Consider the following 89,816-nt stretch of genomic DNA (forward strand, 5'->3'; position numbering starts at 1 on the left):
GATAATGTTGTTTATCGTATGGGTTTTGGCTCTACTCGTGCAGAAGCAAGACAACTTGTCTCCCACAAGGCTATAGCTGTTAATGGGCAAGTTGTAAATATTCCCTCTTTCCAAGTGAAGGCTGGTGATGTTGTCTCTATTCGCGAAAAAGCTAAAAAGCAAGTACGTATTCAAGAGGCATTGAGTCTGGCTACTCAAGTTGGTTTGCCTGGTTGGGTTGCTGTGGATGCTAATAAACTTGAGGGTATATTCAAGAATATGCCAGATCGCGCGGAATTGACCGGTGATATTAATGAACAGCTGGTGGTAGAGTTCTACTCTAAATAATGCTAGCTCAGTGAGGGACAGTTAAATGCAGAATAGCACAACCGAATTTTTGAAGCCTCGTCAAATTGATGTAAATACTTTTTCTGCAACTCATGCAAGAGTATCTATGCAACCATTTGAGCGTGGTTTCGGTCATACTTTAGGTAATGCTTTGCGTCGTATCTTACTGTCATCCATGAATGGTTTTGCTCCTACAGAGGTGGCTATTACCGGTGTTTTGCATGAATATTCTACCCTTGACGGGGTTCAAGAAGATGTTGTTGATATCTTGTTGAATGTTAAGGGTATTGTATTTAAACTCCACGGGCGTAGCCAAGTTCAACTTACGTTGAAGAAGTCAGGTTCTGGTGTGGTATCTGCAGGTGATATTGAATTGCCGCATGATGTAGAAATCCTGAATCCTGACCATATCATTTGTCATTTGGCTAATAATGGTCAAATTGAAATGGAGATTAAAGTAGAGCAAGGTCGTGGTTATCAATCTGTTTCGGGTCGTCAGGTTGTTCGTGATGAGAATCGTCAGATTGGTTCAATCCAGTTGGATGCGAGCTTTTCGCCCATCAGCCGTGTTAGCTTTGAAGTTGAACCTGCACGTGTAGAGCAACGGACAGATCTTGATAAATTGGTTTTAGATATTGAGACTGATGGTTCAATTGATCCTGAGGAAGCTGTGCGCAGTGCGGCACGTATTTTAATTGATCAGATGTCTATTTTTGCTGATTTACAGGGTACACCTGTAGAGGAAGTTGAAGAAAAAGCTCCCCCTATTGACCCTGTTCTCTTGCGTCCTGTAGACGATTTGGAATTGACAGTACGTTCAGCTAATTGTCTGAAAGCTGAAGATATTTATTATATTGGCGATTTGATTCAACGCACTGAAACTGAGCTTCTTAAAACTCCGAATTTAGGGCGAAAATCTTTAAATGAAATTAAAGAAGTATTGGCATCTAAAGGTTTGACACTGGGTTCTAAGTTGGAAGCTTGGCCACCCGTAGGCTTAGAAAAGCCTTAATGAAGAATTAAAGGATAATTAATATGCGTCATCGTAATGGCAATCGCAAATTAAACCGTACAAGTAGCCATCGCGCTGCAATGTTGCGTAATATGGCGAATTCATTGTTGACTCACGAGACTATTGTAACAACTTTGCCTAAAGCAAAGGAATTACGCCGTGTGGTTGAACCATTGATTACATTGGGTAAGAAACCATCTTTGGCTAATCATCGTTTGGCATTTGACCGAACTCGTGATCGTGATGTTGTAGTGAAATTATTTGGTGATTTGGGTCCTCGTTTCTCTACTCGTAATGGTGGTTATGTTCGAGTATTGAAATATGGGTTCCGTAAGGGCGATAATGCCCCATTGGCTTTGGTTGAATTAGTTGATAAACCAGTGGCTGAGTAATTTTAAGCATATAACGCCATCTATTTAGAAATAGATGGCGTTATTTTTACATAATATTTGAAGGTTAATGATTCATTGAGTATTGTGTTTTCAAATATTAATTGAATAGCTAAGGTTTGCGCGGTAAACTTATATCATTAAAAAATTCTATAGTTTTATCTATGATTAATGCCTTCGATATAAAATCGACAAAGATAGATGTATTATCTATTTGTTTGCATACATCAGATTTGCTTGATTTGGAAAATGTTTTAGTCAAATTGGGGAAGAAATTCCAGGAATCTGGTGTCGTTCCTTTTATGTTGGATGTTCAAGAGTTTGATTATCCTGAGTCTTTAGATCTTGCTGTATTGGTTTCACTTTTTTCGAGACATGGTATGCAGATTTTAGGTCTTAAACATCCTGATGAGCGATGGGCTGCCGTGGCAGCGAAGTATCATTTGCTTTTCTGTTCATCTCATCTAGAAAATATTAGAGAACAGGATCAGATTGAGGTGCAAGAAACTGCCGATGAGCTGAAAACGAGAAAAACGGTATTGGTTACAACCTCTGTCCGTACTGGCCAACAGGTTTATGCTGAAGATGGAGATTTAATTGTAACCGGTGCTGTCAGTCAAGGTGCAGAGTTGATTGCAGACGGTAATATACATATTTATGCTCCAATGAGGGGACGGGCCTTAGCTGGTGCAAAAGGTGATACTTCCGCACGTATATTTATTCATTCTATGCAGGCAGAGTTAGTTTCCATAGCTGGTATTTACCGCAATTTTGAACAAGATTTGCCGGATCATTTGCATAAACAGCCGGTACAGATATTGTTGCAGGATAATCGTTTGGTTATCAGTGCAATTGATTCAGAGTAATTGTTTGATATTTGAAAAAGGACATATTGTGGCAAAAATTATTGTAGTAACTTCTGGTAAGGGTGGTGTTGGTAAAACGACTACCAGTGCCAGTATTGCAACAGGTTTGGCATTGCGCGGATACAAAACTGCGGTGATTGATTTTGATGTTGGCTTACGTAATCTTGACTTAATTATGGGCTGTGAGCGGCGTGTCGTTTATGACCTCATTAATGTCATTCAAGGTGAGGCGACACTTAATCAGGCATTGATTAAAGATAAAAACTGTGAAAATTTGTTTATTCTGCCTGCTTCCCAAACTCGGGATAAAGATGCTTTGACACGTGAGGGTGTAGAGAAGGTCATGAAAGAGTTGGGTAGTAAGAAAATGGGTTTCGAATATATTATTTGTGATTCTCCTGCCGGTATTGAGCAAGGTGCATTGATGGCATTATATTTTGCCGATGAAGCCATTGTAACGACCAATCCGGAGGTTTCCAGTGTTCGAGACTCTGACAGAATTTTAGGCATTCTACAAAGTAAATCACGTAAAGCAGAGCAAGGTGGTTCGGTTAAGGAGCATTTGTTGATTACTCGTTACTCTCCTGAACGTGTAGCTAAAGGTGAAATGCTTTCAGTACAGGATATTTGTGACATTTTGCGTATTCCCTTGATTGGTGTGATTCCGGAATCGCAAAACGTTTTGCAGGCATCTAACTCAGGTGAGCCTGTTATTCATCAAGACAGCGTGGTTGCTTCTGAAGCTTATAAGGACGTAATTGCCCGTCTATTGGGTGAAAATCGTGAAATGCGTTTCTTAGAAGTTGAGAAAAAAGGCTTCTTCAAACGTCTGTTTGGAGGTTAACGTATGTCATTAATTGATCTTTTATTTGGTAGAAAGCAGAAAACGGCAACTGTCGCACGAGATCGTCTTCAAATTATCATTGCCCAAGAGCGTGCTCAAGAAGGTCAGGCTCCCGATTATTTGCCGACTTTGCGTAAAGAATTGATGGAAGTTTTGTCTAAGTATGTGAATGTTTCCTTGGATAATATCCGTATTTCTCAAGAGAAGCAGGATGGTGTGGATGTTCTGGAATTGAACATTACATTACCTGAACAGAAAAAGGTATAGTTCATGACCTTGACCGAATTACGGTACATCGTCGCAGTTGCTCAGGAACGTCATTTCGGTCGCGCTGCACGGCGTTGTTTTGTCAGTCAGCCCACTTTATCCATTGCTATTAAGAAGCTGGAAGAGGAGCTTGCTGTTTCCCTGTTTGACCGGAGTAGTAATGATATTATTACGACGGAGGCAGGGGAACGCATCGTTGCTCAGGCACGTAAAGTGCTTGAGGAGGCGGAGCTTATAAGGCATTTGGCAAATGAAGAGCAGAATGAGTTGGAGGGGGCATTCAAACTTGGATTAATTTTCACAGTTGCTCCCTACCTGTTACCAAAGTTGATTGTTTCTCTGCGTCGTACTGCACCTAAGATGCCTCTGATGTTGGAGGAGAACTATACGCATACGTTGACTGAATCTCTTAAGCGTGGAGATGTTGACGCAATTATCGTAGCAGAGCCGTTTCAGGAACCGGGTATCGTTACCGAACCGTTGTATGACGAACCGTTCTTCGTCATTGTTCCCAAGGGGCATCCGTTTGAAGAGCTTGATGCCGTGTCGTCTAAAATGTTGGGCGAAGAACAGGTTTTGTTGCTTACGGAAGGGAATTGTATGCGGGATCAAGTGTTGTCAAGTTGCTCTGAGTTGGCTGCCAAACAACGCATACAGGGTTTGACCAATACATTGCAGGGCAGTTCGATTAACACGATTCGCCATATGGTTGCAAGCGGTCTGGCAATCAGTGTATTACCGGCAACTGCACTGACTGAAAACGACCATATGCTTTTCAGTATCATTCCTTTTGAGGGTACTGCACCGAGCCGTCGGGTCGTGTTGGCATACCGTCGTAACTTTGTTCGTCCGAAAGCATTGTCTGCAATGAAAACGGCGATTATGCAATCGAGGTTGAGCGGTGTAACGTTCCTTAGAGGGTAATTCAAAAACAATGCCGTCTGAAGATTTCAGACGGCATTGTTTTATTCTTTTAGACTGTATTTTAATATGCCGTGGATACAACCCTAACAGTTGGATGAAATGCAGTTTATCCAATGGAATAGATTTTCACCCAGATGGGAATCAACTGATTATCTGAACACAGGTTTTTATTTAAATAGGATGTTTTATTTAGCTTTCAGTTTGAGGCAGATAGAGATATCGACTTATTGTTAGTTTGATATATTTGTAGGGATATCATATTTTGCAATACGCTACAAGCCATATAAAAAACCTCCGTATTGAATACAATACGGAGGTTTTTCAACTTGGTTTACCAGAGGTAGCCGACGCCGACACCGCCACCGGTTTTGGCTTTAGTATTGACGTTGACTTGACCTTTAATCAACCATTTTCCATTATCGCTGATACTGGAGTAACCAACAGCCAAAGCACCTTGAGAACCGTAGGTGCCGACTGATGCGGCAACCATAGATTTACCCGGCAGGTAGACCTGAGGCAGGGATGCAGCAGCATTCGAGCCGGCTGCTACACCATCGATCTTATCTTCAAGATCTTTTGTAACGCCTTTGAGCTGACTTACATTCACAGCATCACCATCTTTTATACCCGGAGCAACATTAGATATACGGACGGGTGCCTGATTGTCCTTGCTGCCAAGCTTCAGCGATCCATCTTCAGCAGCACTTAAAGTCGGAGCATGTTGCGAGGTTCCGAGAGACAGGCTGTTGAAATTCACATCGTCTTTGGTTGCATAGGTCACTTTACCGTTCGCTTCTTGTTTCACAGTTAAGTTTTTACCTGCAATCATTTCAACTGCTTTGCCCGGGTTGATCACTTCATCACCGGTAGATGCAGGATCTTTCTTACCGGCGGCAGTTGCAGAAGTCTTCAGCGTAAAGCCGGATGCGTTAATCATATCCGCAACGTTTTGGACAGTTGCCACTTTGTTCAACGGAGCTGCCGCAGCTTGGGCTGCTTTAAGTGCATCTTGGGCAGCTTTTTTCGCTTCCGGAGTTGCCGCTGCATCTTTTGCCAACTTATCAACCGCTTTTTGCGCGTCTTCTACCGCTTTAAGCAAATCTGCAGGTTTTTTATCGGCAGGAATCAGACCTACAACTTTACCCGTAGCTTTACCGTCTTTGGTTTCCGCAGTAATTTCACCCGCATCCACATCAAACTTCACGGTGCTGGTCAGGTTGTCTGCTGTTTCAACAACTGCTTTTGTACCTTTGCCGTTGATGAAGTCCACGGTGTCGTATGGTTTCACAAAGTCGCGGGCTTCGTCGTTGTTTTTCAGGTTCCAACCCGCATTCAACACGTCGGAAACGGTTGCCGCATTGTTACCGGCTTTATTGACGATATCGGCAGCTTTTTCGGCCGTAATTGGTGCAGACTTATTGTCTTTACCGGCAATCGGATTGCCCGCAACATCTTTGGCATTCTTATCTGCGTCATTTACAGACGGCAGATTAGATTTCACATTACCCAATGTTGTCGGTGAGCCAATGGCATTCGGTGCCGCTGCAGGATTAACCATATTCGTTGTTAAGTCCTTAGGCTTCACTTCTGTTGTAGTCGGATTGCCTTTGTCGTCAACGGTAAAGTATTGGTCGCCCACTTTAGTTACCGGCGTATCCTTTCCATTGACTTTGGCAGTATATTGGACAGGCAAACCGGTCACATCGACTTTTACTGTCGTTGTGGTTACTTTATTGCCGTCTTTATCAACAGACTCTTTCGTCGCCAATTTAACTTTCGTGTTGTTGCCGTCTGCAAAACGAAGTTCGTCGTCAGGGTTGACTTTCTCATCTTCGTCTTTGAAGTCTGCCGCAGATAGAGCATCTTTCTGCTTACCAACTACAAAGCCTGATTTTTGAATCGCAGCAGCTACCTTATTACCCGTTACGTAACCGTCACCCGCATTGGTCGGGGTTGTACCCGCGTCAGGGGTTACCGGGTTTTTATCGGCTTTTGGCTTACCGGTTTTCGGATCAATATCTGCGGTATTGTAATATTGGTCTCCTACTTTGGTTACCGGAGTATCCGTTCCATTGACTTTAGCAGTAAATTGATTCGGTTTGATTACCTCGCCATCTTTAACGCTAATCGTGATTTCACGGACGCCGTCTTTTGTTGTCTCACCTTTGACGGAAATGCCGGTACCACCTTTGAAGTCTACTTGGTTGGCGTTCTTCACAACATCTTTATAGCCGTTGCCGTCTTTGGTCGATACCACCCAACCCATATTCGCTATATCACGAACTGTTGCAGCTGAATTTAAAGTCTCATCACTTAATGGCTCAGTAACTTTACCCGTTTTAGGATCCTTCTTACCTTCTAAATTTACTAACTTAGGTTGTTCAGCTTCAGGAGTTGCAGTCTTACCATCTTTAGTACCTTCAGGGGCTGTTGGCACTGCTGTTGTATTCAACACAGAACCCACACCTTTTAATTGAGTCGGTTTGCCATCGTCAGATGAGATGTTTAATGCTGTTGTAGGTTCAACAGTTTTACCATCTTGATCTTTACCTGTGTTATTTGTCGCAGGGGTTGCTTTTTCTGCTTTAAACTCAACCGATGGTGCTGCTTTAGTTGTGACTTTATCTGCGTCAACTGGTGTTGCTTTAGCAGGATCTTTCACCTTACCATTTTCCACTTGATCTGCTGGATAGAACTTACCATCATCCGCTTTCACAAGAGGGTTGTTGTTTTTATCGGTATAAGTCGCACCATTTGGATTTGCAATTTTAACTGTGTTGAACTCAACATCGTCTTTCGTTGCGTAAGTCACTTTACCGTTTTTATCTTGTTTCACAGACATATTTTTGCCTGCTATCATTTCAACGGTTGCGCCTGGATTGATTAACTCTCCTTCATCTTTCGTGCCGTTCACTTTCTGACCTTCTGCTGCAGAAGTTTTCAAGTTAAAGCCTGATTTGTTAATCATATCCGCCACATTTTGCGCTGTTGCTACCAAATTAGGTGCATTATTTACCGCACTTTGAGCTTTATTTACTGCGTCTTGAGCAGCTTTTTTCTCCTCTTCTGTTGCTGTTGGCTTATTATTTAACTCATCTAATTTAGCCTTAGCCGCTTTTAATGCATCTTCAGCCGCTTTCTTCGGTCCTGTTACCGCACCTGTTGCTGTATCTGCTTCATTCTTCGCAACATCCACTAAGCCATTTGCTACGTTTACAGTAATCGTACGAACACCTTTCGCATCCGTTTCGCCTGTTACCGTAGCTATACCTGTGCCTACAAAGTTCACTTTGTTAGTATTACGCACTTGGTCTGTATAGCCATTCGTTGGAGCACCTACAATCCAACCCATATTTTGCAAGTCGCCTATTGTCGCTGCATTGTTCGGGTTAGAGTTTGCAAAGTCTACTAAGCCTGCTGCTGGATCCATCTTCGCTGGCGGCGTAACTGCTTTTGCTGTATCCGTAGGAACACCTTTCGCACTGATTTGATCCGCTGGATACCATTTACCATCGTTCGCCAATTTAAGCGGTTGTTTTACATCCGCATCTGTTGTGCCATCTTCTAATGAACCATCAGCTTTTACTTTACCTTCTGGATAATACTTACCGTCATTTGCTTTAACGAGTTTATTACCATCAGCATCTACCGGTGCGATAGTTTCTGCACCTTGCGCTACATTACCCAATTGCATTGGCGCATTCGCAGATTTGTCATCACCATTGTTCATTGAAGCAATCACATCTGCTGGTTTTGTACCATTCGTCAATGCCGTTACTGGCGTTGCAGTGCCAGCTGTTACTTGTTCTGGTGTTGTACCTTTAGGATACACTTTACCACCAATTACCACTGAACCTGCAGGATAAGCCTTATCACCAAACACCACTGAATCTGCTGGGTAGAAGTTATCTCCTGCTTTCACCAGTTTGTTACCTGCTTTATCGGTATAAACTACTGGCGATTGAGCCGTTTCAACAGTAATAGTACGAATACCATCTTTGGTTTCGCCGGTTACGGTAATGCCATTTTTACCCACGAAGTCCACTTGGTTCGCATTTTTCACCACATCTTTATAGCCGTTGCTATCTTTTGTTGATACTACCCAACCCATATTTTGTAGATCGCCTACGGTTGCCGCAGCGTTTTTATTCACTGGTGCATCTTTGGTTCCCACTAAGTCAACCAGATTTGGTTTATCCGCATCTGCCGTTGGCGTACCATTCGGATTAGTGTCTACAGGTTTCACGTTCAGGGTAGAACCCACACCCGTAATCTGGGTCGGTTTGCCGTCTGAAGAAGAGACATTTAACGCTGTTGTCGGTTGGTCTTTCGCCTCATTGCCGTTATTCGTTGCAGGTTTGGCTTTTTCCGCCTTCATCGCAACTGGAGACAATTTGGTGACTTTAGCCGCATCAACAGGATTACCTTCAGCGTCTTTATATTTATCACCATCTTTAGTAACAGGCTTACCGTTTTCATCGACATAAGTGTTGTCACCACCTACATTTACCGTATTGAACGACACATCGTCTTTGGTTGCATAGGTCACTTTACCGTTCGCTTCTTGTCTCACGGTTAAGTTTTTACCTGCAATCATTTCAACGGTTTTACCCGGGTTGATAACTTCATCACCAGTAGATGTAGCATCTTTTTCTCCGCCTTCAACGTTAGAGGTTTTCAGCGTAAAGCCGGATGCGTTAATCATATCCGCAACGTTTTGGGCATTAGCAACTTTATTGCCGCCAGCTTTATTCACTGCATCTTCTGCAGCTTCTAATGCTTTTTTCGCAGCTTCATCATTAGGATTTTTCTCAACTTCTTCTTGAGCTTTATCTAATGCATCTAATAGATCTTGTGGTACTGGACCTTTTACTGAGCCATCACTTTCTGGCGTTATTTCAGCCATATCGACATTAAAGGTGACATTACTCTTTAAACCTTTCTCATCGGTTTCAACAACTGCAACTGTTCCTATTCCATTGACAAAATTCACCGTGTCGTAAGGTTTTACGAAGTCTTTCGCAGTGCCATTGTTTTGTAAGTTCCAACCTGCATTTAATACGTCACCTGCAGTAGCAGCATTGTTAGGATTTACATAGTTAAGAGCTGCTGCATCTGTTGAATTAACAGGACCATGTTCAGTAGTTGGCGCTTTTGTATCTTTTTTAGCTCCATCTAAGTTGCCTGCTACATTAGATAATGTTGTTGGTGCTGTTGTACCCTCTGGACCATTGATTGATGTAATTACATCACCTTTTGGTATCTCTGTATCTCCCTTACCTTTTCCATCTGGAGTTGTATGGTATGTTACATTTCCCTTGTCATCCTTAATTGGATATACAGTCTTACCATCTTTATCTGTGTACACAACTGGTGTTACAGAGTTATTCGTGGATACTTGGTCATCTACTTTTACAGTGATGGTACGTACACCTTTATCATCAGTTTTACCAGTTACAGATGCTGTACCTTCACCTACAAATTTCACCTCATTTGCATTACGTACTTGATCTGAGTAGTCATTACCTTTTGCAGATACAATCCAACCTAAGTTTTGTAAATCACCTACAGTAGCTGCATTATTAGGATTAGACTGACTAAAATCAATTAAACCTGCTTTACCAATGTTATTTGGTACAGCTACTGGAGATGCATCTTTCTTAGGTTGACCATTAGGCTCAACTTGATCAGCTGGATACCATTTACCATCATTACCTAATTTCTTGTCCTCTACTGGAGCAAACGTATTTGCACCGCTTGCAACATTTCCTAATTGTGTTGCATTGCCAGCTTTGTTTGCTTCTGCATTTGGATTTACTAAATTAGTTTTTACAGTATCTCCAGCAACTGCTGTTGGTTGCTCATTCAATGCTGTTCCATCTGCATTTTTAAACTGCTTAGTTTTTGGATCATATACTTTTCCAGCTAAATCGCTTTCTTTGTAATATTTTCCATCTGCTGCTTTAACTACTTTATCTCCAGCTTCATTTGTATATGCGATCGGTAAGTCTTTTACATCTATTTGTACATTACTTACTTTTCCTTCTGCATCCGTGGTCACTACCGCTTTGGTATTGAGTCCATCTACAAAATTCACTGTGTCGTATGGTTTCACAAAGTCACGAGCGTCGCCGTTATTTTGTAAGTTCCAACCCGCATTCAACACGTCGGAAACGGTTGCCGCATTGTTACCGGCAAATTTATTGCTCGTCGGATCCAACAACTCAGCTGCTTCAGCTGCCGTCATCGGCGCAGACTTGTTGTCTGTACCTACTTTAGGTGCTGTGCTGTTCGGGTCAAATGCCTGTTTGGTTGTATCGTTCACCGTCGGCAGGTTGCTGCCGATGTTTGACAGGTGCATAGGGTTGTTTGCAGCGTTGTTACCACCATTGTTCATGGAGGCGATGACCTTATCGTTCGGTACTACTTGGGCATTTTCTTTTGGTTTGCCGTTTTCAACTTCATCGGCTTTATAGAATTTATCGCCAACTTTAACCAGCTTGTCACCGGCTTTATTGGTATAAACCACTGGAGTTTGTGCCGCTTCAACGGTGATGGTTCGAACACCGTCTTTAGTTTCGCCGGTTACGGTAATGCCATTTTTACCCACAAAGTCTACTTGGTTAGCGTTCTTCACAACATCGGTATAACCGTTGCCGTCTTTGGTTGACACGACCCAACCCATGTTCGCCAAATCGCCTACGGTTGCCGCTGAGTTCAAAATCTCAGGTGCAAGGCTTGATTTATTACCTGCTTTTGGATCGTTACCAAGGTTCACTAAGTTTTGGTTACCCGCTGTTGCCGGAGTATCCCCTTGTTTACCAGTTGATGTCGGCTGCTCTTTTGTATTCAACACAGAACCCACACCTTTCAACTGTGTCGGTTTGGCGTCTGAAGAGATATTCAGCGCAGTTGTTGGTTTGTTTGCCGCATCGTTGTTAGAGGCATCTGTTGCTTTATCTGTTGTGAAGTTAACCGGTGCTTTACCGTTTTGAGTATCACCCACTTTGACAGAAGTAAATTCAACGTTATCTTTGGTTGAATAGGTCACTTTACCGTTCGCTTCTTGTTTCACGGTTAAGTTTTTACCTGCCACCATTTCAACGGCTTTGCCCGGGTTGATGACTTCATCGTCGCCTGATTCTTTCTTACCGTCGGCAGTTGCAGAAGTCTTCAGCGTAAAGCCGGATGCGTTTATCATATCCGCAACATTTTTAGCCGTAGCAACGCCTTTATCATCTACAGCCTTATTTAATGCTGCTTCAGCATCTTTGACTTTATTCTCAGCCGCTTCTTTCTGCTCAGGTGTTGCTTCTTTAGGCAATGCAGCTAAGGCATCTTTTGCATCTTTTAATGCTGTTTGAAGCGCAGGATTAGTTGACGGTGCAATAACAGAACCGTCTTTGCTTGAAACTAGTTCGGCAGTTTTTGTTTCCGGCACTTCCACATCAACGGTAATGGTGCGAATACCTGTCGCAGGATCTGTTTTACCCGATACTTTGGCTGCGTTTTTGCCGACGAATTTCACTTCGTCAGCGTTTTTCACTTTGTCAGAGTATTCTGCAGCAGTAGCTGCACCGTCTGCACCTGTTGTTTTGTCCGAAGATACAACCCAACCCATATTACGCAAATCACCTACAGTAGCTGCTGTAGTATCAGGAACAGTTAGGTTTCCTGCAGTTGGTTTGCTTAAGTCTACAAGACCTGCTTTTGGCGTTCCTTCTGCATAATTCGTCAAACCAGATGTAACATTTTTAACTGTTTTTCCACCATTATCTAAGCCATCTTTTGTTAAAGATACTGGGTTTGCTGGCGCATCTTTTGGCGTGATTGTCATACCATTGCCATTGATCACAGTTGTATCACCAGCTTGGTTTTTAAATTCAGCGCTTGTTAGACCAGTTAATTCTTTTTGTAAAGAATAGATAAAGTTTTTACCATCTTGTTTAACGGCTAAATTATCACCAGCTTTGAAAGTTACTGTATTACCTGCTTTGATCAACTCTGTAGCAGCACCAGACACAGTACCAGTGCCATCTTTACCTGCTGTCGCTTTCCAGCCCATAGATGTTAAAGCATTCACCAATTGATCCGCAGTGACCAATTTACCACCAGTTGTATCAGCTGTTGGCACTCCATTTGTATCTGTCGTAATCGTGCCAGTTTTTGGAGTTAATGTGATGGTATCGCCTGCTGCACTTACTTCTAGCAAATTGCCATCGCTAGATTTAACAGTGAAAGCGATTCCATTTTCTTTATTTAATGCTTGTTTATCAGTTTCTGTAGCGGCATTAGTACCTGTTTGTCCTTTTAACTGAATTGTATTATTCGCCAATTTATGGAATTGGCTACCGTTAATAGCATCTTTGGAATCTGCAGATATGTCTCCATCTTTTACATTGGTAACTTTTACTGGCTCTGTTCCATCTTTATCGGATACTTTGATATTGCCATCATCTGTTTTAGACAATTTAGGACCTTGATCTCCACCGACTTGTACAGTTGTAAACGTTACATCATCTTTTGTCGAGAATGTGAATTTACCCTCAGCTTGAGCAATCTTGATGTTTTTATCGGCTTCGAAGGTTACTGTATCGCCTGCTTTCACTGGCTGAACTTTCGTACCCGTATTTTCACCGCTTGTTGTGGCAGCTGAAGTTGCATTCCAAGCAGCCGCTTTAATGGCCTCTGCCACGTTGCCTACGGTAGCGATTTTGTTTTCATTGCCCGCAGTTACTGTCGGCACAGCTGCTGTAGTGATGTTGCCGGTATTAACTTTTAAGCCGTTTTCATCGGTTGTAAGGGTATTATCGGCAGCTTTTACTTTAACGCCGTCATTTGTTACTTCTAAAGACTTATCTGCTGCTTTTACCTTGATTTTATTGTCGTTGGTTTTTTCCAAACCATCGCCAAGGTTTGCGCTGTATTTGATTTTGCTGATTTTGCCGTCTGTATTTTCAACAGATACAGTTGTGCCTTCGCCGTCAACAAAATTAACGGTGTCATAGGCGGTAACAAAATCTTTTGCCGTACCTTTTTCTTGCAAGTTCCAGCCTGCATTCAATACATCGCCCACGGTTGCGGCGTTGTTTTTAATGTCATCTACATTATTCGGTTTGTCTGCTTTAGTTGTCGGCGCAGTTGTACCTGTTTTCGCACCGTCAAGATTGCCGGCTACATTGGTAATCGGATTACCGCCGTTGTTTAAGCCGTTTTCGGTCAATGAAACGGGTTTCTTACCTGTAGAGGTTGCCGGAGTAATGGTTACGCCTGCATTAGTCAGCTTGGTTGTCGGTGCATCTGTACCCGTACCGATAAACTCTGCACTGGTCAGGTTGGTTAATACAGGGTTCAGGCTGTAGGCAAAATCGGCTTTTCTGATTTTCTTTTTAACTGTTTTACTTTTATCAAAATCATCCGGAACATCAACTTCAGATACGGTTTCATCACGGTCTAATTTCAAGTTGTTGCCGACTTGGAATTGGACTTTATCTTCCGAACGGATTGCGGTTTCGTAATCTTTTTTCGTGGAATCCACATTTGCATTTTTTTGTTTTGATGTGAATTCTCCTGAAGATCCCGTTACCACATTACCGCTTGTGTTAAAACCTGCTGCAATTTTTTTGGTGATAGAGTTCAACTGAGAACCATTGATAGCATCTGTAGAGTCTTCAGCTACACGACCGGCTGCCACATTTTTCAATTGACGTTCCGCACCGGAGCTACCGAAGGATACGACGTCGCCTTCAGCGGTATTGGTACCGCCAGCCCATTTAAATGTGTAAGCGATCTTGTCTTTGTCATTATCGGAAACAATATTGCCGTCGCTGTCGTAGTTCACGCTTAATTGGCGTGTACCCACCAAATCGGTTGTAGAGCCTGTACCGATTGCTACCGCATTTTGTTTAGTCGCATGTGCCCCGGTACCTAATGCCAAAGAACCGATAGCATTAGCACGCGCGCTCGCACCGATGGCTGTTGCCAAATTTCCTTTTGCTAATGCATGAACACCCAAAGACGTGGATGCGTGGCCGTTTTTATTTTTCGCATCGGCAAAGTCAAGGGTGGATGTATCCATCTCGAGGCCTGTTAGCTCTTTATATGCCTGAGCGATGGTTCCTTGAGTCTTTCTTGTCGCAGCAAAAGTATAATTACGGGTAACTTCTTTACCGTTAATTTTCTCGGTTACGCTTTTAGCGGTTATACCACCCGTTGCTTCTTCAAACTCTGTTCTTTGACTAGCAGCAGATGAAATATTTGAGCCGCCAATCATAATAGAGGAATCGCCTTGAGCATTGGTACCCAAGCCCATAGCAATCGCACCCTGATTACCAGAAGCAATAGCGCCTTTACCAACAGCAATATCAGATTCTTTGGTAGATTTTGCTTCGTGGCCTACGGCAACGGAAGATTCCGTTGCATTGGCTTGATAACCTACGGCAACCGCAGATTCTTTAGCACGGGCAGCCGTACCGGCAGCTACGGCGTAATTACCCTGAGCTTCCGCGCCCATACCGATGGCGACTGCTGCCTCCGCATTTGCCAAGATAGACGCACCGGAACCAATGGCTGTGGCACCAAAGGCACCTTTTCGAACGATAGAGTTTGTACCAATCGCCACGCCCAACGGGGTGGTAGAGTGAGCCTGCATACCGATTACGGTAGACCCGTCTTGACCATAGCTGGCACGATAGGCTTTATCTAATTCTGCGCCTACAAGCTCCTTATATTTAGCGGTAATCGTAATAGGTTGACCATTTTTTCCTGTTCCAGGTACAGTGGCAACATCAAAATCATTAACACCTTTGGCATCCCCACTGTCAGGGTTCGCAGCTTTAAAATATTTCTTGTTGTGATATTGTGTAATATCATTACCGCCGATAACGATAGAACCTTGACCCGCTATGGATTGTGCGCCAATGGCTACCGATTGGTCACCGATGGCACGGGTGTTACGCCCTAAAGCTGTCCCTTCATTAATATCTACGCCTTGGAAAGAAAAGAAACCATCTTTAGCGGCTGTTCCTGAATTATTAAAATTACTTAATGTTGCTTTTGTGCCGCCAAAAGCTTTCACCAATACGGTAGCATTATCATCCGGATCGGTACCATTACCCGTCGGTAAACCGTCTGCCCCAATCGCACGATACCCAGCACCAGCACCAGCACCAATGGCTACCGAAGAATTAATGGCAGCATTATTTCTATTAAGCCCTGTATAAGATGAGACACCAATAGCTACGCCACCTGCAGCGGCATTAGTATTTGTACTCGTGACATCAGTAGCTGCTCCAGTTCTACTAGAGCCGGCTGTTGCATTATAGCCGACAGCAACGCTATGTCCGCCCCCTCCATCACGGCTTTTGGCTTCTCTACCAATGATAATATCATTTTCTTTTTTGGCTTCGCTGGATGCACCAAAAGCAATTGTGTTATGCGCTGTAGCCTTTGATTCATTACCAAATGCCATCGAGCGCTGCCCAGCCGCTTCTGTATTTCTACCAAGAGCTACAGTATATATATTTGTAGACTTTGAATTTGTACCTAAGGCAATCGTATCAGCTCCGTTTGTATTAGAATTATCGCCTATCGCTATGGCTCGATCTCCCTCCGCCTTACTACTAGTGGATATTGCCACGGATTTATTACCAATCGCTTTAGATCCAACACCGATTGCCTCTGCAAGAGTTCCCGATGCTTGAGAGTCAATTCCCACTGCAATTGCACTATCTCCTGTGGCTTGTGCTTTTCTACCTACCGCTACTGCATTGTTCTGAGTAGCCTTAGATTCTTTACCCACAGCAACAGCATTATTTCCTGAAGCATTTGACGATGTCCCCCAAGCAACACTGTCGCCAGATCCTGTTCCCTGCGCATTAACGGCAGCATAAGACGAATGGCCGCTTAATAGAGCCAATGCGATGGCTGAAGATTTAATAAGGTTCGCTGAAGAGCCGGATGCACTTTTTTTAGCAGTTGATGAGCTTTGTTTTTTGTGTGCCTTAGTTAATTCGGATACCGCCACCCAAGATTGGGTTGCCTGGCTCCAAATCACTCGGAATACTTTATTCATAATATAACCCTTTAAAATGTGTTTAAGATAGTCAATCCGCTATTCCGAATCGATAGGGGCGGCAGGCGTACCTTTTGGGTACTGAGCGGCTGTATGCGGTTTTATCCGGTTTTTGCATATTCGCCCTTGCTCATACGGTTTGTAAGCTTGGGACAAACCATGTGCTGTGTTTTCGGAAACGATATTGGGAAAAAATCAACTTTGCATTATAACAAAGAGCCTGCGGTATTTTAGAAATTGATGCAATATTGCTTTATTTTACAATGGAGTCTCGGCTCTAGTATTGTCCGGCAGAGAGGGGTATGTTGTCTGCCGGCGGAGGTTTCAGACGGCATCGGTTTGGGTAGGCGGGTAGATTTGGCTCGGCTGATATTTAATATCTTGTTTTGTAATGTTTTGTTTTGTACCGCTTGGCTGAGGTTTGGGCGGAGAGGGCATTTGGAGGAGTGGGGTCGAGGCCGGGTTCGGCATACGGGCTGTATATTGTAAGGTTTCTTTGTTGAAACCAAATGAGATAAATATATAGGAATGATGAGAAAAATGGGAAGAAGTGGGATGATGGGGGATGTGGTGGGATGGGAAAAGTGAAAAAGAGTTGCAAATAGTGCAACAAAAAACGGACGGTTTTTTATCGTCCGTTTTTTGTTGTCAGAGTCCTTTTTTGAGTGCGGCGATGGCGATGTCTAGGATTCGGCGTTCGGCGTCCGGTTGGAGTTCGCCGTTGCCGTTGATGGGGAGGTAGGGGCGCGCGGGGAGGTTGGTTTTGTGACCCCGCCCCGCTTGGCCGCCAAGGTGGTGGATGGCGGCGTATTTTTTGTTGCTGCCGATGCGGGCATAGTTGCTGCCAACCTGTGTAGTCAGGCTAGCGGCAAGTTGCCCGCTTTTTTGCAGGGTCTTGCCTTCCTCGTCTGCGGCGCGCTGGCTTTGTTTCCACCGCTGTCCGCCCCAACCTTCTGATTCGAAGTTGTCCTCGGTCATGGACAGCAATTCGGTGGCGATGCCCCGCATCATGGTGCGGGTGTCGGTGGCGTTTTTGAGCAGTGTACTTAAACCGTGGTTGAGCCTCTCTGCATCTAATTTAATCTCAAGCATGGTCAGTCCCTCAATAATTCGCGTACCCATGCCAATGATTCCGGGGTTAGCGGCTTCACTTTGTGTTGCAATTGTGCAAATATTTTATCTGAAAAAAAAGCCCTTCGGAAATCCGAAGGGCTTTGTGTAAGGAAACAGGTTACCAGAGGTAGCCCATGCCTACGCCTACGCCGACATCTGCACGGCTGTTGAGGTTGGCTTGCGCTTTCCAAATCAGTTTGCCGTTGTCGCTAATGCTTGAGTAGCCGACAGCCAGGGCGTTTTGACCCTTGAACGTGCCTGCTGCTGCGGCAACCATGGATTTGCCCGGCAGGTAAACCTGCGGCAGGCTGGCTGCGGCGTTGCTGCCCGCAATACCTGCGCGGTAGTCGCGATCCATGTTGTCCACTTTGTCGCTCAGTCGGGTAACGTTGCCGCCGATGTTATTGACGGTGTCGCCCAGTCGGTTGATGCTTTGGTTGGTCGCGTGCAGCTGGCTGCCGTTAACCGCATCTTTAGAATCTGCGCTAATGTTTCCGTTTGCGACGTTGGTAATTTTGACCGGAGTTCCGTTGCTGCCGGATACTTTCAGATCGTTACCGTCGTTAGTTAATTTAGGACCGGTATCACCACCAAGCTGTACGCTGTTGAATTGAACATCGTCTTTGGTTTTATAGGTATATGCCACATTGCCATCTTTATCGACAGTTTGTGCCACTTCCATATTTTTACCAGATTCGAAGTTCACAGCCTTACCAGGATTGATGAGCGTATCTTTCGCACCACCAGTTGCAGTGGTAGAGTTTGTTCTCCAGCCTGAATTGTTGATAGCCTCAGCAACGTTTTGGGCGGTTGCCACTTTGTTCAACGGAGCTGCCGCATCTTGGGCATCTTTCAATGCTTTTTGTGCTTCTGCTTTCTTGTCTTCAGTCGCATCCGCAGGCAAATCTTTCACTGCCTGCTCGGCTTTCTTCAGATTATCTGCCAATTCCTTAGCTTTATCCGCAGCAACAGGACCAGTTACTGAACCGTCGGTATTTGGAGTGATTTTGGCAGTTTCAACAGATGGAGCTTCCACATCAACGGTAATAGTGCGCACGCCGTTCACGGTTTTACCCGATACTTTGGCTGCGCCTTTGCCGACGAATTTCACTTCGTTGGCGTTTTTCACTACATCTTTATATTCGCCTGTCGCATCGGTTGCTTTATCAGATGAAACCACCCAACCCATATTTTGCAGGTCGCCTACGGTTGCAGCAGCGTTTTTATTCACCGGTTTAGCGTCTGTGCCGACCAAATCAACCAGGTTACCCGTTGTCGGCGTACCGTTCGGATTGGTATCCACAGGTTTCACGTTCAGGGTAGAGCCCACACCCGTAATCTGGGTCGGTTTGCCGTCTGAAGAAGAAACATTCAACGCGGTTGTCGGTTTATTTGCCGGATCGTTGTTAGAGGCATCTGTTGCTTTCTCTGTTGTGAAGTTCACCGGTTTTTTACCGTCTTTGTCTTCGCCGACTTTCACAGAAGTGAACTCAACATCGTCTTTCATCGAATAGGTCACTTTACCGTTCGCTTCTTGTTTCACGGTTAAGTTTTTACCTGCCACCATTTCAACGGTTTTACCCGGGTTGATGATTTCATCGTCGCCGGATTCTTTCTTGCCGTCGGCAGTTGCGGAAGTCTTCAGCGTAAAGCCGGATGAGTTAATCATATCCGCAACGTTTTGGGCGTTAGCAACTTTATTGCCGCCAGCTTTATTCACCGCATCTTGCGCAGCTTCTAATGCTTTTTTCGCTTCCTCATCATCGGGATTTTCATCAACTTTTGCTTGAGCTGCATCTAATTTATCTAACAACTCTTGAGGAACCGGACCTTTTACCGAACCATCACTTTCTGGCGTTATTTCTGCCATATCGACATTAAACGTTACGTTACTTGTTGAAGCTTCATCATTTGTTTCAACAACTGCTGTTGTGCCTATGCCATTGACAAAGTTTACGGTGTCATACGGTTTCACAAAGTCGCGGGCTTCGCCGTTGTTTTGCAGGTTCCAACCTGCATTCAACACGTCAGAAACGGTTGCCGCATTGTTGCCGGCTTTCTTGGCGATAGCGGCAGCTTCGTCGGCCGTAATCGGCGCAGACTTATTGTCTTTGCCATCTTTTGGCGTTGTGCTGTTCGGGTCAAATGCCTGTTTGGTTGTATCGTCCACCGTAGGCAGGTTGCTGCCGACGTTTGCCAACTGCATGGGTTTGTCTTTTTTGTTGTCGCCATTGTTCATGGAGGCGATAACATTGGTTACAGCCGGATTGGACGGGTTGCCGTTTGCATCAAAAGTCGTACCTTCCGGGTAGTATTTGCCGTCAGGGTATTTCACGACTTTATTGCCGTCTGCATCGGTATAAACCACCGGGAATTGATCACGCAAGCCGGAAGCGACTGCATAAAGTTGTGAACCATTGATTGCATCGGTTGAAGTACTATCAATTTTACCCGCAGCAACGTGTTTGATTTGACGTTCATTATTTTCTGAACCAACAGAAACAAATCGACCTGCTAAGTCTTTGTTGATATTTTTTAAATTACCTTTAAAACCTGAATATGTTAGGTCTCCAACTTTAGCCTGATCTTCTTGTGTGACTGTTGTGTTATCTGCGTCACTACCATAACCTAATACAACAGCGCCATCACGCTTCTCGCCAACTGTAATGCCAGCACCTAATGTTGAAACTTTGTTGCTTGATATTTTAGATTCTTTACCTAAAGAAGCGATATCAGTCCCAGTTAATTGACTTCTTGCACCTACACCAGTTGAACGGTCTCCATCTACCGTTGCTTTATAACCAACAGCAATTGTATCCCATCCTTTAGCCTTTGATTTACCGCCTAAAGCTGTCGAAAAATTTGATACAGCTTGAGAACCATCACCTACGGCTGTAGAGTTAAAGCCATTTGATTGAGATTCATTACCTACCGCTACCGTGCCATTAGCGGTAGATTCAGCCTTGTGACCAATTGAAACCGCCTGACTACCGTTCGCATGAGCCTGGTTACCAATTGCTATAGTATCTTGCTCTTCAGCCACAGCATAAGCACCAAGCGCAACTGCAGCACCACCAGTTTTAGCGCCATTTGCACGAGCCATTAAACCAATTGCAACATGACCGTTACCACCTACCTCTTTTGTACCTGCTACAGTTCCACTACCGATTGCAATACCATCATGAGCATAGACTGTTGCACCAGGAATATTTGCCGTTCCATTGTGAGCACCGCCTTTAAACTGGTCGCTTACTCGATCCGGAGAAATAGCCATCCCCCCCAACTGACTTGCATCAAGTTTTACTGTTGGAGAAACATTTTTAGCCTCAGCACTTGTAGATACTATTCCAGTGTTTTCAGCTACTTGTTTATCTGATGCAACAGCAATTTGAGATGCCCCTGCAACAGCTAAAAGTGCGGTAGAAATTGCGGCTAATTTTACAGATTTTGATTTACCTTTTACGGACGCTAATTCATCCACAGCAGTCCAAGTTTGGGTTGTATGATTCCAGATGACCTTGAAAATCTTATTCATCGTTAAAATCCTTATAGAGGTTAGTGAATTGTCATGAAAACTATAATATTATACTTGAAAAATATGGGGTTATATATAGGAAGTTATGCAAGTAGGGGTTATTTTATGTAAATTTTGAGAGCTGTGCCTGTGTGGGAGGTTTATTTTTAATGATAGATGCTTTGATATGTCGGTAATTTGGCTGTAATGATTTTTTAATCATCAAGATTAACGGGTTACAGGTGCGAATCTGTTTGCCGGTGTGGTTTCGGATAAAAGCATCGGCAGAATAAAGCGTTTCATCTATTTCCTTTTTTAAAAGAGGCCGTCTGAAAAACATTTTTCAGACGGCCTTATTTATTTAACCAAAATCAGTCTTTCAACTTCGCCAACTGATTTTGCACTTTCGCCATTTTGTCTTCCAATTCCGCCAAATCGGCTTTGTCTTTTTCCACCAGATGCACGGGGGCTTTTTCGGTGTAGCCGGGTTTGGAGAGTTTGGCATTGAGTTTGTCCAAGGCTTTTTGCAGCTTCTCGGCTTCTTTGCTCAAACGGGCGGTTTCGGCGGCTTTGTCGATTTCGACTTTCAGCATCAGGCGCGCGCCGTTGCAGACGGCGACGGGCGCGTCTTCCGCTTCGGGCAGGTTGTCCACCAGCTTGGCTTCGGTCAGTCGGGTCAGCGACGGCAGGTATTTGAGCAGGCCTTCGAGTTCTGCGCTGCCTTCGACGAAGAGCGGTGCTTTGACGTTTGGCGCGATACCCATTTCGCCGCGCAGTTTGCGCACTTCTTCCACCAAGTCTTTCAATGCGGCCATTTTGTCGAAGGCCGTCTGAACGATTTGTTCTTTATCGGCTTGCGGATAGGCGGCCAACATGATGCTGTCGGCGGTTTTGGCATTCGCCAGAGGCGCAACGACCTGCCACAGCTCTTCGGTAATGAAAGGCATGATTGGGTGCAGCAGGCGCAGGATGGTTTCGAGTACGCGCACGAGGGTGCGGCGTGTGGTGCGTTGGGTTGTCGGGCAGCCGGTTTGGATTTGCACTTTTGCCAGCTCGATGTACCAGTCGCAATATTCGTTCCACACGAATTCGTACAGCGTTTGCACGGCAAGGTCGAAGCGGTAGGTTTCAAAGGCTTCGGCAACGGCGGCTTCGGCTTGTTGCAGTTTGCCGATAATCCATTGGTCGGCGAAGGTAAACGCCAACGGCTGCATTTCGTCTTGACCGCAGTCTTTGTCTTCGGTGTTCATCAACACGAAGTTGGTGGCGTTCCACAATTTATTGCAGAAGTTGCGGTAGCCTTCGGCACGTTTAAAGTCGAAGTTGACGCTGCGGCCGAGGCTGGCGTAGCTCGCCATGGTGAAGCGCAATGCGTCCGCGCCCATGCTGGGGATACCTTCGGGGAAGAGTTTTTTGGTGGCTTCTTCCACTTTCGGCGCGGTTTCGGGTTTGCGCAGGCCGGTGGTACGTTTCACCAGCAGTTTCTCCAAGTCGATGCCGTCGATCAAATCCACAGGATCAATGACGTTGCCTTCGGATTTGGACATTTTTTTGCCTTCGTGGTCGCGCACGATGCCGTGGATGTACACGTCTTTAAACGGTACTTTGCCGGTGAAGTGGGTGGTCATCATAATCATGCGCGCCACCCAGAAGAAGATGATTTCGTAGCCGGTAACTAAGACGTTGGACGGCAGGAAGGCTTTAAGTTCGTCGGTTTCAGACGGCCAGCCGAGCGTGGAGAACGGCACGAGCGCGGAGGAGAACCATGTGTCCAATACGTCTTCTTCGCGGGTCAAGCCTGTTTTGCCGGCTTGTTTTTCGGCTTCTTCCTGATTGCGGGCGACATACACATTGCCTTCGTTGTCGTACCACGCAGGGATTTGATGGCCCCACCACAGTTGGCGTGAGATACACCAGTCTTGGATGTTGTTCATCCATTGGTTGTAGGTATTGACCCAGTTTTCAGGGATGAAGCGTACCGCGCCGCTGTCGACGGCTTTTTTGGCTTTGTCGGCAAGGCTCAAGCCTTTGAATTCGCTGTCAGGCTCGCCGCCGTTTGGCGTGGCGGACATGGCGACAAACCATTGGCTGGTCAGCATCGGCTCAATCACTGAGCCGGTACGGTCGCCCTTCGGCGTCATCAGCGTGTGCGGTTTGATTTCGACCAAGAAGCCTTGTTCCTGCAAATCGGCAACCATTTGTTTGCGCGCGGCAAAGCGGTCCAAGCCTGCGTATTTTTCAGGCAGGGCAAAGCCTTGTTGCGCTTCGCCTTTGAAGTTGAACACTTCGGCGTTTGCCAACACTTTAGCTTCCAGGTCGAACACATTAATCAGGCGCGTGTCGTGGCGTTTGCCGACTTCGTAGTCGTTGAAGTCGTGCGCAGGCGTGATTTTCACGCAGCCGGTTCCGAAGTCTTTTTCGACATATTCATCGGCAATAACGGGGATGGTGCGACCGGTTAGCGGCAGTATTAATTCTTTGCCGATTAAGTGGGTGTAACGTTCGTCTTCAGGGTTGACGGCAACGGCAACGTCACCCAGCAGCGTCTCAGGACGGGTGGTCGCGACGATAACGGCTTCGGCGGGATTGTCCGTCAGCGGATAGCGGATGTGCCACATAGAGCCTTGTTCTTCCACGCTTTCCACTTCCAAATCAGACACTGCCGTACCCAAAACCGGATCCCAGTTCACCAAGCGTTTGCCGCGGTAAATCAAGCCTTGTTCAAACAGGCGCACGAACACTTCGGTTACGGTTTCGGCGCGCACGTCGTCCATCGTGAAATACTCACGCGTCCAGTCGGCAGAGCAGCCCACGCGGCGCATTTGTTGGGTAATCGTGCCGCCGGAAACTTCTTTCCATTCCCACACTTTTTCCAAGAATTTCTCGCGGCCCAAGTCATGACGGGACACGTTTTGCGCGGCAAGCTGACGCTCGACCACGATTTGCGTGGCGATGCCCGCGTGGTCTGTGCCGGGAATCCAGGCGGTGTTGCAGCCTTTCATGCGGTAGTAGCGGGTCAGGCCGTCCATGATGGTTTGGTTGAAGGCATGGCCCATGTGCAGCGTACCGGTTACGTTGGGCGGCGGCAGTTGGATGGAGAAAGACGGTTTCGTCAAATCCATATCAGGCTGGAAATAGCCTTGGCTTTCCCAGTTTTGATAGTGTTTGGATTCGATTTCGGCGGGGGAGTATTTGTCTAACATATGAAGCCCTGAGAAATAAGATGATTTGATGGTTTGAATTATAGCGCAAATGCCGTCTGAAACGCTTTTGGAGGTTTCAGACGGCATCAAAAGGGTACGGTTAGCGGATGATGCCGCGCGTCGATTGTGCGAAAAAGTCTCGGAATACGGCAAGCTCGGCTTGGGTTTCGGCGCGGCGGAGAATGTCTGCCTTGGCTTCTTCAAACGGAATGCCGCGATGGTAGAGGGTTTTGTACACGTCTTTGACGGCGGAAATCTGCTCTGCGGTAAAACCGTTGCGGCGCATGCCTTCGCTGTTGAGCCCCGCCGGTTCGGCGCGGTAGCCCGATGCCATAAAGTAGGGCGGTACGTCTTTGTGTACGCCTGCGGCGAAGGCGGTCATGGCGTAGTCGCCGATGCGGCAGAATTGGAAAACCAGCGTGTAGCCGCCCAAAACGACGTAGTCGCCGATGGTAACGTGTCCGGCAAGCGAGGCGTTGTTGGCGAAGATGGTGTGGTTGCCGACCACGCAGTCGTGCGCGAGGTGGCAGTACGCCATAATCCAGTTGTCGTCGCCGATACGGGTTTCGCCGATGCCGGTTACCGTGCCTAAATTAAAGGTGGTGAATTCGCGGATGGTGTTGCCGTTGCCGATAATCAGCTTGGTCGGCTCGTCGCGGTATTTTTTGTCCTGCGGAATTTCGCCGAGGCTGGCAAATTGGAAAATGCGGTTGTTTTCGCCGATGGTGGTGTGGCCGTTGATGACGGCGTGCGGGCCGATTTCGGTATTCGCGCCGATTTGGACGTTGGGGCCGATAACGGTGTACGCGCCGACTTTGACGCTGGAGTCGAGTTCAGCTTTGGGGTCGATGACGGCGGTCGGGTGGATGAGGGGCATATTTTGTTCCTTCGGATGGGTATGCCGTCTGAAGGCCTGTGAGGATGTTCAGACGGCATCATGTGCATCAAACCACGCGTTTGGCGCACATAATCACGGCTTCGACGGCGACTTGCCCGTCTACTTTGGCAACGGCGTTGAATTTGCCGATGCCGCGCCGGCTGGTCAGCAGCTCGACTTCAAAGACGAGTTGGTCGCCGGGGATGACTTGGCGTTTGAAACGGGCTTCGTCTATACCGGCGAAGAAGAAGAATTCGTTTTCCTTGCGGCCGCCTTCGCTGAGGATGGCGAGTGTGCCGCAGGCTTGCGCCATGGCTTCGATGATGAGTACGCCGGGCATGACGGGCAGGTCGGGGAAATGACCTTGGAACTGCGGCTCGTTCATGGTGACGTTTTTAATCGCGGTCAGGGTTTTCATCGGCTCGAAGGCGGTAATGCGGTCGAGTTGCAAAAACGGATAGCGGTGGGGGATGAGTTTTTGGATGTCTTTGGCTTCGATAGGGAGTTGTACGTCCATGTCTGTCGTATTCCTTGAATAAAGTCGGTTTGGTTATTTGCTGGCTTGACCGGCATCTGAAAGCTGCTGCTCCAGTGTTTTGAGCCGTTTGTTCATTTCGCTCAGGCGGTGGATGTAAACAGCGTTGCGCGCCCATTCTTTATGGGTAGACATCGGGAAGATGCCGGCGAGGTGTTTGCCGCTTTCGGTAATGCTGTGGGTGACGGACGTGCCGCCGCCGATGGTGGTTTTGTCGGCGATTTCGATGTGTCCGACCGTACCGACGCCGCCGCCGATGATGCAGTAGCTGCCTATGGTTACGCTGCCTGAGATGCCGGTTTTGGCGGCGATGACGGTGTGCGAACCGATTTTGCAGTTGTGTCCGATTTGGACTTGGTTGTCGATTTTGGTGCCGTTGCCGACGGTGGTGTCGCTCATCGCGCCGCGGTCGATGTTGGTGTTCGAGCCGATTTCTACGTCGTCGCCCAGCGTTACCGCGCCGGTTTGTGGGATTTTAAACCATGAATCGCCGGCAAAAGCGAGTCCGAAACCGTCTGCGCCGATGACTGCGCCGCTGTGGATTTCGACGCGTCTGCCCAGTGTGCAGCCGTAATAAACAACGGCGTTGGGGTGCATGACGACTTCGTCGCCCAGTTTGCAATCGTGTTGGACGACGGCGTTTGCCAAGATGCGGCAGCCTTCGCCGAGCACGGTGTTTGCGCCGATGTAGGCGTTCGCGCCGATTTCGCAGCTTGCGGGAACGGTGGCACTCGGTTCGACGACGGCGGTCGGATGGATGCCGCCGCGCGCTTTGACGACGGGTGAAAACAGGCGCGCGACTTTGGCGAAATAGAGATAGGGGTCGTCGGCGACAATCAGGTTGCGCCCTTCAAATCCGTCTGCTGCTTTGGCGGAAACGATGACCGCGCCCGCGTTGCTGTCGTGGACTTCGGCTTTGTATTTCGGATTGGCAAGGAAGCTGATGTGTTGCGCCTGCGCGTCTGCGAGCGGGCGCACGGCGGTAACGGAAATGTCTTCCCCTTGCCATTTTCCGCCGAGCTGCGCAGTGATTTGGGACAGGGTGTAGGTGGTCTGGCTCATGGTTTTCCTGTTTGGAATGCCGTCTGAAAGGGGGTTAGTGGGTGTTCATTTCTTTGATGACGCTGTCGGTGATGTCGTATTGGGTGTTGACGTAAATCACGTCTTGCAAAATGAAATCGTAACCTTCCTGTTTGGCGATTTTGACGATGACGCGGTTGGCATTTTGTTGGAGTGCGGCAAACTCTTCGTTACGGCGGAGGTTGTAGTCTTCTTCAAACTGGGCTTGTTTTTTGCGGAACGCTTCGACCATTTCGCGCCATTTTTGTTCGGCTTGCGCCTTTTGCGCATCTTTGAGCTTGCTGCCGGTCAGCTGCCTTTCCAACTGAAGCCCTTCGTGTTGCAGTTTTTGCAATTCGTCCTGACGGGCGGAAAATTCGCCGTCCAGCGTTTTTTGGATGTCGCGCGCCTGTTCGGATTCGAGGTAGATGCGCTCGGTGTTGATAAAGCCGATTTTTTGGATTGCGCCGGCATGCGCGCCTACGGTGCAGCACAGGCCTATTAGGACTGCGGCAAGCTTGTCGGTAAAGCGGGTCATGGGAACTCCTTTCGGATGTTGCCGCGAAATGCCGTCTGAAGGGAATCAGACGGCATGTGCGGGATTAGAACGTCGTACCGAGTTGAAATTGGAAGCGTTGGATTTCGTCTTCCGTTTTTTTCTTCAGCGGGTAGGCGTAGCTGAATTTCATCGGCCCCAAAGGCGAGAGCCAGGTTACGGCACCGCCGGCGGAATAGCGCAATTCGTTGGAGAAGGTGGATTTGTGCGCGTTTTCCAGGTAAACCGATTTGTTGTTGCCGCTTTCGGCGGCGGTATAGGTTTTGTCATCCCACACGCTGCCTGCATCGGCAAACAGGCTCAGGCGGACGGTGCGTGCGTCTTTCGCACCCGGCATCGGGAAGAGCAGTTCGGCGGAAACGTTGGCTTTTTTGTTGCCGCCGTAGCTGATCTTGTCGCCGTATTCGTCATAGACTTTCGGACCGAGCGTGCCGCTTTCGTAACCTCGTACCGAACCCAAGCCGCCGCCGTAGAAGTTTTCAAAGAAGGGGATTTCTTTGGTTTTGCCGTAGCCGTTGGCATAGCCGATTTCGCCGCCAAGCATCAGTGTGAAGGTTTTGCTCAGTGGGAAGAACCAGGTTTGGTTGTGGGTGGCGGAGTAGTATTGCAGTTTGCTGCCGGGCAGGGCGATTTCGGCATTGACGCCTGCCAGGTAACCGCGTGTCGGCCACAGGGCATTGTCGGTTTTGTTGCGTCCCCAGCCGACGGTACCTTTGTACAGCCAGCCTTTGAAGCTGCCGTCTGCGCCGTTGGTTTTGCCGTATTTCTTGATAAAGTCGGCATAGCGTTTGGGCGCTTTGTTGTAGGTGTTGACGGTTAGATGTTCTGCCGCCAAACCGAAATTCACGCGGTCGTATTCGGTAACGGGGATACCCATCCTTACACCGCCGCCGGCGGTGGTGGTTTTATATTGTTTGACGCTGGTCGATGCTTTGCGCGGGTCGAAGGCTTTTCCGTAAATATCGTAGCCCAGGCTGACCCCGTCTGCCGTGAAGTACGGGTCGGTAAACGACAGCGAGCCGTTAAGCGTGGTTTTGCTCCTGGAGGCGCGCAGGGCGGCCGACTTGCCCGTACCGAACAGGTTGTCTTGGGAAACGCCTGCGGACATGACCAACCCGGTATCTTGAACCCAACCCGCGCTCAAATCCAGGGAACCGGTGGAACGTTCGGTCAGGCTCATGTTCAAATCGACTTTGTCGGGCGTGTTGGCAAGCGGGACGGTGTCAAACTGGACATTGTCGAAGTAGCCTAAAAGCTCGACACGCTCTTTGGAGCGTTGCAGCTTGGAAGTGTCGTAAGGCGCTGATTCCATTTGGCGCAATTCGCGGCGCACGACTTCGTCGCGGGTTTTGTTGTTACCTGTGATATGGATTTCGTTGACGTAGATTTTCCGGCCGGGTTCGATGTGCAGTATGAAGTCGACGGTTTTTGTTTCCGCATTGGGCAGCGGTTGGACGCTGATTTCGCTGTAGGCGTAGCCTGCGGAACCCATACGGTTTTGGATGGCACTCAAAACTTCGGTCATTTGCTGGCGTTCGTACCATTTGCCGGGTTTCATGGTCAGCAGCTTTTCCAATTCGGCTTTGGGTACTTCGTTGGTATCGCCTTCAATGGAGACTTTGCCCCAGCGGAAACGTTCGCCTTCGTGGACGGTGATTTTGATGGTCTGCTTGGTTTTGTCTTCGTTGGTTTGGATGTCGGTATCGAGGATACGGAAGTCGAAATAGCCGTTGTTTTGGTAGAAATCGGTTATTTTCTCCATATCTTGGGTGAATTTCTGACTGTTGAACTGGTTGCTCCTGGTCAGCCACGTCCAAATGCCGGCTTCGGTCAGGGACATTTGCCGCATCAGTTTGCGGTCGGAATAGACTTGGTTGCCTTCAAATTCGATGTCGGTGATTTTGGCGGATTGCCCCTCGTCAATCGTGATGTCTATGGAGACGCGGTTGCGGGAGAGTTTGGTAACTTTGGGGGTAATTTGAATGTTGAGTTTGCCGCGTCCGAGATATTCTTCTTTCAATCCGGCGACTGCCTGGTTGAGTGTCGCCTGGTTGAAGTATTGCGACTGCGCCAGTCCGAACGACTCGAGATTTTTTTTGATGACGTCGTTTTGCAGGATTTTCGCACCGCTGATATTGAGCGATCCGATGGTAGGGCGTTCGATGACGGTCAGCAGGAGCTGTCCGTCTGCGGATTCAACGCGTACGTCGTCGAAGAACCCGGTCGCGTACAGGCTTTTGATGATTTCCCCGCCGCGGCCGTCGTTGTAGGCATCGCCGATTTTTACGGGCAGGTAGTTGAATACGGTACTCGGTTCGGTACGCTGCAAGCCTTCGATACGGATGTCTTGGATGGTAAAGTCGGCAAATGCCAAAGGCGATATGCCCAAGACCATCAGTGCGGAAGCAATCTGTTTCAGTTTCATCATAAGTTCCTTGTGGTGCGTTATGCTTTCAGACGGCATAACGAAACGTGAAATTCAGCCAAGCAGGCGGGTAATGTCGTTGAAAAAAGCGATTGCCATCATCAGCATCATGAGGGCAAGCCCGAAGCGCAAACCGATGTTTTGGATGCGTTCGCCCAAAGGTTTGCCGCGTATCCATTCGGCAGTATAAAACACGAGGTGGCCGCCGTCCAAAACGGGAACCGGTAACAGGTTCAGCACGCCGAGGCTGATGCTGACCAGTGCCAAAAATTCCAAATAACTTTGCAAGCCGAGTTCGGCGGACTGTCCGGCAATATCGGCAATGGTCAGCGGCCCGGAAATATGGCTGGCGGAAGCATTGCCGCTGATGAGTTTGCCGAAAAACTTGACGGTTGTCCACGAGTAGGAAACGGTTTTTTCCCAACCCATACCGAATGCGCGGACAACAGACGGACGGTAGTCGCGGCGGATTTGCCTATCCCATGCTTTGTCGGACTGGGGGAACAACCCGACTCGGCCGATCAGGGTTTTGTCGGATCGTTCGACAGTATCGGGGCGGATGTCGGCGGTACGAGCCTGCCCGTCGCGTTCGTAGGTTAAGGCAATTTTCCTGCCTGGGCTTTGGCGGGTAAGGTTTGCCCATTCTTGCCATGAGGTAATGGGTTTGCCGTCGGCGGCAGTCAGCTTGTCGCCTGTTTTCAAGCCTGCTTTGTCGGCGGGGCTGCCTTTTTCTACTCCGCCGATAACGGTACTGATTTTAAATGGCATCAGACCGATGTAGCCTTGGTTTTTCGCAATTTTACCTGCTTCTTCCGTGCCTGCGGCGTCGATGGTGCGGACGGTTTGCGTACCTGATGCCGTCTGAACGGCGACGGCGACTTTGCCTGCCTCAAGGTTGAGGGCGATTTCGGTTTGCGCGCTGCCCCAATCTTCAACGGGTGTGCTGTTAACGGATTGTATCCTGTCGCCGCTTTGGAAGCCGGCACGGGCGGCAATGGTGTCCGGTTCGACTGTGCCGACATAGGGGCGGATTTCGGTTACGCCGAAGGAAAAACTCAAGCCGTAAAGTAAAACCGCCAGCGCGAGATTGGTCAGCGGACCTGCGGCGACGATGGCGATGCGTTTGGCGGGATGCTGTTTGTCGAAGGCGTAAGGCAGGTCAGCCTGCGCCACTTCGCCCTCGCGCGTATCGACCATTTTGACATAGCCGCCCAAGGGGATGGGCGCCAAACACCATTCGGTATCGCCGCGCTTTTTGCTGAAAAACGGTTTGCCGAAGCCGACGGAAAAACGCAGCACTTTTACGCCGCACAATCTGGCGACGATGTAGTGTCCGAATTCGTGCAGGCTGACCAAAATCAGGATGGCGAAAATAAAAGCTAGAAGGGTTTGCAAAAGAATCTCTCTGGTTGGGTATGGGTTGACGTTGCCGATGTTTCAGACGGCATATGAGGGCAAGGGTTGTCTGAAAAGCATTCGCAATGTATGGAAAATATCATTGGCGTTATTTTGCCGATTATAAAGCCAGTCTGCCGTTTTGTCCGCCACACATGACGGATGGGCGGGTTTTCAGACGACCTGTCATTTTTTACCGTTGCGGCACGGTTTATCCCAATGCGGCGATAAATTCCTGCGCCTGCCTGCGGGTAACGGCGTCTTGCGCCAGCAGGTTTTCGATATTGCCGAGGCCGTCTGAAAAGTCTTGTGAAAGACAATGGGCGACGGTTTTGGCAATGTCGGTAAACTTAATCTGTCCGTCCAAAAAGGCGGCAACGGCGGCTTCGTTGGCGGCGTTCAATACGCAGGGCGCGGCTCCGCCTGCGTTCATGGCTTCATAGGCGAGCTTCAGGCAGGGGAAGCGGTCAAAGTCGGGCTTTTGGAAGGTCAGTGCGGACAATGCGTCGAAATCAAGGTCGCCGACACCCGAATCGATGCGCTCGGGCAAGCCCAAACAATACGCGATGGGCGTACGCATATCGGGATTGCCCAGTTGCGCCAACACGGAGCCGTCGCGGTAGCGCACCATGCTGTGTATCACGGATTGCGGATGGATGACGACTTCGAGCTTGTCAGGCGGACAGTTGAACAGCCAATGCGCTTCAATTAGCTCCAAACCTTTGTTCATCATGGTGGCGGAATCGACGGAGATTTTGCGCCCCATGCTCCAATTGGGGTGTTTGACCGCTTGTGTGGGCGTAATGCTGTCGAACGTGCCTAAATCGGTCGTTAAAAACGGGCCGCCGGAAGCGGTCAGGATAATCGAACGGATGCCGTGTTCGTTTAGACGGCCTGTGTAATCGCGCGGCAAAACTTGGAAAATGGCGTTGTGTTCGCTGTCGACGGGCAACACTGCCGCGCCGTTTGCACGGGCGGTTTCCATAAACAACGCGCCGGAAACCACCAACGTCTCTTTGTTCGCCAGATAAATGGTTTTGCCTTTTTGCGCCGCTGCAAGCGCGGAAGGCAGCCCTGCCGCCCCGACGATGGCGCACATGACACCGCTGACTTCGTCGGCAGACGCAACGTCAACCAATGCCTGCGCGCCGTGTAAAACCTGCGTCGCCGTGCCGTCGCGTTTTAACAGGGCTTCGAGCCGGGCGGCGTGTTCCGCATTGGCAACGACGGCATATTCGGGGCGGAACGTTTGACATTGAGCCGCCAGTTTCTCAACCTGCTTATGCCCCGCCAACGCGAACACGCGGAATTTTTCGGGGTGGCGGGAGACAACGTCCAGCGTGCTTTCGCCTATGCTGCCGGTACTGCCTAATATGGTCAGGACTTGTGGTGTCATAATGAGGATAACTTTATACCGGATGCCGTCTGAAGCGTTTTCAGACGGCATAGAATCAATTTAAAACCGACATCATCGCCGCATAGACGCTGATAACGGCAATCAGGCTGTCGGTGCGGTCGAACACGCCGCCGTGTCCGGGCAGCAGGTTGCTGCTGTCTTTGATGCCCGCCGCACGTTTGAGCCAGCTTTCTAAAAGGTCACCGCATATGCTGACAACGGTCAGCACCAAACCGATTAACACGGTATCGAACCAGCCTGTATCGAATGCCAGCCAGCCGGCACTTCGTACAGCAGTCATGTACACTGCCACGCAAACCACGCCGCCGATTGCGCCTTCCCAGCTCTTGCCGGGGCTGATTGCCGGTGCGATTTTGTGTTTGCCGAACGCCTTGCCGCTGAAATACGCGCAAATGTCGGCAACCCAGACCAGACCCATGACGGCGAGCAGCGACAGGGCATCATCGGGATGCGGGCGCAAGGATACGAGCGCGAACCAAAACGGCATGACCAGAAGCCAGCCGACGGCATAAACCTGCCAACCGCCGTTGAGCCTCCATTTGAATCTCAACCATAAAGGCATGATGGCGAGCCAAAATGTCAAAACAACATACCAAACCAAATTAGGCAGCATCCAGCCGCCTGCATAGGCAACCACACCGAAAACCAAGGTTGCGGCGAGGTAATGGTTGGTTTTGATTTTGCACAAGCCGCCCATACGGGCATATTCCCACAAGGCAATCATGGCAATCAGTCCGCAAAATGCAGCCCACAACCATTGCGGCGCGTAAAACAGCATGCCCAGCATCAGCGGCAGCAGCCACATAGCGGTTATTACCCGTTGTTTCAGCATATTCAGTTCCTTTGCTGTTCGATAGGCAGTTGCTCGGAGGTGCGTCCGAACCGCCGTTCGCGTTTTTGGAACGAAGCGACGGCGGCATCCAAGGCGGTTTCGTCGAAATCGGGCCATAGGATGTCGGTGAAATACAGTTCTGCATACGCCATCTGCCAGAGCAGGAAATTGCTGATGCGCGTTTCTCCGCCCGTGCGGATAAACAAATCCGGTTCCGGAGCATCGCCCAGCATCAAGTGTTTGGCCAGCGTGTCTTCCGTAATCTCGGATACGCCTTCGGCAATCAGTTTGTTTGCCGCCTGCAAAATATCCCAACGTCCGCCGTAATCGGCGGCAATGCTCAGGGTCAGGCCGGTATTGTTTGCCGTCAAGGCTTCCGCCTCTTCGATGCCTTGCAAAATCTGCCGATTAAAGCGTTCGCGGCTGCCCAGTATTTTCAGGCGCATATTGTTTTCGTGCAGACGGCGTACCTGTTTTTGCAAAGCCTGTAAAAACAGCCCCATCAGGAACGAAACTTCGTCTTCGGGGCGGCGCCAGTTTTCGGTTGAAAAGGCAAACACGGTCAGATATTGCACACCTAGTTTGGCGCAATGCTTCACCATATTTTCCAATGCGTCCAAACCGCGTTTGTGTCCCATTATGCGCGGGAGGAAACGTTTTTTCGCCCAACGGCCGTTGCCGTCCATAATCACGGCGATATGCTTGGGAATGGCGGTGTGTTCTAAAACGGCCTGCGTGCTGCTTTTCATGTCTGCCTTTCGCGGTTCGGCGTTCAAATGCCGTCTGAACGCCGAACCGTGCAGGTTAAATTGCCATCAAATCTTCTTCTTTGGCAGTCAGGAGTTTGTCGGCTTCGGTAATGTATTTGTCGGTCAGTTTTTGAACCGCTTCTTCGCCGCGACGTGCCTCGTCTTCGGAAATTTCTTTGTCTTTGAGGAGTTTTTTGATGTGGTCGTTGGCATCGCGGCGCACGTTGCGGATAGAGACGCGGCCTTCTTCCGCTTCGCCGCGTACGACTTTAATCAGATCTTTGCGGCGTTCCTCGGTCAGCATGGGCATCGGCACGCGGATCAGGTCGCCGACGGATGCAGGGTTCAGCCCCAAGTTTGAATCGCGGATGGCTTTCTCGACTTTGGCCGCCATATTGCCCTCAAACGGTTTCACGCCGATGGTGCGCGCGTCCAGAAGCGTTACGTTGGCAACCTGGCTGACGGGGACCATGCTGCCCCAGTATTCGACTTCCACTTGGTCGAGCAGGCCGGTATGCGCGCGGCCGGTACGCACTTTCGCCAGATTTTCTTTCAGTACTTCGACCGAACGCTGCATCTTGCCTTCGGCTGTTTTTTGAATATCGTTGATCATATTGTTCTTTCGGTAAGATAAGGTAAGCGGGTAGCCGTCTGAAACGCGCTTCAAACCTTTCAGACGGCATGAAAACTGTTAACTGCGAATAGTACCGTTATTCGGGCATGACGACAAGGTAGGCGGATTGGGGATGCCGTCTGAAGCGGCAGGCGTTTCAGACGGCATCGTGTTTGACCGTCAACCGTGTTCCCGTGTTTCAAGCAGGCTTTGGCGCAGGTGTTGGCGTTCGTGGGCATCTAGCCATTTGCGGCGGGTGCGTTGCAGCAGGATGACGAGGGCGGAAATTTCCTGACGCATATTGGTGCTGAGCCAGAGGAAGCCCTGCCATTGGTAGTGGAGGTGTTCGGCGAGGGCTTCCAGTTCGGGGTTGATGTCGGTGTCGATGCGGATGCGGCGGGCGTGTCTGCCGTTGATAAGGGCGACGGTTTGTTGCAGGTCGGTTTGGAGCAGTGTGAAGTGGCGGTCGAGCAGCCGGATTTCGCTACCGTTGAGTTTGGGAGATTGCAACTTGGCGGCGGTGGTCAGGAGCAGCTCGGTGGTGTTGACGATTTTACGGTGGGCGTGCTGCATGGCTTCCATCATGGCGGGGCTGATGCGGCTTTCGCCCGATGTGGCGGCGAGGTGGCTGCGGCTTTTGACCATGCGTGCGTTGATTTGGCGCATTTTCGCCATGTTCTCCTCGAGGCGTTCGCGGGTCATGCGCCTGCCGTTGCTGATTTCGGCAATCATTTTGCTGCAGTCGGTCAGGTTGTCGGCAAGCATGAAACGCCACATCAGTGTGGATTTCAGCGGCAGGAGTTTGGCGGCGGCGATGGCGATGACCGCGCCGATGAGGACGTTCATGGCGCGCATGAGTCCGCTGTCGAGCCATTCGTTGCCGTTGTCGCCGATGAGCATGCACATGGTCAGTCCGGCCAGCATGGGGACGTAACCGTTTTTGCCGACCGCCGCCCAACCGGCCAGTGCGCTTGCCGTACCGATGGTAAGGTAGAAGAGGAGGTTGTCGTGGAAATAATGCTGGTTAAGCCATAAGACGCTCAAACCCGCACCCAGGCCGATAACTGTGCCGAGCATGCGTTCCACCGCCTTGGAGTAAATCGCGCCTTGGAACTGGAGCATGCCGAGGACGACGAAGACGGTCATGCCTATCCATTCGCCGTGTTGGAGGTGGAACAGCCGGGCGGAGGCGGTGGCGAACAGGACGGCTCCGCCGAGCCGGACAGAGTGGATGAGGCGGCGGTAGCGGTAGCGTTCGTAGGAGTTGAGCCAGCGGCTGGAAAGGCGGTTGCGTTGCGAGGTGTTCATATCGGTTGCCGTCTGAAGCGGAAATGTGAAAAAGCACAGGCTTCCCGGGGAAGGGAGGGTCTGTGCTTGGTATTGGTGCCGGAGAAGGGAATCGAACCCCCGACCTTCGCGTTACGAATGCGCTGCTCTACCGACTGAGCTACACCGGCTTTTTTCGTTATGATATATATGAACTGTTGTTTCTGCAACTTTTCGGGCGGCTGCCTGGGTTTTGCACGGTATAATGCGGTTTGCTTCGTGAGGAGGGTCGGTGATGTATGTGAACGAGAAATATCCCTATGCGGCTTTGTTTGCGGGGTTGGTGTTTTTGACGCTGCCGTTCGCACTGTCGGTGCATGATGCCTTGGCATTTGTGTTCGGACGGACGGGGCTGCTGGTGTCGGTGTCGGACGGCAGATTTGGCTGGCGTGGCGGTTGGGACGGCGTGGTGTGGTTTGTGTATGGCGTGTTTGCGTTTTTGAACCTGGTCGTGTCGGCGGGCCTGACGAAGCTGGCGTATAAGAAGATGATGCGGCGGCATTCCCGTTACGCGCTGTTTCTGTCGGGCGTGGCGGCTTGCGCGGCAGCAGCGGTGGCTTGGATTTTCGAGCTGTTGTTGGGCAGTGCCGCCTTGGGCGGGCTGCGAGGGGAGGCGGTGTTGGAATATGCGTTTGCCGTGTGGCTGGTGGCGATGCTGACGCTGCCCAAACGCTTGACGCGTGCGCCGGTGCAGCCGGTGGTGTTTCACAGGAAAAAATAGGTTGGAACGGGAAATGCCGTCTGAAACGCCGATACGCGGTTTCAGACGGCATGTTTTTCCGTTAACATTACGCCTGAACATGGACAGGATAGGGATATGGAACGCAAAGAACGCCTGCAATCGGGCATCGCCGCATTGGGTTTGGATATTTCCGCAGCGGCACAGGACAGGCTTTTGGCCTATGTGGATTTGTTGAAAAAGTGGAACAAAACCTACAATCTGACCGCACTGCGCGACGAGGAAAAAATGATTGTCCATCATCTTTTGGACAGCTTGACGCTGCTGCCCCATATCGAGGGTGTGCAAACGATGCTGGATGTCGGTTCGGGCGGCGGCCAGCCCGGCATTCCGGCGGCGGTATGCCGTCCGGATGTGCAGATAACCCTTTTGGATGCGAATACGAAGAAAACGGCTTTTTTACAGCAGGCGGTTATCGAGTTGGGATTGGACAATGTGCGCGTGGTATCCGGACGCGTGGAGGCGGTTTCGGACGTACGTGCCGACGTGATTACCAGCCGTGCGTTTGCAGAACTGGCGGATTTTGTGTCTTGGACGGGGCATCTGTTGAAAGACGGCGGATACTGGGCGGCGATGAAGGGCGTATATCCGCAGGAAGAAATCGGCCGCCTGCCCGCCGGTGTTTTTGTAGAAAAAGTGGTGAAGGCCGATGTGCCGGATTTGGACGCGGAACGCCATATCGCCATCATTCGTAAACGCTAACCGCACGTCGGTCGGCATGAATACCTTTTTGGTGCGGATAACGGTAAAATTCCGCATAGTTTTTCTTTTTTCAATTTATTTAGACGGGATATGGGTCGGTACATGAGTGCGAACATCCTTGCCATCGCCAATCAGAAGGGCGGTGTGGGTAAAACGACGACGACGGTCAATTTGGCGGCTTCGCTGGCATCGCGCGGCAAACGTGTGTTGGTGGTCGATTTGGATCCGCAGGGTAATGCGACGACGGGCAGCGGTATCGACAAGGCAAGTTTGGAGTCCGGTGTTTATCAGGTCGTACTGGGCGATGCGGACGTGCAGTCGGCGACGGTACGCAGCAAAGAGGGCGGATACGCTGTGTTGGGTGCGAACCGCGCGCTTGCCGGTGCGGAAATCGAGTTGGTACAGGAAATTGCCCGGGAAGTGCGTTTGAAAAACGCGCTCAAGGCAGTGGCGGAAGATTACGACTTTATCCTGATAGACTGTCCGCCTTCGCTGACGCTGTTGACGCTTAACGGGCTGGTGGCGGCAGGCGGCGTGATTGTGCCGATGTTGTGCGAATATTACGCGCTTGAGGGGATTTCCGATTTGATTGCGACCGTGCGCAAAATCCGTCAGGCGGTCAATCCCGATTTGGACATCACGGGCATCGTGCGTACGATGTACGACAGCCGCAGCAGGCTGGTTGCCGAAGTCAGCGAACAGTTGCGCAGCCATTTCGGGGATTTGCTTTTTGAAACCGTCATCCCGCGCAATATCCGCCTTGCGGAAGCGCCGAGCCACGGTATGCCGGTTATGGCTTATGATGCGCAGGCAAAGGGTACCAAGGCGTATCTTGCCTTGGCGGACGAGCTGATGGCGAGGGTGTCGGAAAAATAGGTAAATCCAAATCAGGATATCCGTGCCGTTATTTTTGTCCGTACCCGAATACCAGTGCCTTGATGTTTTTTAGCGGGGTGCATTAATATAAAAAATGCCGTCTGAAGGCTTCAGACGGCATTTTTGTGCCGGTTTAAAACAGCGTCTGTTGCGCGAGCAGGTTTCTGACAGGGGCGAAGTCTCGGCGGTGTTCGGGCAGCACGCCGTATTTTTCGAGGGCTTCTAAATGCTGCTTCGTGCCGTAACCTTTGTGTTTGTCGAAACCGTATTGGGGATGGCGTTGCGCCAGTGCATACATTTCTGCATCGCGTGCGGTCTTTGCCAAAACGGATGCGGCGGATATTTCGATGATTTTGCTGTCGCCTTTGACGACTGCTTCGGCAGGGATGCCTAAATGTTCTGGAATGCGGTTGCCGTCGATGAATATTTTTTCGGGACGCACAGCCAAACCGTCAACGGCGCGTTTCATCGCGAGCATCGTGGCGTGCAGGATGTTGAGGCTGGCGATTTCTTCGGGCGTGGCGGCGGCGACGTGCCACGCGGCCGCCTGATCTTTAATCATTTCGGCAAGCGTGTCGCGTTTTTTCTCGCTGAGTTTTTTGGAGTCGGTTAGTCCGGGCAGGTCGAATGTTTCGGGAAGGATGACGGCGGCGGCAAATACGCTGCCGACTAAAGGTCCGCGTCCTGCCTCGTCCACGCCGGCGGTCAGTATGTGCATGATGTTTCCTGTCGGGATGGTACGATGCCGTCTGAAAAGGGTTTCAGACGGCATCGTACCGATGTGTTTATCTCGCGTCTTTAAACCCGCGCTTCAAATGCACCATCAGCAATGCGACGGCGGCAGGCGTTACGCCGGAAATGCGGCTTGCCTGCCCCACGGTTTCGGGTTTGTGCTGGTTGAGCTTTTGCTGCACTTCGGCGGATAAGCCTTTTACTTTGCTGTAATCAATATCCTTGGGCAGTTTTAAGGTTTCGATGTCGCGGCGGCTGTCGATTTCTTCGTTTTGGCGGTCGATATAGCCTTGGTATTTGACTTGGATTTCGACTTGTTCGATAACTTCGGCGGAGAGGTTTTCAGACGGCATCGCGCCTTCGAGCGTCATCAGTGCGGCGTAGTCGAGGTTCGGGCGGCGCAGGAGGTCGTGCAAGTTGGCTTCGCGGCTGAGTTTTTGTCCGAACACGCGGATTTGTTCGTCTTCGGCGAGTTTTTGCGGCGTGTACCATGTTGTTTTCAAACGTTGGATTTCGCGTTCGATGGCTTCGCGTTTTTCGTTAAACATGCGCCATTGCTCTTCACCCACCAAGCCGATTTTGTAGCCGTCTTCGGTCAGGCGCATGTCAGCGTTGTCTTCCCTGAGTTGCAGGCGGTATTCGGCGCGGCTGGTGAACATTCTGTAAGGCTCGTTCACGCCTTTGGTAATGAGGTCGTCCACCAATACGCCGAGGTAGGCTTGTTCGCGGCGCAGTAGGAGCGGGTCTTGTTCGCGGACGTATTGCACGGCGTTCGCACCTGCGAGCAGGCCTTGCGCGGCAGCTTCTTCGTAGCCGGTGGTGCCGTTGATTTGTCCGGCGAAGAAGAGGCCTTGGATGGTCTTGGTTTCGAGGCTGGCTTTGAGGTTGCGCGGGTCGAAGTAGTCGTATTCGATGGCGTAGCCAGGGCGCAAGATATGGGCGTTTTCAAGGCCTTTCATGCTGCGTACGAGGGCGATTTGAATGTCGAACGGCAGGCTGGTGGAGATACCGTTTGGATAGTATTCATGCGTGGTCAGACCTTCGGGTTCGAGGAAAATCTGATGGCTGTCTTTGTCGGCGAAGCGGTTGATTTTGTCTTCGATAGACGGACAATAACGCGGACCCACACCTTCGATTTTGCCAGTAAACATGGGGCTGCGGTCGAAGCCCGAGCGGATAATGTCGTGGGTTTGCAGGTTGGTGTGCGTAATCCAGCAGGACACTTGGCGCGGGTGCATTTCGGCGCTGCCGCGTACGGACATTACGGGAACGGGCGTGTCACCGGGCTGTTCGGTCAGTTGGGAGAAGTCAATCGTGCGTCCGTCAATACGCGGCGGCGTGCCGGTTTTCAGACGGCCTTGAGGCAGGTTCAATTCACGCAAACGGCCGCCCAAGGATTTGGCGGCGGGATCGCCGGCGCGGCCGCCTTCGTAGTTTTCCAAACCGATATGGATTTTGCCGGACAAAAACGTGCCGGCGGTCAATACGACGGAGCGTGCTTTAAACTCCACGCCCATCGCGGTAACCACGCCGCTGATGCGTTCGCCGTCGAGCGTGACGTCTTCGACGGCTTGTTGGAAAAGGTCGAGGTTTTCTTGGTTTTCCAACATCTCACGGATGGCGGCTTTATATAGGATACGGTCTGCCTGCGCGCGCGTGGCTCGCACTGCCGCGCCTTTGCTGGCGTTCAAGCGGCGGAACTGGATGCCTGATTTGTCGGTGGCCAATGCCATCGCGCCGCCGAGCGCATCGAGTTCGCGCACGAGATGTCCTTTGCCGATGCCGCCGATGGAGGGGTTGCACGACATTTGTCCGAGTGTTTCGATGTTGTGTGTGAGCAAAAGCGTCTGCGCGCCCATGCGTGCGGCGGCAAGCGCGGCTTCCGTGCCTGCGTGGCCGCCGCCGACGACGATAACGTCGTAGGTTTTGGGGTAAATCATGTGGGTCATGTGTGTATTGCCTGACGGTGTTTCAGACGGCATTTATAGTGGTTTAACAAAAAACAGTACAGCGTTGCCTCGCCTTGTCCTGATTTTTGTTAAACCACTATATTCAATATGCCGTCTGAAAAACGAAATGGATTCAAAAGTAAAGGTTTGGGATTGTACGCTTTTTCGCTTTGTTTTTACAGTGCGCGCGGGAAGAGAAAAGCCGCTTCGTGCAGAAGCGGCCCGTGTATGTTCAGGATTTACCAAACGTCGGATTTGATGCGGCGTTTCAGACCCGGATGTTCGGAAAGTTTGAATTCGGGGTCTTTGCCCATTTTCAGTTTGGCTGTGTAATCGCGCAGCAGCATGAATGCCAAGGGCGAGAGCAACAGGATGGCGATGAGGTTAATCCATGCCATGATGCCCATTGCCATGTCTGCCATATCCCATACCAAGGGTACGTTGGCAACCGCGCCGAAGTAGACCCATGCCAAAACCAGCATACGGAAAACGGCGGTAACCAGCCAATGGCTCTTGATGAATTGGACGTTGGACTCGGCATAGGCATAGTTGCCGATAACGGTTGAAAAGGCAAACATAAACAGGATGACGGCAAGGAAGCCTGCGCCCCATTGCCCCACTTGGCTGACGATTGCCGCCTGGGTCAGCGCCGCACCGCTCAGGTCGCCGTAAGGCTGTTGATAGGTCAAGACGATAAAGGCGGTGCATGAGCAGACGATGATGGTATCGACGAAAACGCCCAACATTTGAATCATGCCCTGGGAGACGGGATGTTTCACTTCGGCAGCGGCGGCGGCATTCGGTGCGGAACCCATACCCGCCTCATTGGAATACAGGCCGCGTTTGATACCCTGCATCATGGTGGTTGAAATCAGGCCGCCGAGGAAACCGCCTGCAGCCGAATCGAAGTTGAACGCGTTGGAGAAAATCTGACCGAACACGTCAGGAATCAGGGAAATATTGGTAGCAATGATGAAGAGTGCTATGACGAGGTATAAAACCGCCATCAGCGGAACGATGATTTCCGCGGCTTTGGATACGCGGCGGATACCGCCGAAGATAATCGGGGCGGTCAGAATGACCAGAGCGACGCCGACATAGTGTTGGTCCCAGCCCCATGCCGCTTTGGTGGTATCGGCGATGGTATTGGTCTGTACGGCTTCAAATACAAAGCCGAAACAGAAAATCAGGCTCAAGGCGAACAAAACGCCCAGCCATTTTTGTCCCAGGCCTTGCGTGATGTAGTAGGCAGGGCCGCCGCGGAAGTGGTGGTTGTCGTAGTCCCGGACTTTAAAGAGTTGGGCCAGCGAAGATTCGACAAACGCCGAACTCATGCCGATTAAGGCGGTTACCCACATCCAGAACACCGCACCCGGCCCGCCGAGTTTGATGGCAATTGCCACACCGGCGATGTTGCCCACACCTACGCGGCTGGCAAGGCCGGTTACAAATGCTTGAAATGGGGTGATGCCGTGCGGATCATCACCTTGTTTGCGGCCGCCGATCATTTCTTTGATACTGCGCCCGAGCAGGCGGAATTGCACGAAACCTGTGGCAATGGTAAAGAAAATACCCGTACCCAAAAGCATATAAACCAAGTATGACCACATCGGGTCGTTGATGGTGCCGACCCAGCCGTGCAGCCATTCGGTGAAGTTTCCGTTCATCGTATGTTCCTCTAAAGTTGAAGTTGTCCGGGTGCGGCGGTGCATCCGAAGCGTATCCGTATTCCACAGACAGGTTAACAGGTTTTAAATTTTGTAAATGCTATTCTAGCAGATTGTCAACAAATTCAGAAAAATTTACATCGCCGTCCGTCAAGGCGTTAGAATCCTATTTTGTTTGGAGGGAGTAAGATGAAACTGCCTGTTTTTGCCGTAACCTCGGGCGAGCCTGCCGGTATCGGGCCCGATATCTGTCTGGATTTGGCGTTTGCACGCCTGCCTTGCCGCTGCGTGGTTTTGGGCGATAAAAACCTGTTGGGCGCACGTGCCGGGGCTCTGGGGAAAGATGTCGTCCTGCGCGACTTTGATCCGGAATCAGGCGGTATATCGGAAGACGGCATACTCGAAGTGCTGCATATTCCGACTGCAGAACCGGTCGAGGCCGGGAGGCTCAATCCCGCCAATGCCGCTTATGTGCTGCAACTTTTAGACACTGCGCTCACAGGCATTTCAGACGGCATCTTCGACGGCATCGTCACTGCACCTTTACACAAAGGCATCATCAACGATGCACATGCCTGTACGGGATTTTTCAGCGGACATACCGAGTATCTGGCGGAAAAAAGCGGTACGGAGCAGGTTGTGATGATGCTTGCCGGCAAAGGTCTGCGTGTCGCCCTCGTAACGACCCATCTGCCGTTGAAAGATGTTGCCGCTGCCATTACGCGGCCGTTGATAGAGTCGGTTGTCCGCATCCTGCATCACGATTTAAAACACAAATTCGGCATCAAAAATCCCAAAATCCTTGTCGCCGGACTCAATCCCCACGCCGGCGAAGGCGGACACCTCGGACATGAAGAAATTGAAATCATCATTCCGACGCTGGAAAAACTACGCCTCGAAGGCATCAATGCAGCCGGCCCTTTCCCGGCAGATACGCTGTTTCAACCGTTTATGCTGGAGGGTGCGGATGCCGTACTGGCCATGTACCACGACCAAGGGCTGCCCGTGTTGAAATATCACAGTTTCGGACAGGGTACGAACATTACGCTGGGCCTCCCCTTTATCCGCACCTCCGTCGATCACGGTACGGCGCTTGACTTGGCGGCAACCGGCAGGGCGGATTCAGGCAGCCTGATAACTGCCGTGGAGACTGCTGTCGAAATGGCGGGGCGGAAGGTTTGAACGCAATCATAAAAAAGCCGTCTGAAATTGGTTCGGACGGCTTTTTTATCAAAATCTCATGATGGGTTGAGGCACATCTGCGGTTTTGCTTTTTCTTTGTAAGCCGCCTTTTCAGTACAGTCCGGCGGTTCGGATGATGCGGTGCAAATATGGTTTTAAAGACGGCAAAAGGGGTTCTGCAAAACAGAACCCCTTTTGCCGTCTTTTTTACCGTTACCGTATCAGTCTTTTCTGGTTTCAATCAGAATCATGTTTTCAGCGGGAACGGTTACCGGTTCAAGCGGCTTGGGCTGTTCGGAACGACGCATGCCGCGTTCGGTTTGAACTTCGGGTTGAGCCGCCCATGCCTTTAATGCGGCGGTATCGGTTTCAACCAGGATGAGCCCGTAGCTTTGTCCGGGTTCTTGCACCTGACTTGCGGCGGCAGTGGCGTTTTCAGACGGCATTTCCTGTGCTTCGGCTTTCGGTGCTACGCCTTCGGGAAGGATGGCTGCAACGGCCTGACGGATTTTTTCTGCCGCATCATAAACCAGTGCGTCGTTGTTTGAAACGGCGGGAGATGCTGTCGGAACGTCCCTTTCTGCAACCGGTTCGGCAATGCTGACGGTAATCGGAGCATTTGCATCGTTTTCCCCGAAAACATGGGCGACAGCGGAACGGACTTTGTCGGCGGTATCGCGGATATTCAGGTATTGTTCGATTTTAGAGGCAGAGGGGATGTTGCGTTTCTTACCGTTTTGCCGGCGGTCGCGCTGATTGTTGCGTTCGCGGCGTTCTTTGCCTTCGCGTTTGCCGCGTTCTTGACGGCTGCGATCGGACTGCTGCCTGCTGCCTTTGCCTTCTGCCGCGACCGGTTCGGAGGGTACGTTTTGCTCTGTCTGTATGCCCGTTTCGACAGCAGCTGCAGTTTCGGCGGCAATTTGGTTGCGTTCGTTGCGGTTGCCGTTGCGGCGGCGTTTGCCGGACGGGACTTCGGTTTCAGACGGCATGGTATCCGCAACGGGGGCAGGAGCCTGATTGATGCGTTCTTGGATTTCCGCTTCATTGGCACGTTCGGCAGCACGGTTGTTGCGGCCGTTGCGGCGTCTGCCGTCGTTGTTGTGCGTCTCGGCTTTTGCGTTACGGGCCGGCTGTTCGTCGTCTTTGCCGGCAACTTCGCGGACTTCTACCTTGCTGCCTTCGCGTTTACTGCGGCGCGGTGTTTGACGGCGGCTGTTGTTACGGTTTGCGGCGGTGCGTTTTCCGGAGGTTTCTGCAACGGGCTGGGCTTCGGTTGTGCTGCTGCCGAAAATGTGTTTCAGCCATGCTTTGAAGCTGTCCCACCAGGAATTTTGTTTTTTCTCGGCAACCATCGGTGCGGGCTGTGTATGGCGCACGCCTTTGACGGCGGGTTCGGGACGGGCGGCTTTGGCTTTTTCGCTGCCGAAAGGTTTGGCGGATTCGTCTTCTTCCGGCTCGGCAACGCGTTTGTAGCTCGGCTCGCCGTCTTCTTCTACGTCATCGATACGGATGCGGTTGATTTCGTAGTGCGGATTTTCCAAGTGGATGTTTGGAATCAGGACGACGTTCACATCCAAGCGCTCTTCCATTGCAAACAGTTCGGCGCGTTTTTCGTTCAACAGGAAGGTGGCAACATCGACAGGCACTTGCGCGCGTACTTCGCCGGTGTTGTCTTTCATTGCTTCTTCTTGAATGATGCGCAAAACGTGCAGGGCGGTGGATTCGATGCCGCGGATGACGCCGGTGCCGGCACAGCGCGGACACGCAACATGGCTGCTTTCGCCCAAAGCCGGTTTCAAACGTTGGCGGCTCAATTCCAAAAGGCCGAAGCGGGACAGTTTGCCCATTTGCACGCGTGCGCGGTCTTTTTTGAGCGCGTCGCGCAGGACGTTCTCAACATCGCGCTGGTGTTTCGGATTTTCCATGTCGATGAAGTCGATAACGACCAAACCGCCCAAGTCGCGCAGGCGCATTTGGCGCGCGACTTCTTCGGCGGCTTCCATATTGGTTTTGAACGCGGTGTCTTCAATGTCAGAGCCGCGTGTGGCACGTGCAGAGTTAACGTCGATGGAAACGAGGGCTTCGGTATGGTCGATGACGATCGCGCCGCCGGAAGGCAGGCTGACGCTGCGCGAAAACGCACTTTCGATTTGATGTTCGATTTGGAAGCGGGAAAACAGCGGCGTGTGGTCTTCGTAGAGTTTCAGACGGCCTATATTGCCCGGCATGACGTAGCTCATGAACTCGGCAACTTGGTCGTAAACTTCTTGATTGTCCACCAAAATCTCGCCGATGTCGGGGCGGAAATAGTCGCGGATGGCTCGGATCAGCAGTGAGCTTTCCATAAAGAGCAGGTAGGGGTCATGATGTGCTTTTCCTGCTTCCTCGATGGCCTGCCAGAGTTGTTTGAGGTAGTTCAAGTCCCATTCCAACTCTTCCGCACTGCGGCCGATGCCGGCGGTACGGGCGATGATGCTCATGCCGTTCGGAATGTCGAGTTCCGCCATAGCGGCTTTCAACTCTTGACGCTCTTCACCTTCGATACGGCGGGATACGCCGCCGCCGCGCGGGTTGTTCGGCATCAATACCAGATAGCGTCCGGCGAGGCTGATGAAGGTGGTCAGCGCCGCGCCTTTGTTGCCGCGCTCGTCTTTTTCGACTTGGACGATGACTTCCATGCCTTCTTTGAGCACGTCTTGGATGCGCGCGCGTCCGCCTTCGTAGTCTTGGAAGTATGAGCGGGAGACTTCTTTAAACGGCAAGAAGCCGTGGCGGTCGGTTCCGTAATCCACGAAACACGCTTCCAGCGACGGCTCGATGCGGGTAATGATGCCTTTGTAGATATTGCCTTTGCGCTGTTCTTTGCCCAGCGTTTCGATGTCCAAGTCCAAAAGGTTTTGGCCATCGACGATGGCAACGCGCAGCTCTTCGGCCTGCGTTGCGTTGAATAACATTCTTTTCATGATCACCTCGTGGGCAGGCGGCGTTCAGACGGCACATGCCCGGTTCGGCACTCCGGAATGCTGGGTTTTCCGATGTTCTCGGATGGAACCGGTAATCAGTTTTTGAGTTGAAAATCCGCAGGGATGCACGTTCCGAGGAACCGTGTGCGGAAGGGTCGGATAAAGAAGGCAATAAAGATCGATGCGGCGGTCTGTCTGCCGCGTTCCGAGCGGTATGGTCGGAAAAATGGGAGGCCGGCTTCTTCTTGTTATCGTTATGCCTGTGTTTTCGGGCGGTTTGCGTTTGGGGCTCGGGCCCGGCTGCCGTCTTACTTCCGCTCCGAAACGGCAAAATCAATTCAAACTTGACTACGTTCTGCGCCTGCCGGCTTGGAACAGGCGCAGGGAAAATGCTTTGCGGAGTGCTTTTTTAATATAAAATCCGATTTTAACAGTAAACCGTTTCAGGGCGCGTCGGGCGCGCTTTTTGCTGAAACGGACGTTCGGATTATAGATGAAAACGCACGAAATAAGCAAAGATTCGGTCAGCTTGATAGGGGTTGCCGAACATGAGGCGGGTCAACGCCTTGATAACTATCTGATAAAAATCCTCAAGGGTGTTCCCAAGAGCCATATCCACCGCATTATCCGCGCCGGCGAGGTGCGGTTGAACAAGAAACGCTGCAAACCCGACAGCCGTATTGCGGAGGGAGATACGGTGCGGATTCCGCCTGTGCGCGTGGCGGAGAAGGAAATGCCGTCTGAAAGGCGTGCCGCCGTACCGGCGCGTGCGTTTGAGGTGGTGTATGAGGACGACGCGCTGTTGGTGGTCAATAAGCCTTCCGGCGTGGCGGTACACGGCGGCAGCGGCGTGAGTTTCGGCGTTATCGAACAGTTGCGCCGCGCCCGTCCGGAGGCGAAGTATTTGGAGTTGGTCCACCGTTTGGACAAGGATACGAGCGGCTTGTTGATGGTGGCGAAGAAACGCAGCGCGCTCGTCAAACTTCACGAAGCCATCCGTAACGACCACCCCAAAAAAATCTACCTTGCGCTGGGGGTGGGCAAACTGCCGGACGACAATTTCCATGTCAAACTGCCCTTGTTCAAATATACCGGCGCACAAGGCGAAAAGATGGTACGCGTCAGCGAGGACGGGCAGGCTGCGCATACGGTGTTCCGTGTGTTAAGCCGTTTTTCAGACGGCATTTTGCACGGTGTCGGGCTGTCGCACCTGACTTTGGTGCGGGCAACGCTGAAAACGGGTCGTACGCACCAAATCCGCGTGCATCTGCAATCTCAAGGCTGTCCGATTGCGGGCGACGAACGCTACGGCGATTATCAGGCGAACCGTCGTTTGCAGAAGTTGGGTTTGAAGCGGATGTTTTTGCACGCGTCCGAGCTGCACTTGAACCATCCGCTCACGGGTGAGCCGCTGGTGTTGAAGGCGGAGCTGCCGCCGGACTTGGCGCAGTTTGCGGTGATGTTGGAAAACGGGACGAAAATGTGAACCCCGATGCCGTCTGAAGCCTTCAGACGGCATCGGGACGTGAAAGTATGTGGGGACAGACGAATATGGTTGATAAAAAAAGCCCTTTGATTGCCGTCAGTGTCGGCGAAGCGTCGGGCGACCTGTTGGGGGCGCACCTGATACGCGCCATCCGAAAGCGTTGCCCGCAGGCGCGGTTTACCGGCATCGGCGGGGAACTGATGAAGGCGGAAGGTTTCGAGAGCCTTTATGATCAGGAGCGGCTGGCGGTGCGCGGTTTTGCCGAGGTGGTAAAACGCCTGCCGGAAATTTTACGGATACGCAGGGGGCTGGTACGGGATTTGCTGGCTTTGCAGCCCGATGTGTTTGTCGGCATCGATGCGCCCGATTTCAATCTGGGTGTGGCGGAAAAACTGAAACGGGCGGGCATTCCGACCGTGCATTATGTCAGTCCGTCGGTTTGGGCGTGGCGGCGGGAACGCGTGGGCAAAATCGTGTATCAGGTCAACCGCGTGCTGTGCCTGTTCCCGATGGAGCCGCAGCTTTATCTTGATGCGGGCGGACGTGCGGAGTTTGTCGGTCATCCGATGGCGCAGCTTATGCCCTTGGAAGACGACCGTGAAACGGCGCGGCAAACTTTGGGCGTGGATGCCGGCATCCCCGTATTCGCCCTGCTGCCCGGCAGCCGCGTCAGCGAAATCGATTATATGGCGCCGGTGTTTTTTCAGACGGCATTATTGTTGTTGGAACGCTATCCCGCCGCACGCTTCCTGCTGCCTGCCGCAACGGAGGCGACAAAGCGGCGTTTGGCGGAAGTTTTGCAGCGGCCGGAGTTTGCCGGATTACCGTTGACGGTAACCGACAGACAGTCTGAAACGGTGTGCAGGGCGGCGGATGCGGTGCTGGTAACGAGCGGTACGGCAACTTTGGAGGTGGCGCTGTGCAAGCGTCCGATGGTCATCAGCTACAAGATTTCGCCGTTGACCTATGCTTATGTGAAACGCAAAATCAAAGTGTCGCATGTCGGCTTGCCGAATATCCTGTTGGGTAAGGAGGCCGTGCCGGAGCTGCTTCAACATGATGCCGTACCGGAAAAACTGGCGGCGGCGTTGGCGGACTGGTACGAACACCCCGATAAGGTTGCCGCGCTGCAACAGGATTTCAGGGCGTTGCACCTGCTGTTGAAAAAAGATACGGCGGATTTGGCCGCGCGCGCGGTTTTGGAAGAGGCGGGATGTTGAGCGGTTAATGGATTATCTTCCTGAAGCAGCACGTATTACAAAGTGCTTCGCTTTCGTTCCATTGTTCATTGGGGTAGAGTTTAGGGGAGATGATGTTTAAGGGTGGAGTGATGGGCACATTTTAAGTTAGGGTTGGTGTTGGTTAAAACAAAAAATGGTTTCAGCCTGAAATGAAATATTTCACGTTAAAACATAGTTTTAGCACATGAGACTGAACTGCGCGGGCAACGAGTTGCTCACCCTACCATGTAACAGTTCGCATTAATTGCACAGGCTACGCTTGCTGTGAATTAATTATCTTCCATTTGCTTCTTAATTTCTTCAAACCATGCATCTTCAACATCTTGCGGTAAAGCAAGTAATTCAGATTCAGATGACAAGATTAAATTATATTGATAATTTGCTGATAAGCTATTCTTTTTTATATCATAAATCATTTTAATTTCAGTTGGCATAGGTTGGTTAGATTTCTGACAAATAGAATTTAGTTTTTCTAAATCTTCCATAAGTATGTCTAATACTTGAATTTGATGGTCAAGATTGACTTCTGGAATTTCTTGATTAACAAGATGTCGTTGTACAAGTTTTCCTTTAACAGAGAAAAAACATCCAGCACCACTAACACGAGGTTCAAAAGCTGCATAAATGTAAATTTTATCAGCCTTACCTTGAACATATTCCAAACAAATAGAAACCATATCTGCTTGTAATTCACTAAAATAATCTTCAAAAATCATAAAAAATCCTTGTTTCATAAATTATTAATATTAATTCTAGTTGGTTTACCATCAATCCAATAATATCCAACAAATCGTGTAGGGCGTCTTGTACCTGCTGCATATTCAATTTGCATTTGGATTTTAACATTTTTCCCTGATTTAATTGCTTCCGCCCATTTATTCTCCAAAACTTTATACGCACTTAAGTTTACATCTTTGTGCTGTGACACTAAATTATCTAAATTGGGCGAACCTCCAAATCTATCTCCAATTAAATGTCCTGCATGGTCTTGCCCCTTGACTTTATCAGGAGTTTTTGAATTATGCTTTAATCTATCTCTCTGTGTTAATTGCAAAAAAGGGGGAGAAATTGTGATTAATGGCACAGCAACCAATAAATATTTAAGAGGAATTCCAAATGAAACAGAACTGGCCCGAATGGGATTAAGGTTAAAATATAATGGGCCGTTAAAGGAAGAGTTTAAACAACTGAAATTTCATCTGAGCAATGGAGGCGACTTGAGATCAAGGATTTATAAAACCATTGTTTTTGAAAAGGTAAAATAATATGACAACTTATACTATTCCAAGAAAAGATTATCAATTTCTATATATATATGAGGGCACTCTATTAAACTATACTTTGAAAAATAATGAATTTCATATCATCGTTAATTGTGTGGATTATCCAGATTTACCTCAAGAAATCCCTATGCCTAATTATTCAGACTGGGTAAAAATTAAATTCAAGCAGTTCAGCTATTTGAAATTTGTCTATGGATACGCCACAAAGAACCGAGATAAAGATATCGATAATACATTGGAGCTTGGCGAGTTAAAGCAAGATGATGAAATCTGGGATTATGGAGGTACGCTGGAATTGATAGGCGGTGGGTATGATCTTCTGACTGCTTTTAGGATAGATATAGTTTGCCAGGAAATAGAGTTAGAATTTTTAGATCAGGAGAGTTTTAATTAAACAAGCCGTAGCTTGTCATGCTGCGCAAGCAACTTTATTGATATGCCGACACGGAGCCTGTCGGCAAAATGCCGTCTGAACAATATCTTTTCAGACGGCATTTTGTATGGGGGTTAACGGTTGTTCAGCCCGAGTACATCCTGCATATCGTACAAACCCGTTTTGCCGTTGACCCAAACTGCGGCGCGGACGGCACCGGCGGCAAAGGTCATGCGGCTGCTGGCCTTGTGGGTGATTTCCACGCGCTCGCCGTCGGTGGCGAAGAGGGCGGTGTGGTCGCCGACGATGTCGCCTGCGCGGACGGTGGCAAAGCCGATGGTGGACGGATCGCGCGGACCGGTGTGGCCTTCGCGGCTGTAAACGGCGCATTGTTTGAGGTCGCGGCCGAGCGCGCCAGCGATGACTTCGCCCATGCGTAACGCGGTGCCGCTGGGGGCATCGACTTTGTGGCGGTGGTGGCCTTCGATGATTTCGATGTCGTAGCCTTCGTTTAATACGCGTGCGACGGTGTCGAGGATGTGGAAGGTGAGGTTGACGCCGACGCTGAAGTTGGCGGCGAAAACGATGCCTGTTTTTTCGCCTGCGGCTTGGATGGCGGCTTTGCCCGCATCGTCGAAGCCTGTTGTGCCGATGATGATGTTGACTTGTTTTTCAACGCATTTTTGCAGGTGTTTGAGGGTCGGCTCGGGGCGGGTAAAGTCGATGAGTACGTCGCTTTGTGCGAGAACGGCGTCAACGTCGTCTGAAATGGCGATGCCGGTTTTGAGTCCGACGGCGTAGCCTGCGTCCAGCCCGAGGGCTTCTGAGCCCGAGTGTTCGAGCGCGCCGGAAAGGACGGTGTCGGGATGGTTGTTGACGGCTTCAACCAATACGCGCCCCATGCGGCCGTTGACGCCGGCGATGGCGATTTTGAGCGGTGTCATGTGTGTTCCTTATTGTTTGTCTGCGTTTTGTTTCGCGCGGAGGGCTTCGGCGGCATTTTGGAGGGCGTCGCCTTCGGCGCGGACGAGCACGCCGTTTTCAAAATAGACGGTCAGATTGCTGCGTTCTTTGATGATGCCGTTGCGGGAGGTGTTGAAGGTATAGTCCCAGCGGTCGGTATGGAATGCGTTGTGCAACATGGGGCTGCCGAGCAGTAGCAGGACTTGGTCTTTGGTCATGCCGGCGCGGAGGGAGGCGACGGCGCGGGGTTCGAGTTCGTTGCCCTGTATGATTTTGAGTTTGTACGAGGGGAACAGTGAAACGCGTTCGACGCTGCACGCGGTCAGGCTGAACAGGGCGGAAAGGACGAGTATGAGGGTTTTGTTCACGGGAGAACCTTTCTGTGCAAATCGGGATGTCTAATGTAGCACTGCTTGAATATTTTATAAAAGCGAACGATAATCATACGCTTAAGCGGTATTTCACCCTGTCTGTGTCCGACTGCCCGTCCGCCGTTGCGGTTTTGCTATTGCAAACTGCTATGGTGTGATAGTGGGCAAGCAGGCTGAAATTGCGTATTATAGCGTCTATTATTTTACAGGGATATTGAATATTATGGAAAAATTCAGCAACATTGCGCAACTGAAAGACAGTGGACTGAAAGTTACCGGCCCGCGTTTGAAGATTTTGGATTTGTTCGAGACTCATGCGGAAGAGCATTTGAGTGCCGAGGATGTGTACCGTATTTTGTTGGAAGAGGGTGTGGAAATCGGTGTGGCAACGATTTACCGCGTGCTGACCCAGTTTGAGCAGGCGGGTATTCTGCAACGCCATCATTTTGAAACGGGCAAGGCGGTTTATGAGTTGGACAAGGGCGACCACCATGACCATATCGTCTGTGTGAAATGCGGCGAGGTAACGGAATTCCACAATCCCGAAATTGAAGCCCTGCAAGACAAAATCGCGGAAGAAAACGGCTACCGCATTGTCGATCACGCGCTGTATATGTACGGTGTGTGCAGCGGTTGCCAGACTAAGGGCAAACGTTAAATCCGGACGGTTTGTTTTTTCAGACGGCATTCGTCATTTCGAATGCCGTCTGTGTTTTATGGAGGACTGATATGGGTATTCCGTTGCTTGCGCCCGGAGATTATGCGTTCCCCGATCCTGCCCGTGCATTGTCGGAGTACGAAGGGCTGGTCGGTGTGAGCAGGGATTTGGATGCGGGGAGGCTGCTTGAGGCGTATCGGAACGGCGTGTTTCCGTGGTTTTCCCGGGACGGGTGGTTTTTTTGGTATGCGGTCGGGCCCCGTGCGGTGGTGTTTCCCGACAGGCTGCACGTTCCGCGCTCGCTGGCGAAAACGCTGCGCAACAGAGCATATAGGGTGACGGCAAACGGCTGTTTTGAACGCGTTGTGGCGCAGTGTGCGGACATGGTGAGACCCGGGCAGGATGGTACTTGGATTGCGCCTGAGTTTCAGACGGCATATTTGAAGCTGCACGAAATGGGACACGCGCATTCTTTCGAGTGCCATTATCCCGATGAAAACGGTAAAACGAGGTTGGCAGGAGGGTTTTACGGCGTTCAGATCGGCAGGGTGTTTTATGGCGAATCGATGTTCGCATTACAACCGGATGCGTCGAAAATCGCGTTTGCCTGCGCCGTGCCGTTTCTCGCGTCTTTGGGTGTGGAACTGATAGACTGCCAGCAGGATACGGGGCATATGCGCCGTTTCGGATCGGAATTGCTGCCGTTTGCGGATTTTGCCGCCCGGCTCCGAAGCCTGAATGCCGTACCTTTGAAAGAGGCGGTAGGCTGCTGCGAAGTGGCGTGCAACAGGTTGGGATAGCGGTTCTTGTGTGAAAATGCCGTCTGAAACTTGAAAACATCAGGTTTCAGACGGCATTTTGTTTGACGGGTTATTTGAGCGGGCGTACTTCGAGTCCGAACATGCGGCGTGCAGTGTTCAGCATTTGACAGCTGAATCCCCATTCGTTGTCATACCATGCGAAGACTTTGACCATGTTGCCGTCGACGACTTTGGTCAGCGTTGAGTCGAAGTGGCTGGCTTCGGTGGTGTGGTTGAAGTCCATGGAAACAAGCGGCAGGGTGTTGTAGCCCAAAACACCTTTGAGCTCGCCTTCTTCGGAGGCGGCTTTCAGCAGTGCGTTGATTTCTTCGGCTGTCGTGTCGCGTTCGGCCTGGAAGCTTAAATCGACCAGGGAAACGTTGACGGTCGGTACGCGGATGGCAAGCCCGTCGAGTTTGCCTTTCAATTCGGGCAGTACCAGTCCGACGGCTTTTGCCGCGCCGGTTTTGGTCGGAATCATGTTCTCTATGCCGCTGCGTGCCCGGCGGAGGTCTTTGTGGCGCACGTCGGTTACGGTCTGGTCGTTGGTCAGGGCATGGATGGTCGTCATCGCGCCTTTGACGATGCCGACGCTTGCGCTCAATACTTTGGCGACGGGGGCGAGGCAGTTGGTGGTGCAGGAGGCGTTGGAAACGACGGTCATGTCGTCGGTCAGGACGCCGTCGTTTACGCCGTAAACAACGGTCGCATCGATATCATCGCCGCCCGGTGCGGAAATGAGGACTTTTTTCGCGCCGCTTTCCAGATGTATTTTGGCTTTTTCTTTGCTGGTAAACGCGCCGGTACATTCCATGACCAAATCTACGCCGAGTTCTTTCCACGGCAGTTCGGCAGGATTTCGGGTGGAGAAGTAGGGAATTTTGTCGCCGTTGATGATGAGGTGGCTGCCGTCATGGGATACGTCGGCGTCAAAGCGGCCGTGCACGGTATCGAATTTGGTGAGGTGGGCGTTGGTTTCAAGGCTGCCGCTGGCGTTGACGGCGACGATTTGGAGCTGGTCTTGGATTTTATAGTCGTAGATGGCGCGCAAAACTTGGCGGCCGATGCGTCCGTAGCCGTTGATGGCGACTTTGATGCCCATAGTATTGTCCTTTTGTGGGGTTGTGGTGAATTTTGGGGCAAATTATAGCAAATTCGTAGTAGTGTGTAATTAATATTTTATTGAAAACGGGTTGTGCCGCCGTAAGGACGGGAAGGTGTGGGCGGTACGGATGCAGGGAGGCAAAGGTTAACGAAATGCCGTCTGAAATGAGTTCGGACGGCATGGAGGACCATTATGGCGCGGTATTTTGTGCGGCTTCCTGTTTGGCTTTGTATTGTTTGAGGTATTCCAAGGCGGCCGCTTTTTCGTTGTCGCTGCCGTATTTCATATCGCGTTGCGCCCGGCGCAGTTCTGCACGTTCGCGTGCTTCGGCAATTTGTTTGGCCTGATAGTCTTTCTGGTTGTCGGCGGCAACGAGCCGGTCTTGCTGGTTTTGTGCCTTTGCCATGGCTTTGGCGATGAGGTCGGCAGGGTTAAATGCTGTTTTTCCCGGTGTGTCGGGGGTTTGCCGGCGGGTGTTGCGGACGGCTGCTTCCCGTTCGGCAAGCATGGCTTTGCGTTCGGCTGTTTCCCGCCGTTTGCGTTCGTTATGCCTGAGATAACGCGTGCGTGCGTGTTCGGCAGCGGCAAAACGGCTGTCGGCGGACAGGCTGAAACGGCGTGTGCGCGGCAGGAAGGTATCGGAAACGGGTTGCATGTGGATGCAGTCGACGGGGCAGGGGGCGATGCAGAGTCCGCAACCGGTACATTCGTCGGCGATGACGGTGTGCATGAATTTGCTCGCACCCATGATGGCATCGGTAGGGCAGGCACGGATGCAGGCAGTGCAGCCGATACAGGCGGATTCGTCTATCCATGCCAGTGCCTTGGGTTGTTTTTTTGACGGTTCGGCAATAGGTTTGCCGAGCAGGGCGGAAATGTCCCGAATGACGGCTTCTCCGCCCGGGGTGCAGAGGTTGTGCGCTTCGCCTTGCAGTATGGCTCCAGCATAGGGAAGGCAGCCTTCATAGCCGCATTCTCGGCATTGGGTTTGGGGAAGGAGGCGGTCGATGTCGTCGGCTGTGGTGGTCATGGTGTTAACTTGCGGAATCGGAAAGGGATATTTTAGCAGAATTGTGTGCCGCAACTGTTTCGGATGATATGCGGTGTTTTGTTATAATGGGGCGGCGTGTGCTGTTTCAGACGGCATTTTGTCTGTTTTTCCTGTTCGGACGGTCTATGAACGAATTTTCGCTTGCTCCTATTGTGGTTGTTTTGCTGGTGTCGGTTATTGCGGTGGTTTTGTGCCGCAAGTTTAACATCCCTTCTATGTTGGGCTACCTGCTCGTGGGTTTTTTGGCGGGGCCGGGTATGTTCAGTCTGATTCCGAAAAGTCATGCGACGGATTATTTGGGTGAAATCGGGATCGTGTTCCTGATGTTCAGTATAGGCTTGGAGTTTTCGCTGCCCAAGCTGAGGGCAATGAGGCGGCTGGTGTTCGGGTTGGGTGGTTTGCAGGTCGGTATTACGATGCTGTCGGTGATAGGCATCCTTATGCTGACGGGTGTGCCGTTCAATTGGGCATTCGCCGTGTCGGGTGCGTTGGCGATGTCGTCTACGGCGATTGTGAGCCGGATTTTGTCGGAAAAGACGGAATTGGGGCAGACGCACGGCCAGATGGTAATGGGCGTGTTGTTGATGCAGGATATTGCAGTTGTTCCGCTGATGATTCTGATTCCTGCGTTGTCGGGGAATGGCGGGGAAGGCAGCCTGTGGGCGGCACTCGGCCTTGCCGGATTGAAAATGCTGATTACGCTGGGCGTATTATTCGTCGTCGGCAGCAAAGTCATGTCGCGCTGGTTCAGGTTGGTTGCCAAACGCAAGTCGTCTGAACTGTTTATGATAAATGTCTTGCTGGTAACCTTGGGTGTGGCTTATCTGACTGAGCTGGAAGGTTTGTCTATGGCGTTGGGTGCGTTCGTTGCCGGCATGCTGCTTTCGGAAACGGAATACCGTTTCCAGGTAGAGGACGACATCCGTCCGTTCCGCGACATCTTGCTCGGTTTCTTCTTTATTACGGTTGGTATGAAGCTGGATGTGCAGGCCTTGATCGGCGGCTGGCAGCAGGTATTGATACTGTTGGCCATTTTGCTGATTTTGAAGGCGTTGGTTGTATTTGCCATTGCATTCAAAATGAGGCATTCGGTTGCCGACAGTTTGAAAACCGCCCTGTACTTGGCACAGGGGGGTGAGTTTGGCTTTGTTATGCTGGCAATATCCAGCCAAATCAATATGGTTTCCCTTGAGTTGGAGCAGGCGGCGACGGCAGCAGTGCTGCTGTCTATGATTATCGCCCCTTTTGTGTTGGGCAGCAGCGATGCGCTGGTAGGGCGTTTGGCCAAGTCAAGCTGGGATATGAAGTCGCTTGACTTGCACAGCATGTTGGTGGAAACCATGAGCAAGTCAGACCATGTGTTGGTTATCGGTTTTGGCAGGGGCGGGCAGACGGTCGGACGCGTGCTTGCCCAAGAGGGTATCCCGTATTTCGCACTTGATTTGGATATTGCGCGTGTACAAGTCGCGAGAAGTGCCGGCGAGCCGGTATCGTTTGGTGATGCGAAACGCCGGGAAGTATTGGAAGCCGCCGGTTTGGGGCGGGCAAAAATGGTGGTGGTCACACTGAATAATATGCATGAAACGCAGCATGTCTTGGACAATGTGTTGTCTATGTATCCCAATATGCCGGTATATGTACGCGCCACAAATGACGACTATGTGAAAACATTTACCGAGATGGGGGTGGAGGAGGCCGTGTCGGATACCAAAGAAACCAGTTTGGTGTTGGCAAGCTACGCCATGTTGGGGAATGGGGCGTCATATCACCATGTCCATCAAACCATTACCAATATCCGGCACAGCCGTTATGCCTCATTGGAGGGTTTGTTTGTCGGCAGTGATGATGAAGCGGGATTCGGGGAAAACGGGAAAACGGTTTGCCGCCATGCTTTTTCTTTGGTGCAAGATGCTTATATCGTCGGGAAAACAGTCGGTGAATTGCCTTTGGAAGCATACGGTATCAAACTGCTGTTTATCCGCCGCCGTACCGCGAGGATTGAAAACCCCGAATCTTCTTTTGTGTTGGAAAGTGGGGATATCTTGGTAATCGTAGGTAGGAAAGATGAAATTATTTCTTTTGAAAACTGGAGTTTGCAGGGAAGTTGAATAAAGCGTGGAAATAATGCTTGCATGAATTCTGGTTATTTGGTTAAATAGCGTTTTCCCAGAAAAATTCGGGTGATTAGCTCAGTTGGTAGAGCGTCTGCCTTACAAGCAGAATGTCGGCGGTTCGACTCCGTCATCACCCACCAAGTTTCCTTTCATTGTTGTTAAACAGTGGATGCGCGGTGGTAGCTCAGTTGGTTAGAGTACCGGCCTGTCACGCCGGGGGTCGCGGGTTCGAGCCCCGTCCGCCGCGCCAAATCTTAAAAATACTGTGTTAACTTTACAGTATTAAACATAATTGGGTGATTAGCTCAGTTGGTAGAGCGTCTGCCTTACAAGCAGAATGTCGGCGGTTCGACTCCGTCATCACCCACCAAGTTTCCTTTCATTGTTGTTAAACAGTGGATGCGCGGTGGTAGCTCAGTTGGTTAGAGTACCGGCCTGTCACGCCGGGGGTCGCGGGTTCGAGCCCCGTCCGCCGCGCCAAATCTTAAAAATACCGACCTAAGGTCGGTATTTTTATTTGTCTATTGTTTGTTCACTGGAAAGTTATACACAGTAGATTCGGTTAAGCACCGCGTTTTGCCATTATATCGGCTAATTTTACGGGCTTGAATGACCGACTGTTTCAAGTCTTCGCCCAATGATTGTATCTCAGACGACGTCAACGCTTGAACGGGTGATCTGTTTGTTGATGTACCGTGCTTCCGATTACGTGAGTTTTGAGAAGTCATAGCCGAATTGTCCATTTGCCGCCTGTTGCGGGCGAAAGCTTTGCGAAATGCCTCCCGATATCTTTCAAGCGGACCGGAACAACTTTCCACCACCAACCGTGCGGCAAAGACAAAATCATCGCGCCCAAGCTCTCCCGCCGTATCCAAATCCATCATTCCGCCGATTTCGAATTGCGCGGAAAATGCTACCGAAAAGGATTCTCCAAGCCGTTCCGACAAAACAGGGGAAATCAGCCCGAACAACTTTTCTGCATCCTGCTTTTCCATATCCACCGACTCCAAACGGTCGGCATCTTTATCGTATAAAACATAAAACGGTATCATTCCACACCTGTAACAAATACGACTTTATCCCTCTGCCGTTGCGACGACAACGCATAAGCCTTTAATTTATCCTTGTTTTCCTCACTCAAATAGCGCAAATCCATAGGGACTATATCCGCCTTATCCGAAAAATAACGGTTGAACGCTTCAACCCTGTCTTCGGGCATATCGGACGTTGGTCTAATCGTTATCGGGGGTTAATTCTACTTTGTTCCGATATATGTGTTTTGATAAGGTGGGAGTAATTATCTCGCTGTATTCGGATATTTTGTGCCGCTGTCGCTCGGTAAACGGTAAGGTGGGAATGCTTGGTCTGTTGCATCGAACAGTCGGTGAATGGTTTGGGTTTTATCGGCAGATATGTCGGATGTTTTTAAAATGCCGTCTGAAATTGTTCAGACGGCATTTTTCACGGATACTGAGGGAAGTCAGTCTTTAAAACGTTTGAACACCAGCGTACCGTTGGTGCCGCCGAAGCCGAAGGAATTGGAGATGGCGACGTCGATTTTCGCATCGCGTGCTTCGTTGGCGCAGTAGTCCAGATCGCAACCAGCTTCAACGTCTTGTTCAAAGATGTTGATGGTCGGTGGAGATTTTTGCTCATGTATTGCCAACACGCTGTACAACGCTTCTACACCGCCTGCAGCGCCGAGCAGGTGGCCGGTCATGGATTTGGTGGAGTTGACGATAACTTTGCGGGCGTGGTCGCCCAGTGCGCGCTTGAGGGCTTTGGTTTCGTTGGCATCGCCCAGCGGAGTGGAGGTACCATGCGCGTTGACGTAATCGACGTCTTTGGGATTCAGTCCGGCATCTTTCAGTGCGCGGGTAACTGCCAGCGCAGGGCCTTCTTCGTTTGGAGCGGTGATGTGGTAGGCATCGGAGCTCATACCGAACCCGACGATTTCGGCGTAAATTTTCGCACCGCGTTTTTTCGCGTGTTCCAATTCTTCCAACACCAGCACGCCAGCGCCTTCGCCGATAACGAAACCGTCACGGCCTTTGTCCCACGGACGGGAAGCGGTAGCAGGGTCATCGTTGCGGGTAGAGAGGGCTTTCATCGCAGCAAAACCGCCTACGCCCAAAGTGCTGATCGCGCCTTCGGCACCGCCTGCAATCATCACGTCCGCATCGCCGTATTTGATCAGTCGGGCGGAGTCACCGATGGAGTGGGCACCGGTGGTACAGGCGGAAACCATGCCGTAGCTGGGGCCGCGGTAGCCTTTGAGGATGGTTACATGACCTGAAATCAGGTTAATCAGCGAACCGGGAATGAAGAAAGGATTGATTTTGCGTGCTCCGCCTTCGAGTACTGCTTTGCCGGTGGCTTCGATGCTGGGCAGGCCGCCGATGCCGGAACCGATATTCACGCCGACACGGTCTTTATCGAGGTTTTCTACATTGTCCAAACCCGAATCGGCAATTGCCTGCAGTGCGGCGGCGATGCCGTAGTGGATAAATACGTCCATGCGGCGTGCTTCTTTTGCACTGATGTAATCGCCGATATTGAAATCGCGGACTTCACCGGCGATTTGGCTGTTGATGTCGGATGCGTCAAAGCGGGTAATCTTGCCGATGCCGCTTTTGCCTGCGAGCAGGTTGTTCCATGCTTCTGCAACGCTGTTGCCGACAGGGGAAACTTGACCTAAGCCTGTAATGACTACTCTTCTCTGACTCATGATAATCTCGCTGTTGGTTGTCGGTGCGGCATATGGGTGTGTCGGGCATATGCCGTCTGGAATTCCCGGCAGGTATTTAAACGGAGTTTAAGCAGTTTGCCATATAAGGGAAAAGCCTCTATTGCACGGTGCAGCAGAGGCTATTGTGTCGGGCGATGACCGATTAGCCGTTGTGGGCGTTGATGTAGTCGATAGCCAGTTGGACTGTGGTGATTTTTTCAGCATCTTCGTCAGGGATTTCGCAGCCGAAGGCTTCTTCCAGAGCCATAACCAATTCTACGGTATCCAAAGAGTCTGCGCCTAAGTCGTCTTGAAAAGAAGATTCGTTTTTCACGTCGGCTTCATTTACGCCCAGTTGTTCAGCAACAATTTTCTTAACTTGTTGTTCGATGTTTGACATGTCAGTCGTTCCTTTATGCCTTGCGGCAGGTTGTTTAAGGGAAATAAATCGGTGGTATTGTACCGACTTTTAATAGAGTTTTCTATCTAATGCCTATTATATCAATATTTGCGGATTTGTACATTTTTGGGTGGTGCCGGTTTTAACGTTCAAATTTGATATGTATGACGTGTCCGGCATGTGATTTCAGTTAAAATGGCAACATTTCCATCTGGAGCAGGAAACCCGTTATGTATTCATTTGCCCGCCGTATCCTATTTGCGCTTGATGCCGAAAAGGCACACCATTTCACACTCAATGCCCTCAACACGGTTTATAAGCTCGGCCTGATTCCGGTAACCGACAACAAGGCTACCAAATCTGTCAGGCTGATGGGCATGGATTTGCCCAACCCTGTCGGACTTGCCGCAGGGCTCGATAAAAACGGCGAATACATAGATGCTTTGGCCGCGCTCGGCTTCGGTTTCATCGAAATCGGCACGGTAACGCCCAAACCGCAGCCCGGCAACCCGCAGCCGCGCCTCTTTCGCGTTCCCGAACACCAAGGCATCATTAACCGCATGGGTTTCAATAACCACGGTATCGACACCATGATACGCAACATCGAAAAAAGCAAATTCAGTGGCGTATTGGGCATCAACATCGGCAAAAACGCGGTTACGCCCATCGAAAACGCCGCCGCCGACTATCTGATTTGCTTGGAAAAAGCCTACGCACACGCAAGTTACATTACCGTCAATATTTCCTCGCCCAACACTAAAAACCTCCGCGCGCTGCAAGGTGGTGACGAGTTGAGCGCATTGCTTGAGGCTTTGAAAAACAAACAGGCACAGCTTGCCTCTGTACACGGGAAATACGTTCCGCTCGCCGTCAAAATCGCCCCCGATTTGGATGAAGCACAAATCGAAGACATTGCCCACGTTGTCAAATCCGTTGAAATGGATGGCATCATAGCTACCAACACCACCATCGACAAATCAAGCCTCGGCAGCCATCCGCTCGCAGGCGAGCAGGGCGGTTTGAGCGGGCTGCCCGTTCATGAAAAAAGTAATTGGGTGTTGAAGCTGTTGGTAGACCACATCGACGGTAAGCTGCCGATTATCGGCGTAGGCGGCATCATGAACGGCAAGGATGCGGCAGAGAAAATCCGCTTGGGCGCAACTGCCGTCCAGGTGTACAGCGGATTGATATACAAAGGTCCGGCATTGGTCAAAGAATGTTTGAAGGCTTTGGCGAGATAAGGGCCTTATTAAGAATGCCGTCTGAAACCAAGTTGATTTTCAGACGGCATTTCTTTTGTTTCCAGCCGGATGTTGGGAGCCAAGCCCTGCAACAATCCCATGCCTGCTCCTTTTGCAGCCGCACCTTTCGACAAGTCGGTTGAGTGGAAAGGCAAATTGGTAAAACCGGATAGGGGTATTGGCGGTTAGCTTGGCAAAATCTAATTACCGCAGATAGGATGGGCTGTGGATTAAAAACTGATATGCCGCATCGTGCAGCTAAACCAACGTATGGGAACAAAGTAAGCAAAATGAACCTTGATTTAACCGCTCAAAAAGTCAGCTTTTCATGGAAGGATATTCTGTGGGGGTATGAGAATAAATACTTGGGTTGGGCTGATGTAGTAGCTTATGCCCGAAAAATGACGCTTTCAGATCATGATGAACGCTTGTTCAAGCTATCTTTAATCAACAAATCCAATATTCTTGAATTAAAATCTGTTCTGGAAGATTTGGCTTCGGAAATGAGTGGTTATTCCCCTAAAAATTGGCTGTACGTCCTCTTAAGCGATGTATTCCATAGAAAAGAAGAATTTGAGGATCCTTTGGGGGAAGTTGAAAAAATTTATGCAGATTTCGATTATCCGGAAGAAATAGAATCATTTGTCAGATATATGCCGCCTAAAGACGGTTATATTCCTTCTGCCCACAGCTATGAAGAAAATATTGCCCGGCTGTATCTCAATTGGGCAAAATATTTGGGCAGATAAGGCAGGCTAGATTCAAATGCCGTCTGAAATGGGCTTTCAGACGGCATTTTGATTATCCCTTATAATTAGGTCATTTTTATTTTTTCATCAGCAGATACTATCATGGCAACCATTCACACCCTTCTCCTCGTTGACGGCTCTTCTTATCTCTACCGCGCGTATCACGCGATGGCGCAATTGACCGCGCCTGATGGCGCGCCGACGGGTGCGCTTTACGGCGTGTTGAACATGTTGCGCCGGCTGCGGGCGGATTATGTGCATGATTATTGCGCGGTGGTGTTTGATGCGAAGGGCAAGAATTTCCGCCACGAGATGTTCCCCGACTACAAGGCGACGCGTCCGCCGATGCCGGACGATTTGCGCCCGCAGGCGGAAGCCTTGCCGGATTTGGTGCGGCTGATGGGCTGGCCGGTGTTGGTCATTCCGCAAGTCGAAGCGGACGACGTGATTGGCACGCTGGCGGCGATGGGCAGCGAAGCGGGTTGGAACGTGGTGGTGTCGACCGGCGATAAGGACATGGCGCAACTGGTGAACGAGCGCGTGACGCTGGTGAACACGATGAGCGGCGAAACGCTGGACATTGAAGGCGTGAAGGAAAAATTCGGCGTGCGCCCCGACCAAATCCGCGATTATCTCGCGCTGATGGGCGACAAGGTGGACAATGTGCCGGGCGTGGAGAAATGCGGCCCGAAAACGGCGGTGAAGTGGCTGGAAGCCTACGGCTCGCTGGCCGGTGTGATGGAGCACGCTGCGGAAATCAAGGGCAAGGTCGGCGAAAACCTGCAAGCTGCGCTGCCCCAACTGCCGCTGTCGTATGATTTGGTGACGATTAAAACCGATGTGGACTTGCACACCGAGCTTTCAGACGGCCTCGAAAGCCTGCGCCGTACTTCGCCGAAATGGTCGCAGCTTGCGGTCGATTTCAAACGCTGGGGCTTCCGCACTTGGCTGAAAGAAGCGGAAAGCCGTATGCACGAAGCGGCGGACGGCGATTTGTTCGGCAGCGATACGATAGGCGAACAGGCGGCGTTGGACATGGAAACGTCGTCTGAAAAAATCATAGAACATGCCCCAGCCCCCGAAAAGCTGGATTATCAAACCGTTACCACCGAAGCGCAGTTTGTCGCCTTGTTGGACAAACTGTCGCGGGCGGACGCCATCGGCATCGATACGGAAACCACGTCCCTAGACGCGATGAACGCCGCGCTGGTCGGCATCAGCATCGCGTTCCAAGCAGGCGAAGCGGTTTACATCCCCGTAGGGCACAGCCTGACTGCCGCGCCCGAACAGCTTGATTTGCAATACGTATTAGGTCGTCTGAAACCGTATTTGGAAAACCCCGCCCTGAAGAAAATCGGGCAAAACCTCAAATACGACCAACACGTTTTCGCCAACTACGGCATCGCCCTGAACGGCATTGCCGGCGACGCCATGCTCGCTTCCTACATCATCGAAAGCCATCTCGGACACGGCTTGGACGAATTGTCCGAACGCTGGCTGGGCTTGGAAACCATTACCTACGAATCGTTGTGCGGTAAAGGCGCGAAGCAAATCGGTTTTGCCGATGTCGCCATCGGGCAGGCGACCGAATACGCCGCCCAAGACGCCGATTTCGCCCTGCGCCTCGAAGCGCACCTGCGCGCGCAAATGGATGCCAAACAGCTTGAAATGTATGAAAAAATGGAGCTGCCCGTCGCGCAGGTGTTGTTTGAAATGGAACGCAACGGCGTGCAAATCGACCGTGCCGAACTCGCCCGCCAAAGTGCCGAACTCGGCGCCGAGTTGATGAAGCTCGAACAAGAAGCCTATACCGCCGCAGGCCAGCCGTTCAACCTCAACTCGCCCAAACAGCTCCAAGAAATCCTGTTCGACAAAATGGGCATCCCCACCAAAGGTCTGAAAAAAACCGCCAAAGGCGGCATTTCCACCAACGAAGCTGTGCTCGAACAGCTCGCGCCCGACTACCCCCTGCCCAAAATTATCCTGCAAAACCGCAGCCTGGCGAAACTCAAATCCACCTACACCGACAAACTGCCCGAAATGATTTCCCCCAAAGACGGCCGCGTGCATACCACCTACGCCCAAGCCGTTGCCATTACTGGCCGCCTCGCCAGCAACAACCCCAACCTGCAAAACATCCCCATCCGCACCGCCGAAGGCCGACGCGTGCGCCGCGCCTTCACCGCACCGCAAGGCAGCGTCATCGTTTCCGCCGACTATTCCCAAATCGAGCTGCGCATCATGGCGCACCTCTCCGGCGACAAAACCCTCATCGCCGCGTTCCAAAACGGCGAAGACGTACACCGCCGCACCGCCGCCGAAGTATTCGGCACCGCCCCCGAAAACGTCTCGTCCGAACAACGCCGCTACGCCAAAACCATCAACTTCGGCCTGATTTACGGCATGGGCCAATACGGCCTCGCCAAATCGCTGGGCATAGACAACCTGTCCGCCAAAACCTTCATCGACCGCTACTTCGCCCGCTACCCCGGCGTTGCCGAATACATGCAGCGCACCAAAGAACAAGCCGCCGCCCAAGGTTTCGTCGAAACCCTGTTCGGCCGCCGCCTCTACCTGCCCGACATCCACAACAAAAACGCCAACGCCCGCGCCGGAGCCGAACGCGCCGCCATCAACGCCCCCATGCAAGGCACCGCCTCCGACCTCATCAAACGCGCCATGATAGACGTGTTCCGCTGGCTTTCAGACGACCTCTTGCAAAGCAAACTGATTATGCAGGTACATGACGAATTGGTGTTGGAAGTACCCGAAGCCGAACTAGATTCAGTGAAAGAAAAACTACCGCAGATTATGGCGAACGTGGACGAAGGGATGTTGAAAGTACCGCTGGTGGCGGAGGTTGGCGTGGGGATGAATTGGGAAGAGGCGCATTGAGATGGTACGGCGTTTAACAGATTGTTTTGAGAAAGGGATAAGACAATGAATGTTCGAAGTTTAATTGACGAAGGTGTAGCGTTATTCAATAACAAAAAATTTGAAGAAGCGATTGAAAAGCTGAATCAGGCTTTAGATGGAATTGAAGATAAAAATAGCCAAATTCAAGAGCAAAACGATATTCAGTTTTGGCTTGGTCGTTGCTCTTTTGAGCAGGCGATGAAAGCCAAAGGCAAGGAGTCGGAACAGTTATTTGGACAGGCAGTTGAACATTTCCAACATCAATTGAGTCTTGCCGAGCAGCTGGCAGACAAGCAAAACAGCCTTCAACAACAAACCTATGCCCAATTTTCGTTAGGCCACTGCTCTTTTGATCAGGCAGTTAAGATTAAAGATGAAGATTCTTCTAAGGTCAAAGAGTTAACTAAAAAAGCTGATAAATATTTTTTATTTTCTCTCAATAACTTGCCGCAATTAAAAGATACGTTAGAAAGTAATAGAGGTCATAGGATTATTCTCCAATATTTAAGAGAGATTTGTTTTCTTCAAGAAAAATGGCAAAGTTATTTTGATCAGAAAAAGCAGGGAATACGGGAAAAACTATTCCAAAATAAAAAAGACAACTTAACTGATGCTATCTCCACCATTCTTGCAGTTTTAAATATCCCACCGATGGAATTGGGAAAGATTCCTCTTGCCCACTACACTTCGCCTTCAGTATGCGAAAGATTATTTGGTATTGTCAGCGATAAAACTAATGATAAAGCCGATGATAACGATCCTGTTGACAGTAACAAGGTTAGTCCGATGAGAATCGGCAGCTCCACCTACATGAATGACCCGACTGAAGGAGAAGGGCTGTTGGAGTTGCTGAATCTGCAGGATTTGGAATTGGAAAACAAGGCTGATTGTCCTGTCCATAATGCTTTCTTTACCTGTTTTTCCAGCCGCATAAACGATTTGAACCAGTTCCGTTTGTATGGTAAAGAAAATGGCGTGGAAGCGTCGGGTTGCTGCTTGGTATTTAATAAAAACGGGGATTGGTTGAAAGAGCCTGATGTTTCTGCCTCATTCCGTAGCATGGTAAAAAAAGGGGGAGATGGATATTCAGATGAACAGCTAGTAGAAGCAGATATACCTAATTCAGATTTTGAAGATGATAACCTGCCGCTTTATCAGGTAGCTTATATCGCTTATTACGATGAATATATTGCTAAGGAAAAATGCACAATATGGCTACCTGATATAAGAAGACCAAAATTCGGTATTCGACTAAAGCCAGTTGGGAAAAATCTAAAATGGCATAAGTTCCGTATTAAGGAGCTTAGAGCAGCGTTAACGAAGTTAATTAAAAACTCTAATCAAATCAAAAATGAAGACGGAAAGGCTTTAGAATATATCCGCTATCTGTTTAAAGATTTTGCTTTCCGTGACGAGGAAGAGTTCCGCCTGCTGAAAATCGAACAAATCGGTTCGGACAAAATCGAATATTGCGAAGCCACAAAATCCGTCTATCTGCCTTATACCGATATATGTTATGTTGTGGATGAAGTGATTTTGGGGACGAATTACGAAAAGAGCGGAAAAGAGCGCAAGGCGGAAGTGTTTCAGCATTTGATGCGGAATCATTATAGAAATGTCAAAGTGTCCCGCTCGTCGCTGCCGATTAATGCCAATCCGCCGATTAAGAAGGATTAGCCAGCAGTGGGTCGGATACTTGTATCCGACAAAAGCCTACCATCTCAAAAGCCGTCAGGTTCGAGAATCTGACCTACTGAAACCGGGCATCGGGTGCAGGGTGTGTGCGGTACGCACACACGCGGTAGTTGAACCCCAAAACCCACCCAAGGTCGTCTGAAAACTTGAAAATCAGGTTTTCAGACGACCTTTATTCTTCCCGCCGACAGGCATACAATCACGGGTGCGGTCTCCTTCATGGATTCAATACGACCTAGGTACGCGGTTTTAAGGTCGTCTGAAATATAGACAGGCTTGCCGCAAAACCAATTAATATCCGAATTTCCAATCATCCTTTAACCAGAAATAAAAATCATGAATTTCAATCTTGAAAACCTCTCTTCATTCTCAGGCTGGGAAAGCCTTATTGAAACCGGCATGGCATTCGGTACCAACCTCGTTGCCGCGCTGGCGATTTTCTTTGTCGGCAGATGGATAGCCTCCCGCCTCGTTATTTTGATGAAAGCCGCGCTGACCCGCGCCAAAGTAGATAGAACGCTGGTCAGCTTTCTGGGCAACGTAGCCAATATTGGCCTGTTAATCCTGATTATTATTGCCGCGTTGGGCAAGTTGGGCATTCCGACTACGTCGGTTACCGCATTAATCGGCGGTGCGGGCTTGGCGGTGGCTTTGTCGCTGAAAGACCAGCTGTCGAACTTTGCCGCCGGCGTGCTGATTATCCTGTTCCGTCCGTTTAAGGTTGGTGATTTCATCAAAGTCAACGGTTTCGAAGGTACCGTGAGAGAAATCAAAATGGTGCAGATTGCTCTGAACACGCCGGACAATGAAGAAGTCATCCTGCCCAACAGTATTGTCATGAGCAACAGCATCATCAACCGTTCCTCTAATCCGCTGTGCCGCGTACATGTGGTAGTGGGTGTGGATTATGCTTGTGATTTGAAGGAGGCTAAGGCAGCTGTTTTGAGGGCCGCCACCGAGCATCCTTTATATGTGCAGACACCCGGCAGGGAAGCGGCAGTACACATTACCAATTTGGGCGACAACGCTATCGAGATTACGCTTTGGGCGTGGACGAACGAGGCCGATTTGGGCGCGTTCCGTTTCGGTTTGAACGAACAAGTGGTTGAAAACCTGCGTGCAGCACAAATCAATATCCCCTTCCCGCAGCGCGATGTGCGCATCATTACGTCGAAAGACTGAGGCTTTAATACGGGTAAGCTGAATTAAAACCTTATTCCGTATCCAGTCTGCCCGTTAATCGGTAAAAAATGCCGTCTGAAACCTAAATCATCGGGTTTCAGACGGCATTTTGTTTTTAAAATCCTATCTGATTGGGAAATGCCGGACTGATTTCAGCCAAATATTACCCGACTCCCACAAATTTCAACGGATTGTATGAAATGCCGTTTAAATTGGAAGGAAGAGAACATTTGCCAACCAAATCTGATTTATCAAATTTCCCATAGGCTCTCATTTGCCGGACGTTGCCTGCAAGGGGAGGTAACCTTTGGCATCATATTAGAATTTTGCTTCTAAAGTCAGATTGTAACTTCTGCCTGGAGAAGTAAAACGTTCTATACCGGCATGGGTTTTGTTGTCAACGCGGTTGACTGTGCCGAATTCTCGGATGCTGCGCAGCGATTCCCAAGTGTAGTATTTTTTGTTGCCGATGTTGTACGCACCGGCACGCAGGGTGAAGTATTTGCCCAAGTTGACGTAGCCTGTCAGGTCGAAAAGCGTATAGGCTTTGCTGTGCTTGGCAAACGGCCACGGGTTGTTCAAATCATCGCTGCTGTGGACGGTGTCAGACGGTTTTTTAGCTGCGGTGCGGGTCAGGTACGCATTGAGACCCCAGCGTTTGGAAGGAGCATCGTAGCCCAGATTGTAAACGGCAGTCCACGGAGAAAGGGCGTTAATAGGGGTTTCTTGTCCGTTGTTCTGCTTGGCCTTGCCTTTGATGTAGCTGACGTTGACACCAGCGTGCGTGCCTTGCGGCAAACCGATGCTGTCGAGGTCCCATGTGCCGTTAAATTCCAAACCTTTCACCCATGCCGAGGAGCGGTTTTGGTTTTGCCAGACGGGCGAGCTGACCAATGCAGTACCGTCGGAAATCGGAGCGTAGTTGGGGCTGTTGGGATTATCGGAAGATACGCCCATGTAGGTCAGTTCGATAAAATTACGGTAGCGGGTTTGGAAGCCGGAGAGTTTAAAGTTTCCTGCTTTGCCGCTGCCCGCCAAACCCAATTCAAAGTTTTTGGCTTTTTCGGCTTTCAGGTTGGGGTTGGCTTTAAGGTAGAAGTCAGGATGCGGGAACAAGAGCCAGGTTTCATCCGAAGTCGGGGCACGGAATCCCGTGCTGTATTTCGCCAGAAGATTCAGATGCGGCGTGAATTTCCAGTCTAGTCCTAAGCCGTAGCTGAAACCGCTGTGTGTACGGGAGCTGCCAAGATGGGGAAGTTGGCCGCGAATAGCGGTGGAGTAGTTAGGGTTGTCCTTGGCTTTGCTGCTGCTCCTATCGTAACGAACTCCTGCATTGAGGCGGTATTGGCTGTTGTCGCCGAATTGGAAGGTGTTGTTCCAGTAGGCAAAACGGTTTTTAGACGAGCTTTCGACCAGCATAGTTAATTCTTGGTTGTTGGACGTTTGATATTTCGGGTCGTATAGGCGTACCCAATAGCTATGATCTCTATTGCCGTTGTCGTTTTGGGAACCACCCAATCCGTATTGCATTGCCCATACCAATTTGGAAAAGTCGATTTGTTTTTCGGCATCGGCACCGAATTGGGTATTTTTTTGACGGATGTTGCGGAACATATGGTACACGTCGCTGTTCACACCGCTGCGATTATAATCCGTCGGCAAATCCCAGGTCCAAGTACTCATGTCGATGGTTTGACGGTCGTAACGCAGGTTGAGGCTGTCCCATGGTCCTTTTTCAAGTTGGTTTTTATATTCAAAACCGATGCGTTTGCGGTAGGAAATATCTTGACGGGAACGGGTATCGCCCAATGCCTCGCCTTTCCAGTTTGCCGCCCACATATTAGATAATTCGGTCGTTGTGCGGTCGGTACGAGAGTCTTCGTAAATCCAGCCGATACGGTTTTGATCGTTGAAGTTGTAACCCAGCTTGAACAGGGTGCTTATGTTTTCCCAATTTTGAGGGTCAGGTTTGCTGCGCGCTATGCCGCGGCTGCCGTAGTTGGTACTACCGGCATTCGGACTCCAGCTTTGTTTGTTGTCGGTGATGACGGTATCGGCAGCGTCGCTGTTGTTTTTGGTTTCTTTACCGAAACGGCGGGTGTAGACCATCAATGCGTCCAGACCCAACCAGGTTCCCGCGGCGGTTATGCTGCTGAATTTTTGGCTGTTGCGTCCGATATAGCCGCCTTTAATGCCTAAGTGGTAGGGTTTTTCTTCGGAAACATAGTCGCTTGCGGATTTGGTTTTATAGTTGACGGCACCACCCAATGCACCGCTGCCGGATTTGAGCGAGTCCGCGCCTTTGGTCATGGTTACTTCCGAGAAATTTTCAGGTTCGGAAGTGTTGCGGTTTGCATTGAAGTTGCCGTATGCACCGAACAACTCTTGGAATGCTTCAGACGACCTGCTTTCTGCTTGTGCCAGTCCGTCCACATTGATGGCGACGCGGTCTTTGTCGACACCGCGTATGGTAAAACCGTTGGAACCGGAGCGCCCGCCTTCGACGACGCTGATGCCCGGATCGTAGCGCACCAAGTCGCTTTCGTCGGATACCATCTGTTTGTCCAATGCCTGACGGTGGATTTTCTCTTCGCCGAGTTTCTGGACTTTGCGGCCGCCGATGACTTTGATTTCATTCAAGCTTTGATGTGCTTGTGGTGCGGGGTCGGCAGCGAAGGCAGGGAAAGTTTGGCTGACAATGGCTGCCAGCAGTACGGGTTTGAAGGGGAAGGACATTTTTTGCCTCTTAAAGATGTACTGATTATCGGTTTATCGGGATGATTGACGTGCGGTTACTTGCTGACAGGTGTCAAACTTGTATCCGTCGTATTGCGGTCGTCATCATTCTTCACGCCGCCGAATACGGTATCCAACGATTTATCGGCATCGAAGGTTACTTTGCCGCCTATGTTGACTTCTGTTTTATCGCCGTCAAATTGACCGAAGAATTTTCCTTCGACTTTGCCGTTTTTACCGTCTGATTCGGCAGTGCCTGAGAAATCAACGCCGTTGATGCCTACATCTTTCATTACGACGTCCGGACCGTAATCCGCATTACCCAAAATCGTGCCGCCAAGTTTGTTGGTGTTGAAATTGGCTGTCAGCAGTGAAAGCTTGGGAGCGGTCTTTTCAGACGACTTATAGGGGTTTTTGGGCTCGTAGGTAGAGGTAACGAAATTGCCGTTGCGTACGCGTACTGCCCAAACTTCGTATGTAGTCTTGCCTTTTGCCACAGTACTGTCAGACGGAGTGTAATAAGACGGTTTCGCCGTTCCGACGGGTTTGCCGCCGACAAACAGGTCTGCCGTGCCGTCTGCATTTATCCATGCGCCGAATTTGAGGTGGTCCTGTTTGGTTGCTGGGGCATCAGTAAATTGTCCGGAACTGCTGCAGCAGACAAACAGCTTGCCGCCTTCGGATAAAGGCTGACCTTCGTGGCGGGTACGGACTACATAGGATGGGCTTGAGTAGGAAGGGACAATCGGGTCGGAATATGAGCTGATGTTGTAATAATTGCCGGAAGGGGTTTGATAGACATATTGTTTATCGGTATAGCTGCCCCATGATGTTTTCACTTCGAGTTCTGCTTCATGCAGGCTGCCGCCTTTTCCGGAAAGGGTGTTGATGGTTTTTATTGCACTGCTTTCATCGCTCAACTTGATATTAGCGATGGGCTGTGCCGTTGGTATGGAAACGGGAACTTTCGGCTCGGATGCACCTCCTCCTGCACAGGCAGTCAGAATCAGAGAGGTGGCCGCAGAAATTGCGGATATGTTGATTTTCATAACAAATCTCACTTATTTAGTATTAATGTTTTATAAAATAATGATAAGTATTACTAATATTATTGAGATATTGTGTAATAATTATGCAGTTTTGGCAATATCTTTACGGGTTTTGAAAGGGAATATTAGGAAGTAGGTTACTTGATGATTTGGTGTTGAAACTTTACTTCAGCTGTTTGATTTGATGTTGCTATTCCATGGTGGATGGCGAATATTGGGTGATAGTGTGGATTAAACTATTGCTTTGGATTTGCAAGATATATTTTAGGGGTATTTGGTGTATTGAATTGAGTAAGCTCAGGAATCTGTTTATGAATAACATTTGAATAAATTTATAAGTCCATAAAAAAATAAATCAGTTATTTTGTTTTGGAAATTTACCTTCATAATGCTGCATATTAATGCAAATCTGTTGTTTTTATGCAAAGATAAGGTCGTCTGGAAAGTTTCAGATGACCTTTGACAGCCGTAAGTCCATGACAGGGGATTGAATCAGTAGGGCATGGCGGTTTGCATTTGTCGCTCCCTGCGATGTACACACATATATTTCGGATGATTTTGAATGTTAAGAATAAAACAAAAAATGGTTTCGGCATCTTTATGTTGCCTGTTGCATTCCGTAGTTTTGGCTGAATTGCCCAAAGGCGGTGTCCGGCAGGATGCGTCTTCTCAGGATGCTGCCGTACAGGTGCAGCAAAAACAATGGCTGGATATTTTGTCTGGAGAAGAAAGGTCGTCTGAAAAGGATGAAAATGTTGCTAAACCGAATGTAATCGGAGATGAGTTTTTAGCGGCAAACCCGCGTATTCTTGAGAGCGCGCTGATTCAAGCACTTAACGGCAATAGCGCGGATTTGGTTTTTTCGCTTGCCACCCTTTACCGCAAACAGCCCAACCATAATCCAAAGCTGATTGCACGTGCCGATGCTTTGCTGGCAAAGTTGAAAGGGCGGACTTCCGAAGCGGTCGAGCGTTATCGTACCCTTTATGAATCCGACGTTTCAGACGACCGCATATTGTTGGATTTGGCGGCGGCAGAGTTTCAGGATTATCGTTTGAGCGAGGCGGCGGCGCATTTCCGCCATGCCGCGCAACGTGATATACCCGCCCCCGTTTTGGAAAACGTCAAACGTTTTCAAGAAGCAGTCAAACGGCAGACAGAATGGAAATGGTCCGGCGGAATCAGCCCCGTACATAACAACAATGCCAACAACGCTGCTCCGCGTTATTGCATCGAAACAAGGGGGCAAACTGCATGCAGTGTTACCTTACCTGTCAGTGCCAACGGCTTGAATTACGAATTGAACACCGAAAAACTCACCCCATTGTATGGGCATCACGCCGTTAAATTCCGCGCCAACCTCAGCGGCACAAGCTATTTTTTCGACCGGAAATCGGCTTACGACGATGCGTTCGGCAGGGCTTATTTGGGCTGGCAGCGCAAGGACGGCAAACAAACCGTCAGCGTTTTACCGTTTTATCAGGCACAGTTGGCGGGCAGCAGCGAATTTGACGGCAAAAAAGAAAACAACCGCCGCGCCGTGCCTTATATGCTGGCACACGGGGTCGGTATTCAGGCTTCATATACGGTCAGGTTCGGACGGGATATGCAGTTTTACAGTTCGTTGGAACGATATCGGCGGTACCACAGGGAGAATGCCCGTGCGGAACGTAATGATGGTTGGCAGGACAGTCTGTATGTGTCGTTGGCGCGGCGTTTCGGAAATTCGGCAACTGTGTTTGGCGGCTGGCAGTTTGCACGGTTTGTTCCGGAACGCGGAATAGTGCGTGGCGCGGTTAACAATGCGGCGTATAACCGTAACAGTGTCAATGTGGGCTGGGTACGGCAATGGCAGGAATTGGGTGGTTTGAACAGTCGGATTGCCGTGTCTTATGCCCGCCGCAATTATAAGGGTATGGCCGCATTCGCTACCGAGGCGCAGCGTAACCGTGAATGGAACGTATCGCTTGGATTGAGTCACGACCGTCTGTCCTACAAGGGTATTGTACCGACGCTAACGTACAGTTTCGGTAAAACGAGCAGCAATATGCGGTATGCGGAACGTCGGAATAGCCAGATATTGTTCGGGGCGGATTGGCGGTTTTGACGGTTAAACGTTAATCGGTAAAAAATGCCGTCTGAAACCTAAATCATCGGGTTTCAGACGGCATTTTGTTATAATTGCCGCTGTTTTGATTTTCAGGGGGTCTTATGTCGGACAAGGATTCGACCATTGCGGCGGTGGCGACTGCGCCCGGGCGCGGCGGCGTGGGCGTGGTTCGTGTGTCGGGGAAAAACCTGCTGCCGATGGCGCAGGCTTTGTGCGGGAAAACGCCTATTCCGCGCGTAGCTCTTTATGCGGATTTCAGGGATGCGGACGGTCAGGCAATCGACAACGGCCTTTTGCTGTTTTTTGCTGCACCGGCAAGTTTTACGGGTGAAGATGTCATCGAACTTCAGGGACACGGCGGGCCGGTAGTGATGGAGATGCTGCTGAACCGCTGTTTGGAACTGGGCGCGCGCCTTGCCGAACCGGGCGAATTTACGAAGCGTGCGTTTTTAAACGATAAATTGGATTTGGCGCAGGCGGAGGGCGTGGCGGATTTGATCGATGCGTCGAGCCGGACGGCGGCACGTTTGGCATTGCGTTCGCTCAAGGGTGATTTTTCGCGGCGGATACACGGTTTGGTCGAAGACTTGATTACCTTGCGGATGCTGGTCGAAGCGACGTTGGATTTTCCCGAGGAAGACATTGATTTTCTCGAAGCGGCGGATGCGCGCGGCAAATTGGAAGGTTTGCGCCGTTCGGTCGATGAGGTGCTGGCAAATGCCCGGCAGGGTGCGATTTTGCGCGAGGGCATGAATGTGGTGCTGGTCGGTGCGCCGAATGTGGGCAAGTCGAGCCTGCTGAATGCTCTGGCGGGCGACGAAGTGGCGATTGTTACCGATATTGCGGGTACGACCCGTGATGCGGTCAGGGAACGTATCCTGATTGACGGTGTGCCGGTGCATATTGTGGATACAGCGGGTTTGCGCGAGACGGACGACGTGGTCGAACGTATCGGCATCGAACGCAGCCGCAAGGCGGTATCGGAGGCGGATGTCGCGCTGGTGTTGGTCGATCCGCGCGAGGGTTTGAATGAAAAGACGCGGATGATTTTGGATACGTTGCCGTCGGATTTGAAACGCATTGAAATTCACAGCAAGTCGGATTTGCACACGGGTGCGGCGGTTGCTTTTGAAACGGGTGCGGATACGGTGATTCCGTTGTCGGCGAAAACGGGTGCGGGTTTGGATGTGTTGAGGCAGACGCTGTTGCGCGAGGTTGGCTGGCAGGGCGAGGGCGAAGGGCTGTTTTTGGCGCGTGCGCGGCATTTGAACGCGCTTCAGGCGGCAAAAGGGGAATTGGAACTGGCGGCTTTGTGCGGCAACGGTCAAATCGAGCTGCTTGCGGAACATTTGCGCTTGGCCCAGGTTGCTTGCGGCGAAATTACGGGGGAATTTACCGCAGATGATTTGCTCGGCGTGATTTTTTCGAGATTCTGTATCGGCAAATAGGGCGGAAACGCCGGTTGATAATGCCGTCTGAACCTTGGAAACAGGGTTTCAGACGGCATTTTTGCGCGTTCAGGCAAGGGCGGCGGCAAATACGCCGCGCAAGGCGTTGGAGAGGCGGACTTCTTCGGCATGTTCGAGTATGTCGCGGGTGATGTGCGTTTCGATGACTGCGTTTGCGCCCAAGTAGGCTTGCGGCTGCTGCAACACGGTTTGGCGCATGACGCCGTTGAGGATGTCCAAATCCAGAGACGGGGTGAGCCATTGTCCTTGGTATTTGACGAACACGTTGCTTCTGCCGCCTTCGAGCAGGATGCCGTCTGAATTGAAAAACAGGCTGTCAAACGCGCCTTGTGTTTCGGCGGTTTGCCACGCTTGGTCGAAGAGGGGGCGGTGGGTGGTTTTGAAGCGGCGCAGGTAGTTTTGTACGGGCAGGATGGTCGGCGAAATGATGACGCGTTGTTTGTCAGCCAAATGGTTTAAAACGGCGTGGGACAGACTGATGCCGTCTGAAGCGAGCAGGGCTTTGACGCGGAATGCGCCGTCGGGCAAGTGGGCGATGTATTGTTTGATTTGATTTTCGCAACCGTCGGGCAGGGGCAGGTTGAGGGCTTGCGCGGAGGTTTTCAGACGGCATAGATGGCGGTCGAGCAGGGCGCATTGCCTGTTTTCCACGCGCATGGTTTCGAAGATGCAGAAGGCGGGGTGCAATTCGTTGAGGAAACGGGCTTTCCAGCCGCATTCCCGATATTCGGCGGCGGGGTCACTGTCGATGACGATGCCGGAACCGACGCCGTATACCCCTTGATAGAGTGGATGAACTTGAAACCGGTACGGCGTTGCCTCGCCTTGCCGTACTATCTCTACTGTCTGCGGCTTTGTCGCCTTGTCCTGATTGGTTAATCCACTATCTAAGTTGTCTGAAACTGAGTTAGAAACGGGTTTGAGCGATAAGGTGCGGATAACGACGTTGAATATGCCTTCAAACCCCAGCCCACTTTCACATGGATTCAGGTAGCCGATGCTGCCGGTGTACAGGCCGCGCGGTTCGGCTTCGAGCGATTCGATAATCTGCATGCTCATGCGTTTGGGTGCGCCGGTGATGCTGCCGCAGGGGAAGGCGGCGCGGAGGACGTCGGCGACGGTGATGTGCGGCAAGGCTTGGGCTTGGATGGTGCTGGTCATCTGCCAAACGCTGCCGAAACGCGATACTTTAAACGGCTCAGGTACGCATACTTTACCGGTTTGGGCGATTTTGCCGAGGTCGTTGCGCAGCAAATCGACAATCATCACGTTTTCGGCGCGGTTTTTCGGGTCGTTTTGCAACTCGGCGGCGCGGCGTTCGTCTTGTCCGTCGCCCAAAATCGGCGCGGTGCCTTTCATCGGTTCGGTGCTGATGGTGCCGTCCGAACTGATTTTGAGGAAGAGTTCGGGTGAGAAACACAGCGTCCACGCGGATTGCCCTTGTGCATCGGGCAGGTGGGACAAGACGGCATAGGGGACAGGCTGGCGCAGGCGGCGGTAGAGGCTGACGGGATTGCCGTAGGCTTGCAGGTGCAGGCGGGTGGTGTAGTTGATTTGATAGGTGTCGCCGCGCCGGATGGCTTCGTGGATTTGGCGGATGTGGTTGAGGTAATCGGTTTCGGATACGGAGGATTGCGGCGTGGAAATGCCGGCGGGGATGCCGTCTGAATGTTGGGCAAGCCAGCTTGCGGTATCGATGTCGGCGCAGTCGGCAAACCAGTGCAGGGCAAGATTGCCGCCGCATTCGGACTCTATCCCCATCAGCGGCAAACCGAATTCGTAGTCTGCAAACAACACGGCATGCAGCCCTTTTTGCCAGCCCTTTTGCAGCGTATCGTCCAGCGAATCCAGTTCGTTATGATGGAAAAGGCGGCTTTCTACATGATTTTGATAGAGTTTTGCGCGGCCGCTTACGGCATCGTCAAACAGGGCGAAATAGGGCATGGCGGTTCAGTCAAATGGTTTGATTATACGCCCTTTTTACACATATTTTCAGACGATTCGGCAAATATCGGCAAAATGTAATTTTATGTAGAGGATGCGCGCAACAAGGTGTAAAATTATGAAAACAAATTTCGATTTTCAACCTGAAATACAATAAGGAGACCTTTATGACAGACCACCAGCTGCAACCGTTTGAAAGTGTGGAATTGGGCGAAAAGCAAGATCAGCTCCAAGTATTTGAAAAAGCTGTTTTGGAACATGAAGGCAAAGGTTCTGCCGAAGATTCCGGCACAGCCCCGCTGCCCGAAAACTACCCCTACCGCAAACGTATGCGCCGTGCCGTATACGAAGCCGAAAAAGCCAAACTGCAAATCGAGCTGCTGAAAGTGCAAAGCTGGGTTAAAGACTCCGGCCAACGCATCGTCAGTCTGTTTGAAGGCCGGGACGCGGCAGGTAAGGGCGGCACCATCAAACGCTTTATGGAACATTTAAACCCGCGCGGCGCGCGCGTGGTCGCTTTGGAAAAACCGACTGATACCGAACGCGGACAATGGTATTTCCAACGCTATGTTCAAAATCTGCCGACTGCAGGCGAAATGGTGTTCTTCGACCGCTCATGGTACAACCGCGCCGGCGTAGAACGCGTGATGGGCTTCTGCGAACCCAACGAATATATGCTCTTTATGCGCCAAACCCCCGAATTGGAGCGTATGCTCGTTGCCAGCGGTATCCATCTGTTTAAATTCTGGTTCTCCGTGTCCCGTGAAGAACAACTGCGCCGCTTCATCTCCCGCCGCGACGACCCCTTGAAACACTGGAAACTTTCCCCCGTGGATATCCAGTCGCTCGACCGTTGGGACGACTACACCGAAGCTAAAAACGCCATGTTCTTCCATACCCATACCGGCGACGCGCCTTGGGTTATCATTCGTTCCGACGACAAAAAACGCGCCCGTTTGAACTGTATCCGCTACTTCCTGCATCAGCTTGACTATCCGGGCAAAGACGTGAAAGCCATCGGCAAAGTGGACGATAAAATCGTTCTTGTTCCCGATACGCGTTACAAAGAGAAAACCATCGATATCGGTCATGACTGATTATCGGTGAAACTGTAAAAATGCCGTCTGAACCTGAAATCGGGTTCAGACGGCATTTTCTATCGGGGTTTCAAAGCGGTATTAAATGTCGGTTTCCAGATAAACGACTTGGGTTTGCAGATATTCTTCCAAACCGTGTTTGCCGTCCGCGCCGCCGATACCAGATTTTTTCCAGCCTGCGTGGAAACCCTGCATGGCTTCGAAGTTTTCGCGGTTGATATAGGTTTCGCCGAATTGCAGGCGGCGGGTAACGTAGAAGGCTTCGTTCAGGTTGGTGGTGTACACGGAGCTGGTCAGACCGAATTCACAGTCGTTTGCCAAGGCGATGACTTGGTCGAGCGTGTCGAAAGTGGAAACAGGCAGGACGGGGCCGAAGGTTTCTTCCTTCATGATGTCCATGTTGTTGTCGGTGTCGGTCAGCAGGGTCGGCTCGAAGAAATAGCCGCGTCCTTCGGCGCGTTTGCCGCCGCAAACCAATTTCGCACCTTGTTTGACGGCGCGTTCCACTTTTTCGGCAACGGCTTTGACGGCGCGCTCTTCAATCAGCGGGCCCATTTCCAGCGCGCCTGCTTCGGCTTCGGCAGGGTTGCCGTAGCGCACGCCTTTCATGGCGGCGGTCATTTTTTCAATGAACGCGTCTTTCAGGCTGCTGTGGACATAGACGCGCTCGGCGCAGTTGCAGATTTGACCGGTGTTGCCGACACGCGAAGCCAAGATGGATTTCACCGCCAAGTCCAAATCCGCGTCTTTCAAAACGATGGCAGGGGCTTTGCCGCCGAGTTCCAACGAAACTTTGGTGATGTTGGTAGAAGCGGCTTCCATCACTTGGCGGCCTGCTTCGACGGAGCCGGTCAGGCTGACCATATCGACTTGCGGATGGGCGGACAAGGCATTGCCGATTTCCGCGCCGGGGCCGTTCACCACGTTGAACACGCCTGCTGGCAGTCCAACCGCATCGACGATTTCGGCGAAGATGTGGCAGTTGATCGGGGTCACGCTGCTGGGTTTGACAACAATGGTGTTGCCCGTTACCAAAGCGGGACCCATTTTGCGGGCAATCAGGAAGAAGGGGAAGTTCCACGGCAGGATGCCTGCCACAACGCCCAGCGGACGTTTGAACAATAAAATGTTTTCGCGCGGGCGGTCGCTTTGGATGATTTCGCCTTCATAACGGCGCGCCCATTCGGCTTGATAATCGAGATAGTCGGCGGTAAACATGACTTCCACACGCGCCAAGTCTTTGGTTTTGCCGCCTTCGGTAACGATGGTGTCGGTCAGCTCGTCGGCGCGTTCGCGTATGCCTTGGGCGATTTTGCGCAAATACGCGCCGCGTTCGACCGCAGGCAGCCGCTCCCAAGCCGGTTGCGCCGCACGCGCCGCCGCTACGGCGCGGTCAACGTCAGCTTTGCCGCCTTTGGGTTCGCGGGCGATGGTTTCTTCGGTGGATGGGTTCAATACGTCGCGCCATTCGCCGTTGAAGTCGTTTTCAAAGCGACCGTTGATGTACATGGCCAATTGTTTCATTTCGGGTTCTCCAGTTTTGTAGTCAGATGTAGTTTTAGTTTATTCCCAAATAAATTACCGTACAAGTTTCTTTACATGCGGATTTCGGGTTTTAAATTAAATGCGGCTTACCGGTTTTCTTTTTTGGTTTCCGCAGGCGTGCTGCCGAAATATTGCCTGAATGCCTGAGTAAAGCTGGAAACGTGGCGGTAGCCGCATAAATATGCGGTTTCGCCTATGCTTTTCCCCCCGTTTTGCAACAGATAGAGCGCGTGCTGCATTTGTTTGTGGTGCAGCCACTCGCTTGCGGTAATGCCGAAATGGTCGCGCATGCGGCGTTGCAGCGTCCTTTCGCTGATGTTCAGCGCGTCTGTCAGCCGGTTGACATGGTGTGCGCCGTTGGCAAATGCCTCGTTCAGGATGCGGCTGAAGTTTTCAGACGGCATGGTGTTTGCTTCCGCCGTTTCTCCTGCCGCCGGCCCGATGCTGTCCGACACCGTGTCCCACAAATCCGACAGCAGCCGCAACACGTCTGCCTCGCGGCGCAATGTTTCGCCCAAATGCCCCCTTGGGGCAGGTTGCAGGCAAGATGCCGCCAAGCCGCGCAGATTTGGGGACAAATCCCATATTCTGACCGGTTCGCGGTAAAGTATGGGTGTAAAACCCGCATACTCCGGACGCAGCAGCCATTGCTCCATACCTTTAATTGTCATTTTGACCGTTTTGCCGCCGCGATAAAGATAGCGGCTGAACAGGACTTCTTCCCCGGCTGAAATCAGGATGACCTTGCCGCCGTCCGCATCGATTTGGAATCGGCTCCGGTTGATGCCGAAGTTCAAAGAGCCTTCTAGCAAAAGTACGAACGACACATAAGGTTCGGCGAGGCGGCTGCTGCAAAAATCACACCGTGCAGTTACCGTGCCGCCGTGGATGGAAATGCCGTTGGACAAAGTATCGAAACGGTAGCTGCCTTCGACATAATCTCCGCCCCCGCTGTTAACCAGGTTGACGAATTGGCTGCTGTTCAAATATTCTTCTGTCATGGTTATTTCTTGAGAAAAATTATCATTTAAAAGATAACATTTTTCACTTCGGTAAACAATCCGCTGCCGGGTCACGGCATTTTCACAACACTTGCCGTCCGTATGCCGTCTGAAAATTGCCCGTCTTACCGATAAGCCTTAAAATACACGTCGTCAAACCTATCGTTTTGCCCGCACATGAGTCCCTTCCCTTTTATCGAAATGAAAGATGTCGCCTTTGCGTATGGCGACCGCCCGATTCTGAAGAACATCAATTTCAGTATTCCGCAAGGCAATTTTGCTGCCGTAATGGGCGGTTCGGGCAGCGGCAAAACCACGCTGATGAGGCTGATTACAGGACAGATTCGTCCGCAGTCCGGGCAGGTTTTGATTGAAGGACGGGATTTGGCGGGCTTTTCGGCTGACGAGTTGTATGAACACCGCCGCCGTATGGGTGTGTTGTTCCAACACGGCGCACTGTTTACCGATTTGTCTGTATTTGACAATATTGCTTTCCCGATGCGCGAACTGACGCAGCTGCCGGAAGCGGTGATTCGAGATTTGGTTTTGTTGAAACTGAACGCGGTCGGTCTGCGCGGCGTGGAAAACCTGATGCCGTCCGAGTTGTCCGGTGGGATGTCGCGCCGCGTCGCGCTTGCCCGCACGATTGCGCTCGACCCTGAAATCATGTTGTACGACGAGCCGTTTACCGGCCTCGATCCGATTTCCTTGGGCGTGATTGCCCACTTGATCAGCCGCGTCAACAAGGCTTTGCGTTCGACCAGCATTATGGTAACGCACGACATTGAAAAATCTTTGGAAATCGTCGATCAGGTGATTTTCTTGGCGCACGGCGAAATTATGTTCTCCGGCTCACCGCAGGAAATGCGCGAACTGGATTCGCCTTGGGTGCGCCAGTTTGTCGGCGGGCTGGCAGACGGCCCCGTAGCATACCGTTATCCGGCGCAAACGTCGCTGCATCAGGACCTGTTGGGATAAATGAGTTGATGCCGTCTGAAACCGTTGAACTTTACATATAGAAATTTATGAATTTTATCCGTTCCGTCGGGGCGAAAACCCTCGGCTTTATTCAATCCCTCGGCAGTATTACGCTGTTTCTGCTGAACATTCTGGCGAAGTCCGGTACGGCTTTCGTCCGTCCGCGCCTGAGCGTGCGCCAAGTGTATTTCGCCGGCGTGCTGTCGGTGTTGATTGTTGCCGTTTCAGGGCTGTTTGTCGGCATGGTCTTGGGTTTGCAGGGCTATACGCAGTTGTCGAAATTCAAATCTGCCGATATTTTGGGCTATATGGTCGCGGCGTCACTGTTGCGCGAACTGGGTCCGGTGTTGGCGGCGATTCTGTTTGCCAGCAGCGCGGGCGGTGCGATGACCAGCGAAATCGGTTTGATGAAAACGACCGAACAGCTCGAAGCGATGAACGTGATGGCGGTCAACCCTGTCGCCCGCGTGGTTGCGCCGCGCTTTTGGGCGGGCGTGTTTTCCATGCCGCTTCTGGCTTCGATTTTCAACGTGGCGGGCATTTTTGGCGCGTATTTGGTCGGTGTAACCTGGCTGGGCTTGGACAGCGGCATTTTCTGGTCGCAAATGCAGAACAACATCACGATACACTACGATGTAATCAACGGTCTGATCAAATCTGCCGCGTTCGGCGTGGCGGTAACGCTGATTGCCGTACATCAGGGCTTCCACTGCGTGCCGACTTCGGAAGGCATTTTGCGCGCCAGCACGCGTACGGTGGTTTCGTCCGCCCTGACGATTTTGGCGATCGACTTTGTGTTGACCGCGTGGATGTTTACAGATTGACAGGCCTTCTGAAAACGAAACAAAGAACATTGGATATTCAAGGAACTTTAATGAAAAAGAATGTATTGGAATTTTGGGTCGGACTGTTTGTCCTGCTCGGCGTGGCAGCGGTCGGTTTTCTCGCTTTCCGCGTGGCGGGCGGCGCGGCGTTCGGCAATTCCGGCAAGACTTATACCGTCTATGCCGATTTCAGCGACATCGGCGGCCTGAAGGCAAACGCGCCGATCAAATCTGCAGGCGTATTGGTCGGACGCGTCGGCTCCATCGAGCTTGACCCGAAATCCTATCAGGCGAAAGTCCGTCTCGATTTGGACAGCAAATATCAGTTCAGTAGCGACGTTTCCGCGCAAATCCTGACTTCTGGCCTGTTGGGCGAACAATATATCGGCCTGCAACAAGGCGGCGACACCGAGAATCTTGCCGCGGGCGATACTATTTCCGTTACCAGCTCTGCCATGGTTCTGGAAAACCTGATCGGTAAATTCATGACCAGCTTCGCCGAAAAAAACGCGGCGGGCGGCGACGATGCAGCAAAAGCTACCGAATAAACGTACACCATCATATTCAAACTAGGACACTTAATCATGAAAAAAACCTCTTTCATCAGCGCATTGAGCATCAGCATCTTGAGCATCAGCATGGCGGTTGCCGCCCCTGCCGACGCAGTGAACCAAATCCGTCAGAACGCCACTCAAGTATTGAGCATCTTAAAAAACGGTGATGCCGGCACTGCCCGCCAAAAAGCCGAAGCTTACGCGACGCCTTATTTCGATTTCCAACGCATGACCGCACTGGCGGTCGGTAACCCTTGGCGTACCGCGTCTGACGCGCAAAAACAAGCGTTGACCAAAGAATTTCAAACCCTGCTGATACGCACTTACTCCGGTACCATGTTGAAATTCAAAAACGCCAACGTCAACGTTAAAGACAACCCTATTATCAATAAAGGCGGCAAAGAAATCATCGTCCGAGCCGAAGTCGGCGTACCCGGGCAGAAACCCGTCAACATGGACTTCACCACCTACCAAAGCGGCAACAAATACCGTGCCTACAACGTCGCTGTCGAAGGTGCGAGCTTGGTAACCGTTTACCGCAACCAATTCGGCGAAATTATCAAAGTGAAAGGCGTGGACGGGCTGATTGCCGAGTTGAAGGCTAAAAACAGCGGCAAATGACCAACAATCCATGCCGTCCGTCTGAGGGCGGCATGAGTTTTTCCAAGCAAACACTATGCATACAGAATTCAATAACGAAACATTGCGCGTCAGCGGCGACATTACCGTCAAAACCCTGACCGGGGAGGCTTTTGAGCGGTTTCAACAACAATGCCGTCTGAACGGAATCGTTGCCGTCGACTTCAGCGGCGTCAACCGTGCCGATTCCGCCTGCGTGTCGTTACTGCTCGAAATATTGCGCCGGCGCAAAGACAGTATCAGGCTGACCGGCATTCCCGAATCCGTGCGCGCACTGTCTGAACTGTACGAAATCAAAGACTGGCTGAAATCATGAAAAAAACCGCCTACGCCATCCTCCTGCTGATTGGATTCGCCTCTGCCCCTTCATTTGCAGAAAACCGTCCTGCCGACCCTTATGAAGGCTATAACCGCGCCGTCAGCAGGTTTAACGATCAAGCCGACCGCTACATTTTTGCCCCTGTCGCACGCGGCTACCGCAAAGTTACCCCGCAACCCGTCCGTACAGGTATTTCCAATTTCTTCAATAACCTGCGCGATGTGGTCAGTTTCGGCAGCAATATCTTGCGCTTGGACATCAAACGCGCAAGCGAAGACCTTGTCCGTGTCGGCATCAATACCACTTTCGGTTTGGGCGGGCTAATCGATATCGCCGGTGCGGGCGGTATACCCGACAACAAAAATACATTGGGCGATACATTTGCCACATGGGGCTGGAAAAACAGCAATTATTTCGTAATGCCCGTTTTCGGCCCGTCCACAGTCCGCGATGCGCTCGGCACGGGTATTACCATTGTTTATCCGCCCAAGAATATCGTTTTCCATACCCCTGCCGGACGTTGGGGACCGACTGCCGTATCCGCCGTCAATACCCGCGAAGGCCTGCTTGACCTGACCGACGGCCTGGACGATGTCGCCATCGACAAATACAGCTACACACGCGACCTCTATATGAAGGTACGTGCCCGGCAGACCGGTGCGGCACCTGTTGAAGATCTTGAAGAGAACATCGACATCGATGAATTGGTAGAAAGTTCCGAAACCGGTTCGGCGGAAACTGCCGTTCAAGAAGGTTCTACCCCCGAGATGCAGGCAGAACAGCCGGAGGGTATCGAAACGCAACCTTAAAACCATGCCGTCTGAAACATCCTGTTCGGACGGTATTCCCCATTCTGCCGAATCAGACATTCCGAGGAAGCGGATTGGGCTATAATATCCCCTTGTGCAGAACGTGCGACAGTAAAGGAAAACCCATGTACGAAGTCAACCGCAGCGTATTCGTCCTCATTCCCCTAGAACCTTTTTGGAACTGGCTGCAAAGCTTGCCGGGCAACCATCTGGACGGGCTAACCCTCGAAGACATACAGGCAGATGCCAATTCCTACCTTGTCCGCCCGTGCGAAACTGCCGACGAAGTATGGGATGAAATCGAGGCACGTTTCGAAGATATTTTTGCCGCCGAACTTGCCGATTGGTGCGAAGACGAGCGTGAGTGGCCCACACTCGATGCCGATATTTTCAATGAATGGTTCGATATTCAGCTTTCCACCGTGATTACCGACCTTGAGCACGAACCGCTTGCCCGCGAAGCTTTCCAACCCATTAACCTGAACTGATGAAGCTGACCGTCCGCAATTATCACCTTGACGGTTACGGTCATGTGAACAATGCGCGCTACCTCGAATTCCTCGAGGAAGCGCGCTGGGCGTTTTTCGAGGAGCGTGGACTGCTACATGAATTGTCAGACCTCATGCTCATTGTTGCCCGCATCGATATCCGTTACAGCCGTCCTGCCGTAGAGGGAGACGTATTGCAGTTTTCATGCCGTCTGAAAACGCCCGGTATGCGCCGTATCGTATTGACTCAAACCATTACGCTGCCAAACGGAAAAACTGCAGCCGAAGCCGATATCACCCTGATGCCGGTCAGCGCAAAAACACAACGTACCGTCAGCCTCCCCGTTACACTCGCACACGCATTGGAAGCCTTGTCCGAATGAAAAAAATACTCACTGCCGCCGCCGTCGTATTGGTCGGCATCCTTATTGCCGCCGTTCTGATTCCCGACAGCAAAACCGCTCCCGCATTTTCGCTACCCGACATGAACGGCAAAACCGTTTCCCATACCGACCTGCAGGGTAGGGTAACCCTGATTAATTTTTGGTTTCCCTCCTGTCCCGGTTGCGTGAGCGAAATGCCCAAAGTGATTAAAACGGCGCATGACTACAAAAATAAAGATTTCCAAGTCCTCGCCGTTGCACAACCTATCGATCCGATAGAAAGCGTCCGCCAATACATCAAAGACTACGGTTTGCCCTTTACCGTCATGTATGATGCGGATAAAGCCGTCGGACAGGCGTTCGGCACACAGGTTTATCCGACTTCCGTCCTCATCGGCAAAAAAGGCGAAATCCTCAAAACCTATGTCGGCGAACCTGATTTCGGTAAGCTCTATCAAGAAATCGATACCGCACTGGCACAATAGCGCGTTTGCATTCATGCCGTCTGAAAGCATAAGAACGGGAATATATCTGCATTACCGCTCTTATGCTTTCAGACGGCATTTAATCATCCAGCAGATTCTTTTTCACCACCGCGGGATTGCCTGCTGCCAAAGAGTAGGGCGGAATGTCTTTCGTTACTACGGAACCTGCACCGATAACCGAACCGCGCCCGATGGTTACGCCAGCCATCACAATAACCCTCCTGCCCAGCCAAACATCGTCCTCCAGCGAAATCGGACGGATTTCCGTATAGCCCTCAAAGCGTTTTTTTGAACGGTCAAACTTGTGGTTATTTGAATAAAATAGACATTCCGGCCCCATCATCACATTCCTGCCGATTGTCAAACTACGGCAGATTTCACAGTTTACCCCGATACCGGAACCATCGCCCAAAACCGTATCCGGGAACACATAGGCACCGCGTTCGATATTGACCCCGCGTCCGATATGCGGAGAAACCCGCCGTGCCAGAAATACGCGTACGCTTTTGCCGATGATACCGATACCGCGCATATGGGACGGCGGCAATAGGGAACCGGCGAAGCGCAGCAGCAGGGAAAAAAACTTCACCCTCATAAAACCTCCTTCAGAGTAACCTTTTTGCATTTTATCGAATATACTCTTGACGTAACAACAGAAAATAGAGAGAATGTCGGACTTGTCTGTAGCATAGGTACATCCCCTATGCCCGCTTTTTTGAAAGGAAATCAAATGAAACAAGGCACTCACCCGAATTATCACGAAGTTAACGTTACCTGCTCTTGCGGCAACAAATTCGTAACCAAATCCGCAATGGAAAAAGAAAACTTCAACATCGAGGTTTGCTCCCTGTGCCACCCGTTCTATACCGGCACCCAAAAAATCGTCGATACCACCGGTCGCGTGGACAAATTTAACAACAAATTCGGCAACCTGTTCAAACGTTGATTGCCGCTTTGCAAGAATTAAGCCCTGCCATCATTTCGATGGCAGGGCTTTTTAATATTTGGCACACTGACTTCTTATCTATATTTTGATGGGGTTGAAGTTGACATCTACAAAGTTTAATGTTTGAATACATTAAAAAATATATTTGAATGAGATGTTTTATGATTCAAAATGTTGTTACTTCAATAATCCTGTATTCTGGGACAGCCGTAGACTTACTTATTATCCTAATGTTATTTTTTGCCAAAAGAAAAAGCAGAAAAGACATCATTAACATCTATTTAGGACAATTTCTAGGCTCTGTTAGTCTGATATTGCTAAGTTTGCTTTTTGCATTTGTCTTAGATTATATTCCTAGTAAAGAGATTTTAGGTTTGCTCGGCTTGATTCCAATTTTCCTAGGTCTCAAAGTTTTGCTTTTAGGAGATTCTGATGGAGAGGCTATTGCCAAAGAGGGTTTGCGCAAAGATAATAAAAACCTGATTTTTCTAGTCGCTATGATTACTTTTGCAAGTTGTGGTGCTGACAATATTGGTGTCTTTGTCCCATATTTTACTACCTTAAATTTAGCGAATTTGATAGTGGCTTTACTTACCTTTCTAGTCATGATTTATATCTTGGTTTTTTCTGCCCAAAAATTAGCACAAGTCCCTTCTGTTGGAGAAACTTTGGAAAAATATAGCAGATGGTTTGTTGCCGTTGTTTATTTAGGATTGGGGATATATATCCTGGTTGAAAACAACAGTTTTGATATGCTATGGACTGTGTTGGGTCAGGAAAAAATATTATGAAAAAGATAGTATCTGCAAAGACTGCCATGTGTAGTCTTTTTTGTTGCCGGTCTTTTGTGTCTGATGCCGTCTGAAGCAGTCTCTGCACGACCTTTGTGCGAATATTTGCTACACTTGGTAATCCGTTTGTTTTTTTTGCTCGTTTATGCTGACCTATACCCCACCCG

At 50.6% G+C, this 89,816-nt stretch carries 71 protein-coding genes and 5 tRNA genes (1 of these 76 only partly in view); 40 read left to right on the forward strand and 36 right to left on the reverse strand.

What is annotated here, in order from left to right; genetic code table 11:
• From rpsD to oxyR, 7 genes are all read left to right on the forward strand, one after another.
• Positions 1 to 327: the 3' portion of a 30S ribosomal protein S4 gene (rpsD, locus tag BBW69_RS08340; RefSeq protein WP_188211005.1), read on the forward strand. Its footprint begins 294 nt before the window's first position; the window shows 327 of its 621 coding nt (coding positions 295-621); its start codon lies off the left edge, out of view; its stop codon occupies positions 325 to 327.
• A gap of 25 nt (positions 328 to 352) precedes the next feature.
• A complete protein-coding gene (gene rpoA / locus BBW69_RS08345; RefSeq protein WP_188211006.1) occupies positions 353 to 1,339 on the forward strand; it encodes a DNA-directed RNA polymerase subunit alpha in 987 nt (328 codons plus the stop codon).
• Positions 1,340 to 1,362: 23 nt separating this feature from the next.
• Entirely contained in the window at positions 1,363 to 1,731 is a 369-nt protein-coding gene (gene rplQ / locus BBW69_RS08350; RefSeq protein WP_081450749.1) for a 50S ribosomal protein L17, read from the forward strand.
• Between the two features lie 161 nt (positions 1,732 to 1,892).
• Entirely contained in the window at positions 1,893 to 2,594 is a 702-nt protein-coding gene (gene minC, locus BBW69_RS08355) for a septum site-determining protein MinC (protein ID WP_223169985.1), read from the forward strand.
• A gap of 28 nt (positions 2,595 to 2,622) precedes the next feature.
• Positions 2,623 to 3,438, forward strand: coding sequence for a septum site-determining protein MinD (gene minD / locus BBW69_RS08360; protein WP_039854081.1), 816 nt, complete (start codon positions 2,623 to 2,625; stop codon positions 3,436 to 3,438).
• Between the two features lie 3 nt (positions 3,439 to 3,441).
• The gene (minE, locus tag BBW69_RS08365) at positions 3,442 to 3,705 is read left to right on the forward strand and encodes a cell division topological specificity factor MinE (protein ID WP_003675921.1); all 264 of its coding nucleotides are present in this window, start codon (positions 3,442 to 3,444) and stop codon (positions 3,703 to 3,705) included.
• A gap of 3 nt (positions 3,706 to 3,708) precedes the next feature.
• Positions 3,709 to 4,629 (forward strand): LysR family transcriptional regulator OxyR, encoded by a 921-nt coding sequence (gene oxyR / locus BBW69_RS08370; RefSeq protein ID WP_003675922.1) that lies wholly within the window; start codon positions 3,709 to 3,711, stop codon positions 4,627 to 4,629.
• A 331-nt stretch (positions 4,630 to 4,960) separates the two neighbouring features.
• Here the strand turns inward: oxyR and BBW69_RS10020 are convergent, their stop codons facing one another.
• From BBW69_RS10020 to BBW69_RS08490, 16 genes are all read right to left on the reverse strand, one after another.
• The gene (locus BBW69_RS10020) at positions 4,961 to 16,702 is read right to left on the reverse strand and encodes a YadA-like family protein (RefSeq protein ID WP_223169987.1); all 11,742 of its coding nucleotides are present in this window, start codon (positions 16,700 to 16,702) and stop codon (positions 4,961 to 4,963) included.
• Positions 16,703 to 17,350: 648 nt separating this feature from the next.
• Positions 17,351 to 17,794 carry a phage virion morphogenesis protein gene (locus BBW69_RS08420; protein ID WP_188211046.1) on the reverse strand — a complete coding sequence of 148 codons (444 nt, stop codon included), beginning with the start codon at positions 17,792 to 17,794 and terminating at the stop codon, positions 17,351 to 17,353.
• A 139-nt stretch (positions 17,795 to 17,933) separates the two neighbouring features.
• Complete coding sequence (locus BBW69_RS08425) at positions 17,934 to 21,350, reverse strand: YadA-like family protein (protein ID WP_188211007.1); 3,417 nt, start codon at positions 21,348 to 21,350, stop codon at positions 17,934 to 17,936.
• Between the two features lie 350 nt (positions 21,351 to 21,700).
• Positions 21,701 to 24,532 carry a valine--tRNA ligase gene (locus tag BBW69_RS08430; RefSeq protein WP_188211047.1) on the reverse strand — a complete coding sequence of 944 codons (2,832 nt, stop codon included), beginning with the start codon at positions 24,530 to 24,532 and terminating at the stop codon, positions 21,701 to 21,703.
• A 100-nt stretch (positions 24,533 to 24,632) separates the two neighbouring features.
• On the reverse strand, positions 24,633 to 25,409 hold the full coding sequence (gene lpxA, locus BBW69_RS08435; RefSeq protein ID WP_107859592.1) for an acyl-ACP--UDP-N-acetylglucosamine O-acyltransferase: 777 nt from the start codon (positions 25,407 to 25,409) through the stop codon (positions 24,633 to 24,635).
• Positions 25,410 to 25,476: 67 nt separating this feature from the next.
• Entirely contained in the window at positions 25,477 to 25,926 is a 450-nt protein-coding gene (fabZ, locus tag BBW69_RS08440; RefSeq protein WP_003675936.1) for a 3-hydroxyacyl-ACP dehydratase FabZ, read from the reverse strand.
• A 33-nt stretch (positions 25,927 to 25,959) separates the two neighbouring features.
• The gene (lpxD, locus tag BBW69_RS08445) at positions 25,960 to 27,006 is read right to left on the reverse strand and encodes a UDP-3-O-(3-hydroxymyristoyl)glucosamine N-acyltransferase (protein WP_188211008.1); all 1,047 of its coding nucleotides are present in this window, start codon (positions 27,004 to 27,006) and stop codon (positions 25,960 to 25,962) included.
• 34 nt (positions 27,007 to 27,040) lie between these two features.
• On the reverse strand, positions 27,041 to 27,541 hold the full coding sequence (locus BBW69_RS08450; protein WP_188211009.1) for an OmpH family outer membrane protein: 501 nt from the start codon (positions 27,539 to 27,541) through the stop codon (positions 27,041 to 27,043).
• 64 nt (positions 27,542 to 27,605) lie between these two features.
• Positions 27,606 to 29,984 (reverse strand): outer membrane protein assembly factor BamA, encoded by a 2,379-nt coding sequence (bamA, locus tag BBW69_RS08455; RefSeq protein WP_039854091.1) that lies wholly within the window; start codon positions 29,982 to 29,984, stop codon positions 27,606 to 27,608.
• A 54-nt stretch (positions 29,985 to 30,038) separates the two neighbouring features.
• Complete coding sequence (gene rseP / locus BBW69_RS08460; RefSeq protein ID WP_188211010.1) at positions 30,039 to 31,379, reverse strand: RIP metalloprotease RseP; 1,341 nt, start codon at positions 31,377 to 31,379, stop codon at positions 30,039 to 30,041.
• 211 nt (positions 31,380 to 31,590) lie between these two features.
• Positions 31,591 to 32,826 carry a 1-deoxy-D-xylulose-5-phosphate reductoisomerase gene (gene ispC / locus BBW69_RS08465; RefSeq protein ID WP_188211011.1) on the reverse strand — a complete coding sequence of 412 codons (1,236 nt, stop codon included), beginning with the start codon at positions 32,824 to 32,826 and terminating at the stop codon, positions 31,591 to 31,593.
• 4 nt (positions 32,827 to 32,830) lie between these two features.
• Positions 32,831 to 33,628, reverse strand: coding sequence for a phosphatidate cytidylyltransferase (locus BBW69_RS08470; protein WP_188211012.1), 798 nt, complete (start codon positions 33,626 to 33,628; stop codon positions 32,831 to 32,833).
• 2 nt (positions 33,629 to 33,630) lie between these two features.
• A complete protein-coding gene (locus BBW69_RS08475) occupies positions 33,631 to 34,377 on the reverse strand; it encodes an isoprenyl transferase (RefSeq protein WP_002247935.1) in 747 nt (248 codons plus the stop codon).
• Between the two features lie 55 nt (positions 34,378 to 34,432).
• Entirely contained in the window at positions 34,433 to 34,990 is a 558-nt protein-coding gene (gene frr / locus BBW69_RS08480) for a ribosome recycling factor (protein WP_061450801.1), read from the reverse strand.
• Positions 34,991 to 35,170: 180 nt separating this feature from the next.
• Positions 35,171 to 36,298: an FUSC family protein gene (locus BBW69_RS08485; protein ID WP_188211013.1), complete on the reverse strand. Its 1,128-nt coding sequence runs from the start codon at positions 36,296 to 36,298 to the stop codon at positions 35,171 to 35,173.
• A 73-nt stretch (positions 36,299 to 36,371) separates the two neighbouring features.
• Positions 36,372 to 36,447, reverse strand: a tRNA-Thr gene (locus tag BBW69_RS08490).
• 104 nt (positions 36,448 to 36,551) lie between these two features.
• Between BBW69_RS08490 and BBW69_RS08495 the strand changes: the two genes are divergently transcribed.
• The 3 genes from BBW69_RS08495 (at position 36,552) to BBW69_RS08505 (ending at position 38,633) form a co-directional block, all read left to right on the forward strand.
• Positions 36,552 to 37,037, forward strand: a complete 486-nt coding sequence (locus tag BBW69_RS08495; protein ID WP_188211014.1) for a hypothetical protein — start codon at positions 36,552 to 36,554, stop codon at positions 37,035 to 37,037.
• 96 nt (positions 37,038 to 37,133) lie between these two features.
• On the forward strand, positions 37,134 to 37,757 hold the full coding sequence (gene rsmG, locus BBW69_RS08500) for a 16S rRNA (guanine(527)-N(7))-methyltransferase RsmG (protein ID WP_111727542.1): 624 nt from the start codon (positions 37,134 to 37,136) through the stop codon (positions 37,755 to 37,757).
• A gap of 102 nt (positions 37,758 to 37,859) precedes the next feature.
• The gene (locus tag BBW69_RS08505) at positions 37,860 to 38,633 is read left to right on the forward strand and encodes a ParA family protein (protein WP_039854095.1); all 774 of its coding nucleotides are present in this window, start codon (positions 37,860 to 37,862) and stop codon (positions 38,631 to 38,633) included.
• 133 nt (positions 38,634 to 38,766) lie between these two features.
• On the opposite strand, the gene rnhB is transcribed toward BBW69_RS08505, so the two are convergent.
• From rnhB to BBW69_RS08520, 3 genes are all read right to left on the reverse strand, one after another.
• Positions 38,767 to 39,351 (reverse strand): ribonuclease HII, encoded by a 585-nt coding sequence (gene rnhB / locus BBW69_RS08510; RefSeq protein ID WP_188211048.1) that lies wholly within the window; start codon positions 39,349 to 39,351, stop codon positions 38,767 to 38,769.
• Positions 39,352 to 39,418: 67 nt separating this feature from the next.
• A complete protein-coding gene (gene mnmG / locus BBW69_RS08515; RefSeq protein ID WP_188211049.1) occupies positions 39,419 to 41,314 on the reverse strand; it encodes a tRNA uridine-5-carboxymethylaminomethyl(34) synthesis enzyme MnmG in 1,896 nt (631 codons plus the stop codon).
• Positions 41,315 to 41,553: 239 nt separating this feature from the next.
• Complete coding sequence (locus BBW69_RS08520) at positions 41,554 to 42,981, reverse strand: sodium:alanine symporter family protein (RefSeq protein ID WP_108044345.1); 1,428 nt, start codon at positions 42,979 to 42,981, stop codon at positions 41,554 to 41,556.
• A 189-nt stretch (positions 42,982 to 43,170) separates the two neighbouring features.
• On the opposite strand from BBW69_RS08520, the gene pdxA reads away from it, so the two are divergent.
• Entirely contained in the window at positions 43,171 to 44,163 is a 993-nt protein-coding gene (gene pdxA / locus BBW69_RS08525) for a 4-hydroxythreonine-4-phosphate dehydrogenase PdxA (RefSeq protein WP_188211015.1), read from the forward strand.
• A gap of 221 nt (positions 44,164 to 44,384) precedes the next feature.
• On the opposite strand, the gene BBW69_RS08530 is transcribed toward pdxA, so the two are convergent.
• Positions 44,385 to 47,126, reverse strand: coding sequence for an Rne/Rng family ribonuclease (locus BBW69_RS08530; RefSeq protein WP_188211016.1), 2,742 nt, complete (start codon positions 47,124 to 47,126; stop codon positions 44,385 to 44,387).
• Positions 47,127 to 47,619: 493 nt separating this feature from the next.
• Between BBW69_RS08530 and BBW69_RS08535 the strand changes: the two genes are divergently transcribed.
• Positions 47,620 to 48,612: an RluA family pseudouridine synthase gene (locus BBW69_RS08535; RefSeq protein WP_188211017.1), complete on the forward strand. Its 993-nt coding sequence runs from the start codon at positions 47,620 to 47,622 to the stop codon at positions 48,610 to 48,612.
• 47 nt (positions 48,613 to 48,659) lie between these two features.
• Positions 48,660 to 49,832, forward strand: a complete 1,173-nt coding sequence (lpxB, locus tag BBW69_RS08540) for a lipid-A-disaccharide synthase (protein ID WP_188211018.1) — start codon at positions 48,660 to 48,662, stop codon at positions 49,830 to 49,832.
• Positions 49,833 to 50,122: 290 nt separating this feature from the next.
• Here the strand turns inward: lpxB and BBW69_RS08545 are convergent, their stop codons facing one another.
• Entirely contained in the window at positions 50,123 to 50,569 is a 447-nt protein-coding gene (locus tag BBW69_RS08545) for a hypothetical protein (protein WP_188211019.1), read from the reverse strand.
• Between the two features lie 14 nt (positions 50,570 to 50,583).
• Complete coding sequence (locus BBW69_RS08550; protein WP_308019448.1) at positions 50,584 to 50,937, reverse strand: DNA/RNA non-specific endonuclease; 354 nt, start codon at positions 50,935 to 50,937, stop codon at positions 50,584 to 50,586.
• A 182-nt stretch (positions 50,938 to 51,119) separates the two neighbouring features.
• On the opposite strand from BBW69_RS08550, the gene BBW69_RS08555 reads away from it, so the two are divergent.
• Positions 51,120 to 51,530 (forward strand): hypothetical protein, encoded by a 411-nt coding sequence (locus BBW69_RS08555; protein WP_188211020.1) that lies wholly within the window; start codon positions 51,120 to 51,122, stop codon positions 51,528 to 51,530.
• A 113-nt stretch (positions 51,531 to 51,643) separates the two neighbouring features.
• On the opposite strand, the gene dapB is transcribed toward BBW69_RS08555, so the two are convergent.
• Positions 51,644 to 52,453, reverse strand: coding sequence for a 4-hydroxy-tetrahydrodipicolinate reductase (gene dapB / locus BBW69_RS08560; protein ID WP_188211021.1), 810 nt, complete (start codon positions 52,451 to 52,453; stop codon positions 51,644 to 51,646).
• 9 nt (positions 52,454 to 52,462) lie between these two features.
• Positions 52,463 to 52,840, reverse strand: a complete 378-nt coding sequence (locus BBW69_RS08565; RefSeq protein WP_003675993.1) for an outer membrane protein assembly factor BamE — start codon at positions 52,838 to 52,840, stop codon at positions 52,463 to 52,465.
• A 157-nt stretch (positions 52,841 to 52,997) separates the two neighbouring features.
• Here BBW69_RS08565 and fur point away from each other — a divergent pair, with 157 nt between their 5' ends.
• Positions 52,998 to 53,501, forward strand: coding sequence for a ferric iron uptake transcriptional regulator (gene fur, locus BBW69_RS08570; protein ID WP_003675995.1), 504 nt, complete (start codon positions 52,998 to 53,000; stop codon positions 53,499 to 53,501).
• 71 nt (positions 53,502 to 53,572) lie between these two features.
• The gene (aat, locus tag BBW69_RS08575) at positions 53,573 to 54,301 is read left to right on the forward strand and encodes a leucyl/phenylalanyl-tRNA--protein transferase (RefSeq protein WP_188211022.1); all 729 of its coding nucleotides are present in this window, start codon (positions 53,573 to 53,575) and stop codon (positions 54,299 to 54,301) included.
• A gap of 70 nt (positions 54,302 to 54,371) precedes the next feature.
• Here the strand turns inward: aat and gap are convergent, their stop codons facing one another.
• Positions 54,372 to 55,403, reverse strand: coding sequence for a type I glyceraldehyde-3-phosphate dehydrogenase (gene gap / locus BBW69_RS08580; protein WP_039854098.1), 1,032 nt, complete (start codon positions 55,401 to 55,403; stop codon positions 54,372 to 54,374).
• Between the two features lie 193 nt (positions 55,404 to 55,596).
• Positions 55,597 to 56,436, reverse strand: a complete 840-nt coding sequence (locus BBW69_RS08585; protein ID WP_188211023.1) for an RnfABCDGE type electron transport complex subunit B — start codon at positions 56,434 to 56,436, stop codon at positions 55,597 to 55,599.
• A 146-nt stretch (positions 56,437 to 56,582) separates the two neighbouring features.
• Between BBW69_RS08585 and BBW69_RS08590 the strand changes: the two genes are divergently transcribed.
• From BBW69_RS08590 to BBW69_RS08610, 5 genes are all read left to right on the forward strand, one after another.
• Positions 56,583 to 58,565: a monovalent cation:proton antiporter family protein gene (locus BBW69_RS08590; protein ID WP_188211024.1), complete on the forward strand. Its 1,983-nt coding sequence runs from the start codon at positions 56,583 to 56,585 to the stop codon at positions 58,563 to 58,565.
• A gap of 70 nt (positions 58,566 to 58,635) precedes the next feature.
• Positions 58,636 to 58,711: transfer RNA gene (locus tag BBW69_RS08595), tRNA-Val, on the forward strand.
• 33 nt (positions 58,712 to 58,744) lie between these two features.
• Positions 58,745 to 58,821, forward strand: a tRNA-Asp gene (locus BBW69_RS08600).
• A 44-nt stretch (positions 58,822 to 58,865) separates the two neighbouring features.
• Positions 58,866 to 58,941: transfer RNA gene (locus BBW69_RS08605), tRNA-Val, on the forward strand.
• Between the two features lie 33 nt (positions 58,942 to 58,974).
• A tRNA-Asp gene (locus BBW69_RS08610) sits at positions 58,975 to 59,051 on the forward strand.
• Between the two features lie 41 nt (positions 59,052 to 59,092).
• Here BBW69_RS08610 and BBW69_RS08615 read toward each other — a convergent pair.
• The 4 genes from BBW69_RS08615 to acpP all read right to left on the reverse strand — a co-directional run bounded on the left by BBW69_RS08615 (position 59,093) and on the right by acpP (position 61,699).
• Entirely contained in the window at positions 59,093 to 59,566 is a 474-nt protein-coding gene (locus tag BBW69_RS08615; protein ID WP_188211025.1) for a hypothetical protein, read from the reverse strand.
• A 53-nt stretch (positions 59,567 to 59,619) separates the two neighbouring features.
• Positions 59,620 to 59,790 (reverse strand): hypothetical protein, encoded by a 171-nt coding sequence (locus BBW69_RS08620; RefSeq protein ID WP_188211026.1) that lies wholly within the window; start codon positions 59,788 to 59,790, stop codon positions 59,620 to 59,622.
• Between the two features lie 261 nt (positions 59,791 to 60,051).
• On the reverse strand, positions 60,052 to 61,299 hold the full coding sequence (gene fabF, locus BBW69_RS08625; RefSeq protein WP_188211027.1) for a beta-ketoacyl-ACP synthase II: 1,248 nt from the start codon (positions 61,297 to 61,299) through the stop codon (positions 60,052 to 60,054).
• A 163-nt stretch (positions 61,300 to 61,462) separates the two neighbouring features.
• Positions 61,463 to 61,699, reverse strand: coding sequence for an acyl carrier protein (gene acpP / locus BBW69_RS08630; protein ID WP_002215574.1), 237 nt, complete (start codon positions 61,697 to 61,699; stop codon positions 61,463 to 61,465).
• Positions 61,700 to 61,929: 230 nt separating this feature from the next.
• Between acpP and BBW69_RS08635 the strand changes: the two genes are divergently transcribed.
• From BBW69_RS08635 to BBW69_RS08655, 5 genes are all read left to right on the forward strand, one after another.
• Positions 61,930 to 62,940, forward strand: a complete 1,011-nt coding sequence (locus BBW69_RS08635; protein ID WP_188211028.1) for a quinone-dependent dihydroorotate dehydrogenase — start codon at positions 61,930 to 61,932, stop codon at positions 62,938 to 62,940.
• A gap of 290 nt (positions 62,941 to 63,230) precedes the next feature.
• Positions 63,231 to 63,689, forward strand: a complete 459-nt coding sequence (locus BBW69_RS08640; RefSeq protein WP_188211051.1) for a DUF2247 family protein — start codon at positions 63,231 to 63,233, stop codon at positions 63,687 to 63,689.
• A gap of 102 nt (positions 63,690 to 63,791) precedes the next feature.
• Complete coding sequence (gene polA, locus BBW69_RS08645; protein ID WP_188211029.1) at positions 63,792 to 66,584, forward strand: DNA polymerase I; 2,793 nt, start codon at positions 63,792 to 63,794, stop codon at positions 66,582 to 66,584.
• Positions 66,585 to 66,629: 45 nt separating this feature from the next.
• Positions 66,630 to 68,282 (forward strand): UDP-N-acetylglucosamine-peptide N-acetylglucosaminyltransferase, encoded by a 1,653-nt coding sequence (locus tag BBW69_RS08650; protein WP_188211030.1) that lies wholly within the window; start codon positions 66,630 to 66,632, stop codon positions 68,280 to 68,282.
• Positions 68,283 to 68,636: 354 nt separating this feature from the next.
• Positions 68,637 to 69,482: a mechanosensitive ion channel family protein gene (locus tag BBW69_RS08655; protein WP_188211031.1), complete on the forward strand. Its 846-nt coding sequence runs from the start codon at positions 68,637 to 68,639 to the stop codon at positions 69,480 to 69,482.
• A 318-nt stretch (positions 69,483 to 69,800) separates the two neighbouring features.
• Here the strand turns inward: BBW69_RS08655 and BBW69_RS08660 are convergent, their stop codons facing one another.
• Entirely contained in the window at positions 69,801 to 72,218 is a 2,418-nt protein-coding gene (locus BBW69_RS08660) for a TonB-dependent hemoglobin/transferrin/lactoferrin family receptor (protein WP_188211032.1), read from the reverse strand.
• Between the two features lie 56 nt (positions 72,219 to 72,274).
• Entirely contained in the window at positions 72,275 to 73,267 is a 993-nt protein-coding gene (locus BBW69_RS08665; RefSeq protein ID WP_003676025.1) for a Slam-dependent surface lipoprotein, read from the reverse strand.
• Positions 73,268 to 73,829: 562 nt separating this feature from the next.
• On the opposite strand from BBW69_RS08665, the gene BBW69_RS08670 reads away from it, so the two are divergent.
• Complete coding sequence (locus tag BBW69_RS08670; RefSeq protein WP_188211033.1) at positions 73,830 to 75,374, forward strand: surface lipoprotein assembly modifier; 1,545 nt, start codon at positions 73,830 to 73,832, stop codon at positions 75,372 to 75,374.
• Between the two features lie 104 nt (positions 75,375 to 75,478).
• The gene (gene mnmE, locus BBW69_RS08675; RefSeq protein ID WP_188211034.1) at positions 75,479 to 76,825 is read left to right on the forward strand and encodes a tRNA uridine-5-carboxymethylaminomethyl(34) synthesis GTPase MnmE; all 1,347 of its coding nucleotides are present in this window, start codon (positions 75,479 to 75,481) and stop codon (positions 76,823 to 76,825) included.
• A 69-nt stretch (positions 76,826 to 76,894) separates the two neighbouring features.
• On the opposite strand, the gene BBW69_RS08680 is transcribed toward mnmE, so the two are convergent.
• Entirely contained in the window at positions 76,895 to 78,790 is a 1,896-nt protein-coding gene (locus BBW69_RS08680) for a bifunctional chorismate-binding protein/class IV aminotransferase (protein WP_188211035.1), read from the reverse strand.
• Between the two features lie 167 nt (positions 78,791 to 78,957).
• Between BBW69_RS08680 and ppk2 the strand changes: the two genes are divergently transcribed.
• Positions 78,958 to 79,887: a polyphosphate kinase 2 gene (ppk2, locus tag BBW69_RS08685; protein WP_188211036.1), complete on the forward strand. Its 930-nt coding sequence runs from the start codon at positions 78,958 to 78,960 to the stop codon at positions 79,885 to 79,887.
• An 81-nt stretch (positions 79,888 to 79,968) separates the two neighbouring features.
• Here the strand turns inward: ppk2 and aldA are convergent, their stop codons facing one another.
• Both aldA and BBW69_RS08695 read right to left on the reverse strand, forming a co-directional pair.
• Positions 79,969 to 81,411, reverse strand: coding sequence for an aldehyde dehydrogenase (gene aldA, locus BBW69_RS08690; protein ID WP_188211037.1), 1,443 nt, complete (start codon positions 81,409 to 81,411; stop codon positions 79,969 to 79,971).
• Positions 81,412 to 81,518: 107 nt separating this feature from the next.
• Complete coding sequence (locus BBW69_RS08695) at positions 81,519 to 82,433, reverse strand: helix-turn-helix transcriptional regulator (RefSeq protein WP_188211038.1); 915 nt, start codon at positions 82,431 to 82,433, stop codon at positions 81,519 to 81,521.
• A 177-nt stretch (positions 82,434 to 82,610) separates the two neighbouring features.
• On the opposite strand from BBW69_RS08695, the gene BBW69_RS08700 reads away from it, so the two are divergent.
• From BBW69_RS08700 to BBW69_RS08740, 9 genes are all read left to right on the forward strand, one after another.
• The gene (locus tag BBW69_RS08700; RefSeq protein ID WP_003676043.1) at positions 82,611 to 83,411 is read left to right on the forward strand and encodes an ABC transporter ATP-binding protein; all 801 of its coding nucleotides are present in this window, start codon (positions 82,611 to 82,613) and stop codon (positions 83,409 to 83,411) included.
• A gap of 47 nt (positions 83,412 to 83,458) precedes the next feature.
• Positions 83,459 to 84,235, forward strand: coding sequence for a lipid asymmetry maintenance ABC transporter permease subunit MlaE (gene mlaE, locus BBW69_RS08705; RefSeq protein ID WP_107859554.1), 777 nt, complete (start codon positions 83,459 to 83,461; stop codon positions 84,233 to 84,235).
• A gap of 50 nt (positions 84,236 to 84,285) precedes the next feature.
• Positions 84,286 to 84,783 carry an outer membrane lipid asymmetry maintenance protein MlaD gene (mlaD, locus tag BBW69_RS08710; RefSeq protein WP_108043527.1) on the forward strand — a complete coding sequence of 166 codons (498 nt, stop codon included), beginning with the start codon at positions 84,286 to 84,288 and terminating at the stop codon, positions 84,781 to 84,783.
• A 36-nt stretch (positions 84,784 to 84,819) separates the two neighbouring features.
• The gene (locus tag BBW69_RS08715; protein ID WP_188211039.1) at positions 84,820 to 85,410 is read left to right on the forward strand and encodes a phospholipid-binding protein MlaC; all 591 of its coding nucleotides are present in this window, start codon (positions 84,820 to 84,822) and stop codon (positions 85,408 to 85,410) included.
• Between the two features lie 55 nt (positions 85,411 to 85,465).
• Positions 85,466 to 85,744 (forward strand): lipid asymmetry maintenance protein MlaB, encoded by a 279-nt coding sequence (locus BBW69_RS08720; protein ID WP_107960926.1) that lies wholly within the window; start codon positions 85,466 to 85,468, stop codon positions 85,742 to 85,744.
• The gene (locus tag BBW69_RS08725) at positions 85,741 to 86,556 is read left to right on the forward strand and encodes a VacJ family lipoprotein (protein ID WP_107859550.1); all 816 of its coding nucleotides are present in this window, start codon (positions 85,741 to 85,743) and stop codon (positions 86,554 to 86,556) included. Before BBW69_RS08720 ends, BBW69_RS08725 begins: the two co-directional genes overlap by 4 nt.
• A gap of 125 nt (positions 86,557 to 86,681) precedes the next feature.
• The gene (locus tag BBW69_RS08730; RefSeq protein ID WP_003676057.1) at positions 86,682 to 87,044 is read left to right on the forward strand and encodes a hypothetical protein; all 363 of its coding nucleotides are present in this window, start codon (positions 86,682 to 86,684) and stop codon (positions 87,042 to 87,044) included.
• Complete coding sequence (locus BBW69_RS08735) at positions 87,044 to 87,427, forward strand: thioesterase family protein (protein WP_107859548.1); 384 nt, start codon at positions 87,044 to 87,046, stop codon at positions 87,425 to 87,427. Before BBW69_RS08730 ends, BBW69_RS08735 begins: the two co-directional genes overlap by 1 nt.
• Entirely contained in the window at positions 87,424 to 87,912 is a 489-nt protein-coding gene (locus BBW69_RS08740; RefSeq protein ID WP_107859547.1) for a peroxiredoxin, read from the forward strand. The genes BBW69_RS08735 and BBW69_RS08740 overlap by 4 nt, the downstream gene beginning before the upstream one ends.
• A 79-nt stretch (positions 87,913 to 87,991) precedes the next feature.
• Here BBW69_RS08740 and BBW69_RS08745 read toward each other — a convergent pair whose 3' ends face one another.
• A complete protein-coding gene (locus BBW69_RS08745; RefSeq protein WP_188211040.1) occupies positions 87,992 to 88,507 on the reverse strand; it encodes a DapH/DapD/GlmU-related protein in 516 nt (171 codons plus the stop codon).
• Between the two features lie 135 nt (positions 88,508 to 88,642).
• Here BBW69_RS08745 and rpmE point away from each other — a divergent pair, with 135 nt between their 5' ends.
• Together rpmE and BBW69_RS08755 are read left to right on the forward strand one after the other, a co-directional pair.
• Positions 88,643 to 88,858 carry a 50S ribosomal protein L31 gene (rpmE, locus tag BBW69_RS08750; RefSeq protein ID WP_039854117.1) on the forward strand — a complete coding sequence of 72 codons (216 nt, stop codon included), beginning with the start codon at positions 88,643 to 88,645 and terminating at the stop codon, positions 88,856 to 88,858.
• 161 nt (positions 88,859 to 89,019) lie between these two features.
• Positions 89,020 to 89,649 (forward strand): CadD family cadmium resistance transporter, encoded by a 630-nt coding sequence (locus BBW69_RS08755; protein ID WP_188211041.1) that lies wholly within the window; start codon positions 89,020 to 89,022, stop codon positions 89,647 to 89,649.
• The last annotated feature ends 167 nt before the right edge of the window (positions 89,650 to 89,816 follow it).

The organism is Neisseria sp. RH3002v2f, assembly GCF_014596375.1.
Lineage (GTDB): Bacteria > Pseudomonadota > Gammaproteobacteria > Burkholderiales > Neisseriaceae > Neisseria > Neisseria cinerea.

Excerpts from the sequence above, each read along its gene's own strand:
- BBW69_RS08655 (WP_188211031.1), top strand. The coding sequence starts at position 68,637 with ATGAATTTCAATCTTGAAAACCTCTCTTCATTCTCAGGCTGGGAAAGC.
- BBW69_RS08650 (WP_188211030.1), top strand. The coding sequence starts at position 66,630 with ATGAATGTTCGAAGTTTAATTGACGAAGGTGTAGCGTTATTCAATAAC.
- lpxD (WP_188211008.1), bottom strand. The coding sequence starts at position 27,006 with ATGAGCCAGACCACCTACACCCTGTCCCAAATCACTGCGCAGCTCGGC.
- BBW69_RS08450 (WP_188211009.1), bottom strand. The coding sequence starts at position 27,541 with ATGACCCGCTTTACCGACAAGCTTGCCGCAGTCCTAATAGGCCTGTGC.
- ispC (WP_188211011.1), bottom strand. The coding sequence starts at position 32,826 with ATGCCGTCTGAAAACGCTTCAGACGGCATCCGGTATAAAGTTATCCTC.
- rpmE (WP_039854117.1), top strand. The coding sequence starts at position 88,643 with ATGAAACAAGGCACTCACCCGAATTATCACGAAGTTAACGTTACCTGC.
- mlaD (WP_108043527.1), top strand. The coding sequence starts at position 84,286 with ATGAAAAAGAATGTATTGGAATTTTGGGTCGGACTGTTTGTCCTGCTC.
- BBW69_RS08700 (WP_003676043.1), top strand. The coding sequence starts at position 82,611 with ATGAGTCCCTTCCCTTTTATCGAAATGAAAGATGTCGCCTTTGCGTAT.
- BBW69_RS08740 (WP_107859547.1), top strand. The coding sequence starts at position 87,424 with ATGAAAAAAATACTCACTGCCGCCGCCGTCGTATTGGTCGGCATCCTT.
- BBW69_RS08680 (WP_188211035.1), bottom strand. The coding sequence starts at position 78,790 with ATGCCCTATTTCGCCCTGTTTGACGATGCCGTAAGCGGCCGCGCAAAA.
- BBW69_RS08670 (WP_188211033.1), top strand. The coding sequence starts at position 73,830 with ATGTTAAGAATAAAACAAAAAATGGTTTCGGCATCTTTATGTTGCCTG.
- BBW69_RS08430 (WP_188211047.1), bottom strand. The coding sequence starts at position 24,532 with ATGTTAGACAAATACTCCCCCGCCGAAATCGAATCCAAACACTATCAA.
- acpP (WP_002215574.1), bottom strand. The coding sequence starts at position 61,699 with ATGTCAAACATCGAACAACAAGTTAAGAAAATTGTTGCTGAACAACTG.
- BBW69_RS10020 (WP_223169987.1), bottom strand. The coding sequence starts at position 16,702 with ATGAATAAAGTATTCCGAGTGATTTGGAGCCAGGCAACCCAATCTTGG.
- gap (WP_039854098.1), bottom strand. The coding sequence starts at position 55,403 with ATGGGCATCAAAGTCGCCATCAACGGCTACGGACGCATCGGCCGCCAA.
- BBW69_RS08585 (WP_188211023.1), bottom strand. The coding sequence starts at position 56,436 with ATGACCACCACAGCCGACGACATCGACCGCCTCCTTCCCCAAACCCAA.
- oxyR (WP_003675922.1), top strand. The coding sequence starts at position 3,709 with ATGACCTTGACCGAATTACGGTACATCGTCGCAGTTGCTCAGGAACGT.
- BBW69_RS08505 (WP_039854095.1), top strand. The coding sequence starts at position 37,860 with ATGAGTGCGAACATCCTTGCCATCGCCAATCAGAAGGGCGGTGTGGGT.
- BBW69_RS08530 (WP_188211016.1), bottom strand. The coding sequence starts at position 47,126 with ATGAAAAGAATGTTATTCAACGCAACGCAGGCCGAAGAGCTGCGCGTT.
- BBW69_RS08660 (WP_188211032.1), bottom strand. The coding sequence starts at position 72,218 with ATGTCCTTCCCCTTCAAACCCGTACTGCTGGCAGCCATTGTCAGCCAA.
- BBW69_RS08535 (WP_188211017.1), top strand. The coding sequence starts at position 47,620 with ATGAAAACGCACGAAATAAGCAAAGATTCGGTCAGCTTGATAGGGGTT.
- minC (WP_223169985.1), top strand. The coding sequence starts at position 1,893 with ATGATTAATGCCTTCGATATAAAATCGACAAAGATAGATGTATTATCT.
- dapB (WP_188211021.1), bottom strand. The coding sequence starts at position 52,453 with ATGACACCGCTCAAAATCGCCATCGCCGGCGTCAACGGCCGCATGGGG.
- BBW69_RS08420 (WP_188211046.1), bottom strand. The coding sequence starts at position 17,794 with ATGCTTGAGATTAAATTAGATGCAGAGAGGCTCAACCACGGTTTAAGT.
- mlaE (WP_107859554.1), top strand. The coding sequence starts at position 83,459 with ATGAATTTTATCCGTTCCGTCGGGGCGAAAACCCTCGGCTTTATTCAA.
- BBW69_RS08715 (WP_188211039.1), top strand. The coding sequence starts at position 84,820 with ATGAAAAAAACCTCTTTCATCAGCGCATTGAGCATCAGCATCTTGAGC.
- aldA (WP_188211037.1), bottom strand. The coding sequence starts at position 81,411 with ATGAAACAATTGGCCATGTACATCAACGGTCGCTTTGAAAACGACTTC.
- polA (WP_188211029.1), top strand. The coding sequence starts at position 63,792 with ATGGCAACCATTCACACCCTTCTCCTCGTTGACGGCTCTTCTTATCTC.
- BBW69_RS08720 (WP_107960926.1), top strand. The coding sequence starts at position 85,466 with ATGCATACAGAATTCAATAACGAAACATTGCGCGTCAGCGGCGACATT.
- pdxA (WP_188211015.1), top strand. The coding sequence starts at position 43,171 with ATGAAACTGCCTGTTTTTGCCGTAACCTCGGGCGAGCCTGCCGGTATC.
- lpxB (WP_188211018.1), top strand. The coding sequence starts at position 48,660 with ATGTGGGGACAGACGAATATGGTTGATAAAAAAAGCCCTTTGATTGCC.
- BBW69_RS08590 (WP_188211024.1), top strand. The coding sequence starts at position 56,583 with ATGAACGAATTTTCGCTTGCTCCTATTGTGGTTGTTTTGCTGGTGTCG.
- ppk2 (WP_188211036.1), top strand. The coding sequence starts at position 78,958 with ATGACAGACCACCAGCTGCAACCGTTTGAAAGTGTGGAATTGGGCGAA.
- BBW69_RS08470 (WP_188211012.1), bottom strand. The coding sequence starts at position 33,628 with ATGCTGAAACAACGGGTAATAACCGCTATGTGGCTGCTGCCGCTGATG.
- rplQ (WP_081450749.1), top strand. The coding sequence starts at position 1,363 with ATGCGTCATCGTAATGGCAATCGCAAATTAAACCGTACAAGTAGCCAT.
- BBW69_RS08520 (WP_108044345.1), bottom strand. The coding sequence starts at position 42,981 with ATGAACGGAAACTTCACCGAATGGCTGCACGGCTGGGTCGGCACCATC.
- mnmG (WP_188211049.1), bottom strand. The coding sequence starts at position 41,314 with ATGACCCACATGATTTACCCCAAAACCTACGACGTTATCGTCGTCGGC.
- BBW69_RS08755 (WP_188211041.1), top strand. The coding sequence starts at position 89,020 with ATGATTCAAAATGTTGTTACTTCAATAATCCTGTATTCTGGGACAGCC.
- rnhB (WP_188211048.1), bottom strand. The coding sequence starts at position 39,351 with ATGCACATACTGACCGCCGGCGTGGACGAGGCAGGACGCGGACCTTTA.
- aat (WP_188211022.1), top strand. The coding sequence starts at position 53,573 with ATGGGTATTCCGTTGCTTGCGCCCGGAGATTATGCGTTCCCCGATCCT.
- frr (WP_061450801.1), bottom strand. The coding sequence starts at position 34,990 with ATGATCAACGATATTCAAAAAACAGCCGAAGGCAAGATGCAGCGTTCG.
- BBW69_RS08545 (WP_188211019.1), bottom strand. The coding sequence starts at position 50,569 with ATGATTTTTGAAGATTATTTTAGTGAATTACAAGCAGATATGGTTTCT.
- rsmG (WP_111727542.1), top strand. The coding sequence starts at position 37,134 with ATGGAACGCAAAGAACGCCTGCAATCGGGCATCGCCGCATTGGGTTTG.
- BBW69_RS08735 (WP_107859548.1), top strand. The coding sequence starts at position 87,044 with ATGAAGCTGACCGTCCGCAATTATCACCTTGACGGTTACGGTCATGTG.
- minE (WP_003675921.1), top strand. The coding sequence starts at position 3,442 with ATGTCATTAATTGATCTTTTATTTGGTAGAAAGCAGAAAACGGCAACT.
- BBW69_RS08635 (WP_188211028.1), top strand. The coding sequence starts at position 61,930 with ATGTATTCATTTGCCCGCCGTATCCTATTTGCGCTTGATGCCGAAAAG.
- BBW69_RS08620 (WP_188211026.1), bottom strand. The coding sequence starts at position 59,790 with ATGCCCGAAGACAGGGTTGAAGCGTTCAACCGTTATTTTTCGGATAAG.
- fabF (WP_188211027.1), bottom strand. The coding sequence starts at position 61,299 with ATGAGTCAGAGAAGAGTAGTCATTACAGGCTTAGGTCAAGTTTCCCCT.
- mnmE (WP_188211034.1), top strand. The coding sequence starts at position 75,479 with ATGTCGGACAAGGATTCGACCATTGCGGCGGTGGCGACTGCGCCCGGG.
- BBW69_RS08745 (WP_188211040.1), bottom strand. The coding sequence starts at position 88,507 with ATGAGGGTGAAGTTTTTTTCCCTGCTGCTGCGCTTCGCCGGTTCCCTA.
- fabZ (WP_003675936.1), bottom strand. The coding sequence starts at position 25,926 with ATGGACGTACAACTCCCTATCGAAGCCAAAGACATCCAAAAACTCATC.
- BBW69_RS08495 (WP_188211014.1), top strand. The coding sequence starts at position 36,552 with ATGTATGTGAACGAGAAATATCCCTATGCGGCTTTGTTTGCGGGGTTG.
- BBW69_RS08425 (WP_188211007.1), bottom strand. The coding sequence starts at position 21,350 with ATGAATAAGATTTTCAAGGTCATCTGGAATCATACAACCCAAACTTGG.
- BBW69_RS08695 (WP_188211038.1), bottom strand. The coding sequence starts at position 82,433 with ATGACAGAAGAATATTTGAACAGCAGCCAATTCGTCAACCTGGTTAAC.
- BBW69_RS08615 (WP_188211025.1), bottom strand. The coding sequence starts at position 59,566 with ATGGAAAAGCAGGATGCAGAAAAGTTGTTCGGGCTGATTTCCCCTGTT.
- BBW69_RS08485 (WP_188211013.1), bottom strand. The coding sequence starts at position 36,298 with ATGAACACCTCGCAACGCAACCGCCTTTCCAGCCGCTGGCTCAACTCC.
- BBW69_RS08730 (WP_003676057.1), top strand. The coding sequence starts at position 86,682 with ATGTACGAAGTCAACCGCAGCGTATTCGTCCTCATTCCCCTAGAACCT.
- BBW69_RS08640 (WP_188211051.1), top strand. The coding sequence starts at position 63,231 with ATGAACCTTGATTTAACCGCTCAAAAAGTCAGCTTTTCATGGAAGGAT.
- lpxA (WP_107859592.1), bottom strand. The coding sequence starts at position 25,409 with ATGCCCCTCATCCACCCGACCGCCGTCATCGACCCCAAAGCTGAACTC.
- BBW69_RS08725 (WP_107859550.1), top strand. The coding sequence starts at position 85,741 with ATGAAAAAAACCGCCTACGCCATCCTCCTGCTGATTGGATTCGCCTCT.
- bamA (WP_039854091.1), bottom strand. The coding sequence starts at position 29,984 with ATGAAACTGAAACAGATTGCTTCCGCACTGATGGTCTTGGGCATATCG.
- BBW69_RS08555 (WP_188211020.1), top strand. The coding sequence starts at position 51,120 with ATGACAACTTATACTATTCCAAGAAAAGATTATCAATTTCTATATATA.
- BBW69_RS08665 (WP_003676025.1), bottom strand. The coding sequence starts at position 73,267 with ATGAAAATCAACATATCCGCAATTTCTGCGGCCACCTCTCTGATTCTG.
- BBW69_RS08475 (WP_002247935.1), bottom strand. The coding sequence starts at position 34,377 with ATGAAAAGCAGCACGCAGGCCGTTTTAGAACACACCGCCATTCCCAAG.
- rpoA (WP_188211006.1), top strand. The coding sequence starts at position 353 with ATGCAGAATAGCACAACCGAATTTTTGAAGCCTCGTCAAATTGATGTA.